Source organism: Saccharicrinis sp. GN24d3 (assembly GCF_052400645.1).
Taxonomy (GTDB): Bacteria; Bacteroidota; Bacteroidia; order Bacteroidales; family Marinilabiliaceae; genus Saccharicrinis.
This window is the reverse complement of the sequence record NZ_JBQTGI010000016.1, coordinates 57,672-156,420: the sequence shown is the minus strand read 5'-3', so window position 1 is coordinate 156,420 and position 98,749 is coordinate 57,672. Positions and strand designations below refer to the sequence as shown.

The following is a 98,749-nucleotide window of genomic DNA, read 5'->3' as shown; positions in this document are numbered from 1 at the left end:
TTGTTGTATTCTTCCAGTTTGTTCTCGATATACTTCAGGTGACGGTCTATTTTGGCCTGGTTGTAATTGTTCTTTTTACTGTTCTGAGCTCTGAGCTTGGTGCTGTCGCCTGCTATCAACACGCCGCCTATCAGGTTAAAATGCCTGGCCAGGGATATGGTTGCCCGAAAAACCTTTTTGATGGGCTTGGGGTTGTCGCGTCGAAAATTGGAAATGGTATTGTGATCTGGGTTAAGGCACCCCAACAACCACATAACCTCGATGTTACGATTGCATTCCTTTTCCAGCTTGCGCGAAGAGCGTATGCCGTTCATATAGCCATACAGATATAGCTTTAATAAAACGCCCGGATGGTATCCCGGGCGACCGGTTTCGCTTTGCGCCATTTGAAAACCGAATTCCTGCATATTAAGGCACGCTACAAACTCATCAATTAACCTCACGTCATTATCTTCGGATACTGCTCCGTCGAGGTTTACCGGAAATAGATTGATTTGTTGACGATCTTGTCCTTGTATGTATCTCATGTATGTAAGATACATAATACCTGTTTTTTACTAAAAAAAACTACACCATACTTATGAACTTTATGTCAACACCTTTTTAGTTTTTAGACAGTCTGACGGTAAATTGTAAGTTACGTTGCGTTTTTCAGCCAACGTCAGCGTCCGCCTGAACATGGCGGGTGGAAAAACCTGCACAGGCCGCATACCCGGGCCGGAGCAATGTAATTTACAAAATGTTAGCTACCGTACTTTTTATTTTTCTCATTAGCTATCGCTGTCATTAAATCAATTGATACTCTAACAAAATCCTTAATAAAGTCAATGTTTCGGATTCGAATCAGTTTTTTACTTGGTCCAAAGAAAATGTCATGTTCTACTATTTTCGTTGATTCCTTTTTTATTTGACCGCTTTGATGAGTTATTGAATTTCTTACATCTTTAAAACTCAATATTGATTTCCAGTTTTCCGAGTTATCATTAGCACTAGATATTTCACCTATGAGATGTATATATTTTCGAAAAGTATCCAGATAACCATTTCCTTTAATGTCTTTAATCTTTATTTTTCCACCTACCTTATTCTCAATCTCTTTTGCTGTAGCTCTCATATAGTTTTCAAAATAAGAAAAGCCTGATAGAAAAAGAGAATGCATTAATAGCCAGTCAAAATGGTATTGATAGTGTGAATATTCTTGAAATTCTTCCTCTGTCCATTCTGACTGTTCTTCCAGTTTTTTTAACAACTCATTAGCTTTCTTTTCTCTTATTACTTTTGTGTCTTCAAAAATTGAAACTATTGATGAGATATTACTTGAATAGATTGATAAATTTAAATCCATTTTAGGTCATTTTTTCGTATGGTAGCTAACGGTAAACTGTAAGTTGCGTGGCAGTTGCGGTGTGCGTTTCTTTCAGCCTGAACTAAAGCAAATGCGGGCACAAACGCCCCAAACCAGTACAAACCCCGCCATGAAATTTACAGAATGTTAGCCACCGTATTTCCTATTTTTCATTAAATAGTATCCCAAATTCCTCAAATTCAAGATTCTCACTTTTAATCATTTCATAATTAATTTCATTGTCTTTTAGGAGGCTATAAAAGGTCTTGATGTATTTATTGTCTGATTTCTTAAACTCGTCAAAAGGAATCGAAAGGATAAATCTTTCGTCATTATTGAACGCACCAAATAGGTCATCTTCAAGTCTAAGCATATCTTTCAATTTGTAGTTATTATAGATTGCATAGGATAGACTGTCGCTTATTGAAAGTCCTATTGATAAATCCGCATAGTTATTGTCTTCTGGCGGAAATCCTAAAAGCCAATAAACGATATTATGAAATCCATAATAGTCTTTAAAGTCAGATGGCATTTTTATTATTGTCCAGTCTCCTAATTGTGCTTTTGAAAATTGATAGGTATAAGTATTTCCTTTTGCTGGTAATTCACCATAGTCCTTTAGTTTAGATTCAACTGATTTCAGATTTGCTCCTTTCACTAAAACATACCTCTTGAAATTTTCTGACTTCAAATTGTCATGGGAATAAATTCTTTCTTTATTAATCGTCAATTCTTTTTGCTCTACTTTTTCTTTCCCAAATAGATTGTTAAAAAAACCCCATGTTTGAAGTTTTTAATATTATTAAAATCAGTACTAATCCCGCAAAAATCAGTAAAATTAATCTCTGTTTTTTCATTGACGATGGCTTTTTTTATATGGTGGCTAACGGCTCGAATATGCGTAGTGCGGAATTTCAAAGCACTTCTCTATCAAACCGCTACGCTGTTTATTAAATGATATAATGTTCAAATTTACCAAATCACCCCGCATTACGTATATTTATTGTTAGGGGCTGGGCTTATTTCTATTGTTATTATTACTAATAATAAAGCTATTCAACAGCCTTACTGCTGATTAGCAACCTTAATCGCCTTGCCTTTCTTCCTTGTTAACTTTAACCACTAGGCGTAAAGGTTTACTATCGCGAATCAAATCGTATATTAAAGAATCCTTTTTATAAAACTCTAACTTTTCAACCTTTGTATAATCTGCATAAGGTCTGCTGTCTATATTTACTATTTCATCTCCACATCTAAGTCCTGCACTTTTGTAGTAATTTCCTTCATAATCTGCTATTTCACTTACAATATATTTTCCTTGACTATTCTTATCAACTAAAAAGTGATAGCGTCTATATCCTGAATTAGAGACTCGCTGGAAGTTGTTATGCGGTTGAAAACCTATCTCTTGCCTATTCAAGTCAAAATAAACATTAAAATGCTTAAGAAAATTTTGCCCGAGAAAATAGCTAATATTAGGATTATTAGGTTCGTTAAAAGTATAAATACGAAGTGAATCAAAAACTAATTTATCCGAAACTCTAGCCTCTACCGTACAATATTTGAAATAACTATTAAGATATTTAGTCCAGATATTATTTTTCTTACAGCTAAAAAATTGTTTTTCTTTTGCGTTATTCATTAGAACTATATCCCATGACATTGCTGTATCAATCATAAACTGTCTATCCAGACTTATGGTATCTCCATCTTCGCAGGTTACAAATATAGGTAGCTGAATATTGAAAGGGCAATTGTTCCCTGCATTATTAATTATTTGTGTTACAAAACAATCCTCTGGCATTTTAAAACACTTAGCTTCATGTATTTCAAAATAATTATTCTCAAAATTTAATTCCCAAACATGAAGAGTATCATTTTTAGGGATATTAAACATCCCATCAGATTCTGTAGTACGAAAATAGTCTTTATAATTGTATATCGACATCTTATCATATTCCAGATTGCACAAGCCAAGTTTTATATCAGGAGCCTTATCAAAAGTTGAAAAAGATGTTCGTTGAGAAGACCAGCCTGAACCGCCTGTAGAAATAAACGATTCTTTAATACCATTTAATACTTCTGGATGAAGTGCACAAAATGTAGAATCTAAATGTAAACAACCAGTTGCAGCTCCACTATCAAATGTAAGCTTAGCGGTAGTGCTATCATTTATTATAACAGGTAAAATAATTTTCCTATTGGTAGGGTTTATTTCAAAATACAATCGATTAACTTCATTTACATTTTTACTTTCGCATGACAGAAGCATCAAAAAAATCATTCCTAAAATCAATCTGATTAAATTCATTATTAATTATATTTTTTGTATTCGAAATTCTTTCTTGGTTTAAGAAAACCAGTCTAGCTCCAGCAAAAATCTCATAAAATATTGTTTATACGGTTTTTGCCTTGCCCCTAACTTGGATATAGAGACCGTAATGACTTTATTATTTCGATTATGGTTTCTATACCGCATATATGATCAGTTATTTTAATCGTTTAAAAACGTTTACTTAATCGTTTAAATACGTTTACTAAATCCTTTAAAGCTACTAAAACCATATGACCTAAATTTTACCGACCTGCTTGCGAATATTGTAATCATAATAGGTTTTTTACATAACCAAATATAAACAGAATCATTTTATATATCTAAATTATCGATAGGGCTTTTTATATTTTCAAGCTTTTTCATAACAACATGAGAATATATTTCTGTCGTTTTTAAAGAGTGATGTCCCATTAGTTCCTGAATAATCTTTATATCCACCCCGTTTTCTATTAAATGCGAAGCAAACGAATGACGTAAGCTATGTGTGGTCACTCTTCTTTGTATACCAGATTTTTGCTTCGCTTTTTCAAATATCTTTTGTATACTACCTACCGAGTATCGCTCACCATATTGCCCTTCAAACAACCATTTTTTGGGTTTATGCTCCAGGTAATACTGCCTAAGTTTATCTCTTATTTTATCTGAAAAAATAGTATAACGATCTTTTCTTCCTTTAGCCCCCCTTATAAAAAGCATATTCCGGTCCTTGTTCAAATCACTAATCTTAATGTTTAGCACCTCGCTTCGGCGAAGTCCGGCAGAATATATAATCAATAATATACACTTGTGTTTCAAATTCTCACTACTCTTTAACAATTGCTGTACCTCATTCTCACTCATAACATTGGGCAATTTACATTCTTTTTGAGGACGTGTGATTTCATAACGTTCTTTTTGTCTTCCCAATACTTTTTCGTAATAAAACTTAATGGCACTTATTAACATATGAACATATTGGGTTGAAACATCTTTTGAATCCCTAACCAATCTAACATACGCCTCAATATCATCTTTCTCGAAACTGTCGATATCTTTATTAATGTAAAAATTAACAAATTCCGAAAAATACTTGTGGTAATTTGCTATCGTACTCCTACTATAGTTCATGGCAACGAGCTTATTTATATATGCGGTTGGACAAGACTTAAACTTCGCCGGATCATAAGCTTGCTCAAGCAACAACTGTATAGTCTCCGCATTATTTATCTCCAGCTCTTTTGAAATGGAAATTCTCGAGACTGACCGTAACTTCCTCAATACCCTATTTATATTTTCATTTTTTCTTTCCATTAGGAATGACCTATAGTTTGATGACCAATGTGTAATCTCCATGTCTTTTAGTATCCTATATAGGCTTTTATTGTACTTAAACCTGATTAATATATGCCTTGGGTATTCTTTATCCGCCACCGGCAGCATCCATAGTTGAAATTTATTCTTCACCCTGCATAACTTTAACCTCTCAATATATCTTTCCGCTGTAACTTTTGCGGATTCTATACAAAAAGGCTTTTCTATTTTACTTAGATACCAATCATTAATCTCAACACTGCGTGAAAAGGAACTGAAAAATAATTCAAGATTTTCTTTACTTTTAATGAAATAAAAGCACTTGTATTCTTTGCTATATCTTATAAAAGCACAATTCTTTAAATTACGAATAAGGTCACTATTTCGATGCTTAAAATAAAGCTTTACCAATGCGTACTGGTTATAATCCCAGTGGTTTAAGTAAATAACCGGTTTTGTGTCCATAACAGATAAATTAAAGTCTATAACAAATAAAATCAATTCAAAGGACTTAGCCGTTTATTAAACGTTTACTTACGTAAATAGACGTATAATAATTCTGATAAGTAAATATAATCACCTATTTTTATGTATAAAAAAAATTTATGACCATGACTCCGGAACCCACTTTCTGTTTGTTTTGCAATACGGAACTAAAAGGAAGAATTGACAAGCAATTTTGCAACGCCCACTGCAAAAGTCTCTACCACAACCGAAATCCAAATACCAAAGAAGCTTTGATACGGAAGGTGAATAAGCAATTAAGGACCAACAGAAGTGCCCTGTATAAAGCCTGCCCGCAGGGAAAAGCAACCGTGCGAAAAGAGTTTTTAACATCGTTGGGCATGGATTTCAAATTCCTGACGCACACCTGGAGGAGTAACGGCGGCAACCTGTATTATTTTTGCTATGATTATGGTTATACCCCATCTGTGGATATCCGCAAAGTGGTGGTCATCCAACAGCAGGAATATATGAAAAAACCTTAGTGTCAAGCATACCCTTACGGGCCAGGCTTTTTCCTTATTTCATTTTTCTTCACGATAAAAAGGCTCACCGCCCGATAGCTAGCGGGATGCCAACTTTTTCTGCTTTTGAAAAATCCAATAATAAATGCATCTTACCCAAAATGCTATACATGAATTGACCCTGAAAGTATAGAAATAGACAGATCGCGTTTTAATGCTTTTTTTTATCAATTCAGTGGAAACAAATGATCGTTGACAAAGTAATTCAACCTGCTTGTTAATGGGGCGGGAAAATTTTTGAGATCGCCTCAACCCTGTAATCAAAAATTTTTTTGAGCTGGTTTTTAATCAATACCGCATTGGCAATTCTACCCAATATGCCAAAGGGAGGAGCATAAGAAATGATGTCGGTCATTTTAACACCTCCTTTAACTACTTCCAACAAATGTTCATGATGCCAAAGGGAATATGGTCCCTGCCGTTGTTCATCAACAAAATATTTCCCGGGCTCAATATGGGTAATTTCTGTAACCCAGGTGGTACTATAACCCGGCAAAGGCTTAACACGGTAACTGATGATCATACCTGCATACATTTTTACAGGCAAACTTCCGGATGTTATTTCGAACCCCATAGAAGCAGGTGTAATTTTTTTAAGGTTCACCGGCGACGAAATAAAATCCCAAAGCTGTTCGGGAGATGAATTCACAATTTGTTCCCGTTTAAATTGATAAAATGCCATAGTGTCTCATATTAGTTGGTATTTATAATTTTGTTGTCGTTGCCTTACACCTTTATTTTTTCAATATCAGCCTTGAACCCGGCTTATGTATTGGAGGTTCGTCATGAGCATTGCAAGTACAATAAAACAAGGCATTACTGAAAACGAGGCATCACTTGTCCCGATTACTTTCGGGAGCATCGTTCTGGTGAGTTGAAGTGATGCAACGAAGTGTCTTGTTGTAAAGTAATTTCAATGGGTAATACAATTTCTAATGCATATTGCGGGTTTAACTTTTATGGTTTCGCCTATTTCTGATACAACAGATTTATCCTTACTAAATATTTATGGTAGAAATACCCCCGTCCACATGCAGTACCTGACCTGTTATCCATGAGGCTTTTTCCGACAATAAAAAGACGGCCATATCCGCAATGTCTTTGGGATTACCAATTCTTTTTAATGGATGTCTGTTCCCATTTGAATCTATTTTAGCTTCTGTATTCAACATGGATGCTGCCAGTGGCGTATTGGTCAAGGAGGGGGCAATGCAATTAAACCTGATCGCCGGTGCGTATTCCGCTGCCAGGGCTTTAGTCAATCCCTCCACAGCGCCTTTTGATGCAGAAACCAATGAATGAAACTTAAAGCCCTGCGACACGGCAACTGTGGAAAAAAATACGACCGAAGCATGCTGAACCTTTTTAAGCTTCGGTAACAATTGCTGCACAACCTTCACCGCGCCCAGTAGCTGAATCTGATAATCGTCTATAAAATCCTCGGGTTTAATTCTATCAAAAGGCTTTAAACGTATGGTTCCCGGGCAATAAACCAACCCATCCAGTGTATCCGGCAAAGATTGTATATTGTATTCATTAGAAGTAACATCCATATGAATATATTTCTCATCGTTTACCCAATTCCTATCTGTACTGGTATTATAGGTAGCCCATATGTTTTTATCCGAGTCATTCTTTAATTCCTCCACAATGGATTTACCTATTCCGCTTGATCCGCCTACTATCAAGTAATTTTTCATATCCTTACAATTTTCTTCCATTTGTCGTATATAACTCCCCGTAAAATTTATGATTCACCTGATTGTACATCCAATTGTACTCACGAATACGTTGTATCTCATTCTGTGTGTGTGCCTGAAATAGTTGAGTTTGAAAGCTCGTTTGATCCCTTCCCATTTAATTTACCACAGGTTTAACTCGTGTCAGGCAGGCAAAACCTTTCAGCTCAAGCCTTACACATTTAACTTTTGACTGCGTTAAATAAATCGTTTACAGAACGCTGCTAAACACAGATTTTTTGCTTGTCAAAAATCAAAATAAGTTCAACTTCACCAACACTACAAACATGACATCACACTGGTGTATTGTCGTCTCCAAAGCAGTATTGTATACTACTCCTTCTGTCACTTAATAACATTCCATATTTATTTTTGTTTAGTTTTATTTGTTATTTATTAAACATTTCTGCGATATTAGGATTTTATAGGATCCGTAAACCATCCTATGCGAATGAGAGGTTCTTCGTTTACACTTTACGTTCTTTTGTTATTTCCTGTGTAAGTTCATTGCTATTCAGTAAGCGTTTAATATTCGATTTGTGCATCATAAAGATAAGAAGGGTACAAACCAGCAGATAATAAAATGTAGGGCCACCTCCGCGCAGTATAATTTCAATTAGCGGCATGGTAACTCCTAGCACCAAAGAACCCAGCGAAACGAATTTAAATCGCCATTTCACCATAAAGTATATGGCTACCGCTATAAAAACGGAAAAAGGAGCGAGTAATACAGAAGCGCCCAGGGTAGTATTTACTCCTTTGCCTCCCCTGAACCTTAGAAAGATGCTAAAATCGTGACCTAATATAGCAGCCAATGCAACCCAGTAAATAAGATAATCAGTGCCATGTATTGTCCTGTCTGCCCAAAACCAACAAATCGTTACCGGCAAAAAACCCTTAAACATATCCAGTAGTTGGGTAACAACGGAGATTCTTTTCCCGGCAACACGGCGCACATTTGTCGACCCAATATTTCCGCTTCCCCATTCCAGAATGTTTTTACCTGTATAATAGTTGGTTAAAAAGTATCCCGTAGGTATGGAACCCAGAAGGTAGGAAAAAATCACAAAAACAATTTGAAGCGTGGTCGTCATTTATTGAGCGGTTTTTTATTTAGGGAACCAGGGGAAAAACGAACTGGTTTTATCAATATATTCTTGATATTCAGGCTTTGAATGCTGCAATGTTTTTTCGAGCATGGCCACTCCCGACACTCTAATAATCAGCCATGTCATAATCACCGAACCTACAATTTGCCAGTAACTTCCCGCGGCAACACTAAAAAGGGCATAGGACCACCACACTGCCGAATCGCCAAAATAATTGGGGTGCCGGGTATATTTCCATAGACCCGTGTTTAATACTTTCCCTTTATTTGCGGCATCACTTTTAAAGCGCGATAGCTGGTAATCGCCTCCAGCTTCAAAAACAAAACCAATGCACCAAAGCACTATGCCCGCATAATCCAATAAATTTAGCTCTCCTGATCCAGTACCCGAACTTACACCCAACAATGGCAAGGAAACAATCATCATCAATACCCCTTGTAAAATAAAGGTTTGAAAATAACTAAACCACCAATATCGTTCTGCCCCATACTTTCGCCTGAATTCCTGATACCTAAAATCCTCTCCCTGGCCAATATTCCTGAAGGCCAGATAAACAGAAAGCCGCAAACCCCAAAGGGTGACCAACGTGAAAATCAAAATCTTTCTGGGATTCACTTCACCTGTCATCCAAACGTAAAACGTATTGATCACTACAAAACCAAATCCCCAAAACAAATCAACAATGCTCACATTTTTTATAATCACGCTCCAAATCCACAAAAGTGTAACCAGCAGCCAAATGAGCAATGAAGCCTGAAAAAACAAAGTCGTCATAAGTTAATTTTTAAGGCGTTAACAAAATTGAAATTGCAATAGCACCCTTACCGGCGTGCATACCGATGACCGGCGAAATATCAACGGTTGAAACGGCTTCTTTTCCTGTAATCCGCTTCATCCTGTCTTCGGCTTGTTCCGCGCCTTGCAAATTATGGGCATGCAAAACCATATAGTTCCATACAGTCTTGTTAATACTTAACTTTTGAATGTGCCTGAAAATTTTATTCAGACTGGCCTGTTGGCTGAAAGTTTTACCGAACAACAAAGATTTACCATCCTTATCCATGGACACCACCGGGTTTAATCCGAGTGTGTTCGCAATAAAGCCTTTAGGTTTTGAGACCCGACCTCCCCTGATCATCGATTTCAGATCCCTGACACTGACAAAAATATGAGCCTGCCCCACATTCTTTTTAAGCGACTCTACTATAGACGATAGCGATTCAGCCTTTTCAATGTTAAGAGCAGTGTTCAACACAAGCAACCCCAAGGCGCCCGATAAGTTTTTGGAGTCAATAACATGGATTGGTTTCTTGAACTCTTTTTTAATTCGCTCCGCCGCTTTAACACTGTTGGTGTACGTTCCACTAAAATTCCGCGTAAGGTGGATGGCTATAACGGCATCATAATGCGATGCCAGATGCGAATACAAGTTGACAAAAGTTTGTTCGTTGATTTGGGATGTTTTAGGAAACTCAGGATGGGATTCCAACATATCGTAAAACTGGTGGGGCTGCATCGTAACCTTATCCAAATATTGATGGTCGCCGAAGTTTAAACTCACAGGTACCACATTTATTTGATAATAATCTATTAATTCCTGCGACAAGTCACAGGTAGAATCGGTTACCAGCGCAATGTTCCACTTTCGCTTGGTGGCAATCTCCTGTTGACGCACCATATCGTCCACTTTTTGATAAGAAACAGTTCCCAGATCTTTTAACTGGTGAAAAAGTGGTGCCGGATGATTGGTATGCACATGGATACGACTAATGCTTTGTGAACCCGCCACAACCACCGAATCACCATTTTTTCGTAATATCAGTTGCAGGTCATTTTTGCTGACCTTTAAATTTTTAATAATAGCTTCCGTGCAAAAACGATAATTTATTTCCTCATCAACTAATTCTTCGGTATGGATTAACGAAATATTTTGTCCCGCCCCCGATACTATATCACGTATGTTTCTGTGCTTAATAAAATCGATAATGCCCTTAATAAATAAAACAAATCCCTTTGCCCCGGCGTCTACCAAACCTGTTTTTTTTAATATTTTTAGTTGTAGTGTAGTTTCGGCGAGTGACTTTTCGAGTATTGCAATTGAATCGATAATGACGTTTCTAAAATCGTGAATGGCTTCTTTTTGGGAATTCAAAAAAATGGACCACTCCTTAATTACAGTCAACATGGTACCCTCTGCCGGATTGGCAATGGCCTTATACATATATGGGATTGATTTATGAACACTTTCCGCAAATTCCGGAAAGGTAATGCTGGGCTTGTTTAATGTTTCCCTGCTCAAACCATGCAAAAACTGGGCAAAAATAACCCCGGAGTTGCCTCTCGCACCCATTAAGGCAGCATCTGCCATATTATTAACGGTAGTTTTATACGATTTATGCGGTTTAATATTATCGATTACCGAACGTATGGTAGAGGCCAGGTTGGTACCCGTATCCTTATCGTTTACCGGAAATACATTAATCTTGTTAATCTCTACTTGATGTTGAAACACTTGATTCCCTCCGGCAACAAATGCATAGTAAAGAAATTTCCCGTTGATGTGAGCTGCTTCAATGTTGTGCATTAGTTAACCATTTTACAATATAAAAAACAAAAAAGCGCACCCTGCACAAAGAGCTGTTCCCATAATAGGGCAATAGAAACCATATAGGTACGCAGATAAGCTAATACTATTATTTTTTCAGTCATTACAATTCCCTCATGATTTAGATGGCTGATTTAAGTGTGGGATAACAAGATAATGTGAAACCCTGAATCCGGATCTTACCTAAAGATAAGATTATTTCATTAAACCCGGATTTGAATACGTAATGGGCATATAAAATACCATAAAGCAAGGAGTGCTTAAACGAGGCTTAACACCGCTATGGTGAGTTGAAGCAACTCAGTGAAACGCCTTGTTTTGAAGTAGTTTAATGACGCAACAGGAATTTTAATGCATATGGCAGGTTAATCCGTAAAGATATAAATACTCCCTTTTTAGCCGAAATCTGTCATCAGGAATTTGAAAAACACTACATGACCACCTATAAAAACCTGTTGACCAATCGGGAGAATATTTTGATTAATTTACAGTACTATCCACTTCGCCATCGCTTAACCGGGTAGTAATTACATCACCTTTGGCAAGTTCCTTCGCATCTTTGACCGCCTTCCCGTTATGATAGGTGATAGAATATCCTTTTTTCAGAATATTCTCGGGATTGAGCAGGCTATTTGTTTTTTCGTGCAAGTTTAATTGTGCATGCCTGTGGTTGAAGAAATGGTTTAACCGACTCGATAACCTTGCCGGAACATGATCCAGGTCGCTGCGTTTATATTGTATAGAACCATAGGTTAAAGACTTTAAATTTTGCGCAGAAAGATTTATTTTGTTTTTTCTGCTTTCGATAAATCGCTGGGATGAAGTGCCTAACTGACGCACCAGCCTGTCCAGTTTATTTTTCTGAACCAGCAGCGCATTGTTTACAACTGGTTTAAACCTGCTGTAAGCCAATTCAAAAGAAGCTTTGCTATCGTTAATTATTTCACGGGTAAGTGCCACCACCTCATCTTTTACCGCGTTTAACCGGTTATCAAAATCACCCACTAACTCAATCAGGTGTTCCGCCACTGCCGTCGGGGTTTTTAAACGGGTATGTGCCACAAAATCAATCACCGTTTCATCACGCTCGTGCCCTATTCCCGAAAATACAGGCAACGGAAACTGCGCTATGTTATAGGCTATCCAGTAATTGTCGAAACACATTAAATCGGAAGTGGAACCTCCCCCGCGAATAATAACCACCACATCAAACACATCCTCATATTCATAAATCCTGTCTAACGCGGCAATGACCGACTCCTCGGTTTGTTCTCCCTGCATCATGGCGGAAAAAAGTTGGATATAGAATTTATAATTTCCCGGGTTATGGTTGAGTTGATTGCAAAAATCCTCATAACCCGCCGCCGTTGGGGAAGAGATAACGGCTATTTTTTGAGGCACCAGGGGCACTTCCAGCTCTTTGTTCATATGGATTACGCCCTCTTCGCTCAGCTTGTTGAGAATGGCCTGTTTTTTTTGTGCCATATCACCCAAAGTATAGGTGGGATCAATATCACGCACGTTAAGGCTAAAACCGTATACTTCCTGAAAATCGATACTCACCCGCACCATGACCTTAAGTCCGGAGACTAGGGCTTGTCCTGTAGCAGACATAAAATAGGGCTTAAGCATCCGATAGGTATAAGCCCAAATATTGGCTCTTGACTTGGCTATGATCTGCTCACTTTTCTCGTCTTTTTCTATCAGTTCCAGATAGCAATGACCGTTTCGCACTTCGCGTATCTCACTTATTTCGGCAACCACCCAATAGGTTTCGGCAAAAGAAGAATGGATGGTTTTCTTAATTTTCTGGTTTAACTCAAAGAGAGACAATGAAGAATCGGACATATATGATAACTGAAAGTTAGACTTAAACTTAACAATAAAACCTTACAAAGGTAATAACCTGACACATAGTTAACACCTGAAAATTAAATATTGTGCCTGCCCATTGAAAGTTTTCTGACGCTCACTGGTCATTTTATCGGATCAATACCTATCGGGGCTTAACATATCCATGTTAAAACTTGGTTTCATACCGGCTATTTGTTCCGTCACTATTTGTCCCGTAATCGGGGCAAGACTCATACCCATCATAGCATGACCTGCCGCTACCGTGAGGTTACCGTATTTTTGGGTTCGCCCAATAATAGGAATGCCATCAGGTGTTAAGGGCCGCAACCCTTGCTGCAATTTTAGTTTATGGGCCCGGTAATATGGAAAACTTGGTATCACTGTTTTGGTCGCATCAAGTATTCCTTGAATTCGTTTGTAATCATACCTGTTTAGTTGACCATTAAACTCCATTCCACTCCCAATTCTTACCATATCCGCAAAGGGAGAAATAGCGATTTTTTCGTTGGTTAATATCATGGGGGTATTTAAAGGCAATACTTCCTTACCAAAATCAATACTATACCCTTTACCCGGCATAACCGGCAAATTCATGTTCAACAGTTTTCCAAGGTAGCTTGTGCCGGCACCAGTGGCCAGAACAAACTCATCTGCTTTAAATGTGTGAAGCCCGCATTTAACCGCGTTCACCGTACCGTTTTTTTGTAAAATCTCGCTGACCCTACTACCGTAATTAAATACCACCCCGTTCTTTGTCAGCCAATCTCTTAACGCTCGCATGTGCATTCCCGGATTTAACATGGCATCGGAATAATACAGGATACCTCCCGTAGCATTAAACCGAATGTTACCCTCCGATTCAGAAAGCGCTTGTGCATCCATGCTTTTGGTTTTTATTCCCAAATTATTCGCCAACAAAGCTAGTTCTATCTCTTCGTGCAACGCCTTCTGAGTAGATGCGACCATCAACAATCCTTTGGAACAATATTCATTATCCCAGTGGTGATCATGCTTTAACTCTTGATAAAGCTTATCACTTTGATAATTGAGTTGATAAAGAAGCGGTATGGCATCATTCACTTTAGCCCGATTAATGGCTGCTTTTGAAAATCTTAAAAACCACCCGATATGACCCAGGTTTTTAACTAAATTAAAAGAAACCGGACCATTGTTAACTAACGTCATTTTTAATCCGGTTTGTAACATGGAAGGAGAAGCTATGGTTATAAAATGACTCGGCACCGTATAACCGCAGTTAACGTATGAGCAACCCGATAAATCCTCTTTTTCGGCAGCTTCGAGTACCTCCACTTCATAATTATTCTGACGCAAATAATAGGCGATGTGCAATCCTATGGTACCAGCTCCAACAATAAGTATTTTCTTCATGTGTATATTGTTATCTTTTTACGGCAAAAACATACCGGGATACTGACAAGTTAACTAACCCTTTATTTAAAACCAAACCCTCAGGTTACAATTTACCCACAACCCTAAACCCATGTGCATAGGGATCGTCCTCCGGATCGATAATAATTTGGTTATAGCCGGTAACTTTTGCCCAACCCTCAATTCCCGGAATAATGCCATCGTAATCGCCAACTCTCACCCGTTCTTCAACTGTTCCGATAAACTGACTGGCAATTACGCTTTCATGCACAAATTGGTCACCAGGTTTTAATTTACCTTTAGCATACCATTGCGCCATTCGGGCGGATGTACCCGTTCCGCACGGACACCGGTCAATGGCTTTTTCTCCATAAAAAACAGCGTTTCGGGCATGGGCATTTTCATGAATGGGAGCACCTGTCCATAACACATGGCTCAGCCCGTTGATCTTAGGATTCTCAGGATGGACGAAACTGTAATTCCGGTTGAGCTTTTCCCGTATCTCCCCACTAAAGGTAATCAGCTCATCAGCAGAAAACTGACTCATCCCCCGGTAATTAATTTGCTCGTCGATAATGGCATAAAAATTACCGCCATACGATACATCAACTTTTAATTCACCCAAAAAGGAACTCTCCACAGTCATATCGGATGCATATAAAAAAGAAGGAATATTGATAAGTTTAACTGAAGTGACTTTTCCTTTATCATTACGTTCGTAATGGGCAATAACCAATCCGGCCGGTGTTTCAAGCCGCAGTTTACCTGGAACGTTAGGCATAATCAACCCTTCCTCTATGGCAATGGTAACCGTTCCGATGGTGCCGTGCCCGCACATGGGTAAACATCCACTGGTTTCTATAAACAAAATACCGGCATCATTCTGGGGGTTTTCGGGAGGGAAAATTAAGCTACCCGACATTTGCTCATGTCCTCTGGGTTCAAACATCAACCCGGTTCTTACCCAGTCAAATTCTTTAAGGAAATGTTCACGCTTATCAAAAATTGACGCTCCTTTGAGCGGAGGCACCCCTCCCGCCACAACACGCACCGGGTTGCCGCAGGTATGCCCATCTATGCAAAAAAAAGTTTTTCTGGCCATAATTTTTCAATTAAGTAATTACTTGCTTTGTCCACTCGCTGTTTAGCCATCTCCAAATACCCAACGGGTTGCTGTTTTTCAATTCTTCAGGCAACAATTCTTCGGGACAGTCCTGATAACTGATTGGCCTTACAAAGCGTTTGATAGCAGCCGTGCCCACCGAAGTAAAGCGCACATCGGTCGAAGCCGGATAGGGGCCCCCATGTTGCATGGCCGGACAAACCTCTACACCTGTTGGTACACCGTTAAACAATAATCGTCCGCAGGTTAAAACCAGGTATTCTATCAGCTCTTTATAATCTGATTCTTCGTTGTGGTCAGATTGAAGGGTACAGGTTAGTTGCCCTTTTAAGGATTTAACCACTTTTATTAGTTCATCTGCCGAAGTGCAAGTAACGACCAAACTGAATGGTCCAAAAACCTCTTGATGTAGGTTTTTATGGTTGACAAAGGTTTCTGCGTCAACCGTCCCCAATACTGGCACTGCTTTAGGCTGAGCCATATACGTAGGGTTATCGTTTAGCGCTGATATTCCCTCTTGATGCAGTATGCTTGTTAATCCCGACTTATAATTTTTTAAGATGCCTTCGCTAAACATTTCCGTAGGATCGGACGCGATTACCTCGCTAGCCAGGGTTTGCAAAAATTCGGCGTAACCCGGCCCTTTAATCACCAAAATCAAACCTGGATTGGTACAAAATTGTCCTGACCCAAGATTTATGGATGCCACCAACTGCTTTGCCATTTCCGCCCCCTTATTTTCTAGCGCTTTGGGTAGGATAACAACCGGATTCACACTTCCCATTTCTGCAAAAACAGGGATGGGTTCATCCCTTTCATTGGCTATATCAAATAAGGCCCTGCCTCCTTTTTCCGAACCTGTAAAAGCAACAGCCTTGGTCATTGGATGCTTCACCAAAAGCTGACCTGCCTCATAACTACTTTCTTCAACATAAGAAAAAGTCCCTTGGGGCAATTTACAAACCTCAACGGCCTTTAATATGGCATTTGCCACCAATAGTCCTGTTTTAGGGTGAGCCGGATGACCTTTTACAATTACCGGATTGCCGCCGGCCAAAGCCGATATGGTATCGCCCCCCGCTACAGAGAAGGCCAGCGGAAAGTTTCCTGCCCCAAAAACCACTATCGGCCCCATGGGTATTAACATTTTTCTGAGATCAGGTTTTGGCAATGGCTCCCTGTCGGGATTTCCTTGGTCAATAACGGCTTCCACCCACGAACCTTCCTCAATCAGTTGGGCAAATTGCAGAATCTGGTTGATTGTTCTTGCCCTCTCCCCTCTTACCCTGCCTTCAGGCAAGGAGGTTTCCCGCATTACCGTTTCAATAAGCTGATCTCCTATATCCTCAATTTCTAATGCTATCTGCTTTAAAAAAACTGCCTTTTTCGTACCCGAAATCTTTTTATAAAGCAAGAATGCCCGGGATGCTGAATCTACTATCTCATTATATTGTATTGCTAAACTTGACATGACTAAAAAATTAAATTAAAATACCGGGCGGGCAGCCAAAGCTTTTTCAATGGTTGACTGAATCAATTCTCTTTCCTGACCAACCAATACCTTACGAGGGGCTCTTACATACTCAGAACCAATACCGGTATACACCTCAGCCATTTTTATATACTGGACTAACTTTGGATGAATATCCATTTCGAGTAGCGGCATAAACCACTTATATAGCTCAAGCGCATCTTTAAAATTACCTGCTTTGGCCATGTCGTAGAGCACCACCGTTTCTTTAGGAAATGCAGATACCAAACCAGCTACCAAACCGTCGGCTCCAAGCATTAGCTCTTCCAGACATAAGGTATCTACACCGCCCATAATTTTAAATCTATCGCCAAAGGCATTTCTCAATCGAATTACGTTGGTTACATCTCGGGTAGATTCCTTAATAGCCTGAATATTGGGCAACCTTTGTAGTTCCTCCAACATGGATAAAGTAATCTCAACCTTATAGTCAACCGGGTTATTATATAGTAATACCGGTAAGTTAATACTATGGGCTATTTCAGAAAAAAACGCAACAGTTTCTGCTTCGTCCGGTTTGTACAACAAGGGAGGTAAAAGCATGATACCATCCGCCCCTTTGTCCTCCGCCTCTTGAGCAGCTTCAATGGCCCTACCGGTACTTGACTCGGCAATATTCATGACTACAGGTATTTTACTTCGGTATGGCTGCAATACCTCTACTAACTTTAGCTTTTCTTCCTTGCTGAGGGTACTTGACTCACCTAACGAGCCTCCAATGATTATCCCTGACACCCCGCTCTCAATCTGAAAATCTATATTTTTCAGGAACAATGGGATATCCAGCTCACCTGATTCTGTAAATTTTGTTGTAATTGCGGGATATACCCCTTTCCATTCTGGTTTCATATCTGTATTTTTTGTTATTTGTACTTATACAAACCTAAAAGATAATCAGATCTTTTTTTATTCTTATATTATCATGTATTTGAACTATTTTACCCTATATGCGTATTACCTGCATTAATTGCGTTAATCTAATGAAATGAAAGCTGTACGATTTGTCATTCCCAAAACCAGTAGTACTTCTTTTAGATTACAAGAAGACCGTGCACCATATTTTTACGAAACCATACACTATCATCCTGAATATCAACTAACCTTGATCATTAAGGGAGAAGGAACCCGCTTTATCGGAAACTCGGTTGAAAGGTTTAAACCGGGAGATATATTTTTAATCGGCAAAAATGTGCCACACGTATTCCGATCCGACGATAAATACTACAACGCTAATAGAAGTTTAGAATCCTACAGTATATCCATATTTTTAAATGACGACACTTTTGGAAAGTTATTTTTTGAATTACCTGAGATGGCCTCTATCAAAAGGCTTTTAAATAAAGCACTGTATGGTATTTCGTTTAATAAAGAAGACAATACAGTCATAAAAAAAATGATAAAGGATGTATCAACGTACGAAGATTTTGATCGATTCCAGCATATTCTTAAAATGTTTAACTATATATCTAAGATTCACAATGTGCAGTTACTGAGCCCCGTACCCTTTATGGAACCTTCCAGCGAACAGGAAAGCGAACGGATTAATGTGGTATTTCAATATCTTTCTAAACACTTTACATCAGAAATACAATTGGATTGTATAGCCCACGTCGCCAGCATGACCCCAAATTCGTTTTGCAGATACTTCAAAAAAAGAACAGGTAAATCTTTCAGCCATTTTTTAAACGATATGCGTATTGAATACGCTTGTCATTTAATGGCCAATACGCAGGATAACTTTGGTCGTATTTCAGCAGACTGCGGGTATAACAGTTTATCTTATTTTAACCGTCAGTTTAAGTTAGTTATGGGACAAACGCCTACGGAATACAGAAACAAATACAGTTTGTACCAAACAGAAGGATAGCAACCATAAAGGAAAAGCAAAGGAGAAAAAATGGTGTGGTTACTTTTTTACCAGCTTATTAACCATCACTTTCCTGCCAACTTTAATATTTAACAGATAAATTCCTTTGGGAAGTTTTCCAAGCCCATCGATACTGGACGGAAGCTTTAGTTGTACGTCCTCATACACCAAATTACCCGCTATATCGTAAATCAAAAGGTAATCCGCGCTAACTTTCCCTTCCGAACAGCTTATATAGAGCTGGTCATTAAACGGATTGGGGAAGGTAAAGATGGAATTTTTACTGACATTCCCAATCCCATTATTAATATCCATTGCTTTCTTATAGTCCGGTATTCCATAGCCAAACGAATTATCCGGAATACTATAATTATTACAGCTCTCCTTTACCAGTTGTATTATTTCCGCATTACTCAATTCAGGGAAAGCCTGCCACAAACACGCCGTAAAACCGGCGATTACCGGAGCCGAAAAACTGGTACCGTTCAGGAATTCGATACTGCCGTCTGTTCCCTGCAAAGCGGTACCAAGTCCAATGGCAGCCACATCGGGTTTTACCCTTCCGTCCGCAGAATAACCGTAACTACTAAACGATGCGCGTAAGCTATCACTATCCATAGCCGCCACCGATAACACATTTGCCCCATCTGCCGGAGAGATGATCTTGCCCCAGGTATTGTTCCCCTCGTTTCCGGCACTACATACTACTACCATCCCCTTTGAAAAAGCGGTCTCAGCACCCTGCACAACAATGGTGGTCCTACCGTCCATATCCTGATAGGTATAATCGGTATAATCGCCAATAAAAGTATAATATCCCAGTGAAGTATTTATCACATCGGCACCAATACTATCGGCATATTCGGCAGCTACCACCCAATTATACTCTTCAATTGGAGTTTCACTAGCGTTATCCTCGGTCCGCAACAAATGGAATTTGGCTTCCGGTGCACTTCCTTTAAACTCTCCGTTCAAATATCCCCCAATAACAGACAGTACTTTCGTGCCGTGCGAATCACTTTCAAATACATTACCGCCGGGTTTTATAAAATCCCGGTAAGTCAGTATCCGGTCATCATTCCAAAGATGCGTGAACAGCGGTAATGTGTTTACCTGGTCGAAACCGTTATCTATCACGGCAATCTCTATGTCTTGGCCTTCAAAATTGTTTTGATGCAGATAATGCCCATTTAAGGTTTGCGTTTGATCCCAACTGGCGCCATACACACTCGAACTTTTAAGATCCGAAGGCTCAACATCCTTCGTTTCAACAAACTTACGTGCAGCAACACCTATAGTTGGTTGATAAACCATTTTTGAATCCGAAATAAACGATACCCTGGTGATCGTATCCATTAACGGTTGGTTACTACTTTCAACAAGAACTCCGTTTAACCATTTCGATGGCCAAAGCACCCGAATCCCCATCTTTTTTACACTGTCAACATATAATGAAGTCACAGGCAAGTCTTGCTCTAAAACTTGAATATCGTGTTTTGTTCTGCGGTCAATGGCTCTTTGACTTAGGAAATCTTCAGGGGTCTCTATGGAGTATGAATTGTTGTTTTTATCGGAAAAGGACACAAAATATTTTTGTGCTTCTGTAGGAAGGGCAGAAACCAATAAAAACAAAGCGATATGTGCAACTTTTCTCAAATTATATAATCTGATGACTATTTTATCAATACCTGTTGACCGTAGACCGTTTATCCGGCAAACTCTGCAATTTAATTGATATAGTTTTTCGAAGACCCTCGAAAATATTACAAAATCATTGACTTTGGTATTCTTAGCACTAATAACTGTTGACTGTGCTCTGATCGCTGCTAACCGATCACATCCCTTTCAAATAACTATCCGGGTCGTGCTTAAACTCCTCAGGGTCTTTAATTTTTCCTTTGTTTTTTTCAAACTCTTCAAAAAGCGACTGTTGCTGCTCGTCAAAGTCAGCGGCATTCAAGGTTTTCCCCTCTTTGTACTCAATTTTATAGGCCAGGTTACCGGCATGGGTAAAAACCAACCAGGTACCTTCTTCCAGTCCATGCTCAAATTTTCCCTGGACCTCGGGTTTACCATCGGGATAAAAAACGATGTATTCACCTTCTATTTTCCCATCCTTATGCGACGAAGTCATCTTTAGCTGACCGTTTTCGTGGTACTTTTTCCATATCCCGTCTTTCACATCATCTTTCCATTCCACTTCTTCGGCTACGTTTCCCTTTTTAAAGAAATGCGTAGTTATCCCATTTTTCAAACCTTCCTTGTACGATTCTTTGGTATAAAGTACACCCTCGGGCGAAAAAAACTGCCAAAGGCTATCTTTTTGTGTTCCCTGATAAAATCCTTTTGCGGATATCTTCCCATTCTCGCTATAAAGAATGGCTTTTCCATATTGATCTTCGTTATAATCGACCACTACCTTTTTATTACCGTTAAAATAATAACGGGTCATCTTCCCCACCGGTTTGTCGTCCTTAAATGTTACGGTGTAAGCAGGTTTACCATTACTAAAACGCTTTTCCCAATAACCTTGCTTAAGTCCTTGTTCATCTTTTTTATTGTGTTCGGACGAAACCCCTTTGGTGGAAGCTCCTTGCCTGGCAGGCACATTATTTCCAAACACGTCTGTTATCTGCCCGACAACCAGACTCGTAGAAAAAACAATAGATAATATAGAAATAAATAGAATACGCATAATGAATTTGTTGAATATGATGATTGCGGGCAAATTTAAAGCTAAAAGTTTAAATAACCGTGCTTTTCGCGTCATCTTTATTGTTGATGTTCAACCCGGAAAATTCGTTTGTCTCCATGGAAGTGAAATGTAGTGAACAATGCGGGTCGAGGTATTGTAAAACCCAAATTCGTACCCATCCACATTCACCCTACTTTTGCTGCCGCTTCCTTATCCAAAAGCCATACCGGATTGGCAACCCTTGCCGCCGGATATTTCTGAAACCCTTCCTTTTGATGTATAATTTCATCCAGTTTGTCTGCTTTTCCGGCACCTGTTACCAGGAAGAATATCTCTTTGGAATTATTGATCACTTCTCCGGTCAACGAAATACGCTTTTGAGCCGATTCGGGGTGTGTTGCCACTACACAGTCTGCTTTGGCATCCCATAATGCTATTTCATGCGGAAAAATGGAAGCCGTATGTCCATCATCGCCCATGCCCAACAACATAATATCAAACTGTGGGAGTCCATCTGCCTGCGGCAATTTATCCCTGAGCAACTTCTTGTAGGTCTCACAGGCCAGCTGCGGTTCCATCTCTCCTTTAACCCTGAAGACATTTTCCTTGGGAATAGACACTTTGGATAAAAGATGATCCATGGTCATTTTATAATTGCTTTGCTCATCGGATGGGGGCACACATCGCTCATCGCCCCAGAACAGAAATACTTTTTCCCATTGTATAACATTTGCATATTTTGCCGCCAGTTCATCAAAAATGGCCTTGGGCGTGCTGCCTCCCGACAAGGCAATGTTTATCTTGTCACTTTGCTCGGTGCGTTCCTTTAATAGCTGACCAAAATATTGGGCAAGCATTTGTTTCGAACCAAATATTTTTATGTTATTTTCTATTTTATCCATTAATTCTACAAATTAACAATGATTATTGTTTTCGAACAATCCGCAATAAATTCAGTTTTTACCATCCCGTTAACGCACAAAAAGTGAGCAAGACCGTCTTCAACCCAAACATATCTTCAGGGTAAAACCGACTTGTTTACCGGCTAAATTACAAGGGATAAATCCGGGGCCTGGTTATATCAGTACAACATTCAGGGTTCCGAACACTCCTGTTAACTTTAACCCGCCATCTGCGTTATAATTCTTTTTAACCGCTGCAGTTTCCCTTCTTCCGATTAGAGCTCGCAATAGTTACCATCGTTGGCCAGGTTTTTACACGGATATCTCCACGTTAGGTGTGGCTCTTCTATTAAATCATCGGCCACATCCGGCCCCCAGGTACCAGCCGGATAACCATGAACTTTAATATACTTATTGTTTTTCCAGGCCTCTTGAATCGGTTTCACAAAAGTCCAGGCTGCCTCAACAGCATCCCCCCGCGAATACAGGGTGGAATCGCCTAACATACAATCGTGAAGCAAGCGCTCGTAGGCACTTGGCAAATATGCATCTGCCAACTCGGAATAATGGAAATCCATATTCACGTTTTGAACATTGAAACCAGCTCCCGGAACCTTCATGCCAAATTTTAACAACAGACCCTCGTCCGGCTGTATGCGGATAACCAACTGATTTTGCTGCTGCGCAATAGTGGTATTACTGGCGAATAGGTGATGCGGGGTAGGTTTGAAGTGGATAACCACCTCGGTAACCCTTGTAGGCAACATCTTGCCGGTACGGATATAAAATGGAACACCGCCCCAACGCATGTTGTCGATAAAAAATTTCATGGCCACATAGGTCTCGGTTCTCGATTCGGGATCAACCCCGTTTTCTTCGCGGTAACCGTTTACCTGCTCACCTTTTACAGTAGATCCTACGTATTGGCCCCGTATAACGTATTTCTCCACTTCCTCTTCCTTGATAGGGCGGAGAGATTGCAATACTTTTACAATTTCGTTACGAATGCTGTTTGAATCAATCAATGCGGGAGGCTCCATTCCTACGAGTCCGGCCAAAAGTAACAAGTGGTTTTGTACCATATCCCGCAAAGCCCCCGAACCTTCATAATAACCACCTCTGTTCCCAACCCCAATACTTTCCGAAGAAGTAATTTCCACATGATTCACATAATTCCGGTTCCAAAGCGGTTCGTAAATGGCGTTTGAAAAACGCGTAACCAACAGATTCTGAACGGTTTCCTTGCCCAGATAATGGTCGATACGATAAAGCTGTTCTTCATTAAAGTGTTTTAGCAAGCTAACATTCAACTCCCTGGCTGTTTCCAAATCGTATCCAAATGGTTTTTCAACAATTAGTCTCCTGAACCCATCTTCTTCCTTGCTCAACCCATGTTTGGCCAAATGACATGGAATAACGGTATACATACTCGGCGGTGTTGCCAGATAAAAAATAAAATTTCTGTCTGTTCCTAACTTTCCATCTAATTCAAACAACTTATCCTTTAGCCCCTCATATTCACCTTCCTCCTTTGTATTAAAACCATGATAAAAAAGTTGCTGAAGAAAGCTGTCCACCTTATCATTTTGGGATACATTTTTATGGTTCAACGCAAATTGCTCGATGCCTTCTTTCATTTTTTCACGAAATGCATCATCGCTCAGCTGCGTTCTTCCCAAACCTAATATGGCAAAATTTTCAGGTAATACATTTTGATCGTACAAATCAAATACGGCAGGTACAAGTTTACGATACGTCAGGTCGCCCGACGCGCCAAAAATAACAAGTATATGGTTTTTGGGTGTTTTCATTTTCAATGTTTTGTCGAGTAAATAAACATAGTATGACGCTATGTTTTGGTTTATTTATATTGCCACTAAAATAGGTTCCTGACTTAAACAATCAAAATCTAATTTGGTTGAAATACGCTACTTGATGTACCCGGGGTGTTGCTTACCGGTATCAGCCTCTGAATTATAGACCGGTTAAGACCTTACCCTTTCCGATTAAAATAATGTCTCGAATCGCCCCATTCGCCCAAACCCACTTCACGATCGGCCAGTTCAATGCGCATGCTTAAACAGTTACCACAATCTTCGGCTCCTTCATCGGTACAAGGTTTGTTTTCATATAGCTGGTAATCTTTTCGATGCAAGGTAGGCGTTATATTAGGCATGATCACGTTGGCGCCAATTCGCAGCGCTTTTTCACGTCCCATTGGGTCGATAGCCTGTAACGCGGTGGCTGCGGCAATGTTAATATCTTTCATTATAATACGAAGCAAGGCTATCATATTTAGGGTAACTGAAAAACGTGTTTCGATGGGCCACAACAAATCTCTTTTTTCGAACAATGGCGTTTGCTGATGCTCAATATAAGGACCCATTCCACACATATCGATATCGAAATCCTTCATAAAGAGAAGATCCCTGGCCAAATCTTCGTATGTTTGCCAGGGTAACCCCACCATCACTCCCGTACCGGTTTGATACCCCACCTTCTTCAGCGATCTCAAACAACTCATCCTTTTCTCAAAATCATGATTGTCGTCATTGGGATGAATCTGGTTATACAATACTTTATTGGTGGATTCTATGCGCAGCAAGTAGCGATGTGCGCCGCTATCGAACCATCGTTGGTAGGTTTCTTCGGTCTGTTCGCCCAGCGAAATAGTGATACCCAGTTCACCATGGGTAACGGCTTTAATTTGTTTCAATAACCGATCAACCCTTTCCACAAAATATGGATCCCTGCGTTCTCCGGCTTGCAGAACCATTGACGCATATTTGTTTTGGTGGGCAAACCTGGCCGCTTCAACCACATGATGGTCTTCTAAATTATAACGTTCAACCTCTTTGTTATCTTTCCGGATGCCGCAATAAAAACAATTTTTTGAACATACATTGGAAAACTCTACCAGACCACGATAAAACACTTTTCGCCCAACATACTCGAGTTGCACCTCTTGTGCCTTAGCAAACAACTGCTTCTGCTCCTCCCCCTCGGTTTGTAAAAGCGCCACAATATCTTTGAAATCCAGTTCTTCTTTTTGAAGTATATTTTGAATCTGATTATTCATGACCGTAAAATTATACCGCAATTTAAGCATTAGAATGCAAAAAATAAGATATATGTGGTTTACATCTAAAACTTAAGCATCTTTTAACAGTGATATCCAGCCTGATCTATTCATAAATTATTCTATTGCAAACTCCAAACGCCGTAACAAAAAGCAAGTGCTCAATTTAAATTCTCAAAATAGTTCACTATTCCTGTGAGCTTAAAATTTCCGTTTCACTTTTTCTTTTTGCCTTTTGAGTTCTCATCACGAAAATTTATGAATTAATCAGGCTCGCCATTGTTTATTTGAATCAACTTGATATTATTTTCTTTTCTGGAGATTAATGGCTTATAAATCCAGTTCAAAAACATATTTCCCGGAACCTATATTCTCAACCACAATAAAATCTCTAATTCTCTTCGCACTTATACGTTCTCCATTCATGCTAAGACTATATTTTCCCTTTCCGGAATAAGGTATCCACACCTCATTTTTCGTATTGGCAGGCAGTTCCACTTTCATCGTAAAGCTTTCTCCTCGCACATTCTCAAAACTCAATTTAACGTCTCCTTTAATGGTAGGATGAACCATATTAGCCCACTCCAAATTTGCAGGCTGCGGTTTAATTCGTATTCTTTCAAACCCGGGTTCCAATGGCTCAATTCCCATCAGTTTCATGGGGATTACATTTGCAGGAGCAGCTCCCCAGGCATGATTCCAGTCCTGATTTGGTTTATATTTATTGTCCCATGCTTCCAAAGATATCGTTGTTCCAACCTCATAAATGGCGTGCGCCCATCCCCTGTCGTGCGTTGCCGTAAGAAGCTCCATTCCATACGCCGCATTTTCTCCGGCATATACCGCATCTAATAGATGCTGAGAACCATAAACGCTACAAGCCATTCCTCGGGATTCAACAAAATCGGTTACGGTAAGAACATGTTCCTCTGGCACTAAACCAAAAGTTAGGGCAAACATATTAGAATGCAGGGAGTTATGATCGGTATCAATCCCATCATTATAACATCCTTTCTGCTGATTAAAAAATAGTTTATTGAATGCTTTCTTATGTTCCTTTGCACGGTCTGCATAATATTTACTGTCCTCTTCCTCTCCAACAATATCGGCTATAACAGCCATCACTTGCAAGGCTTTATTATGGTAGGCATTTACTACCGCATTGTAATCAGTAAACACAAAGCCATCCGTTTCTCCCGAATCATCATTGCTTAATCCAAGTATTCCTTTATGCGGCCAGTCCACAATGTCACGCATATTCCGCCCGGTAAAGTGAATCGACTTTTGCACCTCTTTTGTCAATTTCCCGGTACGGGTGCTTATCAATCCATTTTTTTCGGTAAGACTTGTAAATGTTTTCTGTTTTAGGTCGTTATAATATTTGCGAATAAAATCTTCATTCCCGGTATACTGATAATCTTTCCATGCCATTAGCACCGAAGATAGTATCCATTCTGTTGGCCATGTTGGATTCAAAAGCATATACTCCTGACTCCTTCTTGCCTGGGTAAAATCATCATCAACACCATAATGACACAATTGATTAATATATGCATCGGCCTCATATGGAATACGTTCCCGGTCTCCATCAACGTAGATCCCCGCAAAACTTGTTGCCTTAATTGAATATTTACAGAAATCCCAAATATCGTTCAAAACAGGATTGGAACACTCAAAATGTGAGCTATAATCATTAAAAGGATAAGTTACGGTTTCCCTAATTATACCCGTTATATTAGCTGCGCCCTCAACCTCGCAATATCTAAACGGAAAAACGTCCCCGGTATAGTCAGGCATTTTTATTGCGGCACTACGGGTATTACGTTTGTCCTTTTTTATGGTAATTGTATAGGTATGTATGCCTTGCAGAAGTGCTAAGGTAACCGTTCGGTAACGTCTGGAACCTCCCGGTTCTGTATTTATCCGGCCCTGTGGAGTTACCACTTCACCAAAACTGACCAGGAGTGAATCTTCTTTCAATTTGGAATCGACAGTAAGCTTTACCCTTCCAAAAGCAGCCTTCCCAAAATCTATGAATTGTAAATTCTCTTTTATTTTTTTTGTACACTGAGGATATTCATCTCGCTGCTGAAGCGGATAAACGCCGCTACTGTAAACTTTTAATTCTTTTCCGGTTCTGAATCCTCTCGTTTCAGACCATGCTGTTTCCTCACCATGGTTGTTCCACACTTTAACACGCCAATAATAATTCGTTTCAGGTTTTAACGGCATACCATCATATTTCACCAGGGACTTTTGTGATGCTGTCTTGCCGCTATCCCAAACAACCCCTTCCTTATCATCCAGTTGTCCAGGCGATGTACCAATTTGAACATGAAAGTGCGTTTGCATTGTATTGTTTCTCTGGTCTTCAATAATCCAGGAGAAAACAGGTTGTCTACTTTCTATGGATGCCAGTTGCGATGGCTCAATTATTTTATCAACTTCATCAAAAGCAATTTGTGAGAGCTCTCCATTTATAAAAACCCGATCAGTATTTTTCATTAAATCACATCGCAACGCGGTTGGTGGTAAAGCTATTTGCGAAAATCCCTGAAACTGCAAGCAACAGGCTATTATTAGGAGTAATTGTTTCATATCTGTCTACTTTATATTTTTATTTTTTTTAGATGCGTAATAATACCGATATGTTAATGATATTAGCAATACATATTATAAAAAAATCCCTGCCCCTAAATCACAGCGTATCTGAATTTAAAGAGCAGGGACAATTATTATATTAGCTTTATGGAATTATCTGTCCCATCCGGGATTTTGTTCCCAAATATTATCCTTGTTCGCATCAAGAATAGTGTTTGGAATAGGCCACAAATTGTAGTCGAACGTTAAAGTAGCTTCAGTCACAGGCCAGTGAGCATACTTTCTAATTCGGTCAACAGCAACGGTTCCTCCCATGCGTAACAGGGTATTCCAACGCGCTTCCTCATAAATTAATTCACGCGCACGTTCATCCAAAATCATGTTGAAATCATCATCCATATCGGCAGCCGTAACAAGATAACCGCATTGTGCACGTGCTCTTAACAGGTTAACATCGGCAGCTGCACCCGATTTGTTACCCAAGCGCTGTTTCGCCTCGGCACGTAGTAAAATAGTTTCAGGTAAACGAATAATATATTCGTCACGGAAAAGACTTCTTCTGGATTCACCATCTTCAATACCGGTAAATTTATCCGCGGCAATTTTACAAGAAATAGGATAAATCTCACTGGTATTATTTCGGTAAGCACTTTCATCATCACTGGAGCCATACATTTCACTCCAGGGAATAACCTGTTTGTAATAAGGAGAAGTTTCCACATTTCCTTTAATTCTTCTGCGCAAAACACTCTCGGAATTACGCATATCATCAGCATAATCACCCTCATATACCAAGTCGCGTGCAAGCATAGTAATATTTACCTGACAAACACCTCGACCGCCTACATTTTCTAATGTACCTGTTACATGCGTTTTTGCAATATCACGAAAAACAGGTCCATAATTATTGGCATAATACAAACGTGATTTTGTATCCTCCGTTTTATACGCTTCATAGTCGATTTGGGCAGCCCAAATACATTCGGTGTTACCATCCTGATAATTTACGTTATCCTCCTGGAACAAATCCCAGTAATAATTCGCATCCAAAAGCAGTGTATCCACTAAGTTCTCTGTTGTATAAGAACCGCCTTTATATACATCAATTGTAAATTGATCTTCGCTTGCGCGTGATCCAAACCTTTGATTGACCAAACTATATGTACCACCATCAATTACAGCGTCGGCATAACTCACCGATGAAGTATATGCAGTTTGAGCTGCACTTGAATTCCCTTCAGCATCGTATTGAATACCCATTGCCAAATACAATTCGCTTAAGTTATGCTGAGCTGCACCTTTTACCAAACGGCCACCCGAAGTTGATGTTTCAGGCAGATCATCCAAAATAGCTTCTAGTTCATCAATGGCAAATTGATAGGTTTCAATGCGCGAAGCACGCTCAAAATCATATTTTGCCTCACTAACTATATTGGTAACCAAGGCCACGCCGCCAAAAAGTTCACCTAAATTTTTGTAAGCATAAGCTCTGAAAAAACGGGCCTGCGCAAGGGCATAAGCTTTTGCCTCTTCCGATCCCCACGATATACCGTCTAATTCGGCGGCATGAATAGCCGTATTGGCACGTGCAATTACGTAGTACCATGTACTAAAAACCTGATAAAACGTGTTATGATCAGGGTTAATTGTACTATAATCGCTAAAAGTATTTCCCGTACGAATAACTGCCACATCGTACATATCTGTTCCTTTTCCTTTCCAATTGAAAATCCATTTTGTCGTTGTTGGGTTTACCCACAAATCGCGTATGTGAGAATAAAGAGAAACCAACACCTGATCCACCTGGTCGGAGGTTGAAAAAGCATTATCAACAGTATAAAAAGTAGCTGGCTCTTCCACCAAAAAGTCTTCATCAGATTCGCATCCCATTAAGCTCAGAAATACAACAAATATTCCAGCGCTTATATATTTTAATTTATTCATAATCTAAATTTTAACAGTTTAAGTTAGAAACTAATGTTTGCACCAACAGAATAGGTTGACATTACCGGAAAAGTGTTAGAGGTATAAGTAGCACCTGTTTCAGGATCGCCGCCTTCCCAATTGGTAAATGTTGCTACGTTTTTAGCAGATAAGAAAACCTTTAAGGATTTTATTTTTGAAGCGGTTACCCACGGTTGTTTGAAAGTGTATGAAAGCGAGATATCCTGAACGCGTACAAAACCTCTTGACTGTAAACCTTTAAATCGACCATCGCCCGTAAAGGTAGCAGCAGGATAAACGTTGCTGCTATTTTCCGAAGTCCAATATGGCTTATAGGTCATATTTGAATTAAAACGGTCAGCACCAGTCAAATAGGCTGCCGTATTTGATTTCATATAATAACCGTTTCCTCCAAAAGTTCCGGCTAGCATCACATAAAATTCAAGGTTTTTGTACGAAACACTATTACTCATATTTAAACGGAAATTTGCTCCCGTATAACCCAAAATTTTACGGTCGTCAGTAGTAATTCCATCAACACCATCTAGGTCTTTATATTTAGGATTACCCGCAATTGCACCTGTAGCCTCAATATATTCGAGATCATCTTCCTGTACGATTCCATCCTGTTCGTAACCATAAATAACGCCGAGTGATTCTCCAATAAACAGACCGTTTGAAATATCGTCGTCTTCAACACCATCGCCGTCGTTGTCTTCGCCATAAAGCTCAACCAGCTTATTTTTATTTTTCCAGAACGTAAGGCTTGTTGACCATTGTAAATCGCTTTTTTTAATGTTTACAGTTCGAAGCGTTACATCAATACCTTTGTTATTTACTTTTCCCATTGAATCGTAAATGGTTTTAAAACCAGTCATTACCGGAATACTTCTGTTAAAAATTTGATCAGTAGTATTTGAAACATACATATCAACATCGAGAAATACACGGTTATTTAACCAAGCCGATTCAAAACCAAAATTTACCGCCTCAGTACTTTCCCATCCAAGCTCCTGGTTACCAAGGGTACTTTGGTACATACCATAATTAATTACTCCTTCTTCATCGCCCCACTCATAACGGACACCACTGGAATTCCCGTTTTTAACCTGCGACAAGGTAGTATATGGATCAATTCCCTGGTTACCGTTTTGTCCCCAGGAAGCTTTTAATTTTAATTGATCTAACACCTCAATATTCGACATAAAACCTTCGTTAGATATCTTCCAGGCCAAACCTACTGCACCAAAATTACCCCATTTTTTCTCGGCTCCAAATACCGATGCACCATCGCGACGGTAAGAGCTGGTTACAAAATACTTGTCGTTAAACGAGTAGTTAAAACGTCCCAAATAACCAATATTCGATCGTTCTATTTCGTTTAGGTTTACTTTCTGAACGGTTGCTTTATGCAATCCTCCAAGTCCCAACGATGTATTTCCATTATCGGAGAAGTCGCTTCCGGTTGTGTTAATATACTTATATAATTTGTGATCGCGCGTTGCAACAGCCGTTACATCAATACTATGATTACCAAATGATTTTTTATAATTAAGAATATTATCGAAAACATAACTGGTAGTAGTTCCCCTGGCAATATTTCCATTTGCTTTTGAAAGGTATCCAACCATAACCGCAGGATCGTAGCGCTCTTCTCCCTCACCTTCAGCCACATAATAACTCTCGTAATAAAAATTTTCCGACTGATTTTCCGACTGATTAGTAATATAATTAATACGATAGCTTAGTCCTTTAATCCACGGAATATCGATGTTTGCAAAAGTATTTAAACGGTAACTTTGCGTAATATTTACATTTTCGCGCGTACCATCGTTAACACCCCAAAGTGGATTAACTCCCGATTGGGTATATGGATATTTTTCTAAATCACCTTGGTCATTACGGTACATAACTCCATAAGGAGACATGGTTTGGGCCGAGCTAAGACTAGCTGCAAAACCTGAATAATCGCGACGCGAGTAACTACCGTCCACACCAAATTTTAACCAACTGGTAATATCGGTATTCACTTTACCTACAATAGAAATACGTTCGAAATCGTCGCCAACAACCACACCTTTGTTGTTATTATACGACGACGACAAATAATAATTTAGTCCTTCTCCCGCTCCGGAAATGGCTAACTGATAGTCTTCAATTACCCCAACTCTGGTTACATCATCTAACCACACCCTTTCAGAACCGTCTTCATAATTTTGCAATTCACCTGTTTCCATCCAACTGGTAGTTCCTTCTTCAAAACCATTTCGGGCATTAACAGCATCAATCCATTGCTCACCATTCATCATTACCGGCCTGTCTTGCCATGTTTGAAGAGACGTTGAAGTATTTAATGTGATGACAGGCTTTTTCGAACTTCCTCGTTTGGTGGTAATCGCAATAACTCCATTGGCCGAACGCGAACCATAAACCGCTGCAGAAACTGCATCTTTTAAAATATCGTAACTGGCAATATCATTGGGGTTAATATCACTTAGACTTCCTAAATAAACAACACCATCTAATACGATTAATGGGTCGTTAGTACCACTTATCGAATTCTGACCACGGATTAACATGGAAGGTTCGTCGCCAGCTGAATTAGAAGCGCCTATATTTAATCCGGTTATAGTTCCTTTTAACGATTCCAATGCATTTAAGTTTGCAATATTGGCCACTGCGGAATTTTCCAGTTTTAACGAGCTTACCGAACCGGTAAAATCTTTACGTTTAACCGTACCGTAACCAACTACAACTACTTCATCAAGTCCCATAGTTTCATCTTGCATGGTAACATTAAATACCCTTTGACTACCAACAATAATTTCTTGCGAAGTCATTCCAACAAATGAAAAAACCAAAACAGTTTCGCCCGTTACATTTGGGAGTGAAAAGTTACCATCAATATCTGTTATAGTGCCCGTAAGGGATCCTTTCACAAGTACACTCACTCCGGGAATAGGCTCTCCTTGACTATCCACTACACTTCCTGAAACTGTTTTTTGCTGTTGCTGAAACATTTCAGATCCAAAGTCAGATTTTTCAGTTGTTAAAATAATAAGTCGGTCTTTGACCTGATGCTTAACATCAGTATCCGCAAACACCTCAGTTAAAATGGTATTAATGGATTTTTCTTTGGCATCTACATCTACTTTTCGCTCAACATCAACCAACTTTTGGTTAAAAAGAAAGTAAAATTCACTGTTGTCCTCAATTTCATCAAGAACATCAATAACCCTGGCATTATCCATTTTCAGCGTCAGCCTTGTCTGTTGCGAATATCCTGAACTCGCCCAAATATTGGAGAGAACAAGAAAAAGAAAGAAAATACTCAATCTCATAATTTTCCACATTTTAGTTTCCATGCCATAATTAATGGCACTCACAATCCACTTTTTTTTCATAAATTTGAATCATTAAGTAGTTAAACAATAATAAGTAATTCACACTGCTTGATAGTGCAGGAGAGTGCTGGTAACGCTCTCCTGTTTTTATTTAAAAGGCATTTAACCTTGATTTATCTATACTAATTATCACTTTTCTCTTTTTATATATACCGTTGCTTTTCTTTTCACGCGCTTGCTCTTTATAACTAATTGGAGCGGTTAAAGCCAGTAGTTTCAATACCTGCTCTACCGGCTCATCAATAAAGGTAGCTCTGAATGCATATTTTAATAATTCCGGATCCCGAATTTCAATGTCGATATTATACCACCTGGACAATCGATCAGCTACTTGCTGCATGTTTTCATTGCGAAATGCCAATTTTCCTTCAGTCCATGAAATATATTGATTGGCCTCCACCTGATATTTATTATAAAGTTTGGTATTGGTGTCTATAACCAGTTTCTGGTTTGGTTGAAGGGTTTCCAATTTTTCGCCCTGATGTGAATAAACCTCAACTTTACCTTCTAAAAGTATTATTTCCTCTATACTTCCATTTTCGTAGGCAACAACATTAAATTGGGTGCCTAACACTTTGGTTTTCTGATTGGGTGTATTAACAATAAATGGTTTTTTAGTATTACGTACTACATCAAAGTAGGCTTCTCCTACTAATTTTACCTTTCGAGTGTTAGCAAAAACAACCGGATAGGTTAAAGTTGAACCACTATTTAAAAAACCGGTGGTTCCATCGGGAAGCTGAAATTTGGTGCGCACTCCCATTGGACATTGAATCTCTGCATACGAATCAATGCCTTTAGAGCCCGATTGAATAAAATAATAACTTAAAAATGCGATCAAGAGAGGCATGATCAAAATGGCAGCTACCCGTTGAAAAGTATTCCACCATTTTACCTTATTCAATTTACTGTCTTCATTCAGTCGAATTGTATGATGTATTTGATTAAGAATAAACGGAAGTTTTTGGTAAGGAACTTGCTCCGATTCAGATAGCGCTTTCCAATCGTCAGATAGAAATTGCTGCGCCATATTGTTTTTTTTGTCGGCCAGTTGCTCTGAAAGTTCGATCTCTTCTTTCAGGGTTATTTTGCCATCAAAATATTTTGTTAATATATTTTGGAATCGCTCACTCATAACTTATCATTATACAAATCGTTTATATTAATTTAAATAAACCGATATTCTCACAGCCGGTATATCTAATATAAGTTCAAGTCCATTTTCTCATGGGTAATTTTAAGTTTTTTTTACAAAAAAAAACAAACAACTCATTTACAGACGTATAAAATCACACATTTACTGCCATCTTTACGTAATCCCAATTTCGCTTTACTGTTGGCATTAAATAATTTTAGCGATATCATTTGCTCTGGAAAAATACAGTGCTATTGTTTCTACTGTAGCCTTAGTAAATAAATAAAATGGCAAAAAGCAACAAGGAGGCGTTTTCGTTTTTCAATCTGGAACGAACATAGCGAAGCGCTTCAGAAACCTGATTATCAACTGTTCCAGGTGTAATATTCAACTCGGCCGCAATTTGTTTTGAATTTTTACCCTCCAATTTGCTTTTCATAAAGATCTCACGCTTTCTGGCTGGCATTTCTTCAATAATTTGCTTTACTTCCTGAAGAACAGATTCGTAATTATTTTCAATATCCGGGTTATCCACCAGTTCCGTTTCATACTTAAGACTTTCGACGTAACGGAGATAAACAGCTTTTTTATTGAAGTATGCTCTGATTTTGTTTAAGGCAATGGTAAAAAGGTAAGATTTGAAGGAAAGTTCTGAATTTAAAGAATGGCGGTTTTCCCAAACTGTTATAAAAACATCTTGAACCAATTCTTCTGCTTCATTCTCATTTTTGAAATATTTTAAAGCAAACCCAAATAGTTTTGGACTGTAAACCTCAAAAAGAGTATCAAATGCTGCCGAATAATTCTTTTTGAGCTTATTAACCAATTCGTAATCGGATTGATGTTCGTTTATCGCCATTAAAATTTAAATTTTGTACAAATATATGAAAGAAATTAAAAATATTTTTCAACAGTTATAAAATCAACAGGTACCATACCTGAACCTAACTATTACAACTGCCAGCAAAAACTGCGACCATTTTGAAACAACAACTTGTTTATTAAAAATATGATTTTTGTTGATTCGCACATTTAGTGCATGTATGCCATAAAAATTATTGAGCGATGGGTAAGTTTCCGGATATTGATCATATATATATTGTTCTTGTAAATTAAATATTAGCGGTATAAAATTAACAAGCTAATGCGCCAATCACAGAATAACAGTCATGCCTGTTATACAATTGTACTTTACAAAAAAGTAAAAAAGGACAATACCCTCTGCCTCCTATCATCTTCATGAACAATAAATAATTCGCTTCGGAATATAAGTTCAATCGCTAAGGTTGACTTATTTCATAGTTATCGGGTTTAATAATCATCACTTTTGTATTCAACGCATAACCTCTTCCGTAATAAACAAAAACGGAATTCAATTATTTTCTTGCTATGATTAACGAACAATTGATTAACCCGCAAAGTATAGTGGTGGTTGGAGGGTCGAACGATTTACACAAGCCCGGCGGTAAGATCCTCCATAATATCCTGGAATGTTACAGGGGCGAAATTTCGGTGCTCAACCCCAAACAAGAAATTGTTCAAGGTGTAAAATCGTGCAAGGAAATCAAAGATTTGCCCGAAATTGTTGACCTGGCCGTTATTGCTATTGCTGCCAGGTTTTGTCCCGCAACGGTAAAAACCCTGGCCCGGGAAAAAAACACGAAAGCATTCATCATTATTTCCGCCGGATTTGGCGAGGAAAACGAGGAAGGTGCAAAATATGAAAAAGAAATTGTAGAAGCAGTTAACGAAGCAGGAGGTTGTTTGATTGGTCCAAACTGCATAGGCGTTATCAACCATCACCATCATAGCATTTTTACCGAACCCATTCCGATGCTGGATCCCAGTGGGGCCGACTTTATTTCCGGTTCGGGTGCCACGGCCGTGTTTATATTGGAAACCGGTGTTGGACTAGGTCTTAAATTTAACAGCATAATTTCGGTGGGCAACAGCGCCCAAACCGGCGTTGAAGATGTTTTGGCATATTTGGATGATACTTTTGATCCGGACAAGAGCTCGAAAATAAAATTGCTGTATATCGAAAGCATCAAAGATCCGGACAAACTTTTGCGCCATGCCAATTCGTTGATAAACAAAGGTTGTAAGATTGCAGCCATTAAATCAGGAACATCCGAGGCGGGCATGAGAGCTGCCCAGAGCCATACCGGTGCCCTGGCCAGCTCCGACATGGTTGTGGATGCATTATTTAAAAAAGCCGGCATTATCCGTTGCCACGGTCGTATGGAATTAGCCACGGTCGCCGCCGTTTTCATGGCCAAAGAACTTAAAGGTGAAAACATGGCCGTCATTACACATGCCGGCGGCCCGGCAGTAATGCTTACCGATTCGCTCTCGCAGGGAGGCATTAAAATCCCCGCCATTGAAGGCCCCAAAGCAGAACAGTTGCAAGCAAAACTTTACGAAGGGTCAAGCGTAAGTAACCCCATCGACTTTCTGGCAACAGGAACAGCCGAGCAACTGGGCATTATTATAGATGCTTGCGAAAAGGATTTTGACCATATCGATGCCATGGCCGTGATCTTTGGCAGTCCGGGACTTTTCCCTGTTCGCGAGGTATACGAGGTGCTGCACCAAAAAATGAGGACGTGCCGGAAACCTATTTATCCTATATTGCCATCGGTCGTGAATGCCGATGACGACATAAAATATTTCCAGTCAAAGGGCAACATTAACTTCCCCGACGAGGTGAATCTGGGACATGCCTTATCCAAAGTACACAATGCCGTCAAGCCTGCCAGTGCGTCTATTCAGATGAAAGGTGTGGACATACCCAAGATTAGGTCTCTTATTGCAGGTTTCGAGAATGGATATTTAAAGCCCAAACAAATCCAGGCCCTATTGCATGCCGCAAACATTCCTATGGTGAAGGAACTTTTTATTCGTGACGAAAAAGATTTATCATCAAAAATAAATGATATTGAATACCCTGTGGTGATGAAGGTTGTTGGCCCTGTTCATAAAACCGACGTAGATGGTGTTTCGTTAAATATATCAGGCCCAAAGTTTTTCCAAAGCGAGTTTAAACGCATGACCCACATTAAAGGATTTGAAGGAGTTATCGTTCAGCCTATGCTCAAAGGAACTGAGCTGTTTATCGGCGCTAAATACGAGCCTACTTTTGGCCATGTGGTTTTATGTGGCTTGGGCGGTATTTTCGTTGAAGTTTTAAAAGATATTTCTTCGGGATTGGCCCCACTTTCCAAAGAAGAAGCTTTAGGGATGATCAACGATCTGAAAAGCAAAAAAATTCTGGAGGGGATACGCGGTCAGGAAGGCGTGGACATAGACGGATTTGCCGACATCCTTGTTCGCCTTTCCACCATGCTCCGTTTTGCTACTGAGATAAAAGAACTGGACTTGAATCCGTTGATGGGTTCTAAAGACCAGATTATTGCAGTAGATGCCAGAGTGAGAATAGAGAAATAAAGCAGTCTCTGGTCAACCGCCATAGCTTATTCGCTCATACTAAAATGAAATATCATTTAATTTTGGAGGTAATGCACGTTTGATTAACAGCTTATTTAAGTTTTAACACAGAAATTCGAAGGGCAACCTCTATTTGATTATACCATACACCTTTAACAGATAATGCATCAATCCTCTGTGTTAAAAAACAACACTTCGTTTAGCTCTCTTAAATCCCTGACGGTTTGCCGTTTGAAAAAAATCGGCAATTTTGGCCATTAGCAGATAAGAAGTCTCTCACCTATTATCCCTTTCTTCAAACAGGCGGGTAAAATCTAACGATCTATTAAAAAACTATTCACTAAAACGATCAAACAACTTATAAAACTTCTTGGGCGGATTAACTTCTACCTTTAATGTTTCTTGTGTAAAAGGGTGAACAAACTCTAAAGAGTGCGAATGCAAATAAAGTCCTTTCCCCTTCAAAACCTTACCCTCTTCACCGTATGGTGCATCACCCAAAATAGGATGACCGATGTACGACAGATGAATCCGTAACTGATGGCGCCGTCCTGTAAATAATGTAAGCTCCACCAAATTTAAACATCCAAACCTTTCACTTGCTTCCGAAGCGATCACTTTGTACACTGATTTGGCCGGCTTCCCATCCACTTCCTTGTTAATTTCACCTTGTTCCGGTTGCTCGCCAATAGTTACCGCCAGGTATTTCTTAACGATTCTCCGCTCTTCAAACAATTTGTTCAGAAGCATAACCGCTTGCTGTGTTTTTCCAATCAAAACAGCACCACTGGTAGGATAATCCAGACGGTGGATGGGTTCCGGTCGTGACAGTGCATCAGGTTTCGAGCTCCTTTTTAATACCGAAGCAAGACCGTTTTCCAATGTTCGATGCTTGTTGCCACTCACGATAAGTCCTGCAGGTTTGTCTACCACAGCCATATAATCATCCTCGTAACCCACTTTCATATCAAGTTTTATTGCAGGAGATACTTTTTTATTCCCGTCTTCTAAAAGAATCAGCGTTTCTCCACCACAAACAAAATCTCCCGTATATCCCTGCTTTCCATTTATGGTTACCAAGCCTTGTTTGATCGCTTTTTTAGTAGCCTTGTTTGATGGAAGACTTTTAAAAACCCCAGGCGCATAATCCGATAACCTTGCTCTTTCGGGCAATGGCGGAACGATAAATGTTTCGAGAATGGTTTGAGACTCTTTTCTAATCATATTGCAAAATAACAAATAATCATCGCTTATCTTACTCTATATTGCTTTAATATCTCGGTGCTCATGAGAAATGTTCTTGTTTTTCTGCATATAAAAGTAGATTTTTGATAAGAACGCATGGAGAACCGCTCTCCACAAACATATTTTTCAGCAAATAAATTAACTAACTCGTAAAAAACATCTTCATGAGTAAAATCGGCATTTTTTATGGCCCCGCAAAAGGGAACGTGGCCAAGGTGGCAACTATATTAGCAGACCAATTGGGTGAAGACACAACCGATCTTATTCCGATTAAAAACTGTGATCCATCGGCATTGGAAACCTATGACAAATTAATATTCGGTATTTCAACACTAGGAAGAACCAATTGGGATTCGGAGCACGAAGACGACGATTGGGATGTTTTCTTTACCCATCTGAAAGAAGTATCCTGGAAAGATAAGCAGGTGGCCATCTATGGCCTTGGCGACCAAATAAACTACCCCGACCATTTTGTGGATGCTATAGCTTGGCTGTATGAACGACTGAAAGCTTTAAACGTAGATGTTGTAGGACAGGTTGCTGACAAAGGTTATCAGTATAACGATTCCGAAGCTATTTTGGATGGTGAATTTATCGGTTTACCATTGGATGAGGATAACGAACCTGAAAAAACCTTAGAAAGAGTTCAAAACTGGTTGACCATGCTAAAAAAAGAAGGATTTTAAAAACATGGAGGATCCGTGTTATTGAATGTTCGAAATATTACTATTATAGTGGTTGGAACAATAAAAGGTAATATCCTTGTTCGCTCCCACTTTTGCCATATAAAATCGTTGTTAACAACTTAACAAAATTTACCATGATACTCGAAAGCCCCACCGTCGTCGATAAGCAAATTGTTGAAACAGCAGTAAGAGAGGAAAATATTGAAGATCTAGGAAAGGCTACAATACGCGAGGTGGTTAGCATTGTTAACAGAATTGAGGAACGCAGCCATACACAGTTTATCCGGATGGAAATGGGCGTGCCCAGCCTTCCACCTTCCCCGGTTGGCGTGCAAGCCGAAATAGATGCCCTAAAACAAGGGGTGGCTTCAAAATACCCCATGCTCGAGGGCATCAAACCGTTTAAGCAACAGGCCAGTCGTTTTGTAAAAGCATTTATGGGTATTGATATCCCGGCCGAAAGCTGTATTCCAACGGTGGGATCCATGCAGGCCAGCTTTGCCCTCTTTATGGCTATTACTAATCTTGATAAAAAAAAGGATACCATATTATTTATTGACCCCGGTTTTCCGGTACAAAAGATTCAACTCCATGTTTTGGGCATAAAACACCAAACATTCGATGTATTCGATTTCCGTGGCGACCGATTAAAAGAGAAACTCGAAAGCTACCTGTTCAAAGGAAACATTGCAGGTATCGTTTATTCAAACCCCAATAATCCAACCTGGATTTGTCTTCATGAAGACGAGTTGGAAGTCATCGGAAAGCTTGCCAACCAATACGATACCATAATCATAGAGGATCTCGCCTACTTTGGTATGGATTTCAGACAGGATATTTCAGTCCCGTTTCAACCACCTTATCAACCCACCGTAGCAAAATATACCGACAACTATGCATTGCTTATTTCCAGTTCCAAAGCCTTTAGTTATGCAGGTCAGCGACTTGGAACACTTTGCATATCGCACCAACTGTTCAAAACTTATTTTGAATCATTAAAAATAAGGTTTGGAGAAGGTAATTTTGGGCGAGTTATTGTTGGAAGATTACTATATTCGCTGTCCGCAGGAGCTAGTCACTCCGCGCAGTATGCCATAGCAGCCATATACAAAGCGGCTTGCGATGGAACATACAATTATTTAGAAGAGGTAAAAGAATACGGTATTAGGGCTAAGTTGATGAAAGAACTGTTTATCAAATATGGTTTTTCCATTGTTTACAGCAAAGACATTGACGAACCTATTGCCGACGGTTTTTATTTTACAATATCTTATCCGGGTATGATGGGTGGTGAACTACTCGAGAAACTTTTATATTTTGGGATAAGCGCTATTGCATTAGCTAATACCGGCAGCAAAATACAAGGCCTTAGGGCCTGTGTTTCGCAAACAGAACAAAGCAGGTTTGTGGAATTGGAAAAAAGGTTACAAATGTTCCAACAAAGCTGTTCACTGCACTACGGAAAGGAAAAAAAATAGTAGTTTCTTATTAAAGAAATGCCGATTGATTGGGATTGTAAATGGATACATCCCTGCATTGTTGCGCTCTGCAATAATTCAGAACTTTTGCATGATTCCCATCATAAGAATAAATGGCATATTTACATAAATTGCAAGTAAATTATAAAAACGTTCAAAATTATGGCTAAAGCTAAAGGAGCGATTGTTGTTGATAACGTAAAGTGCAAAGGCTGTGAACTTTGCATGGTTGCCTGCCCTACAAACGCAATAGAAATGGCAAAGGATGTCAACGGTAAGGGCTATCATTATGCCCAACTGGGAACCCCCGAAGCGTGCATTGGCTGCGCCAATTGTGCAGCAGTTTGTCCGGACAGTTGCATAACGGTGTATAGAGTCAAAGATTAAAACGAAAGACCAGTCTTTCAAACAAAGAAACGCAATCCACTCAACCCGGATTGACATTAATTTCAATCGCTATTCAAGAAATTAGTTAGAAATGAAAGAAGTAAAATTAATGAAAGGCAATGAAGCCATTGCCCACGCAGCCATACGATGTGGTGCCGATGGATATTTCGGATATCCTATCACTCCGCAAAGTGAAATTATGGAAACATTAATGGCCGAACAACCCTGGAACTCCACGGGAATGGTAGTGCTCCAGGCCGAAAGTGAAATAGCATCTATTAACATGGTTTATGGCGGTGCCGGATGTGGAAAAAAAGTAATGACCTCTTCATCGAGCCCGGGCGTAAGCTTAATGCAGGAAGGGCTCACATATATGGCAGGAGCCGAACTTCCTTGTGTTGTTGTTAACGTTGTGAGAGGAGGCCCGGGGTTAGGAACGATACAACCTGCTCAATCAGACTACTTTCAATCCGTTAAAGGCGGTGGACATGGTGATTATAAATTAATTACCCTGGCTCCGGCATCCGTTCAGGAAATGGCAGATTTTGTGGAAGATGCTTTTGATTTGGCATTCAAATACAGAAACCCGGTTATGATCCTTTCTGATGGTGCGATTGGCCAAATGATGGAAAAAGTGGAGTTAAAACCCCAAAAGCCTCGAATGACTGAAGAAGAACTTATTGAAAAATATGGGGATTGGGCCACTACCGGAAAAACAAAAAACAGAAAACGTAACATTATCACATCTGTAGAACTTGCTTCCGAAGAAATGGAACGATTCAACCACAAACTTCAGGATAAATATAAAAAAGTGGAGGAAAACGAAGTTCGTTACGAGACGTACATGTGCGATGACGCCGAGTATTTACTCGTAGCCTACGGTTCAAGTGCCCGCATCTGTCAAAAATCGGTTCAGATAGCCCGCGAAAAAGGCATTAAAGTAGGGTTGCTTCGTCCAATCACCTTATTCCCTTTCCCCGTAAAACCCATTCAGGAAATAGCCCAACACGTAAAAGGCGTTTTAAGTGTTGAAATGAGTGCCGGTCAGATGGTAGAAGATGTTAGATTAGCAATTAACGGTTCAGTAAAAGTGGAGCACTTTGGTCGCTATGGAGGTATCATTCCTTCGCCGGGTGAAGTTGTAACAGCGCTTGAATCAAACTTTATAGGAGAATAGCCATGGATATTAAAGAGATCATAAAAGAAGAAAACATAGTATACAAAAAGAGTGTGGTTCTTACCGATAAGGACACCCACTATTGCCCGGGATGTACACATGGCGTGGTGCACAGAATCATAGCCGAACTCATCGAAGAAATGGGCATTCAGGAAACTACTATTGGCATTGCGCCTGTGGGATGTTCCGTTTTTGCTTACGATTATATCGATATCGATTGGCAGGAAGCAGCACACGGACGGGCTCCGGCTTTGGCCACTGCTGTTAAAAGGCTTATGCCCGAAAAAAATGTTTTTTCTTACCAGGGCGATGGCGACCTGGCGGCTATCGGAACGGCTGAGACTATTCATGCCTGCAACCGCGGCGAAAATATCGTGATGGTTTTTATCAACAACGGTATTTATGGTATGACCGGTGGTCAGATGGCACCAACTACCCTTCCCGGCATGAAAGCATCTACCTGTCCAACAGGCCGGGAGACCAAACATGATGGACACCCTTTAAAAATTACCGAACTAATCGCCCAGCTGCCGGGAACATGCTTTGTGACCCGTCAGGCTGCCCATACCCCAGCCGCTGTGCGCAAAACAAAGAAGGCTATTAAAAAAGCTTTCGAAAACCAAATGCAAAACAAAGGAACCTCATTTGTCGAGGTAGTTTCGACCTGTAACTCCGGCTGGAAAATGACCCCTGCCAAAGCGAACAAATGGATGGAGGAAAACATGTTCCCATTTTATCCGTTAGGAGATATGAAAGACGAATAAACGAGATTTATTACTTGTTGAACATATTTGTGTTCAATACTAAAATAAATAAAATGACAGAAGAAATAATTATAGCCGGCTTTGGTGGACAAGGCGTACTTTCCATGGGTAAAATTTTAGCCTATTCCGGTGTTATGCACGATATGGAAGTAAGCTGGATGCCCTCCTACGGACCCGAAATGCGCGGTGGCACGGCCAATGTTACCGTTATTTTGAGCGATGAAAAAATCAGCTCTCCCATATTACACGAGTTCGACACCGCCATCATCCTGAACCAACAATCCATGGATAAATTTGAGGCCCAAATTAAACCTGGGGGAACATTAATTTACGATGGCAATGGAATCACCCATCACCCAACACGCAAAGACATCAAAATTTTCCGGGTGGATGCAACCGAAGAAGCAGCCCGAATGCGCTCAGCAAAAACATTTAATATGATTGTTTTGGGCGGATACTTAAAAGTGAAACCCGTAGTGAAAATGGAAAATGTAATCAATGGACTCAAAAAATCATTACCCGGACGCCACCATCATTTAATACCGATGAACGAAAAGGCCATCAACAGGGGAATGGAAATTATACATCCGGTGGAGGTTGAAGTATAAGATTTCAATCTAGTTGAAGATATCAAGCCGGCTGTAATCTATACCGCCGGCTTTTTTGTTCTGTGATTAACCCGCAAGTAGGTATTATAAAATCTATTGCACATTAAAATGGCTTCAACACAAGACACTTCGTGACGCCTCTTCATCTCACCAGAACGATGAAAACCCAGTAAGGTTTCCCTTACCATATTCATGACGAAGTTCTAATGCTTAATCCTGAATTAACATGGATCTGTCAATAGGAATTTGAAAAATTCCCCTATGTCAGCAGGCATAAACCATATCGAATTAACATTTTTAAAAAGTCAAACGGCAATTTGGGGATGAATTGTGCGGGTTAAACCCAGTAAATCCCACGGATTAATGGCCACGCTAATTTTTTTTTGTTTTTATATTGTATAAAATAATATTTTTCTATCTTTGCATCGCCTTAGAAAAAAGGCGTCATGAATGGTCTTGTAGCTCAGTTGGATAGAGCAACAGCCTTCTAAGCTGTGGGTCGCAGGTTCGAATCCTGCCAGGATCACTTTTAAAGAAAAAAAAAGAAACTAAAAGCCTGTAAATCGTACGATTTACAGGCTTTTTCTGTTTTTTATTAAATCATTATAAAACCTAACAGGACTAATGGAACATGCTCATTATCGCCTTTCGGAGAAGCCAGATTTTTAAAGTACGTTATCTGCCGATTTAACCAGTCAAATGAATTGGTTTCCTGCAATGGCCAAACCTAACGGTATTGTTCTCCCCCCCGATAGGAAAATGGATGGCAAAAACACTTCTGATATGATTACAACCCGCAATATGTATCAGAGAATATATTACACTTTAAAATAGCTTCAAAACAATACACTTCATTACCTTACTTCATCTTGCAGCAACGAAGCTATGCCTCGTTTCAGTACAGCCTTGTTTTATTGTCCTTTTAAAGTTCATGACCAGGTATAAGGTATTAGCCGGGTTTAACACAGAAAAAAGAAGGGATATAACCCGGGTATTTACATACTTAAGTGTATTTTTAAAAAAAATTACATAAGGATATAAATCAATGGAAAAAGTAGCCTTGTTAACAGGTGCCTCAAAAGGAATTGGCAAAACAATCGCAATTCAACTTGCCAGGATTGGTTATCATATGCTTATCGTGGGACGTAACCGCGATCAACTTCTCCAAACACAAAGCGAGGTTGAAAAATACCCTATTAAGTGTTCGATATTGGAGGCAGATCTTTTAACGGCGGATGCCCCGTTATTGATAATTCGTGAAGTAATTCGTGTTTTCGGGAAGCTTGATGTGGTGATAAACAATGCCGGTGTTGCCAATGCATTACCTATCAAAGAAACTTCGGTTGAAATATGGGATAAAATCTTTTCCGTTAATGCACGGGCGCCTTTTTTTATTTGCAAAGAAGCCATTCCCTATTTAAAAGAAAGCCCAAAACCCATTATTATAAATATCGGTTCGGTCGTCGACTTCAAAGGTTACGTTAATCAATCTGTCTATGCTTCATCCAAACATGCATTGGCGGGCTTTACAAAAGTATTGGCAAAGGAAGTACAAGACGATGGTATTCTTGTGCATCTTATTTCCCCGGGAGGTGTAAACACCGAGATGGTGCGCGAAATGCGTCCTGATATTGATACCAATAACCTCATTCAACCGGAAGAAATTGCCGAACTTATCGAATTCCTACTCACCCGAAAAGGTAAAGGTACCATTGATCATCTCTATATTCGAAGACAAAGCGGCTTGGCTTTCGATTAAGCCAGGCTTTATTAAATATACTAACATCATCATAGGGGTACAAACCCTTAAACCTGCCAAAAACACGGTAAGGAAAGGACCATACCACTCGAGACAAGAATCCAGATGATAGCCTCTTCAGAAGATGATATAGCCTAGGGAACTATCCAGAAAAGAATGGATGGCATTAGGCCCGTTGTTCCTTGTGGGGTGAAAGTGGGTGTAAATTTCCGGGTTACTTTTGAAAGAATGATGGACCGTATGGGGATAAAACAAAGAACTTACCCTAAAAAGAAAAAAGAGAAAGCAACCTTAGATCCCAGGTTTATTGAATCTATTTTAGAGTTGGCAACAAACTGAAAATCAAAACACATTACCACTTTGGTAACTTTTTTATTCTATTTGCGACAAACGAGTACAATGTGAGCGTAATAGTGAAAAAAACTCACGAGATTTTTGGGAAAAACAGGTTGAAGTAGCCTTGGCATTTAGATGTAATCTATTGACAATTTTGGGACGATCTTAAAATAGCGCATTGCCCCTGCTGCGGGACCGCAGGGGTCTGGGTAAACCATGGGATTTTCCATTTTGCGTATAAATTTTCTGCTGAAACCATATAGTCTGCAAAAAAACATTGCAGCATTTCCTGAAGCAAAAACAAAACCTTTTTATTAGAAATAAAAAAACTACAGGAAAGCCGCAATGTTAAGAGACCCGAAAATTGAATTTAATTGTTAGGAATGGGGCAAAACAGTTGTTTTACCAATATCTTAATTTACCCGGATTGTGCATTAGCGGTGTGTAACGAGCATTTTAAAAAACATAAAACAAGGAATTGCTGAGAGTAGCATGGTAACGCTTTGGTGAGTTGAAGCAACTCAGTGAAACACCTTGTTTTGATGTAGTTGATTTGCGTAACAGAATTTCTAATCCATATGGCGGGTTTAATAACCTGATACCTCTTGACTGATCAGATTATTTACAAACGCCCCGGCCAATGCTTGCGTTGCAAACTCAGGAACGGCCATAGGCAATCTTGTTTCACTGTCCACAAATACAACTTCCGAATTGCCCTTACTAACTATTTTATCCTCACCGTTCTTAATCTCGAACTCAAGGCAAAACCTAATTTTGGGCAACGCTCTCACCGTGGTTGTTATGGTTAATTCCTCATCATATTTAGCAGGCGTTTTATATTCTATGTTAAAGGAAATAACAGGTAACATATATCCTTTATTCTCCAGTTCATCATCGTGCAAGCCATATTTGCGCATCAATTCCGTACGTGCCTGATGACAATACGTCACATGGTTGGCATGGTACACATAGCCCATTCTATCTACTTCGTTGTAACGAGGCCTTAACTTAAATTCATCTTTTATCATAATTGTTCCTCTTTTTTTCCGTCCCGGATAACGGACTTTTGATCACCCTACAATCACTTGACATTCTTAAAAATGACCTGCAAGTTTATGATTCAATCCTACACACTCTTTTGTTTAATCTTTTCCCAAATTGTCTCCAGGCATTGAGCAATTTCCGATTGGCCATTGTATTCATTAATAGTTTTGGCTTCCACCATAGCCATCACCACCTCTTTGCTAAAAGGTATTTTGGCCAATACAGGAATTTGCTGGCTTTCGAAGAAATCTGCAATTACCTTGGCCATATCGTTGTTCACATCCGCTTTGTTGATGACTGCCAATATGGGCGTATCAAAGGACTGTACCAGTTCTACCAACCGTCTGGCATCGTAAAAACCAGACTTAGAGGGCTCAGCCACCAGTACCACCAGGTTGGTGCCCGAGAGCGCAGATATTGTTGAACAACCTATACCCGGAGGGCCATCATTAATAATAAAATCGGCTTTTGTATCAATGGCGATCTCCTTTGCTTTTTTTCGGATCGTAGAAACCAGCTTGCCCGAATTCTCTTCACCCGGTCCCATTTTCGCATGCACCATAGTACCAAACCGTGTTGACGACACAAACCAGCGATTGTTGGTACTCTGTTCCGATTCAATAGCATTGGCCGGGCAGATCCGCTCGCATAACCTACATCCTTCGCATTGAAATGGGTTAACTTCCGGATAGCCGCCTTCGTTGAGGTGAATAGCACCAAAACGACACTTATCCATGCAAAGATTGCATGGCAAGCAGATATCCTGACGAATACTGGCTTGCCATGCACCTTGATAAATATGTTCTTCCCGAACCTCCGGGGCAAGAATCAAATGTAAATCGGCAGCATCCACATCATTGTCGCACAATACTGCATTACCCGCCAGCGATGCCAACGCCGCTGTTACAGATGTTTTTCCGGTGCCGCCCTTACCGCTGAGTATGGTTATCTCTTTCATCCACCAGTATTCTAAATTTCAACTTTTCAACAATAGCATAAAATGCATCCGTTATTTCCTGAGGCATATCCTCATCTAAATTTCCTTGGGCATAAGTAGTCGCAAAAGCATCTACAAATGGAATTTCGCCTACCAGGTCAATATTGTTCTCCTCAATAAAATGGTAGATGTCGTCATTGCCCAATCCTGCTTTGTTTACTATCACGCCAAATTCTTTGTTAAGGTCATGCATGAGTTCAACGGTCAGTTTCAGGTCGTACAAACCAAAGGGCGTCGGTTCGGTTACCAACAAAACATAGTCACTGTTAACCGTAGTTTCTACCACAGAGCAACTGGTGCCCGGAGGCGCATCATAAATTGTTATTTCGGCTCCCGAAGGAACCTTTTTCTTCAATTCTTTGATGAGCATAGTTTGCATAGAAGAACCGATCCTCAGTCTACCTTCCATCACCCCTTCCCCTATCGATGTTTTAAAGTCGGATATCTTTCCGATCATCTGATCATATTCAGATATGGCACCCTGTTGGCAGGCCTCCAAACACGCGCCGCAAGAATGGCATAACGAAGGGTTCACTTCGGCAAACCGCGCTGTTGGCAATACCACAATCGCATTAAATGCGCAATATTCGGCACACGCTCTGCAAAAAGTACACTTTGTCACATCAATTTGCGGTATTTTCTGCAACACATCCTCTTCGCCTATCTTTTCCGCTTCCGGGAAAAAAATCACATCATTGGGTTCTTCTACGTCACAATCAACCAATTGCACAATTGCCTCAAATTCACGGGTCAACATCCGGTACAAGCTAACGGCAACGGTTGTTTTTCCTGTACCGCCCTTACCGCTTGCTATGGCAATTTTGTAATCCATTATCCTTGTTTTTTAATGACCAAATCACCCTCCGATACATCAAGCATTTGTGCGATGGGTTTACATTTGGCCGTCAGTAAAAAATATAATGTTGGATGTTTTGCCTGCATCAATCCTTCAAAATTGCCCTGACCTTTTGAAATAACCAGATCGGCGGAATGATAGGCTTTTATCAATTCAGGCGAGCAATGTTCCAATAAAGTCGACGGAGCATCATAACCATTTGAAATAACCTTACATAGCTGATCTATTCCTGTCTGCCTGGCATCAGCGAAGGTAACATCATTAATGACAGGCTGGCCCCGTACCACATAGGTAATATGGGGGTGCTGCATGGTTTCTATCAATAATTTGTCAAAAACTATTTCACCTGCATTATCGCCCAGATAAAGTATATGGCTCGATCGGGCAATATCCGAATGTAATTGTCGCACGTTATCTTCAGATAAATCTTTTTTTATCAGCTCATTAATCGATGCCTCAATATCATCGGGCGCGGTATGTGCCCCGTAATCGATAATATTACCGGCCATGGCCAGCTTTACCGCCGTGCGAAATGGATCTTCACTTTCCGACACATAGTTTTTCCAATACTCGTAATTGGAGAGCAAAACGGTATTAGCCCTTATTTTTTCTTCCCGATACAGACTTGCCACATTCATCTTGTCTTTTGCCAGACGTTGAATGTAGGTCGCAACATAGGGGTTCGGTAGGTGTGCATTTTCAGCCAATATTTTTTTGGCCTCTACCTGCAACGCTTCCGAAACTTCCAATGAAGGCTGAAACTTAGCGATCAGTTTATTCACTGACTTTAGATGACACCGGGAACATGCTTCCTCCATTTTTAATGGTCGCAATAATTAGCTGCAAAACTTAACGATTTACTTAAGAACCCATCTACCAAGCTCTTAGCATCCATTTTGGGAGCTCCTACAAATGCATTTACCTTGTTGGCATTAAACAACTGGATGGCCTTTTGCCCCATTCCTCCGGCAACAATGTCGGTTACGTTTCTTTCTGACAGCCACTTGGGCAATAAACCGGGCTCATGAGGAGGCGGAACTACTTTTTCTGCAGAAACCACTTCTCCATCCTTAACGGTAGCCAGATAAAAAAATTTACAATGCCCAAAATGAGCGTCTAAAACATCCTCGTTGTCCACAGGGACTGCTATTAAATGATTCATATTTACAATATTTAATTCTGCTTTTCAAACAGAATGAGGTAGCAGATTCTATTTATAAGGTGTACAAACAAAAACTACCATCTCATCCATTTAGCAAAACAATTATATTTTCAAATGCATATGGCGGGATAAAGCGGACTGCCCTCTTCACCATGCTTTTTTGCGTTTTAATAATTCCTAAAGAGCGATAGACAAGTGTCCCGTCACGCCTAATCTGACAGCCCAAGTATTGTTCTTTTAACTTAACCGTCATTTCAGACTTGACACGACATTAGTTTTTCATTTTACCAACAATATCATCAATGGTGAGGCCAGCGTTTTGCAGTACAACCATTTGAATATTAAACTTCTCCAAAAGTTCTTTGGCCTTAGGTCCAAAATCGCCGGACACAACCTTTTGTATTCCCAATTCGATTAATCTTTCCGCTACTTTTGTGCCTGCTCCATGACTGTCGTCTTTATTTACGTTTTCCAGAAATTCCGTATTACCACTATCTTGATCTAACACACAAAAGTACGCTGCCCTGCCAAATCGCATATCGAATGACGACATTAAGTTTTCTCCTGATGATGTAATTACTGTTTTCATTTTTATAGTATAAAGTATTCAAATTTAAAACCTAAAAAAGGCCTAAGACTCGATGTTCTGTTACTACTCCGCTTGCAATAATTCAATTTCGGGTGCCTTACAAATAGGACAATCTTTACTGACTACTGACGCCGGCATAGTAAATTTTGCGTTACACTTTACGCACATAAACCAGTTATCGAGTAAGGTGGCATTTCCAAAAACCGATTTTATCTCTTTCGATTCTACCAGGGCTACCGCTATTTTTCTCCGGGCACTTTCGTATATCCTCGCAAACGTTGCCCTGGAAACGCCCATTAAAACAGCCGCTTCGTTATGGTTCATCAAATCGTAATCGGCCAGTTTAATGGCTTCATATTCCTCGTACAACAAATCAATAGAACCCGTAGGTTTGCCTACCGTACCATAGGGTTTATACCCTTGGAATTTCGGTGGCGCTACCACCTTTCTTAATCTTTTTCTTCTTGGCATAATTTAAAAACTATCTCAGTAATGAGACTATTCTCGATACAAATATATTGAGAATATTCTCATTTAAAAATAATTTAACATTTATTGTTGATTTATTTCACTAGCCGCATTGATAATTTTCCTTATCCATCCAAGCCTATGCGGCAGTAGCTTTATTTAACTTACGAAACTCTTTAATCATGAAACACACACGCACTAACGCCGCCATGGTATCGGAAACCGGTGCCGAGAACCACACCCCGTTAAGTCCATAATAATTAGGGAGAATAAATAGAAGAGGTATTAAAAAAATAACCTGACGCAACAAGGATAAGAAAGCAGACACGCCTGCTTTGCCTATGGACTGGTAATAATTACCCATCACTATTTGAAAACCTATAAAAGGTAAAGCAAGTAAAAATATACGCAAACCTTTAATTCCTATCCTTAACAATTCTGCATCTTCATTATTAAACAATCTAATGATGGGAACCGGTAATACCTGGGCAATCACAAAACCAATCAAGGATATAACCGTTGCCGATACAATAGATACCAGCAATGTCTGCTTCACTCTTTTATATTTTTTAGCACCCACATTGAACCCTATAATCGGCTGATTGGCCATGGTAATAGCCATGATGGTCATCACCAACAGCATGGTAATACTGATAATTACGCCCATGGCACCGATGGCCATATCACTTCCGTATTTTATCAGTTGAATATTATATATTCCAAAAACAGCACTAGAAGCCAACTGCATACTAAAAGGAGCAAAGCCAATGCTAATAATATACCAAACAATATCGCCCTTGAGCTTAAGTCTGCAATTACGCAGTTTAATCACGGAACGCTTACTCTTAAAGTGGGCGATGACCCATACGGTCAGCACAACTTGAGAAAGAACCGTAGCGTATGCTGCCCCCTTCACCCCCATTTCAAGGTGAATAATAAAGATATAATCCAGTAAAATATTCAATCCGGCACTAATCAGCATCGAGATCATGGCAACATTAGCACTTCCTTCGGAACGGATTAAATTATTAAGGGCATATCCTAAGATATTAAAAATACTACCACCCAAAATAATATAGAGGTATTCCTTTGCATAATCATAGGTTTGTTGGTTGACGCCAAAAAATTGCAACAAGGGGTCACTGATCAAGAATCCAATGGCTGTAATTATCGCCGACACAACAATCATTAATATAAAAGCATTCCCCAAAACCTGCTCCGCTCTTTCAAAGTCCTTTTTACCCAGGTTAATAGATATCCGAACCCCGGCTCCCATGCCCACCATCATACCAAAAGCCATCATGATGATCATCACCGGAAATATGGCGCTTAAGCCGGCCAAAGCCAAGGCGCCAACTCCTTGCCCAATAAATATTCTATCTACAATATTGTATAACGAGTTGATAATTACCCCTGCAAAAGCTGGCAGAAAATATTTCCAAAGTAACTTCGGAACAGATTCAAACTCTAATTCCCGAATTCTCCCCTCCTGGCGCATGTATCCAAATTAGTTGTGAAAAACCTTATCAAAAAGGCGGTCAAAGGTAACAATACAATTTTTGCAAGCAGGAAAAAGATGGTTAAACATATTTAAAAAGTCTTTGCAAGAAAGACGTAAATACCCTGTTATCTATTCCGGAAAAATACGCCTCCTTTTTATGACGTTTTTTAATAATTGGCTTGCTTCACTTACTGATACGGCTTCTGCTTTCCCCTTAGCCCCGGTACCGGGTGAAGTACGGCTACGAAGCAACCGGGATAGGCACATTCTCCAAGTCTGCAAAAAGTAGACCGCTATTTGGGTTACCATGAGGTTACTTATTTTACCCTTGTCAACAAACCGCTTTGTACAATCACTACTATATCCGGTAAAAAAAAATCGCTTAACGAATAGGGGAAAATGCGCCCAGCAATGTCTTATATACAGTAACAGGAAGTCTAATTTAAATATAGGATCATGAAAAATTCAAATATTAATCTCCGTTTAGTAATGTTGCTTTCGATTTTCATCATGGTAGTAGGCATTGTACCCGCATCAATTTGCGCAGCTCCCATTTTTGAAGAGGAAGACATTATACCGGATACGCTTAATACGGTTCAGTACCGGGGTAAAATTATCGATAGCGATTCTCGCAACCCATTGGTTTTTGCCACACTGACTATCGATGGAACAAACTTTGCCACCGTATCCAATTCCGAGGGGTACTTTTTGCTTAAGGTTCCTAAAGATTTGCCTATTAGCACAAAGATAATGGTATCGTACCTGGGGTATAAAAGCAAACACATCGCACTTTCGGAATTAAAACCCGATAAAAACAGAATTGAACTCGATTTACTGTCTATCTCCCTTTCTGAGATAAATGTTGCACCTAAAGACGCCCACCAAATTATCCGGGAAGTGATTCACAACAAGCGAAACAACTATATGCAGCAGCCCGTACGAATGACTACTTTTTATCGTGAGACCATACAACGAAGACGATCTTATGTATCATTGACAGAGGCGGTTATCGACGTACACAAACAACCCTATTCCAATCATCGTTTGGATGGATTAAAACTTTATAAGGCACGTAAAGATGCTGATTATTCCAAAATGGATACCATCACTTTCAAATTACAAGGCGGTCCTTATTCCACATTGATGTTGGATATTATGAAAGATCCCTATAGTATCCTTACTGTTGAAGATTTGGATTATTACCATTTTAAGTTAGATAATATAACCAAGGTCGACAATAAAATTATATATGTCATCGACTTTAAACAAAAAGAATATATCGAAGACCCATTGTTTTATGGCAAATTGTATGTTGATGTAGAATCGATGGCGATCACCAGTGCCAATTACAGTATAAATATCGAAGACAAGAACAAGGCATCGGCTATGTTTATAAAACGCAAACCCGCCGGAGCCAGGGTATATCCGACCGAGGCAAGCTATTTGGTGAATTACCGTAAGCAGGACGGAAAGTATATGTACAGTTATTCCAGGGGTCAAATCACCTTTAAAATCAACTGGAAGAAAAAGTTCTTCAACACGTATTACACCTCAACCATCGAAATGGCTATGACCGATTGGAAAAGATCATTGGATAGGCCATACAAGGTGAACGAACGCATCAAGCACAATATTATATTGCATGATCATGTCGAGGGGTTTTCCGATCCTCAGTTTTGGGGCGATTATAATGTCATAGAACCTGAAGCTTCCATCGAGTCCGTGATTAAGAAAATTAAAAAGAGATTGGAAAAACGAGAAAAGTAATCCCTGCGATTATTCAGGCAGTAAATAAATATGAAGTAAATACAAGTCCCATCACAGCATGTCGCACAGATAATAACCATATAGACTGACAATACTGATCTGTTATTCCAAAACAACATGTAGGATGAGCCCCCAATAGAAACAATTCTCTTTGGGGGCTTTTTTGCAGGCGTATGATTTCCATTTGGCTACAACCACCTATCAATCCTCCCGGAACATAATCCTCGATCTGTCATTAAGAACCTGAAAAACACCTTAATATCAGCCGTATCGAGGAAATCCCGGTTTAGGACATCTCACATTGCTGTGTTGTAAGTGGAATTTAGGTTTGGAGCTTAAAAATGCCGGCAGTATTCAAGATAACCCGGTACACAAAATGAGGAAATGTGACGGTAACAAGCCAAAAAATTACGGCTTAGTGTATTGCATAACAACAGGTATTAATTAACTTCGCAGCCGAAAACGGCAATGAACGATATTGCCTCGGATTAATTATTAAAGACTTACGATATTGAAACTGATTGCAAAAACATTTCATGGGCTGGAAGAGGTTCTGGCTGAAGAGCTAAAGGAAATAGGAGCTCAGGAAGTCAAAGCGGTAAACAGGGCCGTTGAGTTTGAGGGAGACAAGGAAATTTTATACAAGGCCAACTTGCAGTTAAGAACGGCAATCAGAATTTTACTTCCTATTCATCATTTCACCGCCAAAAACGATCAGGAACTGTATGATGGCGTCAAAAAATTTGACTGGTCATCGATCATGAGCGTTAAGGAGACCTTGGCTATTGATCCGGTGGTTTTTTCGGAAGTATTTACGCATTCGCAATATGTGGCCCTGAAAATGAAGGATGCCATTGTCGATCAGTTTCGCGAAAAAGAAGGAAAAAGGCCTTCGGTAGACGTAGAGAACCCCAACATTCGTTTAGTGATACACCTGGCCAGGGAAAAGGCTACTATTTCGCTGGACAGTTCCGGTGATTCTTTGCACAAAAGAGGGTATCGAATGGGTCAGCACAAAGCGCCCCTGAATGAAGTATTGGCCGCAGGTATGGTGATGCTTTCAGGCTGGGACAAAAAAATGCCCCTGATTGATCCGATGTGCGGTTCCGGAACTATCTTGATGGAGGCGGTGATGTTCGCCAAAAACTATCCTCCTGGCCTGCATAAGAAATCCTTTGGATTCATGGGATGGAAAGATTACGATGAGACACTTTGGAATAAAGTAGTTGAAGAGGCAAAAGAAAATATTTCGCATCCTCGCTTAAGAATATTCGGAAGCGATGCCAATATAAAAGCCATTGATGTGGCAAGGGAATCTGCACTGCAATTCAGGTTTAACCGCGACATTAACTTTTCCGTTACTTCCTTTGAGCGCTTGGAACCCCAATACCCGAAAGGCATGATCATTATGAATCCGCCCTACGGAGAACGTTTGATGAAGGACAAAGATATTGTTGATTTTTATAGAATGATTGGAAATCAGCTAAAGAAAACTTTCACGGGATATGACGCATGGGTAATTACCTCGGATAAAGAGGCCTTGAAAAATGTGGGTTTAAAACCACTGGAGAAATTAAAACTTTTTAACGGCGGACTGGAATGTGGTTTCCACAAATTCAACCTTTACGACGGAACCATGAAGAAGATCATTAAGTTTAGATAATCGACCACGGCGATGGGTATAACCTTCCGCCATCCTTAAGAACAGTTGATCCTTCGGGATTACAATCCAAATAAACAAACAACTATACCATAAAACAACAGCCATCAAAAGCTAGCTTTTGATGGCTGTTGTTTTATATTTTAAATGCTTTTTATAATCTCTATTACAAAATCCGGGTAAAACGAAGGACCGTAGGTTAAAATACCTATTTATTGATCTCCCTGTCCCTAAATCCCAGCATATATAAAATAGCATCCAGCCCAATGGTGGATATGGAATTATCGGCCCCGGCCTTTACCTTTGGTTTCGCGTGAAAGGCAATCCCCAGTCCCGCAAGCTGTAACATGGGCAGGTCATTTGAACCATCACCCACAGCAATAACCTGATCCAGATGAATATCTTCCTTAAAAGCCAATAGTTTCAAAAGCTCAGCTTTACGCTTACCATCCACAATGTCGCCCACATGTTTCCCTGTTAACTTTCCTTTCTTAATCTCCAGTTCGTTGGAAAATACGTAATCAACACCCAGCTTAGCTTTCAGATAATTACCAAAATAGTTGAATCCGCCTGATAGAATAGCTGTTCTGTACCCATATTTATTCAAGGTCTTCATTAAACGCTCTGCACCTTCGGTAATGGGAAGGTTTTCGGCGACTTCCTTCATCACGCTCTCATTCAGCCCCTTAAGCAAAGATACTCTTTGCACAAAACTTTCGTTAAAATCGATTTCACCCCGCATGGCTGCTTCGGTAATCTTTTTCACCTTATCGCCAACACCAGCTTTTTCGGCCAGCTCGTCGATTACTTCAGCCTGAATAAGGGTAGAATCCATATCAAAACATACCAGGCGGCGGTTTCTGCGGAAGATATTGTCTTCCTGAAAAGCAATGTCCACACCAATTTTCCCGGAAAGCTCCATAAAGTCGCTTTTCATGATCTCCGCATCGATGGGTGTACCCCTTACCGAAAACTCAACCACGGCCTTATTATGTGTAGGTTCCGAGTTCAGATCAATCCTGCCGGACAGCCTGGTGATGGTATCAATATTTAATTGCTGCGAGGAGATAACCCGGGTAACTTTAGCCAAATGTTCTGCTGTAATTTTACGGGCCAACAATGTAATGATATAACGCTCCTTCCCTTGGTGCGACACCCATTCGGCATATCTTGCATCGGATATCGGGGTAAACTTAATTTTAACGCCTATTTCGTACGATTTAAACAGTAAATCTTTTAAGATGGGTGCAGACTCATAGGCCTGGGGTACTTCAAACAAGATTCCCAAGCCCAAATCGTCGTGGATTACGGCCTGACCGATATCTAAAATTTGAACATTGTAATGCGATAATATTTCTGTGAGGGAAGATGTAAGTCCCGGCTTGTCATCACCGGAAATATTTACAAGGATAATTTCTCTATTGTTAGCCATGTTTAATTTAATGTTTACAATAAACAAATGTAATAAATCATCGTTTACCCATCCTTTGGGAAGACCTAAAATAGTGACTTATTTCATCTTTTTTAACATTGATGCTACAGATCAGGCCTAATTAGTGATTAAAATGCCCGAAAGCCTGTGTTGAATTTTGAAAATGAAACACATAGTTTACCGTTACCAATAAATCATTGTTGCCACAATTAAGTACCGGGCACAGATCATCGGTTACATCTTTCTGATCTCGCGCAATAGGTATTCCAAACCATTCAGTTTGATTTCATACAAGGTAGCCAACAGCATTCCCAATTTCCCTTCCGGAAAACCTTTTTGCTGGTACCAGGCCAGGTAAAACTCGGGTAAATCACATAGTATGGTACCTTTGTATTTTCCGTATGGCATGCGCATTTTAACCAATTCAAGCAATATATTTTTATCTACCATGGCTGAAAAATCTTTCTGATGCTTTTAGCTGATAACGCTAAAAAAACTGTTTCTCTATTACGTAGTATCATTCCACAAGGAATTAAAACCGGTGTTCTTCTGTTTTAGCCCGCCATATCCATTAGAAATCCTGTTATGCACCGCTAATACATCATCCGGGTTAACGATATAGTAGTCTTATAAAAAATAAAACTCCGCAAATAAACATTGCGGAGCTTCTTGTTCCCAAATTTGATTGTCATCCCATAAAATATATTTTACAATAATTCTTATCGGTTTTACAGACTGTATACAAAAGTAAAAAAGTTATTGACCTAAGCCAATATTTGAATAAAAAATATACTTTGAACCACGCTTTCTAAACTTTACCGATGGTTTATATGTTAATAACATGTTACAAAGGATTACTTCATGCAAAGCGCCATGGTCAAACTTAGGTATTCCTCTTATCACACAAGCCAATAGCCCGTCCCGGGCTTAAATTGGGAGTTAAATTTGATGGGGAGTACACCGTCTGTGTCGGGCAGGCATCTGATTATGGAATTGACCAACAGGTAATCTGGAATAACTTTTAAATTGAGACTTTAGTGAACTAAAGAAAACATAGACATATGAATACCTACATATATAAAAATGCTTTGGCTAAGGAAACAAGCCCTTATTTGTTGATGCACGCCAACAACCCGGTATATTGGTACCCTTGGGGGAAAAATGCCTTACAAAAAGCTGAGAAAAACAATAAATTAATTGTTATTTCAATAGGATATGCCGCCTGCCATTGGTGCCATGTGATGGAAGAGGAGAGCTTTAGCGACCAACAGGTGGCGGATGTGATGAACAATAATTTCATATCCATCAAGATAGACAGAGAGGAGCGTCCTGATCTGGATCAATTGTTTATGGATGTGGCCCATTTAACGACAGGCAAAGGAGGATGGCCCCTAAATATTATCGCCTTGCCCGATGGCAGACCCGTATTTGCGGGCACCTATTTCCAAAAACGCCAGTGGCTGAATTTGTTAAACGAGATTCAGCAAATATTTTTAAAGTCTCCCGAGCGGTTGGACCAGTTGGCAAAACAAATAAAACAGGGTATTGAAAGGATGGATTTTGTCGGTCTGGTGAAAGATTCCGCCTTGTTTACCGTGGAAACCATGGACCATACCATAGAATCATGGAAGGATAACCTCGATTTTGAATGGGGAGGCAACAAAGGGGCACCTAAGTTCCCCATGCCTGTGGAGTACAGCTTCCTGCTTTCTTATCTGTTTAAAAAATCCAATACCGACATCGAAAAATACATTAACCTATCCTTGTCCAGAATGGCCTGGGGTGGAATCTACGACCATGTTGGCGGTGGTTTTTCGAGATATTCGGTCGATGCCTATTGGAAAGTGCCACACTTTGAAAAAATGTTGTACGACCAGGGGCAACTGCTCGAAGTGTATGCCAATGCCTATCAGCTCACCCACAACCCATTATTCAAGCAAATCGTGGAAGAAACGGTCACGTTCGTAAACCGCGAATTGAAATCTCCAACAGGTGGTTATTATGCCTCACTGGATGCGGATAGCGAAGGGGCCGAAGGGAAATATTATGTCTGGACAAAAAGCGAGGTGACGGAACTGCTCCATCAGGATGCCGAACTCTTTTGCGCATTTTACAACATCTCTGATATCGGAAATTGGGAATATGGTGCCAACGTATTGTTTCAGACCTCTTCCATTGAACAATTCGCCCATGATCGTGCATTAAATGCAAAAGATTTATCCACCCTCCTGAAAAAAGGCAAAAGAATTTTATTTGAAGCCAGAAACAAAAGGGAACGCCCGGGTTTGGACGACAAAATACTGACTTCGTGGAATGCGATTATCATCAAGGGTCTGGTTCATGCTTACAGAGCCACAGGACAGCACTCATACCTGAAGGATGCCATCCATGCTTCAGAATTCCTTGTGCGCAAAGCATTTAAAACTGACGGAGGCCTTTGGAGGAGTCTGAAAGGGCAAAAGGGTACCATCAATGCCTTCCTGGACGACTATGCGCTTCTGATTGACGCTTGGATAGACCTGTATCAGGTTACTTTTAACGAGGATTGGCTTTTTAACGCCAGGGACTTATGCGAATATGCGACCTGTCATTTCTTTAACGAGGATAACCAATTGTTTTATTATACCTCCATCCTGGATGATCCTTTGATGATCAGAAAATCCGAGCTGTCCGATAACGTAATACCTGCATCAAATTCTGTGATGGCGGTTAATCTTTATCGCTTGAGCAAGTATTTCTTGAACAAAGAAGCTTATTCAACCTCGTTGCAAATGCTTAAAAACCTGTCCGGAAGAATTGATCAACATGGTAAATATTACGCCAACTGGCAGCGACTTAAGCTGTTCTTCATCCACGAAAATTATGAATTGGTAATTTCAGGGGAAGGCAAGGAAAAAGCCAGGGATGAATTCCTGATGGACTTTAATCCTTTTGTTTTTATTGCAGCAGAAAGCGAGAAAATTCCTGTGGCAAAAGGAAAACGAAATAAACAACTCACGTTTTATCTCTGCAAAAACAATGCCTGCAAACTACCCATCCAGTCCATTTTAGGACTTAGAAAGTTGATGAGCACGACACCGTAATTTTTTTTAGCCAAAGAATTATTTACTTAAATAGCTTTTTCTATATTTGAAATTCTTTTTTCTAGCCTGCTTTATTTCATGATATTTTTGAATATTGCACCCAAAGCCGATTCAGTCCCGGCTATATATCGAGGGTTATCCCCCGAAAAAGCTTAAGGACACTTTTTCGGCTTTTATCTGTAATAAGCAAAAAGTAAAAAACACTTGAATTATTCAGGCCGGTATTATAATACTTACTGTTGACCTGAAATAAACAAGGTGGGCTATTTAAAAAACAGCTTTTTTATGTGTAGAGTGTTTATTTGTATTTTGGCGATGCTTTGGTGCATACCTTCAACGGGCTTTGCCGAGGCTGAGATTAACAGCGGTGTTGTACGTGGCACAGTGGTGGCGGCACATAGAATGGTGGCATTGGAATATGTTACCGTGGCCATCTACCATTCGGCGGACCATACACTGTTGGGCGGCACGGTAACCAAAGCTGACGGCAAATTCAAATTAGAAGGTTTGCCCCCGGGGGTTTACTATCTCGATATAAGTTTTATTGGCTACTCAACTAAACGGATAAACGATGTTGTCATTGAACGTAAAAACCTACAAATAGATATTGGTTTAATTACATTGGGGGAAAATTCCGAAAGCCTGGAAGAGGTGGAGGTGGTAGCAGAAAGAGCCGCCATTGAGTTTCAGCTGGACAAAAAGGTAGTCAATGTAAGCAAACATTACACGTCTATCTCCGGCTCGGCAGTCAATGTCCTGGAAAATGTTCCGTCCATTGTGGTTGATATCGAAGGTAATGTTTCGTTGCGGGGAAGCACCAGTTTTTCGGTATTGGTGAATGGTGTACCATCTATATTGGAGCCATCGGAAGCCCTGCAACAAATCCCTGCCTCCACCATCGAAAACATCGAAATCATCACCAATCCGTCTGCCAAATATAACCCCGACGGAACATCCGGTATTATCAATATTATTACAAAGAAAAATAGTTCAAGCGGGCTAAGCGGAGTGTACAATCTAAAAGCCGGGACAAACAATGCCGCCGGGGATTTTCTTTTCAATTTGAAGCGTAAGAAAATGACCTATTTTATTTCCGGCGATTATTACCTGGGTGAATATTCCGGCGAAAAAAACGGCTATAGGAACACCTTCTCAGGCGATTCCGTTTTTAGCATCGAACACGATGGCGATATCCGGAATAAATTTGACCGATATAACATAAAAGGTGGCCTTGAGTTTAGAATCGACACCCTGAAAACCATGAATATAGATGTGGGTTATGGTGGCCGAAACAAATGGGACTATGCCGATTTAGATTATTCAGAATATAATAATTATCATTTAACACCAACACCATATATTAGCGATGAAGATGTGTATCGCGGCAACGAGGGTATTTCGGTGAATGCTTTCTACACCCATCAATTCGACACGAAAGGTCATGAGATGAGAGCAACATTTACCTATCGCCAAAGAGAATCGGACGAGTATAGTAAAAATGTTTTGCGCGATATTGACGGAACAATCACCGAAGGCAAAAAGAGTACCGAAGAAGGCCCTATGGGGCGGTTGGAAACAAAGCTTGATTACACCCGACCAACCGGTAAACACGGTAAAATTGAGGCCGGATACCAAAGTACCTTTAACAACAGCGACGATGAAACAGGACAATCGGACATCCTGGCAGGCTCAGGACTATGGGTAGATAATCCTTTGTACGACAATCACGTTGAATTCAGACAAAACATTCATGCGCTATATTTTATTTATGGCAATCAAACGTCAAAATTTGGATATCAAATAGGACTGAGAGGAGAATATACAAACAGAACGGTGGAGGCATTGCGCACCGGGTCAAACACCCTAGTGGGCGACATTAAAGCTACCATAGACAGATATGATTATTTTCCATCGGCACACCTGTCCTATAAACTCCCCGCCAACCAAGAGCTGATGGCCAGTTATTCCCGAAGGATTGAACGCGCGCAAAGTTATCATTTCGAGCCCTTTTACACCTGGGTCGACGCCTATAATATCCGGCACGGGAACAGCAGTTTGCTTCCCGAGTATATCGATTCGTACGAATTGAATTACCTCAAAAAAATGGAAAATTCCTATTTCTCGCTGGAAACTTATTACAGTATGACCCATAACAAAGTGGAATGGGTAAGAAGTATTTATGAGGATAATATTATTCAACGTTTTCCCGAAAACGTAGGCAAGGATTATTATTTGGGTGTAGATGCAAGTTACAGTTTTGATGTGGTAAAATGGTGGAGGATGGATCTGTCGGGAAGCCTGTATAATTACAGGGTAAAAGGACAATGGGAAGATTATAGTTTCGACGAAGACAGATTGACCTGGAATTACCGGGTTAACCAAACCGTTAAGCTTAATTCACTCACGCAACTGCAGGGCAACTGGCGTTACTATAGCAAGAGGATCACCTCCCAAGGCATTTACCAACCGGTATACACCTTTGATATTGCCGTACGCAAGGAGTTTATGAAAAGAAAGCTGACCGGCATAGTTGAGCTTAGGGATGTATTCTCAAGCAACAACCGCGAGAACACCAATGACGGAATCGGCTTCAAGGACCATTATTTTCAGAAGATCCATACACCCGTGCTTACCTTTGTGCTGACGTACCGGTTCAACAACTATAAGCCCGACAAAAGAAAAGGAACAGTTGATGACTCCCTGGGCGGCGATGAGTCTATGGAATGATGTATTCAACAACTGTTGAGTGACATCTGATGGTGACCGTTGACTGACTATCCCGAACAACACCGTATTTTAATTTGGAAGGTTCTTCCGGAATCCTCTAAAACAGCACAAAATCTTAGATTTGGATTTATCCTGAACTGATGACTGGCGACTGGTTTCCATCACTTCGGTATACCATATGGTCCATCCACTCCACCAAAATTTCTATTCGTAAAATTTTTATCCGGAATATTCCAATACATGCTTATATTTACGGTTTGAACGCACACCCCCATAAGTTCTATCAATTTTTTAGGCCAACCGAATAATGACGAAACACAAAACCGCAATAATAACAGGTGCTACCAGCGGCATCGGAACCAAATTCGCCAAAACCCTGGCTAAGCAAGGGTGGGATCTGATAATAACCGGAAGGCGAAAAAGTCGTTTGACCCGCTTAAGCCAAGAAATTTCAAATCAGTATGGGGTGCAAGTTCAGCCTGTTATTGCCGACTTCAGCAATCAAGAAGATTTAAACCACTTCCTGGATATCATAGATCAAAGCACAAACATTGAATTGCTGGTTAACAATGCGGGCTTTGGCTCTATTGGCGACTTTTTTGAGAGTAACTACACCAATCAGCAGCAAATGCTGGACGTACACGTGACGGCGACAACCAAAATCGTGTATCGGGCGGTGCCCAAAATGGTTAAAAAAGGCAAAGGGGGCATTATCAATGTGGCATCCTTATCGGCCTTTTATCCCGGCCCAAACAGTTATTTCTACTGCTCATCAAAAGCCTTTCTGGTGTCTTTTTCAGAATGCCTGCATATTGACCTCGCCCAAAAGAATATAAAAGTGCAGGCGCTCTGTCCCGGATTTACAAATACCGAGTTCCATAGTCGCCAGGGCATCTCGCATTCCGACAGCTACCTCAAGCGTAAATTATTCTGGAAATCGCCGCAACAAGTGGTCGACAAAAGTTTAAAATCATTAGGCAAAAGGAAAATAATCTGTATTCCAGGCTTCTTCAACCGCTTGCTTCTGCATATCTCTAAGATAATACCACGAACCTTGTATTATAAGATTGCCGAAAAAAACGCCGATATCTTTTTAAAACGTATCGACCAACCAATGCCGGGGCCAAAACCAAATGGGTCTTCGATTCCGGAAGTGTGCCCGGCAAAGCAAAACATCCCTCAGGTGTAGTATTGACCATGGAAAAGCGGAAAGAGAATGTGGCGGGCGGAAATCGGAGAACGAAGAGCGGAAGCGGAATGGTGATATCGCTACTTGCCTAGGGCGTCCGGAAAACTTTGAATAATCTTCCTGTCTGCCCGCCAGACTATGAGTTTAAAATATTGACTAAGCGCCAAATGTGTGTTGGTAAAACATCAATATCTTAGTATAAAAAAGTAGCTAGCGTAAAGATATCGACACAAAAGCTGATTCCCGAAATTGATAATGATATACAGATTTTAAATTTCATAGCCTGACGGCCATGGCCCCACTGGCAGGCTCGCTTCGCTCAAAATGACTGGAAACTCGAAGCATTTTCAATCTTGCCGGATAGTCGTTTTTTTTCAGCTGCAAAGATCCTTTCCGAAATTTTGGCGCGCCTCTTGCAACATTTAAGTATGTAATTAACCCACAAGCAGCCTTTGGTATTGTTTACCAGGGCCATAGATAAATAAGGAGTCCGTTATTGTCCTACATAAATGTAGTAAACCGTAACAGTAGACTTACATTTTGGTTGATTATTCAACAAACTAAAATTTCAAACAGATGAAAGCATGCTTACCTATTATGGGCGACACAAACCTTAAGAAGGAACTGGTTGCCAACGATTTTTACAAGGCCCAACATTATTGTATCTATGATTTTGAAACCAACTCGTCCTCCATATATTCACTTACGGACACGAACACGATTTACATGTCCATCAGCGAAATAAAGAAGTTGGATATTCAAATCATCATCACGCCCAACCTGCGCCCCATGGCGGCCAAAATACTATTTGAAAACGAGATTGAGGTCTATAAGGCCGTAAGTAATGTGGTGGGTGAAAATATTGACCATTATAATAGAGGCTTGCTGCGCGATTTTACGGCAGCCATGATCGAAAGCAAGCAGGACTGCTCGCCCGATGCTTGCTCTTCATGTTCCTCATCAGGAAGCTGTAACTAGTATTGAGTTCGTAAAGTTACAAAGTAAAAAGTTTATAGAGTGAGAATGTTATTTTAGACTAGAATACAATTACTTGCAATTGTCATTTACACGTTGAAGTTCTTAACGTAATTTATTAAACGCTCTACTAGTCGGCAGTTTCCAGTTGGCAGAAAACAGTTATCAGTATTATTGTTGACTGCTAACTGCCGACTGATTACTGATTACTGAAACCTACTTCATATCCGCAAAGAAATCACTTCCTTTGTCATCCACTATAATAAATGCAGGGAAGTTTTCAACACGAATCTTACGAACGGCTTCCATACCCAGTTCGGGGAAATCGACCACTTCAACCGATTTAATACTTGTTTTGGCCAGGATGGCAGCAGGCCCACCAATAGAACCCAAATAAAATCCGCCATGCTTTTTACAGGCATGCGTTACTTCGGCCGAACGGTTTCCTTTAGCCAGCATAATCATGGAGCCACCTTTACTTTGAAACAAGTCTACATAAGGATCCATACGTCCCGCTGTGGTCGGTCCAAAGCTACCCGATGGCATTCCCTCCGGTGTTTTTGCGGGCCCGGCATAATAAACGGGATGGTTCTTCAGGTATTCCGGCATCTCCTTACCTTCGTCCAGCATCTTTTTAATATTGGCATGTGCAATATCCCGTGCCACAACCAAAGTACCGGAAAGGTTCAATCTTGTTTTAATAGGATATTTGGTCAACACCTTTAAAATATCTTCCATAGGCTGATCCAGATCAATATCTACGGCCGGCGCTAACTCCGGCGCTCTTTCAGGCACAAACCTGGAAGGATTCTTCTCCAACTGCTCCAGAAAAATTCCCTCCTCCGTGATTTTACCTTTCACATTTCGGTCGGCACTGCAGCTTACACCCAGGCCAACAGGACATGAGGCAGCATGCCGGGGCAAACGGATGACACGCACGTCGTGCACAAAATACTTGCCGCCAAACTGGGCACCAATCTGGCTTTCCTGACAAATCTTCAATACTTTTTTCTCCCATTCCAAATCACGAAATGCCTGACCCCCGTCGTTACCTTCAGTAGGCAGGTGATCCAGATATCCCGCCGAAGCTTTTTTTACGGTAGCCAATGTAGCTTCTGCCGATGTGCCACCAATCACCAAAGCCAGATGGTAAGGAGGGCAAGCCGAAGTACCCAGATCCATAATCTTCTGCTCAACAAACTTAGCCAGGTTCTCCTCGGTCAATAAACTTTTTGTTTGCTGGTATAAAAAGGTCTTGTTACCGGAGCCTCCCCCTTTTGTCAGGAACAAAAACTCATACTGGTTACCCTGCTCGGCATAAATATCAATCTGGGCCGGCAGGTTATTCCCGGTGTTCTTTTCCTCAAACATGGTCTGCGGCACCACCTGCGAATAACGTAAGTTTCTTTCCTGGTAAGTATCGTAGATCCCTTTAGAAAGGTATTCCGCGTCACATGCTCCTGTATACACGTCTTCCCCTTTTTTGGCCACAACAATAGCCGTTCCGGTATCCTGACAGGTAGGCAACGCACCTTCGGCAGACACCACCTGGTTCATCAACATGGTATGTGCCACAAATTTATCATTATCCGAAGCTTCCTCATCGTTTAATATGGAGGTGAGTTTCTCAAGGTGGGCAGAACGCAGGTAGAAGGAAACATCAGCGATAGCTTCTTTCGCCAGCAGTGCCAACCCCTTGGGATCTATTTTTAATATTTTTCTTCCGTCAACATCTATGGTCGATACATAATCTTTGGTCAACAGACGGTATTCGGTTGAATCTTTTTTGATAGGAAACGGTTTTTGATAGACAAATTCTGACATCTTATCTAATTATTTTAGTGTTAGTATTTTCAGGGAGATCAGCAATTAAACCTCCGCATATTTGCAAGCCCCAAAGTTAACAAAGAATGACAAACCACAGAGTTTTCGAACACGATATTATCAGATGTTTTGGAACACAATTAATTGTTGGTTACGAGCAATTGGTTATAGGTTATTGGTTATTGGTTATAGGTTATTGGCTAGAAGCTAGGCGCTACGAGCCACAAGCTACTGACTAGAAGCCCCCTATAATCCTGATTCACAAACGATCGTCTGAACCTCAGGTCAAAAACGTCCTTTTTTAAGACATAAGACCCATTCTCTGTCAAAATTTTCCTAAATTTGCTCGTTCAAAAATTGGAGAATTTTGAAAGGAGACACAACAACGCATACCTGGTACGCTTTATATACCAAGTCGAGAGCAGAGAAAAAAGTCGCGGAAGGGTTGAACAAACTCGGAATTATCAATTACCTGCCCCTCAAACGGGAGCTCAAACAATGGAGCGACCGGAAGAAATGGGTGGAGGTACCTGCTATCAGTTCATATATATTTATTAAAATCACACCGGATCAATATCGCACTGTTTTTGAAGTAACAGGAGTGGTGGCTTATGTCTCGCACAAAGGGAAAGCTCTATCCATCCCTGAGCATGAGATCATTGCCATGCAACGCACCATCGAAAACAAAATAGATTTTGATGTGGAAGCCAAAAATATCAAAAAAGGAGAGGAAATAACTGTAACATCCGGCCCTTTAACGGGTATAAAAGGCATAGTGCAAACCGTGCAGGGAACAAAGAAACTATACCTGAACATTTCAAACATCGGTTATACGCTGGTGGTTAACCTGGATGAGGCCACGGTTGAAAAACTATAACAGCCATTAAAAACCTTGACTTACAAGTAACTTTTAGGTCGTAGGAACAGTACATATATACCACTTACTCACCCCATAATATGGGACTGAGGGAGGCGAAGCAGTGCCCGGAAAGCAGTGGGAAGTGCGGAGATGGGGAACTGGGGAGATGGGAAACTGGGGAGATGTGGAGTTGCGGAGTTGGGGAGAAGACAACTTAACAACTTAACAAATCGCCAACTAAACAAATGGGGAGTTGCGAAATTGGGGAGTTGGGGAGTTGCGGAATTGGGGAGAAGACAACTTAACAAATAAACAAATCGCCAACTAAACAAATCGCCAAATCATCAGATGGGGAGTTGGAGAACTGCGGAGTTGGGGAGCTGACAAATATACACCTCATCAACTTAACAACTTAACAACTCAACAAATCATCAAATGGGGAGTTGCGAAATTGGGGAGTTGCGGAGATGTGGAGTTGGGGAAACTGGGGAGTTGCGGAGTTGACAACTTAACAGCTCATCAACTTAACAACTTAACAACTCAACAACTTAACAAATCAACAAATCATCAGATGGGGAGTTGCGGAGATGGGAAGTTGGGGAGCTGACAAATATACACCTCATCAACTTAACAACTCATCAACTAAACAAATCGACAACTAAACAAATCAACAAATCAACGAATAAACAACAACAAATACAATGACCAACATCCACCCAACAAACATATACCTCTCCCGCTCCGATAAGGAGCACTACCTGCGCCAGAACGCCAAAGTGATCTGGATCACCGGACTCTCCGGCTCCGGCAAAAGCACCCTGGCACACGGACTGGAAAGAAAGCTAGCGGAGAAAGGTTATTTCACACAAGTATTGGACGGTGACAATATACGGACAGGTATCAATAACAACCTGGGCTTCTCGGAAGAAGACAGGACCGAAAACATACGGCGAATAGCTGAAATCAATAAGCTGTTTTTAAACTGCGGCATTATAAGCATCAATGCCTTTATATCCCCTACCAACGAAGTTCGTCATATGGCCCGTGAGATTATTGGTACCAAAAACTTTATTGAGATATTTGTAGATGCCAGCTTCGAGACCTGCGCCCAACGCGATCCAAAAGGATTGTACAAAAAAGCCCTGGCCGGAGAAATCAAAAATTTTACCGGACTGGATGCGCCCTTCGACAGGCCGGATGACGCCGAGCTCACCATCAATACCGATAACCTCACCATCGACGAAGGAATAGAAAAAGCATATGAGTACGTAAAAGCTGCTGTGAGGTGGTAAACAAAAATTAAAAATAGTTGCGGAACTGTGGAGATGGGGAAATGCGGAGATGCAGAGTTGGGGAGTTGCGGAGATGGGGAGAAGACAACTTAACAGCTCATCAACTTAACAACTCAACAAATCGACAAATCATCAAATGCGGAGTTGGGGAGATGCGGAGTTGGGGAAACTGGGGAGTTGGGGAGTTGGGGAACTGGGGAGTTGACAACTTAACAGCTCATCAACTTAACAAATCAACAAATAAACAAATCGACAAATCAACAAATGCGGAGTTGGGAAACTGGGGAGTTGTGGAGCTGACAACTTAACAGCTCATCAACTTAACAACTCAACAAATCGCCAACTAAACATATCACCAAATCGCCTAATAAAAAATTAATCAAATAAAAACACAATATTGGAAAAATACGACTTAATCATACGTCCCAAGCGCCATGCGTTCGACATCAACTTTAAAGAGATATGGGCCTACCGCGACTTGCTACGCATGTTTGTTAAACGCGATATCGTTACTGTTTATAAGCAAACCATCCTTGGCCCCATCTGGTTCGTGGTGCAACCCATCATGACCACGCTTATTTATATGGTGGTATTCGGACGTATTGCTAAAATAAGTACCGATGGCACGCCACAGATACTCTTTTACCTGGCTGGCATCACCATCTGGAACTACTTCTCTGAGAGCTTCAACACCACAGCCAAGACCTTTACCGAGAACGCCAATATATTTGGTAAGGTGTATTTCCCAAGACTGATCATGCCCTTTGCCAAGGTAAGTAGCGGACTGATCAAGTTTGGCATCCAGTTCACCTTTTTCATGGCGGTGTACATTTATTACCTCACTACGCAGCAAGGAGCCGTACAACCCAACTGGACCATCGCCCTACTACCCGTATATATCCTATTAATGGCCATGTTCGGGCTGGGAGCCGGTATCATCTTTACCTCCTGGACCACCAAATACCGCGACCTGACCTTTTTGCTGACTTTTGGCGTTCAACTACTCATGTATGCCTCTCCGGTTATCTATCCGGTAAGCACCATAGAACCCGGACTGATGAAAGATATACTGATGCTCAACCCCTTCACCCCTATCCTTGAAGGCTTTAAATATGCCTTTTTAGGTGCAGGACATTTTAGCTGGGGCAGTCTGGCATACAGTGCAGGCGTAGCAAGTGTAATATTATTCTTGGGCATCATCATCTTCCACAAAACCGAAAGAAACTTTATCGATACTGTATAGGCAGTCGGCAGTCAACAATAAACCATTAGCCGTCATTTACTGAACGCATAAATATGAACCGCGAAACGATCAGAGTAAGTTCATCATAACCAATGAAATAATACAATCATTGGTAATTAAACGAATTCAATCAATTAGAGAAATTAGCGCAATTCGTGGACAAAAAAACACAAGTGGCAAATCACAATAACAAAAAACATCATTCACTAATTACACCAATTGCACAAATTTAAAATATGCGATGCAGTAAAAACAATTTGAAAAATTAGTGTAATTCGCGGACAAAAAAGATAGACGCAACAATCATCAATGACCACAGACCAACTTAAAAATATTATCCTCACTGGAGAATCTGTTCATATTGAATTCAAAATGAATTTTAATAGAGCAGCCATTGAATCATTGGTGGCTTTTGCCAATACTAAAGGAGGAAGTATATTGCTTGGTGTATCAGATGAAGGTAAAATACAAGGTATTGATGTAAGGTCTGAAACAATGCAGCAATGGATCAATGAAGTTAAAAATAAAACAGCACCTCAAATAATCCCTGATGCAGAAATTTACAATATAGATAATAAAGAAATTATCCGTTTGTTCGTTCAGGAATATCCCATCAAACCAGTTGCCATACAAGGACGATATTATAAGAGAGTGAAAAATGCTAATCACCTACTATCTGCGGGTGAAGTAGCAAATTTGCATTTAAAATCAATCAATACAAGTTGGGATACACAGACTAATCCTGACATATCAATAGATGATATTTCTTTTGACAAGGTACAGCAAGCTATTGAGCAATTAATAACAAAGGGTCGAAACATTGCAGAAGACCCTCTATCATTTCTAATCAAACAAAACCTGATTAAAGATGGAAAACCAACGATAGCCTGTTATTTATTATTCAAAAAAAATAATTGTATTCTTTCAACAGTGGAACTCGGTTTCTTTCAGGACGATATTACCATCAAAGATTCCGATAGATCAAAAAGTGACCTGCTAACTCAAATAAATGAGGTTATCAACTTTGTTCGAAAACATATTCGTAAAGAAATCATTATAACGGGAGACGCACAAAACACGGAGAAATGGCAATATCCATTGGAAGCTTTGAGAGAAATTATTATGAACATGATTATTCATCGTGATTACCAATCATCAGCCGATTCTATTGTTAAGGTTTACCCGCATAAAATAGAATTTTATAATCCAGGTAAATTACCTGATGATATTACCATTGAAGATTTATTATCAAACAATTATAGCTCAATACCCAGAAACAAAGTGATTGCGGATTTCTGCAAAGACCTTGGTTTAATTGAGAAATATGGGTCAGGAATTCGCAGAGTGAATAATTATTTTACATCAGCAAATCTACCTTTACCTGAATTCCAAAATTTTTCAGGAGGGTTCAAGGTAACAATGTACACAAAGCATGATAATACTAAAAATATCCAACCAGTTAAAACTGTAAATGGCGGATTAAGTGGCGGATTAAGTGGCGGATTAAGTGGCGGATTAAATGAAAGACAACAAAAGGTTCTTAATTTTATAAATAATAATCCAGGAGCCAAGGTTAAAGAAATGGTAGTTGCTCTTGATATACCTGTTGATTCTTTAGATAAGTATATTAGATTTCTAACGAATAAAAACCTTATTGAACGTCGGGGTAGTAAAAAAACAGGCGGATACTTTATTCTTTAAAAAGAGCCGATAGCTAAAATATATATCAAAGACTGTAATCCCTCCTTCGCTTAAAGTTACGGCGGGCACAGAAAAATAGAAAACCTAAATAATTAGCGATAGCAGATTAGCAATTTGAGAAATCAGAATTAAATCGTAAATCACAGTTCGCAAATCACATATCTCAAATCAAAGTGACCAAGACAGTAATCAAGATAGAAAACCTTAGTAAAATCTACCGCCTCGGCGAGGTAGGCACGGGTACACTCTCCATCAGCTTGTCCCGCAGAAGCGGGAACCTTAACCGCTGGGTACGCATGAACCCACGTTTAAGTTCAACCAAGCTTTCTGAAAAGATAAGTTTCCCTATAACGGGGCAGGCTATTCTGGGACAAGAAGACCCCTATGCCAAGGTAGGCCATGTAAACGATTACAATAGTTAACCGCGAATTATCCGAATGGAACGAATTAATCTACTTACGTAGATTTTAAATATATGATTTACAAAGAAGAAGCATATAAAGTAATTGGAGCAGCAATGAAGATACACTCAACTTTAGGATGTGGATTCTTAGAGGCTGTTTACCCTGTGTAATAATTTTAAAGATGTATTATACCTATGTGTTATATAGCCTAAAAGATAAGATGTTTTATACAGGATATACTTCAGACCTTGATAAAAGATTAATTGCTCACAATAGTGGAGAAGTATTTTCTACAAAAAACAGAAGACCCTTAAAACTAGTGTATTTTGAAGCATGCCTCAACCAACAAGATGCCACACATAGAGAAAAGTATCTGAAAACAACATATGGAAAACGATATATTAAAAATAGATTAAAAAAGTATTTAGATAATGAATAACTATTACACAGGGTGAATAAGGAGGCTCTTGATGTTGAATTAGGAAAACAAAATATCCCTTTTAAGCGTGAAGCTCCTTTAAATATTGAATATGACGGAAATATCCTTAACAAACAATATTTTGCCGATTTTACATGCTACAACAAAATAATTGTAGAACTAAAAGCAGTCAAAGAATTAGATAATATCCACGAAGCACAAGTATTCAACTATTTGAAAGCAACAGGTTATAGACTCGGGCTTCTCATCAACTTTGGGGAAGCTTCACTTAATTATAAAAGAATAATAAAATAATAAACTGCGAAGCAGTTACAATTCGTGTAATTCGTTAAATTCGTGGTTCTAAAAACAACTGCGAAGCAGTAAAAAGAATAGAAAGTTATACATGTCTAAGACAGTAATCAAAATAGAAAACCTTAGTAAAATCTACCGTTTAGGAGAAGTTGGAACCGGCACCCTAAGTCATGATTTGAATAGGTTTGTCAGAATGAATATATTGGGACAAGACGACCCCTATGCCAAGGTAGGCCATGTAAACGACCGTACACAAAAAGCCGAGAAAGGTGAACTGGTAGCCGCTCTGCGCGATATCAACCTGGAGGTGAAAGAAGGCGAAGTACTGGGTATCATCGGCAAAAACGGGGCAGGGAAATCAACCCTCCTAAAACTCCTCTCCCGCGTGACCTCCCCTACCACCGGCAGCATAAAGGTTAAAGGCCGGCTGGCTTCTTTATTAGAGGTAGGCACCGGCTTTCACCCTGAGATGACAGGCCGCGAGAATATTTATATGAACGGCACCATCATGGGTATGCGCAAATGGGAAATTGACCGCAAGCTGGATGAGATAGTAGAGTTTGCCGGTGTAGCCAAATACCTCGATACCCCTACCAAACGCTATAGTAGTGGGATGACCGTACGCCTTGGCTTTGCCATTGCCGCTCACCTGGAGCCCGAGATACTGGTGGTAGATGAAGTACTCGCCGTAGGAGATGCTGAATTCCAGAAAAAAGCCATTGGTAAAATGCAGGATGTCAGTACAAATGACGGTAGAACAGTATTGTTTGTGAGTCATAATATGGCTGCTGTGCAACGTCTCTGCCCTAAATCAATCATCCTTAAGCAAGGGCAAAAAGTTGGTGAAGGCCAAACTTCTGAAATTGTACCTATTTATTTAGAGCAAAATAGGGAAAATATGGCTGAAGGAGTTTTAAATAGGACACCACAACAAATTGAACCATTTATCGAAAAAATTGAACTCTTCAACAGTAATAATGAAAACACATCTGCCCTGTTATTTGGCGAACCGTTTTCTGTTAGACTAACTATTTCTGCAAAGAAGGAATTTGATAACATAGAACCACTAATAGCAATTAACACACTAGACGATCACCGTATTTTTACTGCAATTAGCAGTGACCAAAAAGTTGCTTACAGTATTAAAGGTGATAAACTTAGCATAACAACAAATTTTGCTGAGCAATTAACACCAGGCCAGTATAAACTCATCTTTGCACTACGTTCTGGAAGAAACAAAAGCTACGATTTACTCATGGATGCAATGAAACTGAATGTTTCAGAGTTGGTGCATCTAAATACTGTTCCCAACGAAAAAGTACTAGGTTTTATCAGACCACAGCCTCAATGGACTTAATGCACAGAATAAAGGCAAAAGTGCGACACTGCCTTAGAACAATACCAATAATACATATCTTAAGTGACAGCCATGGAGAAGCTTTTAAGTATATTGATTGGGGGAATTTTAACATAACCCCATCATATTGTATTGTTCAGGGAGCAACAGCTTCTGGTTTGGCCAATCCAAACTCAAAAACTAAAGCTCTACCCATTTTTACCAATTATTTGAAAACGAGAGTAAAAAAAAATGATACAATCATTTTCCAACTAGGAGAAATAGATTGTGGTTTTACCATATGGTTACGCGCAGAAAAAAAAGGCTTGAACATTAACAAACAGCTAGAAGAAACTTTAAAAAATTACACTCGTTTATTGAAATTTGCAAGCTATAAAACACAAAATAAAGTTATTGTAACTTCCGCCATTCCTCCAACAATTGAAGATGACCAAGACTTTGGAGAAATTGCAAATCTAAGAAAAGAAGTTAAAGCAAATCTGGTAGAAAGAACAAACCTAACAAAATCATTTAACCTAAAAATAAATGAAATATGTATCCAAGAATCATTTACTTTTATTGATTTAGACAGAACTTTAATTGACACAGACAAGCTTGTTGTTAAGCAAGAATACAAAAACAACAATCATTTAGACCATCACTTGGAACCAACTAAACTTGCTCAATTGTTGGAAAGTGAATTATCAAAGATTCTATAAATGAAACAAATCATAAAATCCCTCCTCCCCTCATTTATTAAAGTGCCCCTGGAAGAATACCAACGCCAACGCTATTGCGCCAATAAATACCTTAACGAAGAGCTTAATAATCCTGGAGCATATTACTCGTGCAATGCCTTTGATTATTACAAATGCATTTTTGTACATGTGCCTAAAGCAGCTGGCGTATCCATTAATAAAACCTTATTTGGCAATTTGGCAGGAGGCCATTATATGTTGAAGGATTACCAAAACATGTATGCGTCCAGCACCTTTAATAAGTACTTTAAATTTACCATTGTACGTAACCCATACGATAGGATTTACTCGGCCTATACCTTTTTAAAACAAGGCGGATTTAACGAGGCCGATGATACTTGGACAAAAGAGAACCTGGCACACATAAATAGTTACGAGCAGTTTGTAAAAGAGTGGTTAACACCCAAACGAGCCTATACAAAAAACCATTTTACACCCCAATTCGAATACATCATTAACAACAAAGGAGACATTGGAGTTGACTTTATGGGCAAGCTGGAAACGATAGATAAAGATTTTAAAACCATTTGCGCTAAAATAGGCGTGAAAAGCGAGTTAATGCATGCCAATAAAACAGGCCAAAGAGAAAGCGTAAAGCTCGATTCAGAAATGAAAAATATTATACAAAAAGTCTATGCTAAAGACTTTGAACTCCTAAACTATTCGTATGACTGCTAAGTCAAACTACATTACCATTATTGTTTGCACCTATAACCGTGCTGAAATTCTCAAGGAGTGCCTAGAAGCCCTATTTAACCAAACAGCGCCTCAAAGCACCTATGAGGTATTAGTAGTAGATAATAACTCGCCCGACCATACCAAACAGGTGGTACAAAGCTTCCAACAAACGCATGCCAACTTACGCTATTACTTAGAAGAAAAACAAGGACTGAGCCACGCTCGCAATGCCGGTTACCTTAATACAAATGCCGAATGGATTGGCTATATGGATGACGATGGCAAGGCGCATACGGATTACATTGAAAAAACTTTGGAGGTAATCAACAACCATGACTTTGATTGTTTTGGTGGAAGATACCACGCTTGGTACAGAACCCCAAAACCTAAATGGATAAACAAAGAATTTGGAATATCACCAATACTGTGCAATGAGATTGGTGAATTAAAAGATGATTATAATGCTGGAGGCATCATTTTTTTTACGAAAGATGCGCTAGAAAGCATCAATGGGTTCTCAACAAAAGTAGGCATGAGTGGTGCTAAAATTGCCTATGGCGAAGAAACCTTGGTGCAAAATGAATTACGAGCTAAAGGCAAGAAAATAGGCTATTCACCTTATATAATTATGAATCACTTAGTGCTCGAACACAAATTAAAAGTAAGTTGGCATTTAAATGCTGCTTATGCACATGGTAGAGATAGTGTTTTAATTTGGGAAAACAAGGACTTACAAATAAAGACTCATTACTTCCTATATAAAACAGTAAAACTTGCTTTTATAAACCTTGGTTTAATTTTTAAGCTAAAAAATAAAGACTACTATTTTCAGAATTTTATTATTGACTACCTATCTGCTATTTTAAAGTGGATTGGTTTTTATAAGGGATATAAAAAAATAAAATGAATACTCCATTAGTCTCAATAATTATTTCTTGTTACAACCAAGAAAAATTAATTTCAAATGCTATCGAAAGTGTTCAAAATCAAAACTACGAAAACACAGAGATTATTGTGATTGATGATTGCTCCATTGATAAAAGTTGGGACATACTCAAAACACATAGCAGTTCTATGCCTAATTTATTTGTATATAGAAACATTGAAAATAAAGGAATTTCTTATACGAGAAGCCGAGGTTTCAAACTCGCTAAGGGCGAATTTATTAGTTATTTAGACGGTGATGACATCTACTTACGTAATAAAATTGAAGATGAAGTAGTTTTTCTAGACAAGAATTTAAACTTTGACATAGTATTTTCGAATTTTAATGTAATTGATACTAGTAAAATTGAAACAAAATACATATCTGAATTAAGAGGACATATATTTGAAAATGGTGTTGAATTAAAAGACATTCTTTTTGACGATAGTTTAATAAGGTTCGAAATGTTTAGAAAAAGTAGTCTTGATAAGTTAAAAATGTTTTACGACGAAACATTTAAAGTTTATGAAGATTGGGAATTTAGAATCAGATATGCCTTAAAATTAAAAATCGGCTATAATTCAAGTGTTTGCTCTATATACTGTCACCAAAACAATAGTCTTTCTTCTAACGAAGACAGTATTGTGATTTACAGAAAAAAAGTGATAAAAAAGCACTTTTGGAGCTTACTTAAAAATTTAAACGGCAACTCTAAATGTCGTTTGATTTGGTTTTCAAATGAGATTAGACTAGCATACTCAAAGAATAAAAACATTAAACTAAGCCAACGCATTCTAAACATAATAGTGTTTGCCCTTATTGCTCCATATCGACTTGGTGCTATAAGACTATCTTTAAAGCACCTCATAAAATAAGCTTCCAGTGAAAAACAGCCAACCCAAAATATCCATCATAACCCCCTCTTACAACCAAGGTCAATTTATTGAAGAAACTATTCTATCAGTTCTCAAGCAAAACTATCCCAACCTTGAGTATATAGTAATAGATGGAGGAAGCTCCGATAATACGGTTGATATTATTAAAAAATATCAGGATAAAATAACATATTGGGTAAGTGAAAAAGATAATGGGCAAAGTCATGCTATAAACAAAGGTTTTAGAAGAGCAACGGGTGATATTATTACATGGCTAAATAGCGATGATTGCCTAACTAAGGATGCGTTATTACAAGTTGCTGATATATTTAAAAATCCCAATATAAATTTTATTTATGGCGAGTGTATTCATTTTAATGAGCAAGGTGATAAACCGTTGATACCACTTCCTAAAGAAAATTTAAAAACATTACGCATATACGGTTTCCCTTTTGAACAGCCAGCATGTTTTTATAAGAGAACAATACTTGAACAAGTGGGCTATTTAAATGAGGAATACCACTTTGCTATGGATAAAGAACTATTTACGCGCATAGCATTATATACTGATATGCATTATTTTCCAATTACATTTTGCAAATTCAGAGAACACCCAGATGCTAAAACCGGCAATATTATTGATGTTGCACGTAAAGAAAACAACCAGGTACTATTCAATTTTTTTGCAAGTTTACCAAATACAAGATTAGTTACTTACATTAATAAATTAGGCCGCAAACATAAACTTTATCAACACCCCATTAATCAATATGAAGTCAATTATCAGTTTAATAGAAAGGAGCTGAAATTAATATTTACAAAAACAATTCAACCAATTTTTAGTGATAATTATAAAAATAAAAATTACAAAAAAAACATTGCCATTGGCACCGAACTTATTTCACATATGCCTTTTGTTTTTTTTGCAAATAAATACCTAATGTCATTTTTTATTAAAAGCATAAAAAAACAAATACTCTCGCAATGAGGTTCTCTTTAAAACTTAAATATAGGGCAATAAATAATAGCATTTATTCATTTCTACAACGAATACGCTTGAAGAATAGAAACTTCGTGATTATAAGTAACAATTGTTGGGGAGGAGATGTGTACGGCATTCTACAAAAGGAATATAACACGCCTTTTGTAGGTTTATTTTTATTTGCTCCTTGCTATATGAAAATGCTTCATGATTTTCCAAATTCATTAGAAAAACCTCTATTATTCAAAAAATCGTCTAAATACATTAAGAATGAGATTGATTACCCTGTTGGTGTATTAAATGATGATATAGAAATTCATTTTTTACACTACACTAATGAACAAGAAGCTATCGAGAAATGGAATAGACGATGTAAAAGGTTACTTAATTCTATAAATAGTACCGATGTAGAATTATTCTTTAAAATGGACGACAGGGATGCTTGCTCTAAAGAAATAATTAATAATTTTCATCAACTACCATTAAAAAATAAAGTATCATTCTCAGAATACTCTCAAAAAAACAATATCCTTTACAATAGCCATACTAATTTAGTTATTCTATCAGGAACAACGAAAGTGTTCGATGCTATCAATTGGATAAATAAAGGAACAATAAAAAACACTACAATAAATAAAATAATAAGTAAATTATGGCCATTGAAAAAAATGTGGGAATAAACAATATTGTAATCTTTAATAAAAATGTGCCTGCAGGAGTATCAACAATACTAAAAAACATAATTACTTATTCCAATAAGGTCAATTATAAACTAGTATTATATAAATTTCGTGAAGAAGATCACTACACAATTAATGAAGATTGGTGCTCAAACATTGTTAGAATAAATTTAAGCAACAAAAACAATCTTTATTATACAATTAGGCAATTACAAAAACACATAACTTCTACCTCTATTATTGTCGCAAACGACATTCCTGAACTTAGGATGTGTGCTTTATTAAAGCTTAAAAATCCTCTAATTTATATTATTCATGGGGATTTCAAACAATACTATCATCATTGTGAAATATTTCAGGATTGCATTGATTTAATAATAGCATATAGTTCTCACATAGCTCATAAACTAAAGACTATACTAAAAAAAGAGAATATTATTAAAATTAAATTAATTTACTATCCGGTTCCTATTATTGAAGCTAATACGGCAATAGGTAATAAATTAAATATCATATTTGCAGGAAGTTTAACGACAAGAAAAGGAGTTGATACGCTACCTAATGTTATTAAATATTTGAACAAATCAAATATTAAATATCAATTCAAAATTGCAGGAAGTGGAGAATTAGAAAATTATCTAAAAAATAAACTTAAAGATGAAAAGGATACTATTCTTGTTGGTCAAAAATCAAACAATGAAATTATCCAACTATTTAAAGAAAGTGACATTTTATTATTTCCAACTAAATCTGAAGGTTTACCGAATGTGTTAATAGAAGCTATGAAATCTGGTTGTGTACCTGTGATTAGCAAAATTGAGAGTGGCATACCCGATGTTGTAATTAATGATGAAAATGGTTATTTAATTTCACCTGATAAAACAGAAGCTTTTGCAGAATCTATAATATCTTTATATAATAATCCTGACAAATTGTATGTTCTTAAACAAAATGGAATTAAAAGAGCAAATGCCATGTTTGATCCAAAAGTCAATGCTTTATCGTATTATGAATCTTTTATAAAAACCAAACCTAAGTTAACCAATCCAACAATAAAAATACCGACTGGTCCAATACTAAATAAAGCATACATACCGAATTTTCTTGTCAGATTTATTAGATCATTAAACATTAATCCGAATTTATAATAATGATTGAAGAACCTTTAGTCTCTGTATTAATGACTGTATATAACAGAGAAAAATATATATCTGAAGCTATTGAGAGTGTTTTAAATTCTACGTACAATAACTGGGAATTAATAATTGTTGATGATCAAAGCAAAGATCGTTCTGTAGAAATTGCACAAAGTTATGCCCAAAAAGATCATCGCATAAGAGTTTATATCAATGAGGAAAATCTAGGCGATTATCCAAACCGTAACAAAGCTGCAAGTTATGCTAAGGGTAAATATCTTAAATATCTGGATGCAGATGACTTATTGTATCCCCATGGTTTAGAAGTATTTGTTCGAGACATTGAACGCTTTCCATCAGCTGCAATGGCCATCTCGAAACCCGATGATGACATTACACCTCTACCGATAATGCTTAAACCTCATGAAGCGATTAATGAACACTTTAATATAAAACCTTTTTTAGACGATTCTCCTCTTGGTGTAATGATTAAAAGATCTGTTTTTGAAGAATTAAATGGTTTTTCAGGTAAACGCCATGTTGGTGATGCAGAGCTATGGATAAAAGTAGCAGCAAATTACAACATCGTAAAAACAGTTCGAGGATTAACATTTTGGCGTAACCATACAGAACAAGAGTCGAAGAAAAAAGATCAAACAAGTATTAGATATCAATTAGCTCTCGATTCAATTAATAGTGCTTCAGCCTTACTACCTAATAAAGATTCTATACTACTAAAAATCAATAAAAAATATGCGCGTTATTTTTTTCACTTGTTAAAAAAAGCTCAATTTAAAAATGCGCTTTCTTACAAAAGAGAGATAGGAATCCCATATATTCAAATACTCAAATACACACTACTCGTATGAGGATAGCTGTAGTCGTAGGTAGTTTCCCTCAACTATCTGAGACTTTTATTCTAAGTCACCTTATAGGTTTAATTAAAGATGGACATCAAATTACGATTTTTGCCACTGAGTTAAACACGATTAGTAAATATCATACACAAGTAGAGAAGTATGACTTATTAAATAAAGTAGTCATACGCCCTAATCCTCACATTGGCGTAGGCAAACGATGGTTACTCATTTCTAAATTGCTATGGAAAAATAGAAAACATCTCCCAAAACTATTACAGACTTTTCTTCCGAGATATTACAAATCCTTTGCACTCAAGGGTTATTTTTTTTTCGAAGCCATACCCTTTTTACAATTTAGCCCCAATCATTTTGATCTTATCCATGCTCATTTTGGTGAAAATGGCAATAAAATATCCTACCTAAAAGAAATTGGCATTATTGACAGTAAACTCATTGTTAATTTTCATGGCCATGACGTAAACCACAAAGGGTTGGTTAGAAGCCAAAACAATTATAAAACGTTAGAGAACGAAGCAGATGGCCTTATTTTTAATTCTCAATACTTATTAAGCAAATACAAACAGTTAACCAACACAAGAATACCTTGTTACCAAATCCCTGTTGGTATAGACCTTAGTATTTTCACCCCTAAAAAAACTAAAATTCACCACACAAAAGTCAAATTCATTACCGTAGCTCGTCTCGTTGATTGCAAAGGCATTGAATTAGTATTAGAAGCAATGACACATTTAGACCAATGCAAATTTGAATATCACATTCTTGGAGATGGACCTAATCGTGAAAACATAGAACAAATCATTAAAATCAATAACCTCAATCAAAACGTATTCATGCATGGCGCATTAACACAAAATGCTGTTATTAGGCACCTAAAACAAAACGACTATTTTTTATTATTTGGAATTACTGATAAGAATGGTGAAATTGATGCACAAGGCTTAGTGGTACAAGAAGCGCAAGCTTGCGGATTACCAGTTATTGTATCTAATGGAGGTGGTATTCCAGAAGGTGTCAGAGATAATATTACAGGGTATATTATTGAAGAGGGAAATATAGAAATGCTTAGGAACAAACTAAACGAAATAATAAAACAAGAATCTTACCCCATACAAATGAGTATTGCAGCTTCAAAATACGCTCATGACAATTACTCACAGCATCACATAAACAAGCTAATTCTTAATACCTACAAAGTTGTTCTAAATGAATAAAATACCATATATATCTTCACTCAGATTTATTGCGACTATTTTTGTTATTGTTATTCATGTAGCAGCTCCAATTTTATCAAACGCACAACCCTACAGCCTTGATTGGTATATAGCTCAATATTTTCAAGTTATATCTCAATTCTGCGTACCTATTTTTTTTATGTTAACTGGTGCTTTACTTATCCCAAGAGATCTTAGCTTTACTGAATTCACAAAAAAAAGAAGCAAACGTATATTAGTGCCTTTCATTTTCTATTCCCTTCTTTACTTAATAATTGACATTGGGTTTCAATTAAATACAGCTACCCCAAACTATTATTTAATATTTAAAAATGCCATTATAGGTATTGTAAATGGCACAAAATTTCATTTATGGTTTATTTATGCCTTAATTGGCGTGTATTTTTTCATTCCATTTATTGGTAAAAGCATACGAACAGCAAATAAAAAAGAAGTAACTATTTTTTTAATACTTTGGATAATTACATGCAACACAAATTTAGCAGTATATATACCAAAAATTAATTTAATTAACTTTTCCAGCTATTTGGGCTACACTGTTTTAGGCTATTACTTATCTAAATTTGACATAAAATTCAAATCTAACAAAATCATACTTTTAACATTGTTTATTATTGGAATTACAATACCATTAATGTCCATTGAGCATTATAAAATGAATCAAGTCAACGGTGATTTTAGCATACTATTTAAAACATTGTGTCTCATATCTAGCAAATTAAGTGGCGGCTATTTAGGAATTAATACAGTACTCACTTCAATAAGTATATTTTGTTTTTTTCAACTACTTAATATTAGTCTAACTAACTCCAAATACCTCAATAAGTTTGATAAGTATAGCTACGGCATTTATTTAATACACCCCCTTATTGGGATGATACCGCTTTTTATGTACATCAATACGAAGCTATCAAATCCGTTTTATGTCATTATCATTTCAACCATATTAAGCGTTACACTATCATACATTTCGATAGCATTATTAAGTAGAATAAAATCCTTAAAACAATTCATCACCTAACTCATGCTTGTTTCTGTTCTAATTCCTTTATATAATTCAGAAAAATATATTACCGAAACCATTCAATCTGTATTAGATCAATCCTATACGAATATCGAATGTATCATTATGGATGACGGCTCCACTGATAATAGTCTATCTATAGCTCAACAATTTACTTCTGATAAAGTATTGGTTTTCACTCAACAGAACAAAGGCGCATCTGCAGCCCGCAATAAAGCATTTGAAAACAGTACCGGTGAATTGATTCAATACCTTGATGCCGATGATTTATTGCACCCTGACAAAATTAAACTACAAGTTGAGAATTATCACAAACATCAAAACCCCGATATTCTTTTGAGTGGTACATGGGGGCGTTTTACGCTTGATAAAAATCAGGTACAATGGGAACATCAGGTACTAAACAAGAACTATTCACAACCCTTTTCCTGGCTTATAGACTCATGGAATGGATTGGGAATGGCTCAACCAGGCGTATGGCTTACTCCGCGTAAGCTAATTGAAAAAGCAGGACCTTGGCATGAATCCTTGTCTTTAAACGATGATGGTGAATTTTTCTGTAGAGTTATTCTTCAAGCAAGCTCCATAATTCATGTACCGGATAGTCAAGTATATTATCGATCTAATATCAATACAAGTTTAAGTCAATCTCGTTCTGAAAAAGCCTTGGCATCTGAACTTAAATCCTATCAACTTTATGAACATCATATATTAGCTAAAGCTGATAATATTGAAATTAGAACGGCGCTTGCAAATAACTATCTAAATTTCATTTATCAGTTTTACACTGATGATAAACAACTAGCCCAGAAAGCTGAACAAGCTTTTTTAAAACTTAAAATCGGCAAAATGTGGCCCGTAGGTGGAAAACGCTTCAAACAAATAGCCAAACTTATAGGCTTTAAAAATACCCTAAAAATAAAATCGTACATCAAGCTTTAGTAAATGCCTAACAAACCAAAAACAATCACCTACTTTGAAAATTTTGATGCATTAAGGTTTATTTCAGCAATAGCTGTTTTACTCATGCACAAATTCAATAATTTTAATTGGGAATATTTTAGTGATTACCCGCTAGTATATCGTGGTTTAAGCTTTTTGACACGTAATGGTTTTGTTGGCGTTAATTTCTTCTTTGTTTTATCAGGATTCTTAATCACCTATCTTATCATTAAAGAAGTAGAATTAAAAAATACTTTCAACTATTATCACTTTGTCTTGAGAAGAGTCTTAAGAATTTGGCCAGTGTACTTTATTGTTTTGTTTATTGGTTTCTTTCATAAAAGTGAGTGGCAAGGCTTGGCGTATTATCTTAGTTTTTTAAGTAATATCGAGGTCATTTATAGGAATGCGCTACAAACTGGTATACAATTCCCACTTTGGTCAGTATCAATAGAGGAACAATTTTATATAGTCATTCCTTTAATTATATTTCTATTAAAGATAAAATCAAAACAGGGTTTTTTTAATTTATATCTATCTCTTATAGCTATTTCTACCATCTATCAAATATTAAACTACGAAGATATTAACAAGCTAAGATATTCAACCTTAAGTTGCGTGACAGATTTAAGTGTTGGTGGAATTCTAGGTACTCTCTCCTTCTTTAGCAATCGGATGGTTGAAAATTTAAAAAACATGCCAAAATGGTTAATTGCCACAATTCATTTTTTAGGTATTACCTTTATCGTTGGAAGGGTTTACGCCTATCATATTCCTTTTACACTCATCAGCGAACACTTAATACTTGCACTTTACTTTGGTTTTATACTGATGGAGCAAACGTTTTCAACTCATTCAATTCTAAAACTTAAAAGATTCAGAACCATTAGTCGTTGGGGTCAATATACGTATGGTTTATACTTATACCATATGGTTGTTTTAGTTGCAGTTCACCATTACTGGCAATACTTCCAGTTTTATGATAATATAATAATTGATACACTCGGAAAACTTATCATATCTATTGCTTTCTCCTTAATTCTATGTTGGTTCAGCTTCAAATATATCGAGACACCATTTCTTAATTTGAAAAAGAAATTCAAATAATGCAAAACATCACAAATTCTCTAATTATAAGTCCATCCGGAAATTTTTACGGAAGCGAACAAGTACTTTTCGATTTCCTAGCTGCTTCAAAGAAGCTTTATCAGGTATATGTGCCAAAAAAAAGTATACTTCAGCAAAAATTAATTAAAGAGAATAAGCATGAAATCATTAGTTTTACATCTTTACCTCTCCTCTATTTAAAACTTGCCATTATTCTACTTTTAAAAAAGGCAACTTTGTACGTGAATGAGGGGGGGCATGTAAAGTATATTAAATTACTTGCCAAGCTATTTCCAAATCGTAAATTCGTTCTGCAAATACGTTTATTAGACGATACGTGTGCTTCTCGCCTCCATAACCTAACGCCAAACATTAAAATCGTTTGTGTCTCTCAATTTATTGCCAGTAACATAGATAAAACATACAATCCGTTGGTTCTCAATGATCCTTTTGAATTACCTAGCCCAATTGAAAAACCATCTCAATCAGATTTTATTATTGGTTTTATAGGAAGAGTTACACCTACAAAAGGGCTAAAAGAAGCGGAGGAACTTCTTCTATTTTTAGAACGAAGCCAACAAAAACTAGTCATTCGTTTTTTTGGTTCTGTAGAAGAAGAAAAAAAAGAAGTGAAAGAATTTGTGAAAAAATGCCTAAAATTTAATCACTTACGTGTGATATTCGAAGGCTTTGTTGATAATAAAACGAAAATATATAGTGGTTTAAACTTAGTGATTCATTTGAACAAAGAAGAAGCCTTTCCACGAATAGCGTTGGAAAGTTGGGCTTACGGAGTACCATTAATTGGCTTTGACGCAGGAGGTGTAGGCGAAATTAATCATATGCTTAAAACAGGTATGTTTTTATTACAAATAAATGATAATTGGACTAAACAGGTTCTTAATTTAATAGACTCTATTCGAAACGACTATCCTGTAAAAACTGTTAAACATGCTCAATCTATAATAAAAGAAAAACTTAATTTAAATAAATTTGTTGCTAATCTTGAAAATATTATATCCTAAAAACAAGAGAAAATGCCTTATTGCATAACACCTGGGATAAAGTAGGAGAACGAATTGCAGATGAAATTAATAAAAGCCTGAAATAATTTTACTTCAATTTATCTGCTGTATTCTCAGTATTAACTCTAGCATCCCCCCCCCCGGTAAAAATGGGAACCGCAAAGACGCTAAGGATACGCTATGGACGCAAGAAAAAAAGAAAAACCTTTGCGTAACTCTGCGATTAAAATAGGAAACCGCCAAGACGCTAAGGATACGCTAAGGGCGCAAGGAAAAAGAAAAACCTTTGCGTACTCTGCGATTAAAATAGGAAACCGCCAAGACGCTAAGGATACGCTAAGTTCGCTGAGAAAAAAATAAAAAACCCTGCGACCTCCGCGATTTAACTTTGCGACCTCTGCGGTTAAAAAAAGAACCGCTAAGACGCTAAGGATACGCTAAGGGCGCAAGTAAAAAGAAAAACCTTTGCGAACTCTGCGATTAATTAAATCTTTGCGTTCTCTGCGGTTAAGAAAAAACTCTGCGAACTCTGCGGTTAAGAAAAAACTCCGCGAACTCTGCGGTTAAAAAGAAAAACCTTTGCGACCTCTGCGGTTAATCTTTGCGTTCTCTGCGGTTAATTTCCGAGAGCACCTTGATGCTGTCCGAGAGAGAATGACACCCTCCCTAGAAGGAATTTATCCTGACCGAAAGAGGGTATGAACCGCCCGATAGGACTTTTAAGTTACCCTAGGGATCGTAATACCCGTGCGAGAGAGCTTTTATGCTATCCGAGAGAAGTTGTTCGCTTTCCGGGAGTACTTCGCAATCGTCCGAGAGAAGTTTATGTTATCCGAGATGAATTGTTGAGTGTCAGGGTTCATTGGTCAATGGTGGGTTGGTAAGGGATTAGGGTATAGGATATAGGGTTTAGGATATAGGATTTAGGATTTAGGATATAGGGTTATGGTTATGGTTATAGGGTGTAGGAATGAATTAAGAGTCAGGAGTTGTGGCCGTAGATCGTGCGTAGGTTTCCCCTTTATATGCTGTACCGATGAATAACGGGAGGCCAGAGGAAGTGAATTTAGAAGTAAAGCGTACTAAAGGTGCAGTTTGATGAATAAACGGTATTACACAAAACCTGACGATATAAAAGCATTACACCGCCAGGTATCTATTTCCTACATAGTAGAATCGTCATTGTCCGACTTTTTGTTTTTTAAATATTTTTGTCGGTTATAATGGCTTCTGTAACCTTTAAGGCGACTTTCATCTCGCCAAAAAACATATTTGCCGGCATCGCGGATGTCATCCACATATTTTTTCAGTAAAGTATACATCTGATTGCGGATCCTTAGACTTTCTTTGGTTTCAAATTTTTCACCATTAGCCATAGCTCTGATATCGGCCATAGTACCAGATGTTTCCTCACATTGATCCAATAATGTCATATCGAAGTTGATAACTTGCAAAGGTTCAGGGTTTGCTCTTCCCAAAACTGCTATATCACTTAAGTCCTGAATCATATCGGCATCACCTGTTCCTTCGTCTATGGCTCTTACGCTTTCCAATAAGTCGGTATTATTACGGTATGCATAGCGAAGTGCATGGGAGGTACTGTTGCGTAAGTCATAAGCTCCCGGGCTCTTATTGGCCCATTGCTCTTCTGCATCCTCACGATCTTTCTGCTGCCCTGCCCATTGCGACTGAGAATAACGCAAGCCTCCGGCTATCCGGTTTAAATGTTCAAAATGGGTTTCGGGAATACCGGCTGACATCAGTTTAGCTTTGTCCTTTAAGCTCCATTGGTACAAATCTTCAGCTTCCTGGGCATAAATACCAATTGGCATTCGGGGTGTTTTGATGTCTTCGGGAAGAATGGCCTGTACTTCAGGCAACACTACTTCGTAGTCAGAAAAGTTAGTCATAATTACTATCTTTAAAAAGTTAATAATACCAGACCCTTCCAGCTGCTTCTTCCATAAAGCTCGTCATAGTTTTCCGGTTGAAGCTCGCCGGAGGGTGATCTGGTTGCATTTAGCGTAATCAATTTAAATAAATTATTAATTATAATCAATATAAATTAAATAAGCTTTGGTTAAAAAGGAACCACTAAGATGGGACGCTAGAAAAAAAAGGAACCGCCAAGACGCCAAGGATGCGCTAAGTGCGCTAAGAAAAAAAAAAACTCTGCGACCTCTGCGGTTAAATTTTGCCTTTGCACTCTCTGCGGTTAATCTCTGCTACTAAAAAATGAACCGCCAAGACGCCAAGGATGCGCTAAGTTCGCTAAGAAAAAAATGAAACTCTGCGACCTCTGCGGTTAAATTTTCCCTTTGCGCTCTCTGCGGTTAAGCTTTGCGTTCTCCGCGGTTAAAAATAAAATAACAACTATGCCCAAACTCGCCATACTTCACTACCTCCCCCTCGAATACTACCCCCCTGTTACCAACTTAATAGACTATATTACCCATGAACGCAGTAAAGACTTAAAGGTAAAAGTATTTAGTTGCAGGAATGTAAAAGGGAGAGAAGGTTATAGGGTTCAGGGTATAGGAAATAGGAGAAAGGATATAGGGTATAGATCAAAGGATATAGGAGATAAGGATTTAGAAAATAGGGATAAGGGCATCGGTAATAGGTCAGGAGATCCTAAAACCAATAACCTAATACCTAAAATTCTTCGCTCTCCTTTCCCCAAAGAAACCGACAACAGTATCATCCGCCTCCTCAAATACCTACATTACAATCTCTTCACGCTTTTGAACCTATTGATCTATCGGCCTAATGCCCTTCTATACTATGAGAGTTACTCCGCCTGGCCGGCATATATCTACTCCAAGTTCTTTAATCAAAAGTGCCGTATCTTCATCCATCATCATGAGTATGCTTCAAAAGAATGGTATTCTAAAACCATGAAGCAGGTACAGTATTTTCATCAATTGGAAAAAAAATGGCTCTATCCAAGGGCTACATGGAATAGTCAGACCAATGAAGATCGTTTACAGTTCTTTCATCAGGATCACCCGGGTTTAAAAAAGGAGCAATTAAGAATCCTGCCTAATTATCCTCCCAGTAAGTGGAAAGTTGAAAGTTTAAAGTTCAAAGTTGATTTCAATGCAGATCTTTCTTGCATTGTTCCTCAATCACTTAATGCCTACAACCTAAATCCTAAACCCAATCCACTAAACCCTATCAAACTTGTCTACGTAGGCTCCCTCTCCTTTCAATCCACTTATTTAAAAGAACTATGTGAATGGGTGCTATTACAAAACGGAAAAATACAGTTTGACATTTATGCATACAACCTATATGATGATGTAAAGGAATATTTAAGTGGGATAAACTCATCATGGGTCAATTACTATGAGGAAGGCATTGAGTATAACGATCAGCCAAAGGTATTAGCGCAATACGATGTGGGGTTGATATTATACAAAGCGCATAACCAAAACTACACCTATAATGCACCCAATAAACTATTTGAGTATATGGCCTGTGATTTGGATGTTTGGTATCCGGATGTATTACAAGGGCCAAAGCCGTATATTACAGCAACCAGCTACCCAAAGGTGGTTCCGGTAGATTTTGAAGATTTAGAAAACTTTGATTATACTAAAGCCATTGATAAAGAAGGTTTGGAGTATAAGCCATCGGAGTATTTTTGTGAAGAGGTTTACAAGGAGTTGGTAGAGGCGTTAAGAAGTTAATAAAACTGGAAAAAAGGTAACCGCAAAGCACGCCAAGAAGGCGCAGAGAGCGCGGAGAAAAAAAAGGAAACTCTGCCGTTTAAAAAAGAAAACGCTAAGACGCCAAGAAGGCGCTAAGGACGCAAGGAAAAAGAAAAACCTTTGCGAACTCTGCGGTAAAAATGGGAACCGCTAAGACGCAAAGGATACGCTAAGTGCGTTAAGAAAAAAGAAAACTCTTTGCGAACTCTGCGATTATTTCTCTCTGCGCTCTCTGCGGTAAAAAAAAAGGAAACCGCCAAGACGCAAAGGATACGCTAAGGACGCAAGGAAAAAAGAAAAAACTCTGCGTACTCTGCGATTATTTCTCTCTGCGCTCTCTGGGGTAAAAAAAAGGAAACCGCTAAGGCGCTAAGTATACGCTAAGGACGCAAGGAAAAAAGAAAAAACTCTGCGTACTCTGCGATTATTTCTCTTTGCGACCTCTGCGGTTAAAAAAGAAAACCGCCAAGACGCTAAGAAGGCGCTAAGTTCGCTGAGAAAATATTTTTTTGACTACCGCGGTTAATAATTAAGCGGTTAAACAATGAAAAATGAATATCCTCTACATCGGTCAATATACTAACAGTACCACCAGTATGTTGCCGATTATTTCAAGTAATATTCATGATTTTTTTTGAAACCACAGCATAGTAATCTATTATTTTTATTAAATTAGATGATTACAATCTATATATTTGAGTAAAATGATAGATCGAATACTATATAACACAATTAATAAGGAATGGGATTCAGGCAAAGTCATCATAGTTCTTGGCCCTCGTCAATCGGGTAAAACAACTTTACTCAGCAATTTATGTAAGTCAAAAGGTGAATTTCTTTATCTAAATGGAGATGATCCTGAAATAAGAGCTATTCTGGAAAATGCCGGCGAAAAAAAACTACGCCAAATTATAGGTTCATTTAAAACCATTTTTATTGATGAAGCACAACGCATTAAAAACATTGGTTTAAGTGCAAAAATTATTCATGATCAAATTAATGATACACGGTTACTATTAAGTGGTTCATCAGCTTTAGAGTTATCCAGTTCGTTTAACGAACCTCTAACAGGGAGAAAATGGGAATACAGGCTTTATCCCATCTCATGGCAGGAAATGGTGAATACCTTTGGTTTTTTAGATGCAAGATTACAACTAGATGAACGACTGATATATGGCATGTATCCAGAGGTAGTATCCACCCCAAAGCAACAGGAAAGAGTCATAAAAAGTATGGCCGGAAGCTATCTTTATAAAGACTTATTACAACATGATCAAATCAGAAAGCCTGAGCTATTAGATAAATTACTAATGGCTTTAGCTTTTCAGCTGGGATCGGAAGTAAATTACAACGAGCTATCCTCCATGCTGCGCATAGATCGGGCTACAATCGAAAAATATATAGACTTGTTAGCAAAGGCTTTTGTAATATTTAAACTCCCACCATTTAGTCGGAATTTAAGAAATGAAATTGCTACCAGTCGAAAAATTTACTTTTACGACAACGGGATACGCAATGCCATTATAGGCGATTTTAGACCTATTGAATTACGTAATGATATGGGGGCATTATGGGAGAATTTCATTATTTCTGAGCTAATGAAACAATATCACTATCAGGATCAAGATGGTCGATTCTATTTCTGGCGAACATATCAACAACAAGAAATAGATTTAATTTTAGAAACAGAAGCCAAATATACAGCGTACGAAATAAAATGGAACAGCAGAAAAAAAGTTAAATTCCCAACAACATTCACCCAAAATTACCTGCCGTGTGACACCAAAGTGATTAATCCGGAAAATTTTGAAGACTTGCTTATTAATTAAACCATAAACTACCGTAAAAACACTAGACACATTATCTCTAACGAGCTATTAACCTATCCACCTAACACTCTAATATCCTAAATCTTAATGTATGAACATCCTATATATCGGTCAATACACTAATGGTACCACCAGTAAAATGCGAGCCGACCAACTTAAACAAATCCTGGGTACCTCCCCTTTAGGGGATAGAGGGGTAACTTTCCACATTATTAACACCCATATTCCCTTTTTTCAAACCCATCGCATATGGCGTTCCTTAGGTTTCAGATACAAAGGAGGCCCACTGATTTCAAAAGTCAACAAATACGTCCTAAATCAACTCAGCAACTCAACAACTCAACAATTTAACCTGATTTGGGTAGACAAAGCCATCTTCCTTACACCCCAAACCACCCAATACCTTAAATCACTCACCGATAAACTGGTCCACTTCACCCCTGACATGGCTTTTTATGGAAACCAGTCGGTTCTCTTTAATAAGAACATTAAGCTATACGACTACCTCATAACAACAAAAACAGCTGAGGTTAAAGAATATACCAAATACATCGAAAACGACCAACTGATTGTCACCACACAAGGCTTTGATAAAAGCTTACATCAACCTGTTATACCATTTAATGAGAAAAAAGCATCTGTGGCTTTTATAGGTTTATGTGAACCTAGCCGGGAGGAAATGCTACAAATGTTGATCGATCATCAAATAAAAATTAAACTGGCAGGAAAAGGATGGAGCGCATTTGTGGAAAAAAATAAAAACTCAACTTACTTAAATTACGTAGGTGAAGGGTTATTTTCGAAAGACTATACCCGTTTTATCTCCTCTGCCTACTTTAGCATTGGTATGTTATCCAAAAACTTTCCCGAACTCCACACTACCCGCACCTTTGAGATACCGGCCTGTGGTACTGCTTTGATAACGGAACGCAACGAAGAAACTATATCATTTTTTACCGAAGAAGAAGCTATTTTTTACGACAGTGCAGAAGAAATGATCGAGAAGATAAAGTATTATCAAAATCATTTAGATGAGTTGGAAGTACGCACACACAAAGGAACCGAAAGAGTGCATAAAGATGGTAGGGATTACGAATCGATTTTAAGATCTGTGCTTCATCAGATAAATATATTGAAGTAACATAAAAACCAAAGAACTGCTATGTAGGCGCTAAGGACGCAAGAAAAAAAACAGCTAAGGTGCTAAAAAAAACCTTTGCGACCTCCGCGATTAATTAAAACTTTGCGTTCTCTGCGGTAAAATAGGAACCGCTAAGACGCCAAGAAGGCGCAATGGACGCTAAGAAATTTTCCCTTTGCGTACTCCGCGATTTAATTTTTCTTTGCGACCTCTGCGGTTAAACTTGCCCTCTGCGGTTAAAAAAGGGAACCGCCAAGAAGCCAAGGTTACGCCAAGTTCGCTAAGAAAATATTTTTACAACCTCTCCATTTAAAAAGAAAAACTCTGCGACCTCTGCGGTTAATTTCTCTTTGCGACCTCTGCGGTTTAAAATTACTCTGCGCACTCTGCGGTTAAAAAAAGGGAACCGCCAAGACGCTAAGGTTACGCCAAGTTCGCTAAGAAAAAAATAGCGATCTCTGTGATAAAAAATTCTTTGCATCCTCTGCGGTTAAAAAAGGAAACCGCCAAGACGCTGAGAAGGCGCCAAGTTCGCTGTGAAAATATTTTTACAACCTCTCCATTTAAAAAGAAAAACTCTGCGACCTCTGCGGTTAATTTCCCTTTGCGCACGCTGCGGTTAAAAAAAGAACCGCCAAGACGCTAAGGTTACGCCAAGTTCGCTAAGAAAAAAATAGAGATCTCTTCGATAAAAAATTCTTTGCGCCCTCTGCGGTTAAAAAAGGAAACCGCCAAGACGCTAAGGTTACGCCAAGTTCGCTAAGAAAAAAATAGCGATCCCTGCGATAAAAAATTCTTTGCGACCTCTGCGGTTAAAAAAGGAAACCGCCAAGACGCCAAGGTTACGCCAAGTTCGCTAAGAAAAACTCTGCGTACTCTGCGGTTAATCTTTTTTTGTTAACTTGAAACTTCTTTAAACTTCCTTTTATGACCGAAAACGAAATAGCCTCCAAAGTAGTATCAGCTGCAATAAATGTCCATAAAGCCTTAGGTCCCGGGTTACTTGAGAAAGCCTATCAGGAATGTTTAGGGTATAAGTTAAAACAGGAAGGTTTAAGAATAGAAGTAGAAAAACCTATGCCTTTGGTATTTGAAGGGGTAAATCTTGAATGTGGATACAGGATAGATATACTAGTTGAAAATAAAGTGGTTATCGAGCTTAAAAGTGTGGAATCTTTAAACGACGTTCATTTAGCACAAACACTCACCTATATGAAACTGGGAAATTATAAACTGGGCTTGCTGATTAACTTCAATGTAGCTTTATTAAAACAAGGTATTAAAAGAGTAGTCAATAAATTATAAATTAACCATTAGGACGCTTAAAAAAGGGAACCGCCAAGACGCTAAGGATGCGCTAAGGCCGCTAGAAAAAAAACTTTGCGCACGCTGCGTTTTAAAATTACTCTGCGCACTCTGCGGTTAAAAAAAGGGAACCGCCAAGAAGCCAAGGTTACGCCAAGTTCGCTAAGAAAAAAATAGAGATCTCTTCGATAAAAAATTCTTTGCGCACTCTGCGGTTAAAAGAGGGAACCGCCAAGACGCTAAGGTTACGCCAAGTTCGCTGAGAAAATATTTTTACAACCTCTCCATTTAAAAAGAAAAACTCTGCGACCTCTGCGGTTAATTTCCCTTTGCGACCTCTGCGGTTTAAAATTACTTTGCGCACTCTACGGTTAATCTATTCTTTGCGTTCTCCGCGGTTAATCTTTGCGTTCTTTGCGGTTATTAAAATCTTTGCGATCTTTGCGGTTATTATTTTTTTTATATTAGCCCTGCCAATCGATATTCATGTTAGAAAACTTACAAAAAGAAAAAGGCTGGATTTGGATTCTCCCTGCTACACTGTTATTCATCGTTGCATTTGGGCTGCAGACCTGGACATCTATTGGCCTGGCCTTTACCGGTTTTTATGTGTACCGGGTTATCCTTAATATGGGGCATAAAATCCCTATTATTGATTTAATGACTGCCCTGGCCGCCCTGCAATGGATCCTGGGTCCCTATATCGATTACCATAACGATGTTACACATTTTAAGTACTATATGTATGTACCCGAAGAACAGTATATGGCCTATGCCGTCCCTGCCATTATCATGTTTCGTTTAGGTACCCTGTTTTATAAAGACGAATCCGATTTGAATGCGATTGGAGCCAGAGTCTCCCACCTTTTAAATTCCTATCCCAGGTTACCCTATATCCTCGTTGCGGCAGGGCTGCTGATTCCTTATTTAAACGCATTTATTCCGGCATCACTGCGCTTTGTATTTTTCTTGCTGGCCAATGTCAAATATGTGGGCGCTATCTATCTGCTGTTCTCTCCCTCCGCTAACCGCTGGGCTATATTTGCAGGGGTAATGTCTTTTACCGCCTTAGCTTCTATTGCTTCCGGTATGTTCCATGATTTATTGCTATGGGCTATGCTTACCTTTACCTTTGTGGCGCGGGAATTAAAATTATCTATGGGGTCAAAATTAATCATTGCCATATTGGGTATGTTTCTGGCTATAACCATACAATCGGTAAAACACGAATACCGTACTTTTCTAAAAAATGGATATGGAGGTAATAAGGTCTCCCTATTCGTAGGTCTGGCCACCGAACAATGGTCCAATGGGCGTATCGTTAACCCCAGCTCTGATGAGGATATGAATGCCCGCTTAAATCAAGGATGGATTATATCGGCTGTCATGAAAAACATACCCGAGCGGGAACCTTATGCCGGGGGGTCTACCATCACCGAAGGAATAACAGCCAGTTTATTGCCCCGTTTTTTAGCGCCCAATAAAAAGAAAGCAGGGGGAAGGGATAATTTTATGCGTTTTACGGGTCTCCCACTTGGCGAAAACACCAGTATGGGTATCAGTCTGGCCGGAGAGGGTTATGCCAACTATGGCCGATGGGGAGGTATACTTTTTATGTTCTGCTGGGGTTTATTTGTGGGCTGGTTCTGGAAAAAACTGAGCCGGTGGAGCTACTTCTACCCTACCCTGTTAATTTGGAGTCCCATATTATTTTTGCAGGTGATTAAGGCGGAAACGGAATTCGTGGTGGTTTTAAATCACTTGATTAAAGCGAGCGTATTGGTGTTTGGTTTATTGTGGTTTATAAAGAGGCAGTGGAGAGTGAGGGTGTAAGTCAGGGTTTTGGGTATAGGATGTAGGTTGTAGGGTATAGGTTTTAGGGTATAGAAAATAGGATGGAGGAAATGGGATGGAGAAAATAGGTTTTAGGGTTTAGGGATTAGGGTGTAGGTTGTAGGGTATAGGTTTTAGGGTGTAGGTTGTAGGGTATAGGTTTTAGGGTGTAGGTTTTAGGGTTTAGGGTTTTGGTTGTTTAGAGGAAATAAGTGCATTTATCATTTTTAGAATTTCAAATGCCTCATCTTCAAGCTCTACAAGTTGCTCATCGGAAATATAATTTCTCCTTCTAAATAAATAGAGTACCGTTAATGATTCAAAAAGTGATCCTCTGGAATAATACAGGAATGTAACGAAATCTTTTGCTGAATTGCGTCCCTTGCCCTCAGCAATGTTCTGTGGAACCGAAGCTGAAGCTGCCTCAAGTTGTTCTATTAATCTATAATGTCAGTTTATTTTTTCAGTAATATCAAGGCACCTATCAGCAAAATCCATTGCTTTATGCCAAACATTCAATTGTTTAAAGTTAAATCTTTCCATATTTTAAAGGATAAATTGTTAAAATATTGATTCCTAAATCCTGTTAGCAAACCACTACCTCATCTCCTATAACCCACCACCTATACCCTATACCCAATACTCAATACCCTATTCCCTATTATACCCTACATTCTATACCCTACTCCCTACACCCTCATAAACCTCCCCATACATTTTACCAACCACACCTGCCTTAAACCGTGCCACATTCTTTGCGCCATCCTCAATTAACCTGGTTCTTACTTCCTCATCCATTATTAGGTTGTCAATTGCCTGTTGAATTTCATCCATATTATTCGGGCAAACCAATAAAGAAGCACCTCCTGCAATTTCTTTCATGGCCCCAAAATTGGAGGTAACCACTGGTCTTCCTGTAGCCTGCGCCTCAATAATGGGCAGACCAAACCCTTCGTAAAAACTGGGAAAACATAGCATA

87 protein-coding genes and 1 tRNA gene (1 of these 88 running past the window's edge) are annotated in these 98,749 nt (G+C 39.0%); 48 read left to right on the top strand and 40 right to left on the bottom strand.

What is annotated here, in order from left to right; genetic code table 11:
- From ACT29I_RS18710 to xerA, 5 genes are all read right to left on the bottom strand, one after another.
- Positions 1-527: transposase (locus ACT29I_RS18710; protein ID WP_430937043.1), on the bottom strand; the 527-nt coding region annotated here is incomplete at its 3' end.
- Between the two features lie 215 nt (positions 528-742).
- Positions 743-1,345 (bottom strand): hypothetical protein, encoded by a 603-nt coding sequence (locus ACT29I_RS18705; RefSeq protein WP_444794131.1) that lies wholly within the window; start codon positions 1,343-1,345, stop codon positions 743-745.
- A gap of 163 nt (positions 1,346-1,508) precedes the next feature.
- Positions 1,509-2,036 carry a hypothetical protein gene (locus tag ACT29I_RS18700; RefSeq protein WP_444794130.1) on the bottom strand — a complete coding sequence of 176 codons (528 nt, stop codon included), beginning with the start codon at positions 2,034-2,036 and terminating at the stop codon, positions 1,509-1,511.
- A 393-nt stretch (positions 2,037-2,429) separates the two neighbouring features.
- Positions 2,430-3,656, bottom strand: a complete 1,227-nt coding sequence (locus tag ACT29I_RS18695; protein ID WP_444794129.1) for a hypothetical protein — start codon at positions 3,654-3,656, stop codon at positions 2,430-2,432.
- Between the two features lie 336 nt (positions 3,657-3,992).
- Complete coding sequence (gene xerA, locus ACT29I_RS18690) at positions 3,993-5,435, bottom strand: site-specific tyrosine recombinase/integron integrase (protein ID WP_444794128.1); 1,443 nt, start codon at positions 5,433-5,435, stop codon at positions 3,993-3,995.
- 146 nt (positions 5,436-5,581) lie between these two features.
- Between xerA and ACT29I_RS18685 the strand changes: the two genes are divergently transcribed.
- Positions 5,582-5,959, top strand: coding sequence for a hypothetical protein (locus ACT29I_RS18685; protein WP_444794127.1), 378 nt, complete (start codon positions 5,582-5,584; stop codon positions 5,957-5,959).
- Positions 5,960-6,215: 256 nt separating this feature from the next.
- On the opposite strand, the gene ACT29I_RS18680 is transcribed toward ACT29I_RS18685, so the two are convergent.
- From ACT29I_RS18680 to ACT29I_RS18635, 10 genes are all read right to left on the bottom strand, one after another.
- On the bottom strand, positions 6,216-6,680 hold the full coding sequence (locus tag ACT29I_RS18680) for an SRPBCC family protein (protein WP_430937368.1): 465 nt from the start codon (positions 6,678-6,680) through the stop codon (positions 6,216-6,218).
- A 316-nt stretch (positions 6,681-6,996) separates the two neighbouring features.
- On the bottom strand, positions 6,997-7,698 hold the full coding sequence (locus tag ACT29I_RS18675; protein WP_444794126.1) for an SDR family NAD(P)-dependent oxidoreductase: 702 nt from the start codon (positions 7,696-7,698) through the stop codon (positions 6,997-6,999).
- Positions 7,699-8,204: 506 nt separating this feature from the next.
- On the bottom strand, positions 8,205-8,831 hold the full coding sequence (gene plsY, locus ACT29I_RS18670; RefSeq protein WP_444794125.1) for a glycerol-3-phosphate 1-O-acyltransferase PlsY: 627 nt from the start codon (positions 8,829-8,831) through the stop codon (positions 8,205-8,207).
- Positions 8,832-8,846: 15 nt separating this feature from the next.
- Positions 8,847-9,620 (bottom strand): DUF1295 domain-containing protein, encoded by a 774-nt coding sequence (locus ACT29I_RS18665; RefSeq protein ID WP_430934693.1) that lies wholly within the window; start codon positions 9,618-9,620, stop codon positions 8,847-8,849.
- Positions 9,621-9,630: 10 nt separating this feature from the next.
- Positions 9,631-11,430: a DAK2 domain-containing protein gene (locus ACT29I_RS18660; protein ID WP_444794124.1), complete on the bottom strand. Its 1,800-nt coding sequence runs from the start codon at positions 11,428-11,430 to the stop codon at positions 9,631-9,633.
- Between the two features lie 501 nt (positions 11,431-11,931).
- Positions 11,932-13,299, bottom strand: coding sequence for an exodeoxyribonuclease VII large subunit (gene xseA, locus ACT29I_RS18655; RefSeq protein WP_430934695.1), 1,368 nt, complete (start codon positions 13,297-13,299; stop codon positions 11,932-11,934).
- A gap of 141 nt (positions 13,300-13,440) precedes the next feature.
- Positions 13,441-14,694 (bottom strand): NAD(P)/FAD-dependent oxidoreductase, encoded by a 1,254-nt coding sequence (locus tag ACT29I_RS18650; protein WP_430934696.1) that lies wholly within the window; start codon positions 14,692-14,694, stop codon positions 13,441-13,443.
- An 85-nt stretch (positions 14,695-14,779) separates the two neighbouring features.
- Positions 14,780-15,796: a 4-hydroxyproline epimerase gene (locus tag ACT29I_RS18645; protein ID WP_444794123.1), complete on the bottom strand. Its 1,017-nt coding sequence runs from the start codon at positions 15,794-15,796 to the stop codon at positions 14,780-14,782.
- Positions 15,797-15,806: 10 nt separating this feature from the next.
- Positions 15,807-17,288: an aldehyde dehydrogenase (NADP(+)) gene (locus ACT29I_RS18640; RefSeq protein ID WP_430934698.1), complete on the bottom strand. Its 1,482-nt coding sequence runs from the start codon at positions 17,286-17,288 to the stop codon at positions 15,807-15,809.
- A 15-nt stretch (positions 17,289-17,303) separates the two neighbouring features.
- Positions 17,304-18,197 carry a dihydrodipicolinate synthase family protein gene (locus tag ACT29I_RS18635; protein WP_430934699.1) on the bottom strand — a complete coding sequence of 298 codons (894 nt, stop codon included), beginning with the start codon at positions 18,195-18,197 and terminating at the stop codon, positions 17,304-17,306.
- A gap of 136 nt (positions 18,198-18,333) precedes the next feature.
- On the opposite strand from ACT29I_RS18635, the gene ACT29I_RS18630 reads away from it, so the two are divergent.
- On the top strand, positions 18,334-19,215 hold the full coding sequence (locus ACT29I_RS18630) for an AraC family transcriptional regulator (protein WP_430934700.1): 882 nt from the start codon (positions 18,334-18,336) through the stop codon (positions 19,213-19,215).
- Between the two features lie 39 nt (positions 19,216-19,254).
- Here ACT29I_RS18630 and ACT29I_RS18625 read toward each other — a convergent pair whose 3' ends face one another.
- The 10 genes from ACT29I_RS18625 to ACT29I_RS18580 all read right to left on the bottom strand — a co-directional run bounded on the left by ACT29I_RS18625 (position 19,255) and on the right by ACT29I_RS18580 (position 35,834).
- Positions 19,255-20,871, bottom strand: a complete 1,617-nt coding sequence (locus ACT29I_RS18625; RefSeq protein WP_444794122.1) for a S8 family serine peptidase — start codon at positions 20,869-20,871, stop codon at positions 19,255-19,257.
- 178 nt (positions 20,872-21,049) lie between these two features.
- A complete protein-coding gene (locus ACT29I_RS18620; protein ID WP_444794121.1) occupies positions 21,050-21,910 on the bottom strand; it encodes a toxin-antitoxin system YwqK family antitoxin in 861 nt (286 codons plus the stop codon).
- Between the two features lie 185 nt (positions 21,911-22,095).
- Entirely contained in the window at positions 22,096-22,812 is a 717-nt protein-coding gene (gene pgl / locus ACT29I_RS18615) for a 6-phosphogluconolactonase (protein ID WP_430934703.1), read from the bottom strand.
- 275 nt (positions 22,813-23,087) lie between these two features.
- The gene (gene zwf, locus ACT29I_RS18610) at positions 23,088-24,623 is read right to left on the bottom strand and encodes a glucose-6-phosphate dehydrogenase (RefSeq protein ID WP_444794120.1); all 1,536 of its coding nucleotides are present in this window, start codon (positions 24,621-24,623) and stop codon (positions 23,088-23,090) included.
- A 182-nt stretch (positions 24,624-24,805) separates the two neighbouring features.
- Positions 24,806-25,891: a [FeFe] hydrogenase H-cluster radical SAM maturase HydE gene (hydE, locus tag ACT29I_RS18605; protein WP_430934705.1), complete on the bottom strand. Its 1,086-nt coding sequence runs from the start codon at positions 25,889-25,891 to the stop codon at positions 24,806-24,808.
- Between the two features lie 330 nt (positions 25,892-26,221).
- Positions 26,222-28,489, bottom strand: coding sequence for an alpha-L-rhamnosidase-related protein (locus ACT29I_RS18600; RefSeq protein ID WP_444794119.1), 2,268 nt, complete (start codon positions 28,487-28,489; stop codon positions 26,222-26,224).
- Positions 28,490-28,645: 156 nt separating this feature from the next.
- Positions 28,646-30,436 (bottom strand): RagB/SusD family nutrient uptake outer membrane protein, encoded by a 1,791-nt coding sequence (locus ACT29I_RS18595; RefSeq protein WP_430934707.1) that lies wholly within the window; start codon positions 30,434-30,436, stop codon positions 28,646-28,648.
- Positions 30,437-30,459: 23 nt separating this feature from the next.
- The gene (locus tag ACT29I_RS18590) at positions 30,460-33,840 is read right to left on the bottom strand and encodes a TonB-dependent receptor (protein WP_430934708.1); all 3,381 of its coding nucleotides are present in this window, start codon (positions 33,838-33,840) and stop codon (positions 30,460-30,462) included.
- Between the two features lie 91 nt (positions 33,841-33,931).
- Complete coding sequence (locus tag ACT29I_RS18585) at positions 33,932-34,975, bottom strand: FecR family protein (RefSeq protein WP_430934709.1); 1,044 nt, start codon at positions 34,973-34,975, stop codon at positions 33,932-33,934.
- Between the two features lie 271 nt (positions 34,976-35,246).
- The gene (locus ACT29I_RS18580; RefSeq protein ID WP_444794118.1) at positions 35,247-35,834 is read right to left on the bottom strand and encodes an RNA polymerase sigma factor; all 588 of its coding nucleotides are present in this window, start codon (positions 35,832-35,834) and stop codon (positions 35,247-35,249) included.
- A 530-nt stretch (positions 35,835-36,364) separates the two neighbouring features.
- Between ACT29I_RS18580 and ACT29I_RS18575 the strand changes: the two genes are divergently transcribed.
- Positions 36,365-38,422, top strand: a complete 2,058-nt coding sequence (locus ACT29I_RS18575; protein WP_444794117.1) for an acetate--CoA ligase family protein — start codon at positions 36,365-36,367, stop codon at positions 38,420-38,422.
- Positions 38,423-38,755: 333 nt separating this feature from the next.
- Here ACT29I_RS18575 and ACT29I_RS18570 read toward each other — a convergent pair whose 3' ends face one another.
- Positions 38,756-39,646, bottom strand: a complete 891-nt coding sequence (locus tag ACT29I_RS18570; protein WP_430934712.1) for an RluA family pseudouridine synthase — start codon at positions 39,644-39,646, stop codon at positions 38,756-38,758.
- Between the two features lie 185 nt (positions 39,647-39,831).
- Here ACT29I_RS18570 and ACT29I_RS18565 point away from each other — a divergent pair, with 185 nt between their 5' ends.
- The 9 genes from ACT29I_RS18565 to ACT29I_RS18525 all read left to right on the top strand — a co-directional run bounded on the left by ACT29I_RS18565 (position 39,832) and on the right by ACT29I_RS18525 (position 46,865).
- Complete coding sequence (locus ACT29I_RS18565) at positions 39,832-40,353, top strand: flavodoxin (RefSeq protein ID WP_430934713.1); 522 nt, start codon at positions 39,832-39,834, stop codon at positions 40,351-40,353.
- Positions 40,354-40,487: 134 nt separating this feature from the next.
- Complete coding sequence (locus tag ACT29I_RS18560) at positions 40,488-41,831, top strand: aminotransferase class I/II-fold pyridoxal phosphate-dependent enzyme (RefSeq protein WP_430934714.1); 1,344 nt, start codon at positions 40,488-40,490, stop codon at positions 41,829-41,831.
- 162 nt (positions 41,832-41,993) lie between these two features.
- Positions 41,994-42,218 carry a 4Fe-4S dicluster domain-containing protein gene (locus tag ACT29I_RS18555; protein WP_430934715.1) on the top strand — a complete coding sequence of 75 codons (225 nt, stop codon included), beginning with the start codon at positions 41,994-41,996 and terminating at the stop codon, positions 42,216-42,218.
- Between the two features lie 91 nt (positions 42,219-42,309).
- On the top strand, positions 42,310-43,395 hold the full coding sequence (locus ACT29I_RS18550; protein ID WP_444794116.1) for a 3-methyl-2-oxobutanoate dehydrogenase subunit VorB: 1,086 nt from the start codon (positions 42,310-42,312) through the stop codon (positions 43,393-43,395).
- Positions 43,396-43,397: 2 nt separating this feature from the next.
- Positions 43,398-44,159: a thiamine pyrophosphate-dependent enzyme gene (locus ACT29I_RS18545; RefSeq protein ID WP_444794115.1), complete on the top strand. Its 762-nt coding sequence runs from the start codon at positions 43,398-43,400 to the stop codon at positions 44,157-44,159.
- A 53-nt stretch (positions 44,160-44,212) separates the two neighbouring features.
- Positions 44,213-44,767, top strand: a complete 555-nt coding sequence (locus tag ACT29I_RS18540; RefSeq protein WP_430934718.1) for a 2-oxoacid:acceptor oxidoreductase family protein — start codon at positions 44,213-44,215, stop codon at positions 44,765-44,767.
- Positions 44,768-45,219: 452 nt separating this feature from the next.
- Positions 45,220-45,293, top strand: a tRNA-Arg gene (locus tag ACT29I_RS18535).
- 519 nt (positions 45,294-45,812) lie between these two features.
- Positions 45,813-46,526, top strand: coding sequence for an SDR family NAD(P)-dependent oxidoreductase (locus ACT29I_RS18530; RefSeq protein WP_444794114.1), 714 nt, complete (start codon positions 45,813-45,815; stop codon positions 46,524-46,526).
- A 156-nt stretch (positions 46,527-46,682) separates the two neighbouring features.
- Entirely contained in the window at positions 46,683-46,865 is a 183-nt protein-coding gene (locus ACT29I_RS18525) for a hypothetical protein (RefSeq protein WP_444794113.1), read from the top strand.
- 584 nt (positions 46,866-47,449) lie between these two features.
- Here ACT29I_RS18525 and ACT29I_RS18520 read toward each other — a convergent pair.
- The 8 genes from ACT29I_RS18520 to ACT29I_RS18485 form a co-directional block, all read right to left on the bottom strand.
- Positions 47,450-47,890 (bottom strand): acyl-CoA thioesterase, encoded by a 441-nt coding sequence (locus ACT29I_RS18520; RefSeq protein WP_430934721.1) that lies wholly within the window; start codon positions 47,888-47,890, stop codon positions 47,450-47,452.
- A gap of 98 nt (positions 47,891-47,988) precedes the next feature.
- Positions 47,989-48,864, bottom strand: coding sequence for an ATP-binding protein (locus ACT29I_RS18515; protein WP_444794112.1), 876 nt, complete (start codon positions 48,862-48,864; stop codon positions 47,989-47,991).
- Complete coding sequence (locus ACT29I_RS18510; RefSeq protein ID WP_444794111.1) at positions 48,836-49,735, bottom strand: nucleotide-binding protein; 900 nt, start codon at positions 49,733-49,735, stop codon at positions 48,836-48,838. Before ACT29I_RS18510 ends, ACT29I_RS18515 begins: the two co-directional genes overlap by 29 nt.
- Positions 49,735-50,577 (bottom strand): damage-control phosphatase ARMT1 family protein, encoded by an 843-nt coding sequence (locus tag ACT29I_RS18505; protein ID WP_430934724.1) that lies wholly within the window; start codon positions 50,575-50,577, stop codon positions 49,735-49,737. The genes ACT29I_RS18510 and ACT29I_RS18505 overlap by 1 nt, the downstream gene beginning before the upstream one ends.
- 2 nt (positions 50,578-50,579) lie before the next feature.
- On the bottom strand, positions 50,580-50,921 hold the full coding sequence (locus tag ACT29I_RS18500) for a NifB/NifX family molybdenum-iron cluster-binding protein (RefSeq protein ID WP_430934725.1): 342 nt from the start codon (positions 50,919-50,921) through the stop codon (positions 50,580-50,582).
- Positions 50,922-51,192: 271 nt separating this feature from the next.
- Positions 51,193-51,510 (bottom strand): NifB/NifX family molybdenum-iron cluster-binding protein, encoded by a 318-nt coding sequence (locus ACT29I_RS18495; protein ID WP_444794110.1) that lies wholly within the window; start codon positions 51,508-51,510, stop codon positions 51,193-51,195.
- A gap of 63 nt (positions 51,511-51,573) precedes the next feature.
- Positions 51,574-51,981, bottom strand: coding sequence for a DUF134 domain-containing protein (locus ACT29I_RS18490; RefSeq protein WP_430934727.1), 408 nt, complete (start codon positions 51,979-51,981; stop codon positions 51,574-51,576).
- A 136-nt stretch (positions 51,982-52,117) separates the two neighbouring features.
- Complete coding sequence (locus ACT29I_RS18485; protein ID WP_444794109.1) at positions 52,118-53,476, bottom strand: MATE family efflux transporter; 1,359 nt, start codon at positions 53,474-53,476, stop codon at positions 52,118-52,120.
- A 459-nt stretch (positions 53,477-53,935) separates the two neighbouring features.
- Between ACT29I_RS18485 and ACT29I_RS18480 the strand changes: the two genes are divergently transcribed.
- The gene (locus ACT29I_RS18480; protein WP_430934729.1) at positions 53,936-55,246 is read left to right on the top strand and encodes a carboxypeptidase-like regulatory domain-containing protein; all 1,311 of its coding nucleotides are present in this window, start codon (positions 53,936-53,938) and stop codon (positions 55,244-55,246) included.
- Between the two features lie 511 nt (positions 55,247-55,757).
- Entirely contained in the window at positions 55,758-56,909 is a 1,152-nt protein-coding gene (locus tag ACT29I_RS18475; RefSeq protein WP_430934730.1) for a THUMP domain-containing class I SAM-dependent RNA methyltransferase, read from the top strand.
- Positions 56,910-57,114: 205 nt separating this feature from the next.
- Here ACT29I_RS18475 and serB read toward each other — a convergent pair whose 3' ends face one another.
- Positions 57,115-58,338: a phosphoserine phosphatase SerB gene (gene serB / locus ACT29I_RS18470; protein ID WP_430934731.1), complete on the bottom strand. Its 1,224-nt coding sequence runs from the start codon at positions 58,336-58,338 to the stop codon at positions 57,115-57,117.
- 234 nt (positions 58,339-58,572) lie between these two features.
- Positions 58,573-58,788, bottom strand: a complete 216-nt coding sequence (locus ACT29I_RS18465; protein ID WP_444794108.1) for a DUF3820 family protein — start codon at positions 58,786-58,788, stop codon at positions 58,573-58,575.
- Between the two features lie 611 nt (positions 58,789-59,399).
- Here ACT29I_RS18465 and ACT29I_RS18460 point away from each other — a divergent pair.
- The 4 genes from ACT29I_RS18460 to ACT29I_RS18445 all read left to right on the top strand — a co-directional run bounded on the left by ACT29I_RS18460 (position 59,400) and on the right by ACT29I_RS18445 (position 66,315).
- Positions 59,400-61,421 carry a thioredoxin domain-containing protein gene (locus ACT29I_RS18460; protein ID WP_430934733.1) on the top strand — a complete coding sequence of 674 codons (2,022 nt, stop codon included), beginning with the start codon at positions 59,400-59,402 and terminating at the stop codon, positions 61,419-61,421.
- 285 nt (positions 61,422-61,706) lie between these two features.
- On the top strand, positions 61,707-64,148 hold the full coding sequence (locus tag ACT29I_RS18455) for a TonB-dependent receptor domain-containing protein (RefSeq protein WP_444794107.1): 2,442 nt from the start codon (positions 61,707-61,709) through the stop codon (positions 64,146-64,148).
- Positions 64,149-64,455: 307 nt separating this feature from the next.
- Positions 64,456-65,337, top strand: a complete 882-nt coding sequence (locus ACT29I_RS18450; protein WP_430934735.1) for an SDR family NAD(P)-dependent oxidoreductase — start codon at positions 64,456-64,458, stop codon at positions 65,335-65,337.
- A gap of 576 nt (positions 65,338-65,913) precedes the next feature.
- The gene (locus tag ACT29I_RS18445) at positions 65,914-66,315 is read left to right on the top strand and encodes a NifB/NifX family molybdenum-iron cluster-binding protein (protein ID WP_430934736.1); all 402 of its coding nucleotides are present in this window, start codon (positions 65,914-65,916) and stop codon (positions 66,313-66,315) included.
- A gap of 213 nt (positions 66,316-66,528) precedes the next feature.
- On the opposite strand, the gene ACT29I_RS18440 is transcribed toward ACT29I_RS18445, so the two are convergent.
- Entirely contained in the window at positions 66,529-68,136 is a 1,608-nt protein-coding gene (locus tag ACT29I_RS18440; protein WP_430934737.1) for a fumarate hydratase, read from the bottom strand.
- An 86-nt stretch (positions 68,137-68,222) separates the two neighbouring features.
- Between ACT29I_RS18440 and ACT29I_RS18435 the strand changes: the two genes are divergently transcribed.
- The 25 genes from ACT29I_RS18435 to ACT29I_RS18315 all read left to right on the top strand — a co-directional run bounded on the left by ACT29I_RS18435 (position 68,223) and on the right by ACT29I_RS18315 (position 88,309).
- Positions 68,223-68,375: a hypothetical protein gene (locus ACT29I_RS18435; protein ID WP_444794106.1), complete on the top strand. Its 153-nt coding sequence runs from the start codon at positions 68,223-68,225 to the stop codon at positions 68,373-68,375.
- Between the two features lie 128 nt (positions 68,376-68,503).
- Positions 68,504-69,013 carry a UpxY family transcription antiterminator gene (locus ACT29I_RS18430; RefSeq protein WP_430934739.1) on the top strand — a complete coding sequence of 170 codons (510 nt, stop codon included), beginning with the start codon at positions 68,504-68,506 and terminating at the stop codon, positions 69,011-69,013.
- A gap of 683 nt (positions 69,014-69,696) precedes the next feature.
- Positions 69,697-70,287, top strand: coding sequence for an adenylyl-sulfate kinase (gene cysC / locus ACT29I_RS18425; protein WP_430934741.1), 591 nt, complete (start codon positions 69,697-69,699; stop codon positions 70,285-70,287).
- Positions 70,288-70,304: 17 nt separating this feature from the next.
- Complete coding sequence (locus ACT29I_RS18420) at positions 70,305-70,595, top strand: hypothetical protein (RefSeq protein WP_444794105.1); 291 nt, start codon at positions 70,305-70,307, stop codon at positions 70,593-70,595.
- 89 nt (positions 70,596-70,684) lie between these two features.
- The gene (locus ACT29I_RS18415) at positions 70,685-71,530 is read left to right on the top strand and encodes an ABC transporter permease (RefSeq protein WP_430934742.1); all 846 of its coding nucleotides are present in this window, start codon (positions 70,685-70,687) and stop codon (positions 71,528-71,530) included.
- A 309-nt stretch (positions 71,531-71,839) separates the two neighbouring features.
- The gene (locus tag ACT29I_RS18410) at positions 71,840-73,231 is read left to right on the top strand and encodes an RNA-binding domain-containing protein (protein ID WP_430934743.1); all 1,392 of its coding nucleotides are present in this window, start codon (positions 71,840-71,842) and stop codon (positions 73,229-73,231) included.
- A gap of 173 nt (positions 73,232-73,404) precedes the next feature.
- Positions 73,405-73,653 carry a hypothetical protein gene (locus ACT29I_RS18405; protein WP_430934744.1) on the top strand — a complete coding sequence of 83 codons (249 nt, stop codon included), beginning with the start codon at positions 73,405-73,407 and terminating at the stop codon, positions 73,651-73,653.
- A 53-nt stretch (positions 73,654-73,706) separates the two neighbouring features.
- Positions 73,707-73,805, top strand: a complete 99-nt coding sequence (locus ACT29I_RS18400; RefSeq protein ID WP_444794104.1) for a GxxExxY protein — start codon at positions 73,707-73,709, stop codon at positions 73,803-73,805.
- Complete coding sequence (locus ACT29I_RS18395; protein ID WP_444794103.1) at positions 73,772-74,074, top strand: GIY-YIG nuclease family protein; 303 nt, start codon at positions 73,772-73,774, stop codon at positions 74,072-74,074. The genes ACT29I_RS18400 and ACT29I_RS18395 overlap by 34 nt, the downstream gene beginning before the upstream one ends.
- Positions 74,075-74,086: 12 nt before the next feature.
- Entirely contained in the window at positions 74,087-74,368 is a 282-nt protein-coding gene (locus tag ACT29I_RS18390) for a GxxExxY protein (RefSeq protein WP_430934747.1), read from the top strand.
- 91 nt (positions 74,369-74,459) lie between these two features.
- Positions 74,460-75,725 (top strand): ABC transporter ATP-binding protein, encoded by a 1,266-nt coding sequence (locus ACT29I_RS18385; RefSeq protein WP_444794102.1) that lies wholly within the window; start codon positions 74,460-74,462, stop codon positions 75,723-75,725.
- On the top strand, positions 75,725-76,423 hold the full coding sequence (locus tag ACT29I_RS18380; protein WP_444794101.1) for a hypothetical protein: 699 nt from the start codon (positions 75,725-75,727) through the stop codon (positions 76,421-76,423). Before ACT29I_RS18385 ends, ACT29I_RS18380 begins: the two co-directional genes overlap by 1 nt.
- Positions 76,424-77,140, top strand: a complete 717-nt coding sequence (locus ACT29I_RS18375; RefSeq protein ID WP_444794100.1) for a sulfotransferase family 2 domain-containing protein — start codon at positions 76,424-76,426, stop codon at positions 77,138-77,140.
- The gene (locus ACT29I_RS18370; protein ID WP_444794099.1) at positions 77,130-78,047 is read left to right on the top strand and encodes a glycosyltransferase family 2 protein; all 918 of its coding nucleotides are present in this window, start codon (positions 77,130-77,132) and stop codon (positions 78,045-78,047) included. The genes ACT29I_RS18375 and ACT29I_RS18370 overlap by 11 nt, the downstream gene beginning before the upstream one ends.
- Positions 78,044-78,940: a glycosyltransferase family 2 protein gene (locus tag ACT29I_RS18365; RefSeq protein ID WP_444794098.1), complete on the top strand. Its 897-nt coding sequence runs from the start codon at positions 78,044-78,046 to the stop codon at positions 78,938-78,940. Before ACT29I_RS18370 ends, ACT29I_RS18365 begins: the two co-directional genes overlap by 4 nt.
- A 7-nt stretch (positions 78,941-78,947) precedes the next feature.
- Positions 78,948-79,928 (top strand): glycosyltransferase family 2 protein, encoded by a 981-nt coding sequence (locus tag ACT29I_RS18360; RefSeq protein ID WP_444794097.1) that lies wholly within the window; start codon positions 78,948-78,950, stop codon positions 79,926-79,928.
- The gene (locus ACT29I_RS18355) at positions 79,925-80,602 is read left to right on the top strand and encodes a DUF1919 domain-containing protein (RefSeq protein ID WP_444794096.1); all 678 of its coding nucleotides are present in this window, start codon (positions 79,925-79,927) and stop codon (positions 80,600-80,602) included. Before ACT29I_RS18360 ends, ACT29I_RS18355 begins: the two co-directional genes overlap by 4 nt.
- Positions 80,575-81,750: a glycosyltransferase family 4 protein gene (locus ACT29I_RS18350; RefSeq protein ID WP_444794095.1), complete on the top strand. Its 1,176-nt coding sequence runs from the start codon at positions 80,575-80,577 to the stop codon at positions 81,748-81,750. Before ACT29I_RS18355 ends, ACT29I_RS18350 begins: the two co-directional genes overlap by 28 nt.
- A 2-nt stretch (positions 81,751-81,752) precedes the next feature.
- Complete coding sequence (locus ACT29I_RS18345) at positions 81,753-82,607, top strand: glycosyltransferase family 2 protein (protein ID WP_444794094.1); 855 nt, start codon at positions 81,753-81,755, stop codon at positions 82,605-82,607.
- The gene (locus ACT29I_RS18340; RefSeq protein ID WP_444794093.1) at positions 82,604-83,830 is read left to right on the top strand and encodes a glycosyltransferase; all 1,227 of its coding nucleotides are present in this window, start codon (positions 82,604-82,606) and stop codon (positions 83,828-83,830) included. The genes ACT29I_RS18345 and ACT29I_RS18340 overlap by 4 nt, the downstream gene beginning before the upstream one ends.
- The gene (locus tag ACT29I_RS18335) at positions 83,823-84,872 is read left to right on the top strand and encodes an acyltransferase (RefSeq protein ID WP_444794092.1); all 1,050 of its coding nucleotides are present in this window, start codon (positions 83,823-83,825) and stop codon (positions 84,870-84,872) included. The genes ACT29I_RS18340 and ACT29I_RS18335 overlap by 8 nt, the downstream gene beginning before the upstream one ends.
- A gap of 3 nt (positions 84,873-84,875) precedes the next feature.
- Positions 84,876-85,817, top strand: coding sequence for a glycosyltransferase family 2 protein (locus ACT29I_RS18330; protein WP_444794091.1), 942 nt, complete (start codon positions 84,876-84,878; stop codon positions 85,815-85,817).
- 3 nt (positions 85,818-85,820) lie between these two features.
- On the top strand, positions 85,821-86,924 hold the full coding sequence (locus ACT29I_RS18325; RefSeq protein WP_444794090.1) for an acyltransferase family protein: 1,104 nt from the start codon (positions 85,821-85,823) through the stop codon (positions 86,922-86,924).
- A complete protein-coding gene (locus ACT29I_RS18320; RefSeq protein WP_444794089.1) occupies positions 86,924-87,949 on the top strand; it encodes a glycosyltransferase in 1,026 nt (341 codons plus the stop codon). The genes ACT29I_RS18325 and ACT29I_RS18320 overlap by 1 nt, the downstream gene beginning before the upstream one ends.
- A gap of 180 nt (positions 87,950-88,129) precedes the next feature.
- Entirely contained in the window at positions 88,130-88,309 is a 180-nt protein-coding gene (locus ACT29I_RS18315) for a hypothetical protein (protein ID WP_444794088.1), read from the top strand.
- A gap of 803 nt (positions 88,310-89,112) precedes the next feature.
- Here ACT29I_RS18315 and ACT29I_RS18310 read toward each other — a convergent pair.
- Positions 89,113-89,859, bottom strand: a complete 747-nt coding sequence (locus ACT29I_RS18310) for a hypothetical protein (RefSeq protein WP_444794087.1) — start codon at positions 89,857-89,859, stop codon at positions 89,113-89,115.
- A 465-nt stretch (positions 89,860-90,324) separates the two neighbouring features.
- Between ACT29I_RS18310 and ACT29I_RS18305 the strand changes: the two genes are divergently transcribed.
- The 5 genes from ACT29I_RS18305 (at position 90,325) to ACT29I_RS18285 (ending at position 97,770) form a co-directional block, all read left to right on the top strand.
- Positions 90,325-91,641, top strand: a complete 1,317-nt coding sequence (locus ACT29I_RS18305) for a hypothetical protein (protein WP_444794086.1) — start codon at positions 90,325-90,327, stop codon at positions 91,639-91,641.
- A gap of 725 nt (positions 91,642-92,366) precedes the next feature.
- Positions 92,367-93,491, top strand: a complete 1,125-nt coding sequence (locus tag ACT29I_RS18300; RefSeq protein WP_444794085.1) for an ATP-binding protein — start codon at positions 92,367-92,369, stop codon at positions 93,489-93,491.
- A 91-nt stretch (positions 93,492-93,582) separates the two neighbouring features.
- A complete protein-coding gene (locus ACT29I_RS18295) occupies positions 93,583-94,632 on the top strand; it encodes a CgeB family protein (RefSeq protein WP_444794084.1) in 1,050 nt (349 codons plus the stop codon).
- Positions 94,633-95,559: 927 nt separating this feature from the next.
- The gene (locus tag ACT29I_RS18290) at positions 95,560-95,937 is read left to right on the top strand and encodes a GxxExxY protein (protein ID WP_444794083.1); all 378 of its coding nucleotides are present in this window, start codon (positions 95,560-95,562) and stop codon (positions 95,935-95,937) included.
- 486 nt (positions 95,938-96,423) lie between these two features.
- Positions 96,424-97,770 (top strand): hypothetical protein, encoded by a 1,347-nt coding sequence (locus tag ACT29I_RS18285; protein ID WP_444794082.1) that lies wholly within the window; start codon positions 96,424-96,426, stop codon positions 97,768-97,770.
- A 183-nt stretch (positions 97,771-97,953) separates the two neighbouring features.
- Here the strand turns inward: ACT29I_RS18285 and ACT29I_RS18280 are convergent, their stop codons facing one another.
- Both ACT29I_RS18280 and ACT29I_RS18275 read right to left on the bottom strand, forming a co-directional pair.
- On the bottom strand, positions 97,954-98,208 hold the full coding sequence (locus ACT29I_RS18280) for a four helix bundle protein (protein ID WP_444794132.1): 255 nt from the start codon (positions 98,206-98,208) through the stop codon (positions 97,954-97,956).
- 237 nt (positions 98,209-98,445) lie between these two features.
- A protein-coding gene (locus ACT29I_RS18275; RefSeq protein ID WP_444794081.1) for a glycosyltransferase family 4 protein crosses the window boundary here: on the bottom strand, positions 98,446-98,749 show its final stretch. 875 nt of this gene lie beyond the right edge of the window; 304 of the gene's 1,179 nt are visible here — the last part of the coding sequence; its start codon lies off the right edge, out of view; its stop codon occupies positions 98,446-98,448.

Bases quoted from the DNA above. Each gene is read 5' to 3' on its own strand.
- ACT29I_RS18705 (WP_444794131.1), bottom strand. From the start codon at position 1,345: ATGGATTTAAATTTATCAATCTATTCAAGTAATATCTCATCAATAGTT.
- ACT29I_RS18695 (WP_444794129.1), bottom strand. From the start codon at position 3,656: ATGAATTTAATCAGATTGATTTTAGGAATGATTTTTTTGATGCTTCTG.
- xerA (WP_444794128.1), bottom strand. From the start codon at position 5,435: ATGGACACAAAACCGGTTATTTACTTAAACCACTGGGATTATAACCAG.
- ACT29I_RS18685 (WP_444794127.1), top strand. From the start codon at position 5,582: ATGACTCCGGAACCCACTTTCTGTTTGTTTTGCAATACGGAACTAAAA.
- ACT29I_RS18680 (WP_430937368.1), bottom strand. From the start codon at position 6,680: ATGGCATTTTATCAATTTAAACGGGAACAAATTGTGAATTCATCTCCC.
- ACT29I_RS18675 (WP_444794126.1), bottom strand. From the start codon at position 7,698: ATGAAAAATTACTTGATAGTAGGCGGATCAAGCGGAATAGGTAAATCC.
- plsY (WP_444794125.1), bottom strand. From the start codon at position 8,831: ATGACGACCACGCTTCAAATTGTTTTTGTGATTTTTTCCTACCTTCTG.
- ACT29I_RS18665 (WP_430934693.1), bottom strand. From the start codon at position 9,620: ATGACGACTTTGTTTTTTCAGGCTTCATTGCTCATTTGGCTGCTGGTT.
- ACT29I_RS18660 (WP_444794124.1), bottom strand. From the start codon at position 11,430: ATGCACAACATTGAAGCAGCTCACATCAACGGGAAATTTCTTTACTAT.
- xseA (WP_430934695.1), bottom strand. From the start codon at position 13,299: ATGTCCGATTCTTCATTGTCTCTCTTTGAGTTAAACCAGAAAATTAAG.
- ACT29I_RS18650 (WP_430934696.1), bottom strand. From the start codon at position 14,694: ATGAAGAAAATACTTATTGTTGGAGCTGGTACCATAGGATTGCACATC.
- ACT29I_RS18645 (WP_444794123.1), bottom strand. From the start codon at position 15,796: ATGGCCAGAAAAACTTTTTTTTGCATAGATGGGCATACCTGCGGCAAC.
- ACT29I_RS18640 (WP_430934698.1), bottom strand. From the start codon at position 17,288: ATGTCAAGTTTAGCAATACAATATAATGAGATAGTAGATTCAGCATCC.
- ACT29I_RS18635 (WP_430934699.1), bottom strand. From the start codon at position 18,197: ATGAAACCAGAATGGAAAGGGGTATATCCCGCAATTACAACAAAATTT.
- ACT29I_RS18630 (WP_430934700.1), top strand. From the start codon at position 18,334: ATGAAAGCTGTACGATTTGTCATTCCCAAAACCAGTAGTACTTCTTTT.
- ACT29I_RS18620 (WP_444794121.1), bottom strand. From the start codon at position 21,910: ATGCGTATTCTATTTATTTCTATATTATCTATTGTTTTTTCTACGAGT.
- pgl (WP_430934703.1), bottom strand. From the start codon at position 22,812: ATGGATAAAATAGAAAATAACATAAAAATATTTGGTTCGAAACAAATG.
- zwf (WP_444794120.1), bottom strand. From the start codon at position 24,623: ATGAAAACACCCAAAAACCATATACTTGTTATTTTTGGCGCGTCGGGC.
- hydE (WP_430934705.1), bottom strand. From the start codon at position 25,891: ATGAATAATCAGATTCAAAATATACTTCAAAAAGAAGAACTGGATTTC.
- ACT29I_RS18600 (WP_444794119.1), bottom strand. From the start codon at position 28,489: ATGAAACAATTACTCCTAATAATAGCCTGTTGCTTGCAGTTTCAGGGA.
- ACT29I_RS18595 (WP_430934707.1), bottom strand. From the start codon at position 30,436: ATGAATAAATTAAAATATATAAGCGCTGGAATATTTGTTGTATTTCTG.
- ACT29I_RS18590 (WP_430934708.1), bottom strand. From the start codon at position 33,840: ATGAAAAAAAAGTGGATTGTGAGTGCCATTAATTATGGCATGGAAACT.
- ACT29I_RS18585 (WP_430934709.1), bottom strand. From the start codon at position 34,975: ATGAGTGAGCGATTCCAAAATATATTAACAAAATATTTTGATGGCAAA.
- ACT29I_RS18580 (WP_444794118.1), bottom strand. From the start codon at position 35,834: ATGGCGATAAACGAACATCAATCCGATTACGAATTGGTTAATAAGCTC.
- ACT29I_RS18575 (WP_444794117.1), top strand. From the start codon at position 36,365: ATGATTAACGAACAATTGATTAACCCGCAAAGTATAGTGGTGGTTGGA.
- ACT29I_RS18570 (WP_430934712.1), bottom strand. From the start codon at position 39,646: ATGATTAGAAAAGAGTCTCAAACCATTCTCGAAACATTTATCGTTCCG.
- ACT29I_RS18565 (WP_430934713.1), top strand. From the start codon at position 39,832: ATGAGTAAAATCGGCATTTTTTATGGCCCCGCAAAAGGGAACGTGGCC.
- ACT29I_RS18560 (WP_430934714.1), top strand. From the start codon at position 40,488: ATGATACTCGAAAGCCCCACCGTCGTCGATAAGCAAATTGTTGAAACA.
- ACT29I_RS18555 (WP_430934715.1), top strand. From the start codon at position 41,994: ATGGCTAAAGCTAAAGGAGCGATTGTTGTTGATAACGTAAAGTGCAAA.
- ACT29I_RS18550 (WP_444794116.1), top strand. From the start codon at position 42,310: ATGAAAGAAGTAAAATTAATGAAAGGCAATGAAGCCATTGCCCACGCA.
- ACT29I_RS18545 (WP_444794115.1), top strand. From the start codon at position 43,398: ATGGATATTAAAGAGATCATAAAAGAAGAAAACATAGTATACAAAAAG.
- ACT29I_RS18540 (WP_430934718.1), top strand. From the start codon at position 44,213: ATGACAGAAGAAATAATTATAGCCGGCTTTGGTGGACAAGGCGTACTT.
- ACT29I_RS18530 (WP_444794114.1), top strand. From the start codon at position 45,813: ATGGAAAAAGTAGCCTTGTTAACAGGTGCCTCAAAAGGAATTGGCAAA.
- ACT29I_RS18525 (WP_444794113.1), top strand. From the start codon at position 46,683: ATGGATGGCATTAGGCCCGTTGTTCCTTGTGGGGTGAAAGTGGGTGTA.
- ACT29I_RS18520 (WP_430934721.1), bottom strand. From the start codon at position 47,890: ATGATAAAAGATGAATTTAAGTTAAGGCCTCGTTACAACGAAGTAGAT.
- ACT29I_RS18515 (WP_444794112.1), bottom strand. From the start codon at position 48,864: ATGAAAGAGATAACCATACTCAGCGGTAAGGGCGGCACCGGAAAAACA.
- ACT29I_RS18510 (WP_444794111.1), bottom strand. From the start codon at position 49,735: ATGGATTACAAAATTGCCATAGCAAGCGGTAAGGGCGGTACAGGAAAA.
- ACT29I_RS18505 (WP_430934724.1), bottom strand. From the start codon at position 50,577: ATGGAGGAAGCATGTTCCCGGTGTCATCTAAAGTCAGTGAATAAACTG.
- ACT29I_RS18500 (WP_430934725.1), bottom strand. From the start codon at position 50,921: ATGAATCATTTAATAGCAGTCCCTGTGGACAACGAGGATGTTTTAGAC.
- ACT29I_RS18495 (WP_444794110.1), bottom strand. From the start codon at position 51,510: ATGAAAACAGTAATTACATCATCAGGAGAAAACTTAATGTCGTCATTC.
- ACT29I_RS18490 (WP_430934727.1), bottom strand. From the start codon at position 51,981: ATGCCAAGAAGAAAAAGATTAAGAAAGGTGGTAGCGCCACCGAAATTC.
- ACT29I_RS18485 (WP_444794109.1), bottom strand. From the start codon at position 53,476: ATGCGCCAGGAGGGGAGAATTCGGGAATTAGAGTTTGAATCTGTTCCG.
- ACT29I_RS18480 (WP_430934729.1), top strand. From the start codon at position 53,936: ATGAAAAATTCAAATATTAATCTCCGTTTAGTAATGTTGCTTTCGATT.
- serB (WP_430934731.1), bottom strand. From the start codon at position 58,338: ATGGCTAACAATAGAGAAATTATCCTTGTAAATATTTCCGGTGATGAC.
- ACT29I_RS18465 (WP_444794108.1), bottom strand. From the start codon at position 58,788: ATGGTAGATAAAAATATATTGCTTGAATTGGTTAAAATGCGCATGCCA.
- ACT29I_RS18460 (WP_430934733.1), top strand. From the start codon at position 59,400: ATGAATACCTACATATATAAAAATGCTTTGGCTAAGGAAACAAGCCCT.
- ACT29I_RS18455 (WP_444794107.1), top strand. From the start codon at position 61,707: ATGTGTAGAGTGTTTATTTGTATTTTGGCGATGCTTTGGTGCATACCT.
- ACT29I_RS18450 (WP_430934735.1), top strand. From the start codon at position 64,456: ATGACGAAACACAAAACCGCAATAATAACAGGTGCTACCAGCGGCATC.
- ACT29I_RS18445 (WP_430934736.1), top strand. From the start codon at position 65,914: ATGAAAGCATGCTTACCTATTATGGGCGACACAAACCTTAAGAAGGAA.
- ACT29I_RS18440 (WP_430934737.1), bottom strand. From the start codon at position 68,136: ATGTCAGAATTTGTCTATCAAAAACCGTTTCCTATCAAAAAAGATTCA.
- ACT29I_RS18435 (WP_444794106.1), top strand. From the start codon at position 68,223: ATGACAAACCACAGAGTTTTCGAACACGATATTATCAGATGTTTTGGA.
- cysC (WP_430934741.1), top strand. From the start codon at position 69,697: ATGACCAACATCCACCCAACAAACATATACCTCTCCCGCTCCGATAAG.
- ACT29I_RS18410 (WP_430934743.1), top strand. From the start codon at position 71,840: ATGACCACAGACCAACTTAAAAATATTATCCTCACTGGAGAATCTGTT.
- ACT29I_RS18400 (WP_444794104.1), top strand. From the start codon at position 73,707: ATGATTTACAAAGAAGAAGCATATAAAGTAATTGGAGCAGCAATGAAG.
- ACT29I_RS18395 (WP_444794103.1), top strand. From the start codon at position 73,772: ATGTGGATTCTTAGAGGCTGTTTACCCTGTGTAATAATTTTAAAGATG.
- ACT29I_RS18385 (WP_444794102.1), top strand. From the start codon at position 74,460: ATGTCTAAGACAGTAATCAAAATAGAAAACCTTAGTAAAATCTACCGT.
- ACT29I_RS18380 (WP_444794101.1), top strand. From the start codon at position 75,725: ATGCACAGAATAAAGGCAAAAGTGCGACACTGCCTTAGAACAATACCA.
- ACT29I_RS18375 (WP_444794100.1), top strand. From the start codon at position 76,424: ATGAAACAAATCATAAAATCCCTCCTCCCCTCATTTATTAAAGTGCCC.
- ACT29I_RS18370 (WP_444794099.1), top strand. From the start codon at position 77,130: ATGACTGCTAAGTCAAACTACATTACCATTATTGTTTGCACCTATAAC.
- ACT29I_RS18365 (WP_444794098.1), top strand. From the start codon at position 78,044: ATGAATACTCCATTAGTCTCAATAATTATTTCTTGTTACAACCAAGAA.
- ACT29I_RS18355 (WP_444794096.1), top strand. From the start codon at position 79,925: ATGAGGTTCTCTTTAAAACTTAAATATAGGGCAATAAATAATAGCATT.
- ACT29I_RS18350 (WP_444794095.1), top strand. From the start codon at position 80,575: ATGGCCATTGAAAAAAATGTGGGAATAAACAATATTGTAATCTTTAAT.
- ACT29I_RS18345 (WP_444794094.1), top strand. From the start codon at position 81,753: ATGATTGAAGAACCTTTAGTCTCTGTATTAATGACTGTATATAACAGA.
- ACT29I_RS18340 (WP_444794093.1), top strand. From the start codon at position 82,604: ATGAGGATAGCTGTAGTCGTAGGTAGTTTCCCTCAACTATCTGAGACT.
- ACT29I_RS18335 (WP_444794092.1), top strand. From the start codon at position 83,823: ATGAATAAAATACCATATATATCTTCACTCAGATTTATTGCGACTATT.
- ACT29I_RS18330 (WP_444794091.1), top strand. From the start codon at position 84,876: ATGCTTGTTTCTGTTCTAATTCCTTTATATAATTCAGAAAAATATATT.
- ACT29I_RS18325 (WP_444794090.1), top strand. From the start codon at position 85,821: ATGCCTAACAAACCAAAAACAATCACCTACTTTGAAAATTTTGATGCA.
- ACT29I_RS18320 (WP_444794089.1), top strand. From the start codon at position 86,924: ATGCAAAACATCACAAATTCTCTAATTATAAGTCCATCCGGAAATTTT.
- ACT29I_RS18315 (WP_444794088.1), top strand. From the start codon at position 88,130: ATGGACGCAAGAAAAAAAGAAAAACCTTTGCGTAACTCTGCGATTAAA.
- ACT29I_RS18310 (WP_444794087.1), bottom strand. From the start codon at position 89,859: ATGACTAACTTTTCTGACTACGAAGTAGTGTTGCCTGAAGTACAGGCC.
- ACT29I_RS18305 (WP_444794086.1), top strand. From the start codon at position 90,325: ATGCCCAAACTCGCCATACTTCACTACCTCCCCCTCGAATACTACCCC.
- ACT29I_RS18300 (WP_444794085.1), top strand. From the start codon at position 92,367: ATGATAGATCGAATACTATATAACACAATTAATAAGGAATGGGATTCA.
- ACT29I_RS18295 (WP_444794084.1), top strand. From the start codon at position 93,583: ATGAACATCCTATATATCGGTCAATACACTAATGGTACCACCAGTAAA.
- ACT29I_RS18290 (WP_444794083.1), top strand. From the start codon at position 95,560: ATGACCGAAAACGAAATAGCCTCCAAAGTAGTATCAGCTGCAATAAAT.
- ACT29I_RS18285 (WP_444794082.1), top strand. From the start codon at position 96,424: ATGTTAGAAAACTTACAAAAAGAAAAAGGCTGGATTTGGATTCTCCCT.